The organism is Pseudoxanthomonas kalamensis DSM 18571, assembly GCF_010211745.1.
Taxonomy (GTDB): Bacteria; Pseudomonadota; Gammaproteobacteria; order Xanthomonadales; family Xanthomonadaceae; genus Pseudoxanthomonas_A; species Pseudoxanthomonas_A kalamensis.
On record NZ_PDWQ01000003.1, the window covers coordinates 230,687 to 346,029 of the forward strand.

Annotated in this window: 94 protein-coding genes, 1 tRNA gene and 2 pseudogenes (2 of these 97 running past the window's edge); 50 read left to right on the forward strand and 47 right to left on the reverse strand. The window is 66.5% G+C overall.

Features of this window, described 5'->3' with window-relative positions; genetic code table 11:
• Together CSC70_RS07445 and CSC70_RS07450 are read right to left on the reverse strand one after the other, a co-directional pair.
• Positions 1–515 carry the 5' portion of an amino acid permease gene (locus CSC70_RS07445; RefSeq protein ID WP_162456038.1) on the reverse strand. 787 nt of this gene lie to the left of the window's left edge, so the window shows 515 of its 1,302 coding nt (coding positions 1–515); its start codon is at positions 513–515; the stop codon falls past the left edge of the window.
• 70 nt (positions 516–585) lie between these two features.
• Positions 586–2,058, reverse strand: a complete 1,473-nt coding sequence (locus tag CSC70_RS07450) for an amino acid permease (protein ID WP_162456039.1) — start codon at positions 2,056–2,058, stop codon at positions 586–588.
• Positions 2,059–2,231: 173 nt separating this feature from the next.
• On the opposite strand from CSC70_RS07450, the gene CSC70_RS07455 reads away from it, so the two are divergent.
• The gene (locus tag CSC70_RS07455) at positions 2,232–2,831 is read left to right on the forward strand and encodes an NUDIX hydrolase (protein ID WP_162456040.1); all 600 of its coding nucleotides are present in this window, start codon (positions 2,232–2,234) and stop codon (positions 2,829–2,831) included.
• Positions 2,828–3,574 carry a 23S rRNA (guanosine(2251)-2'-O)-methyltransferase RlmB gene (gene rlmB / locus CSC70_RS07460; RefSeq protein WP_162456041.1) on the forward strand — a complete coding sequence of 249 codons (747 nt, stop codon included), beginning with the start codon at positions 2,828–2,830 and terminating at the stop codon, positions 3,572–3,574. The genes CSC70_RS07455 and rlmB overlap by 4 nt, the downstream gene beginning before the upstream one ends.
• Before the next feature lie 7 nt (positions 3,575–3,581).
• On the opposite strand, the gene CSC70_RS07465 is transcribed toward rlmB, so the two are convergent.
• The 12 genes from CSC70_RS07465 to CSC70_RS07520 form a co-directional block, all read right to left on the reverse strand.
• Positions 3,582–4,100 (reverse strand): O-acetyl-ADP-ribose deacetylase, encoded by a 519-nt coding sequence (locus CSC70_RS07465; RefSeq protein WP_162456042.1) that lies wholly within the window; start codon positions 4,098–4,100, stop codon positions 3,582–3,584.
• Between the two features lies 1 nt (position 4,101).
• Complete coding sequence (gene rnt / locus CSC70_RS07470; protein WP_162456043.1) at positions 4,102–4,740, reverse strand: ribonuclease T; 639 nt, start codon at positions 4,738–4,740, stop codon at positions 4,102–4,104.
• A 64-nt stretch (positions 4,741–4,804) separates the two neighbouring features.
• Positions 4,805–5,515: a phosphate signaling complex protein PhoU gene (phoU, locus tag CSC70_RS07475; protein ID WP_162456044.1), complete on the reverse strand. Its 711-nt coding sequence runs from the start codon at positions 5,513–5,515 to the stop codon at positions 4,805–4,807.
• A gap of 87 nt (positions 5,516–5,602) precedes the next feature.
• Positions 5,603–6,433 carry a phosphate ABC transporter ATP-binding protein PstB gene (gene pstB / locus CSC70_RS07480; protein WP_162456045.1) on the reverse strand — a complete coding sequence of 277 codons (831 nt, stop codon included), beginning with the start codon at positions 6,431–6,433 and terminating at the stop codon, positions 5,603–5,605.
• Positions 6,434–6,452: 19 nt separating this feature from the next.
• The gene (gene pstA / locus CSC70_RS07485) at positions 6,453–7,349 is read right to left on the reverse strand and encodes a phosphate ABC transporter permease PstA (protein WP_162456046.1); all 897 of its coding nucleotides are present in this window, start codon (positions 7,347–7,349) and stop codon (positions 6,453–6,455) included.
• Positions 7,349–8,314, reverse strand: coding sequence for a phosphate ABC transporter permease subunit PstC (gene pstC, locus CSC70_RS07490; protein WP_162456047.1), 966 nt, complete (start codon positions 8,312–8,314; stop codon positions 7,349–7,351). Before pstC ends, pstA begins: the two co-directional genes overlap by 1 nt.
• A 90-nt stretch (positions 8,315–8,404) precedes the next feature.
• Complete coding sequence (gene pstS / locus CSC70_RS07495) at positions 8,405–9,499, reverse strand: phosphate ABC transporter substrate-binding protein PstS (RefSeq protein WP_162456048.1); 1,095 nt, start codon at positions 9,497–9,499, stop codon at positions 8,405–8,407.
• A gap of 204 nt (positions 9,500–9,703) precedes the next feature.
• Positions 9,704–10,726, reverse strand: coding sequence for a phosphate ABC transporter substrate-binding protein PstS (pstS, locus tag CSC70_RS07500; protein WP_162456049.1), 1,023 nt, complete (start codon positions 10,724–10,726; stop codon positions 9,704–9,706).
• Positions 10,727–10,888: 162 nt separating this feature from the next.
• The gene (locus CSC70_RS07505) at positions 10,889–12,061 is read right to left on the reverse strand and encodes an OprO/OprP family phosphate-selective porin (protein WP_162456050.1); all 1,173 of its coding nucleotides are present in this window, start codon (positions 12,059–12,061) and stop codon (positions 10,889–10,891) included.
• A 168-nt stretch (positions 12,062–12,229) separates the two neighbouring features.
• Positions 12,230–12,901 (reverse strand): endonuclease III, encoded by a 672-nt coding sequence (nth, locus tag CSC70_RS07510; protein ID WP_162456051.1) that lies wholly within the window; start codon positions 12,899–12,901, stop codon positions 12,230–12,232.
• Positions 12,898–13,251: a hypothetical protein gene (locus CSC70_RS07515; protein WP_162456052.1), complete on the reverse strand. Its 354-nt coding sequence runs from the start codon at positions 13,249–13,251 to the stop codon at positions 12,898–12,900. Before CSC70_RS07515 ends, nth begins: the two co-directional genes overlap by 4 nt.
• On the reverse strand, positions 13,251–14,048 hold the full coding sequence (locus CSC70_RS07520) for an enoyl-CoA hydratase/isomerase family protein (protein WP_162456053.1): 798 nt from the start codon (positions 14,046–14,048) through the stop codon (positions 13,251–13,253). Before CSC70_RS07520 ends, CSC70_RS07515 begins: the two co-directional genes overlap by 1 nt.
• Before the next feature lie 189 nt (positions 14,049–14,237).
• Here CSC70_RS07520 and CSC70_RS07525 point away from each other — a divergent pair, with 189 nt between their 5' ends.
• From CSC70_RS07525 to CSC70_RS07535, 3 genes are all read left to right on the forward strand, one after another.
• Entirely contained in the window at positions 14,238–14,945 is a 708-nt protein-coding gene (locus tag CSC70_RS07525; RefSeq protein ID WP_162456054.1) for an FKBP-type peptidyl-prolyl cis-trans isomerase N-terminal domain-containing protein, read from the forward strand.
• 106 nt (positions 14,946–15,051) lie between these two features.
• The gene (locus CSC70_RS07530; RefSeq protein ID WP_162456055.1) at positions 15,052–15,852 is read left to right on the forward strand and encodes a CoA pyrophosphatase; all 801 of its coding nucleotides are present in this window, start codon (positions 15,052–15,054) and stop codon (positions 15,850–15,852) included.
• Positions 15,849–16,700 carry a sulfurtransferase gene (locus tag CSC70_RS07535; RefSeq protein ID WP_162456056.1) on the forward strand — a complete coding sequence of 284 codons (852 nt, stop codon included), beginning with the start codon at positions 15,849–15,851 and terminating at the stop codon, positions 16,698–16,700. The genes CSC70_RS07530 and CSC70_RS07535 overlap by 4 nt, the downstream gene beginning before the upstream one ends.
• Positions 16,701–16,775: 75 nt before the next feature.
• On the opposite strand, the gene CSC70_RS07540 is transcribed toward CSC70_RS07535, so the two are convergent.
• Genes CSC70_RS07540 through uvrA form a run of 3 tightly spaced genes read right to left on the reverse strand, consistent with a single transcriptional unit; the run spans position 16,776 to position 20,900 of the window.
• Positions 16,776–17,552: an enoyl-CoA hydratase/isomerase family protein gene (locus CSC70_RS07540; protein ID WP_162456057.1), complete on the reverse strand. Its 777-nt coding sequence runs from the start codon at positions 17,550–17,552 to the stop codon at positions 16,776–16,778.
• Positions 17,553–17,586: 34 nt separating this feature from the next.
• On the reverse strand, positions 17,587–18,003 hold the full coding sequence (locus tag CSC70_RS07545) for an acyl-CoA thioesterase (RefSeq protein ID WP_162456058.1): 417 nt from the start codon (positions 18,001–18,003) through the stop codon (positions 17,587–17,589).
• Positions 18,000–20,900 carry an excinuclease ABC subunit UvrA gene (uvrA, locus tag CSC70_RS07550; protein WP_246189350.1) on the reverse strand — a complete coding sequence of 967 codons (2,901 nt, stop codon included), beginning with the start codon at positions 20,898–20,900 and terminating at the stop codon, positions 18,000–18,002. Before uvrA ends, CSC70_RS07545 begins: the two co-directional genes overlap by 4 nt.
• A gap of 267 nt (positions 20,901–21,167) precedes the next feature.
• Here uvrA and rplU point away from each other — a divergent pair, with 267 nt between their 5' ends.
• The 3 genes from rplU to cgtA all read left to right on the forward strand — a co-directional run bounded on the left by rplU (position 21,168) and on the right by cgtA (position 23,109).
• Complete coding sequence (gene rplU, locus CSC70_RS07555; RefSeq protein WP_162456059.1) at positions 21,168–21,476, forward strand: 50S ribosomal protein L21; 309 nt, start codon at positions 21,168–21,170, stop codon at positions 21,474–21,476.
• A 12-nt stretch (positions 21,477–21,488) separates the two neighbouring features.
• Positions 21,489–21,749 (forward strand): 50S ribosomal protein L27, encoded by a 261-nt coding sequence (rpmA, locus tag CSC70_RS07560; RefSeq protein ID WP_162456060.1) that lies wholly within the window; start codon positions 21,489–21,491, stop codon positions 21,747–21,749.
• A gap of 277 nt (positions 21,750–22,026) precedes the next feature.
• The gene (gene cgtA / locus CSC70_RS07565; protein ID WP_162456061.1) at positions 22,027–23,109 is read left to right on the forward strand and encodes an Obg family GTPase CgtA; all 1,083 of its coding nucleotides are present in this window, start codon (positions 22,027–22,029) and stop codon (positions 23,107–23,109) included.
• A 115-nt stretch (positions 23,110–23,224) separates the two neighbouring features.
• Here the strand turns inward: cgtA and rpsT are convergent, their stop codons facing one another.
• Positions 23,225–23,494, reverse strand: coding sequence for a 30S ribosomal protein S20 (gene rpsT / locus CSC70_RS07570; RefSeq protein ID WP_162456062.1), 270 nt, complete (start codon positions 23,492–23,494; stop codon positions 23,225–23,227).
• Between the two features lie 154 nt (positions 23,495–23,648).
• Between rpsT and murJ the strand changes: the two genes are divergently transcribed.
• The 6 genes from murJ (at position 23,649) to CSC70_RS07600 (ending at position 30,816) form a co-directional block, all read left to right on the forward strand.
• Positions 23,649–25,307 carry a murein biosynthesis integral membrane protein MurJ gene (gene murJ / locus CSC70_RS07575; protein WP_162456063.1) on the forward strand — a complete coding sequence of 553 codons (1,659 nt, stop codon included), beginning with the start codon at positions 23,649–23,651 and terminating at the stop codon, positions 25,305–25,307.
• A gap of 65 nt (positions 25,308–25,372) precedes the next feature.
• Positions 25,373–26,320 carry a bifunctional riboflavin kinase/FAD synthetase gene (locus tag CSC70_RS07580; protein WP_162456064.1) on the forward strand — a complete coding sequence of 316 codons (948 nt, stop codon included), beginning with the start codon at positions 25,373–25,375 and terminating at the stop codon, positions 26,318–26,320.
• Positions 26,317–29,148, forward strand: coding sequence for an isoleucine--tRNA ligase (ileS, locus tag CSC70_RS07585; protein ID WP_162456065.1), 2,832 nt, complete (start codon positions 26,317–26,319; stop codon positions 29,146–29,148). The genes CSC70_RS07580 and ileS overlap by 4 nt, the downstream gene beginning before the upstream one ends.
• Positions 29,148–29,678 carry a signal peptidase II gene (gene lspA / locus CSC70_RS07590; RefSeq protein WP_162456066.1) on the forward strand — a complete coding sequence of 177 codons (531 nt, stop codon included), beginning with the start codon at positions 29,148–29,150 and terminating at the stop codon, positions 29,676–29,678. The genes ileS and lspA overlap by 1 nt, the downstream gene beginning before the upstream one ends.
• Positions 29,679–29,727: 49 nt before the next feature.
• Complete coding sequence (gene ispH / locus CSC70_RS07595) at positions 29,728–30,678, forward strand: 4-hydroxy-3-methylbut-2-enyl diphosphate reductase (protein ID WP_162456067.1); 951 nt, start codon at positions 29,728–29,730, stop codon at positions 30,676–30,678.
• Positions 30,679–30,740: 62 nt separating this feature from the next.
• Positions 30,741–30,816 (forward strand) — tRNA-Thr (locus CSC70_RS07600).
• A gap of 54 nt (positions 30,817–30,870) precedes the next feature.
• Here the strand turns inward: CSC70_RS07600 and CSC70_RS07605 are convergent.
• Complete coding sequence (locus CSC70_RS07605) at positions 30,871–31,863, reverse strand: dioxygenase family protein (RefSeq protein ID WP_162456068.1); 993 nt, start codon at positions 31,861–31,863, stop codon at positions 30,871–30,873.
• A 169-nt stretch (positions 31,864–32,032) separates the two neighbouring features.
• On the opposite strand from CSC70_RS07605, the gene radA reads away from it, so the two are divergent.
• Positions 32,033–33,424: a DNA repair protein RadA gene (gene radA / locus CSC70_RS07610; protein ID WP_162456254.1), complete on the forward strand. Its 1,392-nt coding sequence runs from the start codon at positions 32,033–32,035 to the stop codon at positions 33,422–33,424.
• Between the two features lie 27 nt (positions 33,425–33,451).
• Here the strand turns inward: radA and CSC70_RS07615 are convergent, their stop codons facing one another.
• Positions 33,452–34,243: a cytochrome C assembly family protein gene (locus CSC70_RS07615; RefSeq protein ID WP_162456069.1), complete on the reverse strand. Its 792-nt coding sequence runs from the start codon at positions 34,241–34,243 to the stop codon at positions 33,452–33,454.
• A gap of 107 nt (positions 34,244–34,350) precedes the next feature.
• Here CSC70_RS07615 and ffh point away from each other — a divergent pair, with 107 nt between their 5' ends.
• From ffh to rplS, 6 genes are all read left to right on the forward strand, one after another.
• A complete protein-coding gene (ffh, locus tag CSC70_RS07620; RefSeq protein ID WP_162456070.1) occupies positions 34,351–35,733 on the forward strand; it encodes a signal recognition particle protein in 1,383 nt (460 codons plus the stop codon).
• Positions 35,734–35,823: 90 nt separating this feature from the next.
• On the forward strand, positions 35,824–36,624 hold the full coding sequence (locus tag CSC70_RS07625) for an aminotransferase class IV family protein (RefSeq protein ID WP_162456071.1): 801 nt from the start codon (positions 35,824–35,826) through the stop codon (positions 36,622–36,624).
• 117 nt (positions 36,625–36,741) lie between these two features.
• Positions 36,742–37,002: a 30S ribosomal protein S16 gene (rpsP, locus tag CSC70_RS07630; RefSeq protein ID WP_162456072.1), complete on the forward strand. Its 261-nt coding sequence runs from the start codon at positions 36,742–36,744 to the stop codon at positions 37,000–37,002.
• 23 nt (positions 37,003–37,025) lie between these two features.
• The gene (gene rimM / locus CSC70_RS07635) at positions 37,026–37,538 is read left to right on the forward strand and encodes a ribosome maturation factor RimM (RefSeq protein WP_162456073.1); all 513 of its coding nucleotides are present in this window, start codon (positions 37,026–37,028) and stop codon (positions 37,536–37,538) included.
• Between the two features lie 117 nt (positions 37,539–37,655).
• The gene (gene trmD / locus CSC70_RS07640; RefSeq protein WP_162456074.1) at positions 37,656–38,408 is read left to right on the forward strand and encodes a tRNA (guanosine(37)-N1)-methyltransferase TrmD; all 753 of its coding nucleotides are present in this window, start codon (positions 37,656–37,658) and stop codon (positions 38,406–38,408) included.
• Positions 38,409–38,570: 162 nt separating this feature from the next.
• Positions 38,571–38,984 carry a 50S ribosomal protein L19 gene (gene rplS / locus CSC70_RS07645; protein WP_162456255.1) on the forward strand — a complete coding sequence of 138 codons (414 nt, stop codon included), beginning with the start codon at positions 38,571–38,573 and terminating at the stop codon, positions 38,982–38,984.
• Positions 38,985–39,071: 87 nt separating this feature from the next.
• Here rplS and CSC70_RS07650 read toward each other — a convergent pair whose 3' ends face one another.
• Complete coding sequence (locus tag CSC70_RS07650) at positions 39,072–39,497, reverse strand: pyrimidine dimer DNA glycosylase/endonuclease V (protein ID WP_162456075.1); 426 nt, start codon at positions 39,495–39,497, stop codon at positions 39,072–39,074.
• A gap of 84 nt (positions 39,498–39,581) precedes the next feature.
• Here CSC70_RS07650 and CSC70_RS07655 point away from each other — a divergent pair, with 84 nt between their 5' ends.
• Positions 39,582–39,980, forward strand: a complete 399-nt coding sequence (locus CSC70_RS07655) for an RNA-binding S4 domain-containing protein (RefSeq protein WP_162456076.1) — start codon at positions 39,582–39,584, stop codon at positions 39,978–39,980.
• A 13-nt stretch (positions 39,981–39,993) separates the two neighbouring features.
• On the opposite strand, the gene CSC70_RS07660 is transcribed toward CSC70_RS07655, so the two are convergent.
• The 3 genes from CSC70_RS07660 to CSC70_RS07670 are packed head-to-tail and all read right to left on the reverse strand — an operon-like array spanning position 39,994 to position 41,359.
• Positions 39,994–40,449, reverse strand: coding sequence for a barstar family protein (locus tag CSC70_RS07660; protein WP_162456077.1), 456 nt, complete (start codon positions 40,447–40,449; stop codon positions 39,994–39,996).
• The gene (locus CSC70_RS07665) at positions 40,446–40,871 is read right to left on the reverse strand and encodes a guanyl-specific ribonuclease (protein WP_162456078.1); all 426 of its coding nucleotides are present in this window, start codon (positions 40,869–40,871) and stop codon (positions 40,446–40,448) included. Before CSC70_RS07665 ends, CSC70_RS07660 begins: the two co-directional genes overlap by 4 nt.
• A 14-nt stretch (positions 40,872–40,885) precedes the next feature.
• On the reverse strand, positions 40,886–41,359 hold the full coding sequence (locus CSC70_RS07670) for a hypothetical protein (RefSeq protein WP_162456079.1): 474 nt from the start codon (positions 41,357–41,359) through the stop codon (positions 40,886–40,888).
• A 137-nt stretch (positions 41,360–41,496) separates the two neighbouring features.
• On the opposite strand from CSC70_RS07670, the gene CSC70_RS07675 reads away from it, so the two are divergent.
• Positions 41,497–43,089 carry a POT-type proton-dependent oligopeptide transporter gene (locus CSC70_RS07675; protein WP_246189351.1) on the forward strand — a complete coding sequence of 531 codons (1,593 nt, stop codon included), beginning with the start codon at positions 41,497–41,499 and terminating at the stop codon, positions 43,087–43,089.
• A gap of 29 nt (positions 43,090–43,118) precedes the next feature.
• Positions 43,119–43,727 carry a rhomboid family intramembrane serine protease gene (locus CSC70_RS07680; RefSeq protein WP_162456081.1) on the forward strand — a complete coding sequence of 203 codons (609 nt, stop codon included), beginning with the start codon at positions 43,119–43,121 and terminating at the stop codon, positions 43,725–43,727.
• Positions 43,728–43,827: 100 nt separating this feature from the next.
• Here CSC70_RS07680 and CSC70_RS07685 read toward each other — a convergent pair whose 3' ends face one another.
• Positions 43,828–44,028: a hypothetical protein gene (locus CSC70_RS07685; RefSeq protein WP_162456082.1), complete on the reverse strand. Its 201-nt coding sequence runs from the start codon at positions 44,026–44,028 to the stop codon at positions 43,828–43,830.
• Between the two features lie 323 nt (positions 44,029–44,351).
• Between CSC70_RS07685 and CSC70_RS07690 the strand changes: the two genes are divergently transcribed.
• Both CSC70_RS07690 and cfa read left to right on the forward strand, forming a co-directional pair.
• A complete protein-coding gene (locus CSC70_RS07690; protein WP_425501545.1) occupies positions 44,352–45,197 on the forward strand; it encodes a DUF3298 and DUF4163 domain-containing protein in 846 nt (281 codons plus the stop codon).
• 20 nt (positions 45,198–45,217) lie between these two features.
• Positions 45,218–46,337: pseudogene (gene cfa / locus CSC70_RS07695) on the forward strand (cyclopropane fatty acyl phospholipid synthase).
• A 63-nt stretch (positions 46,338–46,400) separates the two neighbouring features.
• Here cfa and CSC70_RS07700 read toward each other — a convergent pair.
• On the reverse strand, positions 46,401–48,551 hold the full coding sequence (locus CSC70_RS07700; RefSeq protein ID WP_162456083.1) for a M3 family metallopeptidase: 2,151 nt from the start codon (positions 48,549–48,551) through the stop codon (positions 46,401–46,403).
• A 176-nt stretch (positions 48,552–48,727) separates the two neighbouring features.
• On the opposite strand from CSC70_RS07700, the gene CSC70_RS07705 reads away from it, so the two are divergent.
• Positions 48,728–49,198, forward strand: coding sequence for a glutathione peroxidase (locus tag CSC70_RS07705; RefSeq protein WP_281349600.1), 471 nt, complete (start codon positions 48,728–48,730; stop codon positions 49,196–49,198).
• Positions 49,199–49,400: 202 nt separating this feature from the next.
• On the opposite strand, the gene CSC70_RS07710 is transcribed toward CSC70_RS07705, so the two are convergent.
• From CSC70_RS07710 to CSC70_RS07745, 8 genes and pseudogenes are all read right to left on the reverse strand, one after another.
• Positions 49,401–49,940 carry a TlpA disulfide reductase family protein gene (locus CSC70_RS07710; RefSeq protein ID WP_162456085.1) on the reverse strand — a complete coding sequence of 180 codons (540 nt, stop codon included), beginning with the start codon at positions 49,938–49,940 and terminating at the stop codon, positions 49,401–49,403.
• A gap of 42 nt (positions 49,941–49,982) precedes the next feature.
• Complete coding sequence (locus tag CSC70_RS07715) at positions 49,983–50,777, reverse strand: ferredoxin--NADP reductase (protein WP_162456086.1); 795 nt, start codon at positions 50,775–50,777, stop codon at positions 49,983–49,985.
• Between the two features lie 98 nt (positions 50,778–50,875).
• Positions 50,876–52,048: a formylglycine-generating enzyme family protein gene (locus CSC70_RS07720; protein WP_211369448.1), complete on the reverse strand. Its 1,173-nt coding sequence runs from the start codon at positions 52,046–52,048 to the stop codon at positions 50,876–50,878.
• Positions 52,049–52,071: 23 nt separating this feature from the next.
• Positions 52,072–53,100 carry an HAD family hydrolase gene (locus CSC70_RS07725; protein WP_246189353.1) on the reverse strand — a complete coding sequence of 343 codons (1,029 nt, stop codon included), beginning with the start codon at positions 53,098–53,100 and terminating at the stop codon, positions 52,072–52,074.
• A 24-nt stretch (positions 53,101–53,124) separates the two neighbouring features.
• Positions 53,125–54,705, reverse strand: a complete 1,581-nt coding sequence (locus CSC70_RS07730; protein WP_162456087.1) for an arylsulfatase — start codon at positions 54,703–54,705, stop codon at positions 53,125–53,127.
• A gap of 394 nt (positions 54,706–55,099) precedes the next feature.
• Positions 55,100–56,563, reverse strand: a complete 1,464-nt coding sequence (locus tag CSC70_RS07735; protein WP_162456088.1) for a pseudouridine synthase — start codon at positions 56,561–56,563, stop codon at positions 55,100–55,102.
• A gap of 217 nt (positions 56,564–56,780) precedes the next feature.
• Positions 56,781–57,354, reverse strand: a pseudogene (gene scpB / locus CSC70_RS07740) (SMC-Scp complex subunit ScpB); the annotation flags it as partial.
• Positions 57,355–57,441: 87 nt separating this feature from the next.
• The gene (locus tag CSC70_RS07745; protein ID WP_162456089.1) at positions 57,442–58,353 is read right to left on the reverse strand and encodes a segregation and condensation protein A; all 912 of its coding nucleotides are present in this window, start codon (positions 58,351–58,353) and stop codon (positions 57,442–57,444) included.
• Positions 58,354–58,668: 315 nt separating this feature from the next.
• Here CSC70_RS07745 and CSC70_RS07750 point away from each other — a divergent pair, with 315 nt between their 5' ends.
• The 10 genes from CSC70_RS07750 (at position 58,669) to CSC70_RS07795 (ending at position 75,248) form a co-directional block, all read left to right on the forward strand.
• Positions 58,669–58,968, forward strand: a complete 300-nt coding sequence (locus tag CSC70_RS07750) for a YciI family protein (RefSeq protein WP_162456090.1) — start codon at positions 58,669–58,671, stop codon at positions 58,966–58,968.
• Positions 58,969–59,068: 100 nt separating this feature from the next.
• A complete protein-coding gene (gene bglX / locus CSC70_RS07755; RefSeq protein WP_211369449.1) occupies positions 59,069–61,357 on the forward strand; it encodes a beta-glucosidase BglX in 2,289 nt (762 codons plus the stop codon).
• A gap of 275 nt (positions 61,358–61,632) precedes the next feature.
• Positions 61,633–62,664, forward strand: a complete 1,032-nt coding sequence (locus CSC70_RS07760; protein ID WP_162456091.1) for a LacI family DNA-binding transcriptional regulator — start codon at positions 61,633–61,635, stop codon at positions 62,662–62,664.
• Between the two features lie 105 nt (positions 62,665–62,769).
• Entirely contained in the window at positions 62,770–65,748 is a 2,979-nt protein-coding gene (locus CSC70_RS07765; RefSeq protein ID WP_162456092.1) for a TonB-dependent receptor domain-containing protein, read from the forward strand.
• 165 nt (positions 65,749–65,913) lie between these two features.
• Positions 65,914–67,440 (forward strand): tryptophan halogenase family protein, encoded by a 1,527-nt coding sequence (locus CSC70_RS07770; RefSeq protein WP_162456093.1) that lies wholly within the window; start codon positions 65,914–65,916, stop codon positions 67,438–67,440.
• A 49-nt stretch (positions 67,441–67,489) separates the two neighbouring features.
• Entirely contained in the window at positions 67,490–68,989 is a 1,500-nt protein-coding gene (locus CSC70_RS07775) for a glucoamylase family protein (RefSeq protein WP_343038776.1), read from the forward strand.
• A gap of 46 nt (positions 68,990–69,035) precedes the next feature.
• Complete coding sequence (locus tag CSC70_RS07780) at positions 69,036–70,352, forward strand: sugar ABC transporter substrate-binding protein (RefSeq protein ID WP_162456260.1); 1,317 nt, start codon at positions 69,036–69,038, stop codon at positions 70,350–70,352.
• Complete coding sequence (locus CSC70_RS07785) at positions 70,349–71,230, forward strand: carbohydrate ABC transporter permease (RefSeq protein ID WP_162456095.1); 882 nt, start codon at positions 70,349–70,351, stop codon at positions 71,228–71,230. The genes CSC70_RS07780 and CSC70_RS07785 overlap by 4 nt, the downstream gene beginning before the upstream one ends.
• Positions 71,227–72,069, forward strand: coding sequence for a carbohydrate ABC transporter permease (locus CSC70_RS07790; protein WP_162456096.1), 843 nt, complete (start codon positions 71,227–71,229; stop codon positions 72,067–72,069). Before CSC70_RS07785 ends, CSC70_RS07790 begins: the two co-directional genes overlap by 4 nt.
• Entirely contained in the window at positions 72,066–75,248 is a 3,183-nt protein-coding gene (locus CSC70_RS07795; protein WP_425501535.1) for a discoidin domain-containing protein, read from the forward strand. Before CSC70_RS07790 ends, CSC70_RS07795 begins: the two co-directional genes overlap by 4 nt.
• A gap of 22 nt (positions 75,249–75,270) precedes the next feature.
• Here CSC70_RS07795 and eda read toward each other — a convergent pair whose 3' ends face one another.
• The 4 genes from eda to CSC70_RS07815 form a co-directional block, all read right to left on the reverse strand.
• A complete protein-coding gene (gene eda / locus CSC70_RS07800; protein ID WP_162456098.1) occupies positions 75,271–75,930 on the reverse strand; it encodes a bifunctional 4-hydroxy-2-oxoglutarate aldolase/2-dehydro-3-deoxy-phosphogluconate aldolase in 660 nt (219 codons plus the stop codon).
• Between the two features lie 72 nt (positions 75,931–76,002).
• On the reverse strand, positions 76,003–77,919 hold the full coding sequence (gene edd / locus CSC70_RS07805) for a phosphogluconate dehydratase (protein ID WP_162456099.1): 1,917 nt from the start codon (positions 77,917–77,919) through the stop codon (positions 76,003–76,005).
• A 174-nt stretch (positions 77,920–78,093) separates the two neighbouring features.
• Positions 78,094–79,083 carry a glucokinase gene (gene glk, locus CSC70_RS07810; RefSeq protein WP_162456100.1) on the reverse strand — a complete coding sequence of 330 codons (990 nt, stop codon included), beginning with the start codon at positions 79,081–79,083 and terminating at the stop codon, positions 78,094–78,096.
• A 40-nt stretch (positions 79,084–79,123) separates the two neighbouring features.
• On the reverse strand, positions 79,124–80,485 hold the full coding sequence (locus CSC70_RS07815; RefSeq protein ID WP_162456101.1) for a GH1 family beta-glucosidase: 1,362 nt from the start codon (positions 80,483–80,485) through the stop codon (positions 79,124–79,126).
• A gap of 193 nt (positions 80,486–80,678) precedes the next feature.
• Here CSC70_RS07815 and CSC70_RS07820 point away from each other — a divergent pair, with 193 nt between their 5' ends.
• From CSC70_RS07820 to CSC70_RS07840, 5 genes are all read left to right on the forward strand, one after another.
• Positions 80,679–81,770: an ABC transporter ATP-binding protein gene (locus CSC70_RS07820; protein ID WP_162456102.1), complete on the forward strand. Its 1,092-nt coding sequence runs from the start codon at positions 80,679–80,681 to the stop codon at positions 81,768–81,770.
• A gap of 89 nt (positions 81,771–81,859) precedes the next feature.
• Positions 81,860–84,811 carry a DUF748 domain-containing protein gene (locus CSC70_RS07825; protein WP_162456103.1) on the forward strand — a complete coding sequence of 984 codons (2,952 nt, stop codon included), beginning with the start codon at positions 81,860–81,862 and terminating at the stop codon, positions 84,809–84,811.
• Between the two features lie 154 nt (positions 84,812–84,965).
• Positions 84,966–88,469 carry a chromosome segregation protein SMC gene (gene smc / locus CSC70_RS07830; RefSeq protein ID WP_162456104.1) on the forward strand — a complete coding sequence of 1,168 codons (3,504 nt, stop codon included), beginning with the start codon at positions 84,966–84,968 and terminating at the stop codon, positions 88,467–88,469.
• A gap of 55 nt (positions 88,470–88,524) precedes the next feature.
• On the forward strand, positions 88,525–89,256 hold the full coding sequence (gene zipA, locus CSC70_RS07835) for a cell division protein ZipA (RefSeq protein ID WP_162456105.1): 732 nt from the start codon (positions 88,525–88,527) through the stop codon (positions 89,254–89,256).
• A 46-nt stretch (positions 89,257–89,302) separates the two neighbouring features.
• Positions 89,303–90,091, forward strand: coding sequence for a hypothetical protein (locus CSC70_RS07840; RefSeq protein ID WP_162456106.1), 789 nt, complete (start codon positions 89,303–89,305; stop codon positions 90,089–90,091).
• Positions 90,092–90,193: 102 nt separating this feature from the next.
• Here CSC70_RS07840 and CSC70_RS07845 read toward each other — a convergent pair whose 3' ends face one another.
• Positions 90,194–91,318 (reverse strand): pyridoxal phosphate-dependent aminotransferase, encoded by a 1,125-nt coding sequence (locus tag CSC70_RS07845; RefSeq protein WP_162456107.1) that lies wholly within the window; start codon positions 91,316–91,318, stop codon positions 90,194–90,196.
• Positions 91,319–91,405: 87 nt separating this feature from the next.
• On the opposite strand from CSC70_RS07845, the gene ligA reads away from it, so the two are divergent.
• The 6 genes from ligA to pbpC all read left to right on the forward strand — a co-directional run bounded on the left by ligA (position 91,406) and on the right by pbpC (position 106,170).
• Complete coding sequence (gene ligA, locus CSC70_RS07850; protein ID WP_162456108.1) at positions 91,406–93,754, forward strand: NAD-dependent DNA ligase LigA; 2,349 nt, start codon at positions 91,406–91,408, stop codon at positions 93,752–93,754.
• Complete coding sequence (gene epmA / locus CSC70_RS07855; RefSeq protein WP_162456109.1) at positions 93,751–94,722, forward strand: EF-P lysine aminoacylase EpmA; 972 nt, start codon at positions 93,751–93,753, stop codon at positions 94,720–94,722. The genes ligA and epmA overlap by 4 nt, the downstream gene beginning before the upstream one ends.
• Positions 94,723–94,759: 37 nt before the next feature.
• A complete protein-coding gene (gene mtnA / locus CSC70_RS07860) occupies positions 94,760–95,821 on the forward strand; it encodes an S-methyl-5-thioribose-1-phosphate isomerase (protein WP_162456110.1) in 1,062 nt (353 codons plus the stop codon).
• A gap of 173 nt (positions 95,822–95,994) precedes the next feature.
• Positions 95,995–98,676 carry a DNA gyrase subunit A gene (gene gyrA, locus CSC70_RS07865; protein WP_162456111.1) on the forward strand — a complete coding sequence of 894 codons (2,682 nt, stop codon included), beginning with the start codon at positions 95,995–95,997 and terminating at the stop codon, positions 98,674–98,676.
• Between the two features lie 116 nt (positions 98,677–98,792).
• Positions 98,793–103,751 carry an alpha-2-macroglobulin family protein gene (locus CSC70_RS07870; RefSeq protein ID WP_162456112.1) on the forward strand — a complete coding sequence of 1,653 codons (4,959 nt, stop codon included), beginning with the start codon at positions 98,793–98,795 and terminating at the stop codon, positions 103,749–103,751.
• A gap of 76 nt (positions 103,752–103,827) precedes the next feature.
• On the forward strand, positions 103,828–106,170 hold the full coding sequence (gene pbpC / locus CSC70_RS07875) for a penicillin-binding protein 1C (RefSeq protein WP_246189354.1): 2,343 nt from the start codon (positions 103,828–103,830) through the stop codon (positions 106,168–106,170).
• On the opposite strand, the gene CSC70_RS07880 is transcribed toward pbpC, so the two are convergent.
• Complete coding sequence (locus tag CSC70_RS07880; protein WP_162456114.1) at positions 106,167–106,649, reverse strand: peroxiredoxin; 483 nt, start codon at positions 106,647–106,649, stop codon at positions 106,167–106,169. The genes pbpC and CSC70_RS07880 overlap by 4 nt on opposite strands.
• Before the next feature lie 147 nt (positions 106,650–106,796).
• Here CSC70_RS07880 and CSC70_RS07885 point away from each other — a divergent pair, with 147 nt between their 5' ends.
• Both CSC70_RS07885 and CSC70_RS07890 read left to right on the forward strand, forming a co-directional pair.
• Entirely contained in the window at positions 106,797–107,252 is a 456-nt protein-coding gene (locus CSC70_RS07885) for an Hsp20/alpha crystallin family protein (RefSeq protein WP_162456115.1), read from the forward strand.
• Between the two features lie 134 nt (positions 107,253–107,386).
• Positions 107,387–108,292, forward strand: coding sequence for a DnaJ C-terminal domain-containing protein (locus CSC70_RS07890; protein WP_162456116.1), 906 nt, complete (start codon positions 107,387–107,389; stop codon positions 108,290–108,292).
• A gap of 12 nt (positions 108,293–108,304) precedes the next feature.
• On the opposite strand, the gene pilH is transcribed toward CSC70_RS07890, so the two are convergent.
• The 7 genes from pilH to CSC70_RS07925 form a co-directional block, all read right to left on the reverse strand.
• Positions 108,305–108,694 (reverse strand): twitching motility response regulator PilH, encoded by a 390-nt coding sequence (gene pilH, locus CSC70_RS07895; protein ID WP_162456117.1) that lies wholly within the window; start codon positions 108,692–108,694, stop codon positions 108,305–108,307.
• 115 nt (positions 108,695–108,809) lie between these two features.
• Positions 108,810–109,805, reverse strand: coding sequence for an oxidoreductase (locus CSC70_RS07900; protein ID WP_162456118.1), 996 nt, complete (start codon positions 109,803–109,805; stop codon positions 108,810–108,812).
• A gap of 123 nt (positions 109,806–109,928) precedes the next feature.
• Positions 109,929–110,216 (reverse strand): GIY-YIG nuclease family protein, encoded by a 288-nt coding sequence (locus tag CSC70_RS07905; RefSeq protein WP_162456119.1) that lies wholly within the window; start codon positions 110,214–110,216, stop codon positions 109,929–109,931.
• Between the two features lie 308 nt (positions 110,217–110,524).
• Entirely contained in the window at positions 110,525–111,118 is a 594-nt protein-coding gene (locus CSC70_RS07910; RefSeq protein WP_162456120.1) for an LOG family protein, read from the reverse strand.
• A gap of 105 nt (positions 111,119–111,223) precedes the next feature.
• Entirely contained in the window at positions 111,224–112,660 is a 1,437-nt protein-coding gene (gene lpdA / locus CSC70_RS07915) for a dihydrolipoyl dehydrogenase (RefSeq protein WP_162456121.1), read from the reverse strand.
• Between the two features lie 134 nt (positions 112,661–112,794).
• Positions 112,795–113,988, reverse strand: coding sequence for a dihydrolipoyllysine-residue succinyltransferase (sucB, locus tag CSC70_RS07920; protein ID WP_162456122.1), 1,194 nt, complete (start codon positions 113,986–113,988; stop codon positions 112,795–112,797).
• A gap of 46 nt (positions 113,989–114,034) precedes the next feature.
• Positions 114,035–115,343: the final stretch of a 2-oxoglutarate dehydrogenase E1 component gene (locus CSC70_RS07925; protein WP_162456123.1), read on the reverse strand. It continues 1,538 nt past the right edge of the window; 1,309 of the gene's 2,847 nt are visible here — the last part of the coding sequence; its start codon lies off the right edge, out of view; its stop codon occupies positions 114,035–114,037.

Genomic DNA, 115,343 nt, shown 5'->3' on the forward strand with positions numbered 1-115,343 from the left:
AAATAGGCCCAGCCGGCGGTCAGGATCACCACGACTGGAAGCAGACCCAGCACCACGCACATCGACTGGAAGCGCGCAATCGGGCGCGGGCCGAGCAGGTTCAGCGCGAACATCAGCCAGATCAGCGCGATCTGGCCGCCCAGGCGCACGCCGGGGCTGTCCTCGATCGGCAGCAGGATCACCAGGTAGCCGAACGCGGCCACGGCAATCGCGTTGTTGCCGATCCACGAGGACACCCAGTACATGGTCGTGGCCAGGAAGCTGGCGTCGCGGCCCAGCGATGGACGCACGTAGTCGTCCGGCGACTGCAATTCGGGGTGGTGCCTGGCCAGTCGCGCGAATGCGCTGCCCAACATCATCGCCAGCACCGTGCACAGCAGCCAGCTCAGCGCGGTCACGCCGCCGGACTTGGCCAGGGTTGCCGGCAGCAGGAAGAAGCCCGAGCCGATCATGTTGTTGGCGACGACGAAGGTGGCCAGGACCGGGCCGATCTTGCGGGCGGAGGTCGCGCTCATGTCAGAAGGATTCCCGGGGATGGAAGCGCGGCGGCCGGCGCTGGGCCGGCCGCTGTGCGGATTGTTCGGGTCAGCCTGCGTTGCGCAGCTTGCTGTGGCGGTAGCCGTAGCCGAAGTAGATGAACAGGCCCAGCACGGTCCAGCCGACGAAGATCTTCCAGTGCTCGGTGAACGGCTGCCAGAACAGGTACAGGCAGGCCACCACGCCGAGCGGGCTGACCACAATGGCCAGCGGTACCCGGAACGGCCGCGGCAGCTCCGGGCGGGTGTAGCGCAGGACCAGCACGCCGGCGCAGACCGTGGCGAAGGCCAGCAAGGTGCCCATCGAGACCAGTTCGCCGAGCACGTTCAGCGGCATCAGGCCGGCCAGCAGGCAGGCCAGCACACCGACGAAGATGGTGCCGATGTACGGCGTCTGGTACTTCGGATGGACCTTGCCGAACAACTTGGGAAGCAGGCCGTCGCGCGACATCGAATAGAAGATGCGCGGCTGCGCCATCAGCATCACCAGGATCACCGAGGACAGGCCGGCGATGGCGCCGATTTCGGTGGCGGTCTTCAGCCACGACAGCGCGGGGAAGGGTTCGATGGCGGTGACTACCGGCTTGGCGGTGTTCAGCAGCGTGTAGCTGGTCATGCCGGTCATGACCGCGCAGACCACGATGTAGATGATGGTGCAGATTACCAGTGAGCCGAGGATGCCGATCGGCATGTCGCGCTGCGGGTTCTTGGCCTCGCCGGCGGCGGTGGAGACTGCATCGAAGCCGATGTAGGCGAAGAACACGATCGCCGCCGCACGGGTGATGCCGTCCCAGCCGAACTTGCCCGGTCCCTGCGCTTCGGGGATGAACGGGGTCCAGTTCGCTGGATCGATGTACTGGATGCCGAAGCCGATGAAGGCGGCGATGACCAGCACCTTGATCGCTACGACCACGGCATTGACCGTGGCTGACTGGGTGATGCCGCGATAGCACAGGCCGCTGACCGCGGCGACGATGGCGATCGCCGGCAGGTTGAACAGCGCGCCGGTCGAGACGAACTTGCCGTCCTGCCAGGTGATCGGCGCCTGCGCCAGTTCCGCCGGGAACGGAATGCCCAAGGTGCTGGTCAGGAAGCTGACCAGATAGCTGGACCAGCCCACTGCGACCGTCGAGGACGCGAACAGGTATTCCAGCACCAGGCACCAGCCGATGAACCAGGCGACGAACTCGCCGAGGGTCGCGTAGGAATACGAATAGGCGCTGCCGGACACCGGCAGCAGGGCGGCGAATTCGGCGTAGCACAGGCCGGCCAGGGCGCAGGCGGCGCCGGCCAGCACGAAGCTCAGCATGATCGCCGGGCCGGCATGGTTGGCCGCGGCCTGTCCGGTCAGCACGAAGATGCCGGCGCCGATCACCGCGCCGATCCCCAGCAGGATCAGGTGGCGCGCATCCAGGGTCCGTTTCAGGGTGGCTTCGCCCTGAAGGCTGCCTTCGACGGGCTCGCCCGCGTCCACATGCGGCGCCGGTTCCACCGGCTTGACGATGAACAGACCTTTCGACATTCGATGTATCCCCGTGCGTTAGCGATGGAGGTGCCGGCCGCACATCCCGTTCAGGAATGTCGTGGGACGGTCGGGCGGTCTGTACCTTGCCAAAGGAGGCCGGAGCGCACAAGCCGCGGCAATGCCGATCGGCGACAATGTACAGGCTCTCCCCGTTGATGCTCCATGGCGAAATGACCGATTCCAGTGACCCCGTCCGGGTTCTCGGCGTGCTGGCCGAAGACTTGGACGACTATGCCGCGCGCATGCCGGACGAAGCGGAAACCGCCTCGTTATTCAAGCAGTTGCTGGCCGATGACAGCGCCGATCCCTTCGTCCGCGAACGCCTGACCGGGCATTTCACCGCTTCGGCCTGGCTGGTCGATGGCAGCGGCGGACGAGTGCTGCTGACCCATCACCGCAAGCTCGGCATCTGGGTGCAGCTGGGCGGCCACGCCGATGGCGACCGCGATCTGATGCGGGTCGCGCTGCGCGAGGCGGAGGAGGAGTCGGGACTGGCCGGGCTGATCGTGGAGCCGGGGATATTCGACCTGGACCGGCACTGGATTCCGGAATACCGCGGGGTGCCGGCGCATTGGCATTACGATGTGCGCTACGTGGTGCGCACCGGCGGCAGCGAAGCCTTCGTGGTCGGCCCGGAATCGCACGATCTGGCCTGGCGCGATATCCGCGTGCTGGCCGCGGACCCGGCCACCGACACCTCGTTGCGGCGGATGGCGGACAAATGGCTGCGGCGACAGGCCGTGGCCGGGGAAGAAGAAGGCGAGGCATGAGCAAGCAGAACCAATGGGTGGTCGGCGTCAACGCGGTGGCATCGGCCGTGGTCAACGATGCCGAGCACGTGCATGAAGTGCTGATCGATGGCGGTAGCCGCAACGCGCGGTTGACCGAGATCGAGGACAATGCCCGCCGCAGAGGCATTGAAGTGCGCAAGGTCAGCGCGCAGGCGCTGGATGGCGTGGCCGGCGGCGTGCGCCACCAGGGCGTGGCTGCGCGCTATGCCGCGGCCAAGACCTGGGAGGAGTCCGAACTGCCGGCGCTGGTCGAGGCCGCCGCCGGCAAGGCCCTGCTGCTGGTGCTGGACGGCGTGCAGGACCCGCACAACCTGGGCGCCTGCCTGCGCAGCGCCGCCGCCGCCGGCGCGACCGCGGTGGTGATTCCGAAAGACAAGTCGGCCACGGTCAATGCCACCGTGCGCAAGACCTCGGCCGGCGCCGCCGACCGCTTGCCGGTGGTCGCGGTGACCAATCTGTCGCGCGCCCTGCGCGACCTGCAGAAACTCGGAGTCTGGATCTATGGCCTGGCCGGCGAGGCCGAGGCATCGCTGTATGCGCTGGATCTTCGCGGCAACGTGGCGCTGGTGCTGGGCGGCGAGGCCGATGGCCTGCGTCGCCTGACCCGCGAACATTGCGACGGGCTGGCGAAGATTCCGATGCCCGGCGATATCGAGAGCCTCAATGTCTCGGTCGCCGCCGGGGTGACCCTGTTCGAGGCGGTGCGCCAGCGCGCGGGCTGACCCTGCTTCAGCTGCTGCCGGCCAGCAGCGATTCGTACAGGGCCAGGTCGCGCGCCGAAAAGCAGCAGAACACTACTTCCGTAATAGAACCCGCCGCTTCCTGCAGCGTGTCCCGGACCGTGGCCACCGCCAGCGGTGCGGCCTGCTCGGGCGGATAACCGTACACGCCGGTGCTGATGGCGGGGAAGGCCGCGCTGCGCAGACCGTTCGCCTCCGCGAGCCGCAGGCTTTGCCGGTAGCAGGACGCAAGCAGCTCCGGTTCCCCGTGCTCGCCGTCGCGCCAGACCGGACCGACCGTATGGATGACATGCTGCGCCGGCAACCGGTAGCCGGCGGTGATTTTCGCCTCGCCGACGGCGCAGCCGTGCAGCGTGCGGCATTCGGCCAGCAGTTCCGGGCCGGCAGCGCGGTGGATGGCGCCGTCCACGCCGCCGCCGCCCAGCAGCGAGGGATTGGCCGCGTTGACGATGGCGTCCACACGCAGCGTGGTGATGTCGGCCCGCAGGGCGTGAAGCAGAGTGGCCATGTCAGCCCTGCGGGGGATGCGGCCAGGCGTTGGCGATGGCGCAGAACAGCCGTGCGGTCTGCTCGGTGTCGTACACGGCCGAATGCGCCTGTTCGGCGTCCCACTCGAAGCCGGCCGCCTGCACCGCCCGCGCCAGCACGGTCTGCCCGTAGGCGATGCCGGCCAGGGTGACGGTGTCGAACACGCTGAAGGGATGGAACGGATTGCGCTTGTGCCCGCAGCGGGTCACGGCGGCGTTGAGGAAGTTCAGGTCGAAGTGGGCGTTGTGGCCGACCAGGATCGCGCGCTGGCAACCGTGCTTGCGCACCGCGGCGCGGACCGGCGCGAACACGTGGTCCAGCGCCTGCTTCTCCGGCTTGGCCAGCCGGAACGGGTGGTCGAGGCGGATGCCGGTCACTTCCAGCGATTTGGGGTCGATCTCGGTGCCGGGCGCGGGCTCCAGATGCGCGCTGCTGGTTTCGCCGGGGACGAAGCGGCCCTGGTCGTCCAGTTCGATCGGCAGCACCGCGATCTCAAGCAGGGCATGCCGGTTCCAGTCGAAGCCGCCGGTTTCCACGTCGACCACGACCGGCAGGTAACCGCGGAAGCGCTTGGCCAGCGGCGAAGGCTGGGCAGGGGGAGGGGGGACTTGCAGACTCATCGGTGCAAGCCTAGCAGAGACGGCAAGCGTCCCCGGTAAGGGGGCGCTCGCCTGGTTGCCGGGATCAGACCACGCCGGTGGTATTGGTCTGGTCGCGCTTCTCGCGCGGCGGCAGATCGTCCTCGCCGTGGACCAGGAACCAGATGTTCTCGGCGATGTTGGTGGCGTGGTCGCCGATCCGCTCCAGGTTCTTGGCCATGAACAGCAGGTGCGTGCACGGGGTGATCGCGCGCGGATCTTCCATCATGTAGGTCAGCAGTTCGCGGAACAGGCCGGTGTACAGGGTGTCGACCTCGGCGTCCTTGGCGCGCACCCGTTCGGCGGCCTCGGTATCATTGGCCGCGTAGGCCTTCAGCACGTCGCGCAACTGGCGGACGACCAGGATGCCCAGCGCGTTCAGGCCGCGGGTGTGCGGCAGCGGCGGCGACAGGTTCAGCGCGGTGGAGCGCTTGGCGACATTGGCGGCGTAGTCGCCGACCCGCTCGATGTCGGCGGCGATCCGCAGCGCGGTCAGCACTTCGCGCAGGTCGCGCGCCAGCGGGCCGCGCATGGCCAGCTTCATCACGTCCTGGCTGATCTCGCGCTCGAGCGTGTCGATCGCCTCGTCGTTGGCGATGATGCGTTCGGCGGCCTTGTCGTCGCGGCGTTCGACGACATCCAGCGCGGCTTCCAGCTGCGAGGCGGACATCTCGCCCATGCGCACGATTTCGTTGATCAGGCGCTGGCGTTCCTCGTCATAGCTCTTGACGATGTGGTCGTTCGGTTGGGTGTTCATCGGATGCGTCCTGAAGAGGGATGAAGTCGGGTGGGCGGTGGCCAGGGAATCCGGCCGGGCAGGTGCCGGCCGGCCATGCGGCCCGCCTTATCCGAACCGACCGGTGATGTATTCCTCGGTCTGCTGCTTCGAGGGATTGGAGAAGATGTTCTCGGTGGTGTCGTGTTCGATCAGGTCGCCCAGGTACATGAAGGCGGTGAAGTCGGACACGCGCGCGGCCTGCTGCATGTTGTGGGTGACGATGGCGATGGTGTAGTCGACCTTCAGTTCTTCCACCAGCTGTTCGATGCGGCTGGTCGAAATTGGGTCCAGCGCCGAAGTCGGTTCGTCCAGCAGCAGCACTTCCGGACGCAGCGCCACCGCACGTGCGATGCACAGGCGTTGCTGCTGGCCGCCGGACAGGCCCAGCGCGCTCTGGCCGAGCTTGTCCTTGACCTCGTCCCACAGCGCGCCCTGGCGTAGCGCCAGTTCCACCCGTTCGTCCATCAGCTTCTTCGAAAGCTTCTCGTGATGGCGGATGGCGTAGGCGATGTTTTCGTAGATTGTCATCGGGAACGGCACCGGCTTCTGGAACACCATGCCGACCTTGCTGCGCAGGCGGTTCATCGGGTATTTCGGCGACAGGATGTTTTCGCCATCCAGCAGGATCTCGCCAGTGGCCTCCAGCTTCGGGTACAGCGCGTAGATGCGGTTGAAGATCCGCAGCAGGGTCGACTTGCCGCAGCCGGACGGCCCGATCAGCGCGGTCACGCGCTTCTCCGGGATGTCCATGTTGATGTTCTTCAGCGCATGGAACTTGTCGTAATAGAACTGCAGGTTGCGCACCGACATCTTGACCGGGCTGGGCGCCAACGCGCCGCGCTGCTGGGTGGCCACGCTGATGCGTTGCGTCTGCGCGGAGGAGGGAAGGTCGTTCATGGCCGGGTCCGAGGTGAGGTTAGTCATGGGAGATCTTGTTCCGCAGCAGGATGGCGCGGGCGCTCAGGCTGACCAGGAGCACGAACAGGGTCAGCACCAGGGCGCCGGCCCAGGCGAGTTGTTGCCAGTCGGGAAACGGGCTGCCGGTGTACTGGTTCATCACCACCGGCACGCTGGCCATCGGCTGGAAGATGTTGTTGTTCCAGTACTGGTTGCCGAAGGCGGTGAACAGCAGCGGCGCGGTTTCGCCGGAGATGCGGGCCAGCGCCAGCAGGATGCCGGTGACGATGCCGGCCGAAGCGCTGCGATACAGCACCTGCATGATCACTTTCCACTGCGGCACGCCCAGCGACAGCGCTGCCTCGCGCATCTGCGTGGGCACCAGCTGCAGCATCTCGTCGGTGGTGCGGATCACCACCGGCAGCAGGATGAAGGTCAGGGCGATGGCGCCGGCGACCGCCGAGAAGCCGATGAAGGTGACCACCAGTGCATAGACGAACAGGCCGAGCACGATCGACGGCGCCGACATCAGGATGTCGTTGACGAAGCGGATCACCATGCCGGCCTTGCGCGCGCGCCCGTACTCGGACAGCCAGGTGCCTGCGGCCACGCCCAGCGGGGTGCCGATCAGCAGCGCCATCAGGCACATCAGGGCGCTGCCGAAGAAGGCGTTGGCAAGACCGCCGCCCTCGCCCGGAGGCGGCGGGGTGATCTTGGTGAACAGGTCCAGGTTGATGCCGTGGATGCCCTTGGCGATCAGGGTCCAGAGGATCCAGGCCAGGAAGATCAGGCCGAACAGCGCCGCCGCGGTGGCCATCACCAGGGCGATCGCGTTGAAGAACTTGCGCTTGCCGTACAGGCGGTCGGCGACGGCCTGCGAGCTGGGGCCGGAATTCGGCGAGGCGACGACGTTCATCACTTGCCCTCCTTGCGCGCCAGCTGCATCAGCATCAGGCGGGCGATCGCCAGCACGATGAAGGTGACCACGAACAGCACGAAGCCCAGCAGCAGCAGCGCCGAGCGGTAGGTTTCGGTGGCTTCGCCGAAGTCGTTGGCGATCAGCGCGGCGATGGTGGTGCCCGGCTCCAGCAGCGACGGGGTCAGGCGCACGCTGTTGCCGACCACATAGGCCACCGCCATCGTTTCGCCGAGCGCGCGACCGAGGCCGAGGAAGATGCCGCCGATCACCGCCGAGCGCGTATACGGCAGCACGATGTCCCAACTGACTTCCCACTTGGTCGAACCCAGCGCGTAGGCCGACTCCTTCAAGCGGGTCGGCACGGTCAGGAACACCTCGCGCATCACCGAGGAGATGAACGGGATGACCATGATCGCCAGCACGAAGCCGGCGGTCAGCATGCCGATGCCCAGCGGCGGGCCGCGGAACAGCACGCCAATGCCGGGAATCGCGCCCAGGTGGTCGTTGAGCCAGGGAGTGACGTATTCGGTCATCACCGGCACCAGCACGAACAGGCCCCACATGCCGTAGATGATCGAGGGAATGCCGGCCAGCAGCTCGATCGCGGTGCCGACCGGGCCGCGCAGCCAGCGCGGCGCCACTTCGGTCAGGAAGAAGGCGATACCGAAGCTGACCGGTACCGCGATCAGCATGGCGATCACGGCGGTGATGAGGGTGCCGTAGATCGGTGCCAGCGCGCCGTAGTGATTCTCGACCGGATTCCAGTCGGCGGTGTAGAAGAAGCTCAGTCCCTGCTCGAACAGGGCATGGCGGCCGCCCCACAGCATCGACAGCGCGGCGCTGACCAGGGCGAGCAGCACGAAGATCACCGTGCCGGTAAGGACGTACTTGAACAGACGGTCGGCGCGTGCGTCGCGGACGTCCTGACGGGAATTCTCGACGGAGAGGGCGGTGGCGTTCATGGCGTTCCGGAAGAGAGAGGGGTTCCGTCATTCCCGCTGTTGCAGGAATGACGGAACGCTAGCCGAGCGCGTTGCGCACGGACCGTCGCGTCACTTGAACTCGGCGGCCCAGTAGGCCTCGATCTGGTCCACCAGCTCCTTCGGCAGCGGCACGTAGTGCAGTTCGGTCGCCTGCGCCTGACCGTTCTCGAACGCCCACTTGAAGAAGTCCAGGGTCGCCTTGCTGCGCGCGGCGTCCTTCGGCTGCTTGTACATCAGCATGAAGTTGGTCGCGGTGATCGGCCAGGCATCGGCGCCGGAGGCGTTGGTGATGACCAGGTTGAAGTCCTTGGCGCTGGCCCAGTCGGCGGTGGCGGCGGCAGCGGCGAAGCTGGCGTCGCTGGGCTGCACCCAATTGCCGGCCGCGTTCTGCATGGTCGCGTAGGCCATGTCGTTCTGCACCGCGTAGGCCAGTTCGACGTAGCCGACGCTGCCCTTGATCTGCTGCACGTACGAGGCCACGCCCTCGTTGCCCTTGCCGCCGACGCCTTCCGGCCATTGCACCGACTTGCCTTCGCCGACCTTGTCCTTCCAGTCGCCACTGACCTTGGTCAGGTAGTTGGTGAAATTGAAGGTGGTGCCGGAACCGTCGGAGCGGTGAACCAGGGTGATCTTGACGTCGGGCAGGGTGGTGCCGTCGTTGACCGCGGCAATCGCCGGGTCGTTCCACTGGGTGATCTTGCCCAGATAGATGTCGGCCAGCAGCGGGCCGGTCAGCTTCAGCTGGCCAGCCGCCAGGCCCTCGACGTTGATGACCGGCACCACGCCACCGATCGCGGACGGGAACTGGCCCAGGCCGGCTTCGGCCAACTCTTCACTGCTCAGCGGCGCATCGGAGGAGCCGAAATCGACGGTCGCAGCCTTGATCTGGGCGATGCCGCCGCCGGAACCGATCGACTGATAGTTGACCTTGGCGCCGGTAGCCGCGTTGTAGTCGGCCGACCACTTGGAGATCAGCGGATAGATGAACGAAGCGCCGGCACCGGAGATTTCGGCGGCCGCAGGCGCATCGACGGCCGGGGCGGCGGCGTTGCCGGCATCCGGACCGGAGGTGGCTGGGGCACCGTCGGCGGCGGGCTTGCACGCGGCCAAGGCCACGCAGACGGACAGGGACAACAGGGCAAGGCGGACCGGCTTGGCGTTCATCGAGGACTCCATGGAACGGTAGGGAATGGCAGGCGGGCGGGGCGGGAATACGGCCGCGCAGGGACCCGGCTATGAAATGATGTTTTTGTTACAGCCGTATGACGCACCGGCCACGGATTGGCGCCGGTGGACCGGCGGGCAACAAAAAGCGCGGACCCGAGGGTCCGCGCCGGGGACGAACGACGAGGGAGAGGGGCCCGTCGCTCAGTACTTCATGTTCTGCGACCAGTAGCCTTCGATCTGCTGCACCAGCGCGTCGGGCAGCGGCACGTAGCCCAGCGAGGTGGCCTGGGCGTCGCCGTTGGCGTAGACCCAGCGGAAGAATTCCTGCGCGGCCTTGGCTCCGGCCGGATTGTTCTTCGGCTGCTTGTGCATCAGGATGAAGTTGGTCGCGGCGATCGGCCAGGAGTTGGCGCCGGGTGCGTTGGTCATGACCAGGAAGAAGTCCTCGGCCTTGCCCCATTCGGCCGAAGCCGCCGCCGCCGAAATGGTGTCGTCGTTGGCGTTGACGAAGTTGCCGTCGGCATTCTTCATGCGTGAGTAGGCGATCTGGTTCTGCACCGCGTAGGACAGTTCCACATAGCCGATGCTGCCCTTGATCTGCTTGACGTAGGCAGCCACGCCTTCGTTGCCCTTGCCGCCGATGCCGACCGGCCACTGCACCGTGGTGCCTTCGCCGACCTTGTCCTTCCATTCGGCGCTGACCTTGGACAGGTAATTGGTGAAGTTGAAGCTGGTGCCGGAGCCGTCGGAACGGTGCACGATGGTGATCTTCTGCGCTGGCAGGCTCAGGCCGCCGTTGAGGGCGACGAGGGCCGGGTCGTTCCACATCTTGATCTTGCCGAGGAAGATGCTGGCCAGGGTCTCGCCGTCCAGCTTCAGCGCGCCGGCTTGCACGCCGGCGACGTTGAACACCGGCACGATGCCGCCGATCACCGACGGGAACTGGCCGAGGCCGGAGGCGGCCAGTTCTTCCGGCTTCAGCGGCTTGTCCGAGGAGCCGAAATCGACGGTCGCGGCCTTGATCTGGGCGATGCCGCCGCCGGAGCCAATCGACTGGTAGTTTACTTCCTTGCCGGTGGCGGCCTTGTAGTCGGACGACCACTTGGACATGGCTGGATAGACGAACGACGCGCCGGCGCCGGTGACATCGGCGGCCTGCGCGGCGAACGCGAACGACACGGCGATCAGGGATGCGGCGAGACGGGATTTGAGATGGAGGGTCACGGAGGGCTCCTGAAGGGATGGGGACCGGGCAAGCAAAGCGCCCGGCCATTGCATAACAGGGGGATGACAGCCCGACTGCGGCTGCGTGTCGGAACGATGACGGCGTTCACACGCCCTTCCGGCGACACGCCGGAGCGTGCCGTCGGACAGGCGGTGGCGGGGCTACCAGAAGAACTGTGCGCGCGCCTCGAGAATGCTGGGGTCGTCGCTGACGCCACGGCGATCGCTGGTCGCCTTCACGTAATCGACCATGAACTTGAAGTTGGAGCGCCAGTAGTAGTTCACGCCCAGGGTGATGGTGTCCATGCTGCCGCCCTCGACGATGCCGTCGTCCAGGTCCAGCGTGTCGTAGCGCAGGCCAAGTTGCCACATGCCGCTGGCCGGCTCCTTCGGACCGGAGGTGCCGGGCACGCCGGCCTTGTTGCTCCATGTTTCGCCGGTGACGTTCCACAGTGCGCTGATGTAGCCGCCGGAGCTGTCGAAATCGTCTCCCGGTTGGGCGGCGAAGCCGGTGTCGTAACGCTTGACCGTGTTCATCATGTACTCGGCCTGCAGCTTGAACGGGCCGCTGACCCAGAAGCTTTCCAGGCCGATGGTCGAGGTGCGGTCGGCGTTGCGGATGCCGGTACTGCCGGTATCGATCAGGCGATTGGACAGGTCGGCATCCGGACGTGCGCGCCAGCGCAGGGTATCCCCATCGACGTCGTAGTCGACATAGGACGCGCCGACATAGAACACGTTGCCCTTCTCGTTGATCGGCGCCCAGCCGCCACGCAGGCCGAAACCGCTGCCGTGGGCGCGGTTGCGGGTCAGTTCGCGACCGAAGTAGCTGGCGGTCACCTGCCAGTTGTCGCTGCCGTAGTTGTACGAACCGCCCAGACGACGGCCCACCGTGTAGGTGTTGGTGATCATCGCCTTTGAGATGAAGTCGTTGTTCTTGGTGCTGGACAACTCTTCCATGCTGTTGGGCTGCTTGAACTGACCCAGCATCACGTAGTGGGTCTTGCTGCCGCCCAGCTTGTACTTGATGTTGGTGTCGAGGAACTTGCCGTCGCCGGAGGCGTCGTAGCCGAGGGTCCATTCGAGGTTGCCGGGGCCCTTGCCCTTCAGCACCAGTTCGGCGCGACGCAGGCCGAAGTCGGTCTTCTCGCCGTCGCCGGCGTCGGCATCCAGATTGGCGACGTCGTTGTCGTACCAGTAGCCGTCGGTCTGCAGCAGACCTTCGAAGGAGACTTCGGAGCCACCGATCACGTCGACGGCGATGGCAGCCTGCGCGGCCGGCGCAGCGAGGGCGCCCAGCAGGGCGATGGCGAGGGTCTTGCGGGTCAGGTTCATGGCATATGCCCTTGGGGCGAGGGAGGACGCCGCGCAGGCTAGGCCGTGAACTTTGCGTTATTGTGACAGTTTTGTCGTATTTCCATTGCGTGACGATAAGATGACGCTGCCCCACGACGCCAGATCGGCGTCGCGATGCTTGTGCCGCGCTGGTGGTGGCAGGAGCGCCTACCGCGTCGTCGTAGTGACGGTCTTGTCCTGGTAGAGGCACAGGTCGCGGATCACGCAGTTCGGGCAGTCGGGCTTGCGCGCCTTGCAGACATAGCGGCCGTGCAGGATCAGCCAGTGATGCGCATCGGCTTTGAACTCGTCCGGCACCACCTTCAGCAATTTGTCTTCCACCGCGCGTACATCCTTGCCCGGCGCCAGTCCGGTACGGTTGGCGATGCGGAAGATGTGCGTGTCCACGGCGATGGTCGGTTCGCCGAAGGCGGTGTTGAGGACCACGTTGGCGGTCTTGCGGCCGACGCCGGGCAATGCTTCCAGTGCGGCACGGTCGCGCGGCACCTCGCCGCCGTGGGATTCGATCAGGATCCGGCAGGTGGCGATGACATTCTTCGCCTTGGCGTTGAACAGGCCGATGGTCGAGATGTAGGTCTTCAGCTGTTGCTCGCCCAGCGCAAGGATGGTTTGCGGCGTGTTGGCGACCGGGTACAGCCGGCGTGTGGCCTTGTTGACGCCGACATCGGTGGCCTGCGCCGACAGTACCACCGCGATCAGCAGTTCGAACGGCGTCGAATATTCCAGCTCGGTGGTCGGCTTCGGATTCAGCTCGCGCAGGCGGGTGAACAGTTCGCGCACCTCGTCGGCGGACAGAGTCTTGCGGCGGCGGGTGTTCATGCGCCGTCGCTGCGACCGGCACGATCCAGGGCGCGTGCCAGCGCTGCTGCTGCGGCCTCTGGCAGCGCGGCCTGCATCTGCATGGCGCTGGCCGGGCGACGGCGGGCTTCGCGCTGCGCAGACAACCGGGCCAGCCGTGCTTCGCGTGCGCGATAGCGCTCGCGTGCGGCCCAGGCAGTGCGCAGGCGTGCTTGCGCCGTGGCGATTTCCCGTATCGTCGCGACCGCGCAGGACGGGCAGGGCCGATAGTCCATCAGTCCCGCATCCAGCGCTTCGTCGATGCGGTCTTCGCGCAGCAGCGCGGCAAACCGCTCCGCGCGGGCGCAGTCGTGGCCGGTCGCGGCAGGCATCACTCGCCGCGGAACTCGGGCTTGCGCCGTTCCAGGAAGGCGCGGGTGCCTTCGCGCATGTCCTGGCTGGCGAACAGCAGGGCGAACTGCGCACTTTCGAAACGCAGGCCCTCGTCGATCGCGCATTCGCCGCCGGCGATCACCGCCTCCAGGGTTCCGCGCAGTGCCAGCGGCGCCGAGCGCGAGAGCTGCGCGGCGATCGCCTTGATTTCGGCATCCAGCGCTTCGGCCGGCACCACCCGGTTGACGATGCCGAATTGCTGCGCGCGGGCGGCATCGATCGGCGCGCCGAGCAGGCACAGTTCCAGCGCGGCGGCACGTCCGGCCAGCCGCAGCAGACGCTGGGTGCCGCCGAAGCCGGGAATCAGGCCCAGGCCGATCTCGGGTTGGCCGAGCCGGGCGCTGTCGGCAGCCACGCGCAGGTGGCAGGCCATCGCCAGTTCCAGGCCGCCGCCGAGGGCGAAGCCGTTGATCCTCGCGATCACTGGCTTGGGCAGGGTTTCGATGCGGCGCATCAGCCGCTGTCCGGCCAGCGAGAATTCATGCCCCCGGGCGGCGCTGAGGTCGGCCATCTCGGCGATGTCGGCGCCGGCGACGAAGGCCTTGGGGCCGGCGCCGGTCAGCACCAGCACCCGTACCGACGAATCGTCGGCCGCCGCGTCGAAGGCGGCCTGCAAGGCCGCCAGGGTGGCGGCATTCAGCGCGTTGAGCTTGTCCGGACGGTTGACGGTGACGGTACGGATGGCGCCATCGTCGTGGACGAGGACGGTTTCGGTGCGGTCGCGGGATTCGCCCATGACGGTGGCAGGACTCCGGAAAGAAAATTAAAAAATAGTTAAATTGAACTTTGCCATGCCGGCAGTGGTCACAGCGACGTCCTCACTGGCCGTTAAGCCGGGCACGGGCTATCCTATCGCGTCACGCATTTGGTCTGAATGCAGGGGCGGTTCAACCGCCTTTTTCATTACCGGAGGTTCTACAAACTTATGAAGTTGCGTCTGCTTTCCGCCAGCTTGCTGGCCCTGACCCTGGCTGCCGGCTCCGCCTTCGCGCAGACCACGCCGCCGCCGGACCGCAATGCGCTCAGCTACGCCCTGGGCTACGACCTCGGTCGCAATCTGATCGAAAGCGGCGAGTCGATCGACCTGGCCACGGTGACCCGTGCGCTGCAGGACGGTTATGCCAAGAAGGATCCCGCGGTGCCGGTCGAACAACTGCGCACGGCGTTCCAGACCATGGAGAAGCGTCAGCAGGAGAAGGCTGAGGCCGCCTTCAACAAGCTGGCCACGGAGAACCGCGCCAAAAGCACGGCGTTCCTGAACCAGAACAAGGCCAAGGCGGGCGTGCAGACCCTGCCCAGCGGCGTGCAGTACCGGGTGATCGAAGCCGGCACCGGCGCCAAGCCGAACCAGGCCAGCACGGTGACCCTGCAATATCGCGGCGCGCTGACCGACGGTCGCGTGTTTGCCGACACCTACAGCCCGCCGGCCGGGCAGGCCGCGCCGGCGCCGACCCCGATGAAGGTCAGCGAGATTCCGCTGCAGGGCCTGCGCGAGGCGCTGGTGCTGATGCCGGCTGGTTCGCGCTGGGAAGTGGTGATGCCGGCCAACACCGCCTACGGCAATACCCGGCAGTCGCCGATCGGTCCCGAGCAGGCGGTCGTTTACGACATCAAGCTGCTGACCGTGCAGTAATCCGCACGCGACGCTCGCGTTACCCGACCGTGCCGGCCTTGCGCCGGCACGGTCGTTTGCGGAGTCCGTGTCCGATTCCGCCGAGCCGGCCCAGGGTGTAGATTGCATGCAGTATGCGAACGGAGTCATCGCCAGCCCCTGTACCGGGATCTGCACGCTTGACGAAGACGGGTATTGCCGCGGCTGCCGGCGCACGCTGGCCGAAATCGCATCCTGGTCGCAGATCGGCGATGCGGAGCGGGAGCGGCTGATGCAGTCGGTGCTGCCACGGCGTTCGCCCTTGTCTTCCCTGTTCGATGCGCTGCCTGAACAGCTGGCCTTGCGTAGTGCCTTGCATGGGCTGGACCGGCTGCCTGAGGGCGAGGGCTGGAACCGCGACGAGTTGCGCGACCTGCTGCCCGACGGGCCGCTGGCCGAAGCTGCCGTCCTGGTCGGGCTGGTGCCGCGGCCGGCCGGCACGGCGGTGCTGCTGACCCGTCGCTACGATGGTCTGCGTCATCACGGCGGCCAGGTCAGCTTTCCCGGCGGACGCATCGATCCGGGCGACGCCGACGTGGTTGCCGCCGCCTTGCGCGAGAGCCGCGAGGAAATCGCCTTGCCGTCTACGCAGGTGCAGCCGTTCGGCTACCTGGACCCGTTCGCCACCATCAGCGGTTTCCGCGTCACTCCGGTGGTCGCCGCGCTGGATCCGGCGTACCGGCCGCAGCCGAATCCGGCCGAGGTGGCGGATGTGTTCGAGGTGCCGCTGGATTTCCTGATGTCGCCGCGCAACCTGCGCAAGGTCGAACTGGAATTCCGTGGCCGTCTGCGCAGCGTGCTGGAGTACGACTGGCCCGGCCAGCGCATCTGGGGCGCGACCGCGGCCATTCTGTACAACCTGAGGCAGCGCCTGGAAGGGCGGGCATGAACTGGACGACCGTCGTTTCGGCACGGGAACTGGCCGGGGCGCTGGAACGTTCCGACCTGCGCCTGCTGGATGCGCGCGCGGTGCTGTCCGAGCCGGCAGCCGGCATTCGAGGCTATGCCGAAGCGCACCTGCCAGGCGCGCAGTTCGCCGATCTCAACCAGGACTTGTCCGATCTGAACCGCGCCGGATGCGGGCGGCATCCGTTGCCGGAAGCCGAGGTGTTCGCGCGCAAGCTGGGCGCCTGGGGCATCGCGCCGCAACACCAGGTGGTGGTCTACGACGCCGGCGACGGCAGCATGGCCGCGGCCCGCGCCTGGTGGCTGCTGAAGCTGCTGGGGCATGCGCGCGTTGCAGTACTGGATGGCGGACTGGCCGCCTGGCGTGCGGCCGGCTTGCCGGAAACCGCGGAGACGCCGGTGCCGGAAGACATGGGCGCCTATCCGGGGAGTTTCGAGGCTTCGCGCATCGTCGGCACCGATGAAGTGCAGGCGCGGCTGACCGAATCACCGGGCTGGCTGTTCGACGCGCGCGCGCCGGAACGCTACAGCGGCGAGAACGAGCATATCGACCCAGTGGCTGGCCACGTACCGGGGGCGATCAACCTTCCGTATGCGCGAAACCTGCGCGATGGTCGCCTGTTGCCGGTCGAGGAACTGCGTGCGTCGTTGTCGGCGGCGCTGGCCGGCGGCGATCCCGACCGGGCCGTGCTGATGTGCGGTTCCGGCGTGACCGCCTGCCATCTGCTGCTGGCGTTCGAGCATGCCGGCCTGTCGGGGCCGCGTGTTTATGCCGGTTCGTGGAGCGAATGGATCGGCGATCCGCAACGGCCGGTGGCGCGCGGCAATTGAGTGAGGCTTAGCTGCATAAGCCGCGAAAGGGCTTTCATGGAAAAGCCTTGTCGCGGGTTGCGCTGCTCCAACGGGTTATTTGCCGAGCTTTTCCACCAGCGCCCGCAATGCCTGTTGCGCGTCGGGTGCGTACCAGCCGTCGACGAAGCGGTCCAGCGGCACGTTGTCCGACTCCAGCGCTTCGACCACGTCGGCGCGGGCGATGGCGCGCGTCTGCAGCATCGGCTGGCGCGGCAGGGCCAGAGTGGCCTGCAGCCAGGCCAGCGCGCGGGTCACGACCTGATCGCCGTCGGCCAGTTCGTCGACCAGTCCGATCTGCAACGCCTGTTCGGCCGGGACCAGGGCGCCGGCCACCAACAGGCGTTCGGCGCGCTGCGCGCCGACCACTCGCCGCAGCAGGCGCTGGATGCCCTCCGGCGCGACCAGCCCGACCTGCACTTCGTTGAGGCCGATCACGTTGGGGCGCGCGGGGTCGGGGCTGCGCGCCATCACCCGGTAGTCGCAGCACAGCGCCAGCACGCAACCACCGGCCGGCGAATGGCCGGTCAGCGCCACCGCGACCGGCACCCGGCTGTTGACCAGACTGCCGGCGGCGCCGAAGAAGGCCTGCCAGGCGGCATGTAGGGCCTGGCGGTCGTCGCCGAACGCGAGCAGGCGCGGCACATCCAGGCCGGCGGTGAATACTTTGTCGTTGCCGGACAGCACGATGCCGTCGACGCCGTCGGTCTGCGCCTGTTCGACCGCGGCGATCAGTGCCCGGCACAGCTCGGGGTTCAGCGCGTTGACCGGCGGACGCGCCAGCCGGATTTCGCGGATGTTGCCGTGGTCGCGGGTCTGGATCAGCTCGCTCATGCGTACTCCGGAAACGATGGGAATGGGATACGGCTCAGCTTGACGCGGCGCGGATCGCGTCCGGCAGCGGTACGCTCTTGCCGGCGTGGGTATCGATCCATGCTGCGGTGGCGCTGCCGTCGCAGTACAGCACTGATTCGTCGTCGGCATCGAGGATGCGATGGCCGATGGTCACGCTACTGCTGCCCAGGCGCATGATGAACAGTTCGACCATCAGTTCGGCCGGCCACGTGATCGGGCGGCGATAGTTGATGTCTGCATTGACCAGCACCGGCAGGCAGCGGTCCTGCATGCTGAAACCGGGAATGGTGGCCAGCCAGCGCACGCGTGCTTCCTCGATGTAGGACAGGTACATGGCGTTGTTGACATGGCCGAAGCTGTCCATGTCGCGCCAGCGCACACTCAGCGGAATGCGGGCCAGCAGTCTGGGGGAGGAGTCGGTCGTGTTCATGCGGTTTTCTTGCGGCGGGGGGAACGGGTGCCGCGCCCGGAGGCGGGCGCAGCAGGGTCGAGCAGCTTGGCGAGGAAGCGACCGGTGTGCGAAGCCGGGTTCGCGGCGATCTCCTCGGGGGTGCCGGTGGCGATCACGCTGCCGCCGCGGTGGCCGCCTTCCGGTCCCAGGTCGACCACCCGGTCGGCGGTCTTGATCACATCCAGGTTGTGCTCAATGACGACGATGGTGTTGCCGTCGTCGCGCAGCTTGTGCAGCACTGCCAGCAGATGCTCGATGTCGTGGAAATGCAGGCCGGTGGTCGGTTCGTCGAGAATGTACAGCGTGCGCCCGGTATCGCGGCGCGACAGCTCCTTCGACAGCTTGACCCGCTGCGCCTCGCCGCCGGACAGGGTGGTCGCGCTCTGGCCCAGGCGGATGTAGCTCAGGCCCACGTCCATCAGTGTTTCCAGCTTGCGCGCGATCGCCGGCACCGGCTCGAACAGGGCCAGCGCGTCTTCGACGGTCATTTCCAGCACGTCGTTGATGTTGTAGCCCTTGTACAGGATCTCCAGCGTCTCGCGGTTGTAGCGCTTGCCGTGACAGACGTCGCAGGGTACGTACACGTCAGGCAGAAAGTGCATCTCGACCTTGATCAGGCCGTCGCCCTGGCAGGCTTCGCAGCGGCCGCCGCGCACGTTGAAGCTGAAGCGCCCGGGTGAATAGCCGCGCGCGCGCGCCTCGGGCACCTGCGCGAACAGTTCCCGCAGGGGGGTGAACAGGCCGGTGTAGGTGGCCGGATTGCTGCGCGGGGTGCGCCCGATCGGCGACTGGTCGATGTCCACGACCTTGTCGAACAGGTCGAGGCCCTCGATTTCGCGGTACGGCGCCGGTGCGTGCGAGGCGCCGTTGATCTCGTTGGCGGCCAGCGAATACAGCGTGTCGTTGACCAGGGTCGACTTGCCCGAACCGGACACGCCGGTGATGCAGGTGAACAGCCCGGCGGGGATGTCCAGATCGACGTCCTTCAGGTTGTTGCCGCTGGCGCCGCGCAGGTGCAGGGTCATCTTGTGATTCGGCTTGTGCCGGGTCTTCGGCACCTCGATCCGGCGCTTGCCGGACAGGTACTGCCCGGTCAGCGAGCGCGGTGCCCGCAGGATGTCCCGCAGCGATCCCTGACCGACGATTTCGCCGCCGTGCACGCCGGCGCCGGGGCCGATGTCGAGGATGTGGTCGGCGGCGCGGATGGCGTCCTCGTCGTGCTCGACCACGATCACCGTGTTGCCGAGGTCGCGCAGCCGGACCAGGGTGCCCAGCAGGCGTTCGTTGTCGCGCTGGTGCAGGCCGATCGACGGCTCGTCCAGCACGTACATCACCCCGACCAGACCGGCACCGATCTGGCTGGCCAGGCGGATGCGCTGCGCCTCGCCGCCGGACAGAGTGTCGGCCTTGCGCTCCAGGGTCAGGTAGTCGAGGCCGACGTCGACCAGGAAGCCCAGCCGCTCGCCGATCTCCTTGACGATCCTGGCGGCGATCTCGCCGCGCCAGCCCGGCAGGCTGAGATGGCGGAAGAAGGTCAGCGCCTCGTCCACCGGCATCACCACGATCTCCGGCAGCGGCTTGTCGGCGACGAACACATTGCGCGCGGCCTTGTTGAGCCGGGCGCCGCCGCATTCGGGGCAGGGCCGCTCGCTGATGTACTTGGACAGTTCCTCGCGCACCGCCGACGACTCGGTTTCGCGATAGCGCCGCTCCAGGTTGGGCAGGATGCCCTCGAACTTGTGCTTGCGCTGGTTGCGACCGCCGGCTTCGGTGAGATAGGTGAACACGATCTGCTCGTCGCCGCTGCCGTACAGCACCGCCTGACGCACGTTGTCCGGCAGCGACTGCCACGGTGCGTCGACGTCGAACCGGTAGTGCCTGGCCAGTGAGGCGATCAGCTGGAAGTAGTAGGCGTTGCGCCGGTCCCAGCCGCGCACGGCGCCGGCGGCCAGCGACAGCTCCGGATGCACGACCACGCGGGCGGGGTCGAAGAATTCGGCCATGCCCAGACCGTCGCAGCCGGGACAGGCGCCGACCGGCGAGTTGAAGGAGAACAGTCGCGGCTCCAGCTCGGGCAGCGAGTAGTCGCAGACCGGGCAGGAGTACTTCGACGAAAACAGCATCGGCGTCGCGTCGGCCCGGTCCAGCGACATCACCGCGGCCATGCCGTCGCCCAGCTTCAGCGCGGTCTCGAAGCTCTCGGCCAGCCGTTGCTTCAGTTCGGCGCGCGGACGGAAACGGTCGATCACCGCCTCGATGGTGTGCTTCTGCCGCAGCGCCAGCGCCGGCACCGCGTCGATTTCGTGCAGCTCGCCGTCCACCCGTACCCGCACGAAGCCCTGCGCGCGCAGCTGTTCGAACACCTGCACGTGCTCGCCCTTGCGTTCGCGCACCACCGGCGCCAGCAGCATCCAGCGCTGCTCGGCAGTGTCCGGATCCTCGCCCAGCGCCAGCACCTGGTCGACCATCTGGCTGACCGTCTGCGCCTCCAGCGGATAGCCGTGGTCGGGGCAGCGCGGCAGGCCGGCGCGCGCGTACAGCAGGCGCAGGTAGTCGTAGATTTCGGTGATGGTGCCGACCGTCGAGCGCGGGTTGTGGCTGGTGGACTTCTGCTCGATCGAGATCGCCGGCGACAGGCCCTCGATGTGGTCCAGGTCGGGTTTTTCCATCACGCTGAGGAACTGCCGGGCGTAGGCCGACAGCGATTCGACGTAGCGGCGCTGGCCCTCGGCATAGATGGTATCGAAGGCCAGCGACGACTTGCCCGAGCCGGACAGGCCGGTGATCACGATCAGCCGGTCGCGTGGCAGGTCGAGATCGATGTTCTTGAGGTTGTGCGTCCGCGCGCCGCGGATGCGGATGAAATCCATGGCCATCGGGTGGGGGAGTCCGGTCGGGTCTGGAGGAGGCCGCAAGGCAATCCGTCAGCGTACCGGCCCGCGGATTCCGGGGCAAATGACTGTCAGCTCCGCTTCCCAGCCCGGCCGCCGGGCCGTCATTGCCTCGGGATCGCCCCGGGGAGCCGGCCTGCTCGCGTCGGCAGGAGGTTCTTGCGCATAACTTGCTGAATCCCCTATAATTCCGCTTCTGTCTGCCCGGTCAGGGCGGCAGCGACCACAATAACTACAGAGGAATGCCTGGTCATGTACGCAGTACTGGTCACCGGCGGTAAGCAATACCGCGTTGCGCAGGGCGAAACGCTCCGCGTGGAAAAGCTCGAGGCCGATGCCGGCAGCGAGGTCAAGTTCGACAATGTCCTGATGCTGGGCGATGGCGAGTCCATCACCGTCGGCGACGCCCTGAAGGGTGCCACCGTCACCGCCAAGGTCGTCGGCCACGGCCGCGCCGACAAGGTGCGCATCATCAAGTTCCGCCGCCGCAAGCACCACATGAAGCAGCAGGGGCACCGGCAGCATTACACCGAAATCGAAATCACCGGCATCAGCAAGTAAGGAGAAGCAGTCATGGCACACAAAAAGGGCGTAGGTTCATCGCGCAACGGCCGCGACTCCAACCCGAAGATGCTCGGCGTGAAAGTCTACGGCGGTCAGGCCATCGAGGCCGGCAACATTATCGTGCGTCAGCGCGGTACCCAGTTCCATCCGGGTGCGGGCGTCGGCCTGGGTCGCGATCACACGCTGTTCGCGCTGGTCGACGGCAAGGTGGAGTTTTCCATCAAGGGCCCGAAGAAGCGTCGCACGGTCAGCGTGGTCGGCGAAGCCTGAGGCTCGCCGCCGCTTCGCGAAGGGCCCCGCCGCGTGCGGGGCTTTTCGTTTGCGGGCCGCGCCGACTTCATGTTCGCCTCACGCGGCGCGCGCATCCTCATTCCACATATTCGGTATTGGGTTGGTGATTGTCGTCATCCCGGCGAAAGCCGGGATCCAGCTTGGTGGACGCTCAGCCATGCACGGATTCCGGCTTTTGCCGGAATGACGGGCAAAAGCGGATACGCTTTGCCTGCATCGAACCACCAACTCTGAATCACTCATCACGGCTGCATTCATGAAACTCGTCGACGAAGCTGAAATCCAGGTCACTGCCGGCAACGGCGGCCACGGCTGCGTCGGTTTCCGTCGCGAGAAGTTCATCCCACTGGGCGGGCCGGACGGCGGCGACGGTGGCGACGGTGGCAGCGTCTGGCTGCAGGCCGACGAGAACCTCAACACCCTGGTCGATTTCCGTCACCAGAAGCTGTTCCGCGCTCAGCGTGGCGAGAACGGCATGGGCCGGCAGATGTACGGCAAGGGCGGCGAAGACCTGACCATCACCGTACCGGTCGGCACCGTGATCACCAATGTCGAGACCGACGAGGTCATCGGCGACCTGACCGAACACGGCCAGCGCCTGCTGGTCGCGCGCGGCGGCAAGGGCGGGCTGGGCAACATGCACTTCAAGAGCTCGGTCAACCGCGCGCCGCGCCAGGCCACGCCGGGCGGCGAGGGCGAGCAGCGGATGCTGAAGCTGGAGTTGAAGCTGCTGGCCGACGTCGGCCTGCTGGGCTTCCCCAATGCCGGCAAGAGCACCTTCATCCGTGCGGTGTCGGCAGCCACGCCGAAGGTGGCCGACTACCCGTTCACCACCTTGTATCCCAACCTCGGCGTGGTCAGCGTGGAGCCACACCGCAGCTTCGTCATCGCCGACGTTCCCGGCCTGATCGAGGGCGCCGCCGATGGCGCCGGTCTGGGCGCGCAGTTCCTGCGCCACCTGCAGCGCACCCGCCTGCTGCTGCATCTGGTGGATATTTCACCGATGGAAGGCGGGGTGGAGGGCGTGTCGCCGGCCGAACAGGTACGGGCGATCGAGCGCGAACTGGGCAGGCACGATCCGGAACTGCTGGCCAAGCCGCGCTGGCTGGTGCTGAACAAGGCCGACCTGATGTTCGAGGACGAGGCGCAGGCCGAAGTCGAGAAGCTGGTCGGCGAGCTGGGCTGGGAAGGGCCACGCTATCTGGTGTCGGCGATTTCGCGCGAGGGTACCTGGCCGGTGGCGAAGGACGTGATGGCGTTCTTCGAGCGCCAGGACCGGGACGCGGCGGAAGCCGCGGCCGAAGCTGCGGGACATTCGGCGGACGCCGATGGCGGCTGAAGTAGGCGTCGTCGCCGGCGATTTTCACACCGGCAACGAAAAACCCGGCCGAAGCCGGGTTTCCGCTCATCCTCGCAATGACCGCCGCTGCCGCGCGCGTGCGCGGCGTGCGGGATCAGGCGGCCTGCAGCGCCTTGATGCGGGCGGTCAGGCGGCTCTTGTGGCGAGCGGCCTTGTTCCGGTGGATCAGGCCGCGCGAGCTGAAGCGGTCGATCAGCGGCTGGGCCGCGGCGAAGGCTTCCTGGGCGCCGGCCAGGTCGTTGGCGTCGAGCGCCTTGATGACTTTCTTGATGGAGGTGCGCAGCTGCGAACGCTGGGCCGTGTTGCGCGCATTGCGCACGACGGTCTGCTTGGCGCGCTTCTTGGCGGACTTGATGTTGGCCACGATGGAATCCTGGAATTCGGTTGTACGGGGTTGCGGGATGAGGTTCGGCGAACGCGAAACCGCCGGCAGGCGCCGGGTTTTCGCGGTAAAGAGCAAGAAATTATGGCGGATTCAGTAACTTGCGTCAACCATCCCGGCCGGCGGCGGTGCCGCCATGACTGAGCCGGCCGCGACCTCCGCCGCAGCGGCGGCAACGCCCCGCCGGGCCGGCCTGCTGCGCTCCAGCGCGGTGTTCAGCGCGATGACCCTGTTGTCGCGGATCTCCGGCCTGGTCCGCGACCAGGTCTACGCCAACACCTTCGGTGCCAGCCCGGCGATGGACGCCTTCCTGGTCGCCTTCCGCATCCCCAACTTTCTGCGTCGGCTGTCGGCCGAGGGCTCGTTTGCCATGGCCTTCGTGCCGGTGCTGGCCGAGTACAAGGAAAAGGGCGACCGGCAGGCGGTCAAGGAACTGGTCGACCGGGTCACCGGCACCCTGCTGGCCGCGCTGCTGGTGGTCACCGCCGTGGTGGTGCTGGCCGCGCCGTGGGTGATGCGGGTGTTCGCACCGGGCTTCGACCCGATGTCCGAACAGGGGCAGCTGGCGGTGCAGATGCTGCGCATCACCTTCCCGTACCTGCTGTTCATATCATTGGCTGCGCTGGCCGGCGGCATCCTCAACAGCTACCAGCGCTTCGCGGTACCGGCGCTGTCGCCGGTGCTGCTGAACCTGGCGATGATCACCGCCGCGCTGGCGCTGGCGCCGCGCCTGCAGCAGCCGGTGATGGCGCTGGCTTGGGGCGTGTTCGTCGCCGGCATCCTGCAGCTGGCGTTCCAGTTGCCGTCGCTGGCACGGCTGGGCCTGCTGCCGCGACCGCGGCTGGCCGGTGGGCATGCCGGGGTCGGCAAGGTGATGCGGCTGATGGTGCCGACCCTGTTCGGCTCCTCGGTGGCGCAGTTGAACATGCTGCTGAACACGGTGGCGGCCTCGCTGCTGGTCAGCGGCAGCGTGACCTGGCTATATTTCGCCGACCGCCTGCTGGAGTTCCCGCTGGGGATGTTCGGGGTGGCGATCGGTACGGTGATTCTGCCGCACCTGTCCAGCCGGCATGCGGCCACCGACCCGGACGGCTATTCGAAGGCGCTCGACTGGGGCCTGCGGCTGTGCCTGTTGATCGGCCTGCCGGCGTGCCTAGGCCTGATCCTGTGCGCGCAGCCGCTGGTGTCGACCCTGTTCCAGCACGGCCGCTTCGATGCCGACGACACCCGCATGGCGCAGTGGGCGGTAATGGCGCTGGCCAGCGCGTTGCCGGCGTTCCTGCTGGTGAAGGTATTGGCGCCGGCGTTCTATTCGCGCCAGGACACCCGCACGCCGGTGAAAGCGGCGGTGATGGCGGTGCTGGGCAACCTGCTGGTCAACCTGTTGCTGCTGGCCGGACTGGTGTACCTGACCGAGCCGGGCAGGGCGGCGTTGGCGCTGACCGGCGGTTCGCCGATCGCGGCGCTGGGCGAGATTCCCGGTGCGCATGTCTGCCTGGCCATCGGTACCGCGGTGGCGGGCTGGCTGAATGCGCTGCAGTTGTGGTGGTACCTGCGCCGGGCGCGGGTCTATCGGCGCGAGCCGGGCTGGGCGAAGTTCCTATTGCGGCTGGGCGTGTCCTGTCTGGCGATGCTGGCGGCGGTCGTCGCCCTGCTGTGGCTGTGGCAGGACTGGAGCAGCTGGCACTGGAGCGAACGCGCCTGGAAGCTGGCGGTGGTGGTGGGTGCGGGCGCAGCGGCCTATGTGCTGACGCTGTGGCTGCAGGGCATGCGCCTGCGCGATCTGCGGCATTGAGGGAAGGATTCCCGATCGGGCGATGGCGGGCGGGACCGTCCGGCCCGCTATACTTGCCGCTTCATATGGGCAGGCTGTTTCGTGACGTCGACGGCGGGGTGTTGTTCCCGCAGGGTAGCGTGGTCTGCATCGGCGCCTTCGACGGCCTGCACCAGGGCCATCGTGCGCTGGTGCGCCACGCCGTTTCGCGTGGGCGGCAGTCGGGCTTGCCGGCGGTGGCGTTGAGTTTCGAGCCGCTGCCGCGAGAGTTCTTCGCCCGCGACACGCCGCCGCCGCGGCTGACCCTGCCGCGGGCCAAGGTGGAAGGGTTGCTGGGTCTGGGCGTCGAAGGCATCGGCCTGCTGCGATTCAATGCCGCACTGTCGGCGATGCCGGCCGAGGATTTCGTCCAGCGCCTGCTGGTCGGCCGCCTGCAGGCGCGTGAAGTGTGGATCGGCCCGGACTTTCGCTTCGGCCACCGCCGCGGCGGCGACTTGGCGCTGCTACGGACGATGGGTGCCGGGCTCGGTTTCGCCGCCGGCGAGATCGAGCCGGTCGATCACCACGACGGCCGCGTATCCAGCACGCGCATCCGCGAATGCCTTCGCCAGGGCGACTTCGCCAGTGCGGCACGACTGCTGGGGCGTCCGTACGCGATCGGCGGGCGGGTGGTGCGCGGGCGGCAACTGGGGCGCACGCTGGGCTTTCCGACCGCCAACCTGCGTTTCCCCAAGACCCCGGCGCTGTCCGGCATCTATGCCACCCGGGTGCACGGAGTCGGTGCGCAGCCATGGCCGTCGGTCTCCAGCTTCGGCACCCGGCCGACGGTGGACGGCGTCGAACCGTTGCTGGAAGCACATCTGTTCGACTTCGACGGCGATCTGTACGGGCGCCACATCGAAGTCGAATTCGTCGCCAAGCTGCGCGACGAGCTGAAATTCCCCGACTTGCCCAGCCTGACCGAGCAGATGCATCGCGATGCGGCCGAGGCACGTTCCCTTCTTTCCGAACACCAACGACGAGCGACGGCGTGAGCCAGGACTACAAAGCCACCCTCAACCTGCCGGCCACGGACTTCCCGATGCGCGGCGACCTGCCCAAGCGCGAGCCGGCGATGCTGGAGCGCTGGTATGCCGAGGATCTGTACTCGCGGCTGCGTGAGAACGCCAGCGGACGGCCGCTGTTCGTGCTGCACGACGGCCCGCCGTACGCCAACGGTGCCATTCATCTGGGCCACGCAGTCAACAAGATCCTCAAGGACATCATCGTCAAGTCGCGCTATCTGGCCGGCTACGACGCGCCGTACATCCCCGGCTGGGATTGCCACGGCCTGCCGATCGAGATCGCCATCGAGAAGAAGTACGGCAAGGTCGGGGTCAAGCTGGACGCGGCCGAGTTCCGGCAGAAGTGCCGCGAATACGCCGAGTCGCAGGTCGAACTGCAGTGCAGGGACTTCAAGCGCCTGGGCGTGATCGGCGACTGGGACCACCCGTACAAGTCGCTGGATTTCCGCTACGAGGCCAACGAGATCCGCGCGCTGGCCAAGATCGTCGCCAACGGCCACCTGACCCGCGGGGTGAAGCCGGTGCATTGGTGCTTCGACTGCGGTTCGGCGCTGGCCGAGGCCGAGATCGAATACCAGGACAAGGTGTCGCCGGCGATCGACGTGGCCTACGCCGCGCGCGACCCGCAGGCGCTGGCGCGGCGCTTCGGCGTCGAGCTGCCCGAGGGTGTCGAGGTCGCGCTGCCGATCTGGACCACCACGCCGTGGACGCTGCCGGCCTCGCTGGCGGTGTCGCTAGGGCCGGAGCTGGACTACGTGCTGGTGGAAGGCCCGGCGCACGGCGGCAAGCGCCGCTGGCTGGTGCTGGCACAGGCGCTGGCCGAGCGCGTGCTGCAGCGTTACGGCGTGACCGACATGGTCGTGCACGGGCAGGCGGTCAACGGCACGGGGTTGGAAGGTGCGCTGCTGGCGCATCCGTTCTACGAACGCGATATCCCGGTCATCGTCGGCGAGCACGTGTCCGCCGAGGACGGTACCGGCGCCGTACACACCGCGCCCGGACACGGCCAGGACGACTACGTGGCGGCCCGGCGCTACGGCATCGTCGAGCAGTACACCGCCGCGCAACTGAACCCGGTCGACGGACGTGGCGTGTATCTGCCGTCCACGCCGCCGGCCGGCGACACGCCGCTGGCCGGGCTGCATATCTGGAAGGCCAACGATGTCATCGTCGAGGTGCTGCGCGACAACGGCAGCCTGCTGGCGCTGCAGAAGATCGAGCACAGCTATCCGCATTGCTGGCGGCACAAGTCGCCGATCGCGTTCCGCGCCACCCCGCAGTGGTTCATTTCGATGGAGCAGGCCCACCTGCGCCGCGACGCGCTGGCCGCAATCAAGACCGTCGGCTGGTTCCCGACCTGGGGCGAGGCGCGCATCACCTCGATGGTGGAAGGGCGGCCGGACTGGACGATTTCGCGCCAGCGCACCTGGGGCGTGCCGATCGCCTTGTTCATTCACCGCGAAACCGGCGAACCGCATCCGCGCAGCGTCGAACTGATGGAGCAGGTGGCGACCTACGTGGAAAAGGACGGCGTCGATGCCTGGTACGCGCTGGACCCGGCCGAACTGCTCGGCGACGAGGCGGCCGATTACGACAAGGTCACCGACATCCTCGACGTGTGGTTCGATTCCGGCGTCACCCACGAATGCGTGCTGCGCGAGCGTGGCCTGGGAAAACCGGCCGATCTGTACCTGGAAGGCTCCGACCAGCACCGCGGCTGGTTCCAGTCTTCGCTGCTGACCGGAGTGGCGATCGACGGCGCGGCGCCGTACCGGCAATGCCTGACCCACGGCTTCACCGTGGACGAACACGGCCGCAAGATGTCCAAGTCGCTTGGCAATGGCATCGAGCCGCAGGACATCATGAAGACACTGGGTGCGGACATCCTGCGCCTGTGGATCGCCTCGGCCGATTACAGCAACGAGATGTCGCTGTCGCAGGAAATCCTCAAGCGCAATGCCGATGCCTATCGCCGCATCCGCAACACCGCGCGTTTCCTGCTCGGCAACCTGCATGGCTTCGATCCGGATGCGCATCTGCGTCCGCTCGACGACATGGTGGCGCTGGACCGCTGGATCGTGCACCGCGCCTGGGAGGTGCAGGAGAAGATCGCCGCCGCCTACGAGCGCTACAATTTTTCCGAGATCATCCAGTTGCTGCTGAATTTCTGCAGCGTCGATCTCGGCTCGCTGTACCTGGACGTGACCAAGGACCGCCTGTACACGATGCGCGAGGATTCGCGTGGACGGCGCAGCGCGCAGAGCGCGATGTACCGCATCGCCGAGGCCTTCGTGCGCTGGATCGCGCCGGTGCTCAGCTTCACCGCCGACGAGATGTGGGGTTACCTGCCGGGTGCGCGCAAGGACAACGTGCTATTCGCCACCTGGTACGAAGGGCTGGCCCCGCTGCCGGCCGATGCGCCGCTGTCGGCGGCCGATTTCGACGCTCTGCTGGCCTTGCGCGAGCAGGTGGCCAAGGTGCTGGAGCCGATGCGCGCCAACGGCGTGATCGGCGCGGCGCTGGACGCGGAAATCCAGGTGTCGGCGAATGCGGCCACGGTGGCGAAGTGGGCGCCGCTGGCCGATGAGCTGCGCTTCCTGTTCATCAGCGGCGACGTCGGCCTGAGCACGGTCGAGGCCGACGAGGTGTTCGTGCTGGCCGAGGCCAGCGCCAAACCCAAGTGCGTGCGCTGCTGGCACCACCGCGCCGATGTCGGTACGCATGCCGCGCATCCGCAGCTATGCGGCCGATGCGCGTCCAACGTCGACGGTCCCGGCGAAGATCGGAGCTGGTTCTGATGCCGGTTCGCGCCAGACCCAATGCGCTGGTCTGGCTGCTGCTGTCGGCGGCAGTCATCGCCCTGGACCAGTGGAGCAAGGCCTGGGTGCTGTCTTCGCTGCCGGAATTCACCCCGGTCGCGGTCATCGACGGATTCTGGAACTGGTACCGCACCTACAATACCGGCGCAGCGTTCAGCTTCCTCAGCGGCGCCGGCGGCTGGCAGACCTGGCTGTTCACCGCGCTCGCGGTCGGCGTCAGTGGCCTGTTGGGCTACTGGCTGTGGAAGCTGCCGCGCGGCGACTGGCGGCAGGCGCTGCCGTATTCGCTGGTGATCGGTGGTGCGCTCGGCAACGTCATCGACCGCCTGTTGCACGGCCACGTGATCGACTTCATCCAGTGGTACTGGCGGGACCACTACTGGCCGGCCTTCAATCTGGCCGATTCGGCCATTGTTGCCGGCGCCATCGGCATCGCCTTGCTGGGTCTGACCGGCGGAGGCGGGAAGCGGGTGGAGAGAAACGAGGGACGAGTCGAGAGAAGCGAGTAAACGCGCCACCCACTCGTTTCTCGTTCCTCTCCCCTCTACACTGCTCCCCATGGACGTCCTGCTCGCCAATCCCCGCGGTTTCTGCGCCGGCGTCGATCGCGCGATCGAGATCGTCAAGCGCGCGATCGAAACCCTGGGCGCGCCGATCTACGTGCGTCACGAGGTGGTGCACAACCGTTTCGTGGTCGATGACCTGAAACAGCGCGGCGCGATCTTCGTCGAGGAACTGGACGAGGTGCCGGACGGAGCCACTGTGATTTTCAGCGCCCATGGCGTCTCGCAGGCGGTGCGCCACGAGGCCGACCGGCGTGCGCTGAAGGTGTTCGACGCCACCTGCCCGCTGGTGACCAAGGTGCATCTGGAGGTCTCGCGCCATTGCCGCGCCGGCCGCGACGTGGTGCTGATCGGCCATGCCGGCCACCCCGAGGTGGAAGGCACAATGGGGCAGTGGAACCGCGAAAACGGTGCCGGCCGCATCTATCTGGTCGAGGACATCGGCGATGTCGCGAGCCTGCAGGTCTCGCAGCCGGACAACCTGGCCTACACCACCCAGACCACGCTGTCGGTGGACGACACCGTCGGCATCATCGAAGCCCTGCGCGTGCGTTTCCCGGCGCTGCAAGGGCCGAAGAACGACGACATCTGCTACGCCACCCAGAACCGCCAGGACGCCGTGCGCGAACTGGCCCAGCAATGCGACCTGGTGCTGGTGGTCGGTTCGCCGAACAGTTCCAACTCCAACCGCCTGCGCGAACTGGCGCAGCGCGATGGCGTCGAGGCCTACCTGATCGACGGCGCACAGGAGATCGATCCGGCCTGGGTCGCCGGCAAGCAGCGGGTCGGGGTGACCGCCGGTGCGTCGGCGCCGGAAGTGCTGGTGGCGGGGGTGATCGAGCGCCTGCGCGACCTCGGCGCGGGCAGTGTCGGCGAACTGCATGGCGAGCCGGAGGGCATGGTGTTCGCGCTGCCGAAGGAGTTGCGGCTGCAGCTGGTCGATTGACCCGGGTACCCCCGGCCCCTAGAATTCCCGCCTTGCGCCGGCCCTCGGCTGCGCCGCTTTTTGCCGAAGTAGCTCAGTCGGTAGAGCAACTGATTCGTAATCAGTAGGTCGGAGGTTCGATTCCTCTCTTCGGCACCAGGTGACGAAAAAGCCGCCCATGGGCGGCTTTTTCGTGGTTGCGGCGGCTGTGGATCAATGGCTGCCGTCGCTGGTCGGCCTGCGCTGACCCGGTGGCGGGCCAGGCGGCCGGCGGCCATCGGGCGGTGGTCCGAAACCCTCCGGCGGCGGGCCGCCCGGTCCACCAGGACCGCCGCCCGGAGGCATCTGTCCTTGGGCTTCGCAAACCGTTTCGTCCAGTGAAGTGCGGATCACCAGGGTCTTCGAAGCGAACATCACCCCATCGTCCATCCGTTGCACGTCGAACAGGTAGGGTGTGAAGTCTTCCTCGGCGCCGACGATGCCGTCGGTGGCCAATTGCGTGTCCGGTTGGCCATAGTCCCGATACAGCGACTGTGCGGTGAAGATCTGCTGGTTCAGTGCATCGGGGAACAGCAACTGAGTGGTGACGCTGCTCTGCGCGCCGTCGTCAGCGTCGTAGTCGCCGGTCATCACACGCAGATGAATGTGCACGGCACGACCGCGATACCAGCCTGGATAGCAGGTATCGAAGTTCACCACGCCGTTTTCGTCGGTGCGCTGATAACCGCGGAAAAACTGTTTGTCCAGATCATTCTCGTCGTTGGTACACATGGCCTGGATCTGTCCGGAATAGCCCCCGGTGTAGTTGGTGTGCCAGATCTCGACGATGGCGTCGCGGACGGGCTGGCATTGTGCATCGACCACGCGCAGGGCCAGTCTGAGCGGAATGCCTGCCCAGCCATCGCTGACGTCGCTGCGGAGCGGAGACAGGTCGTGGCAGGGACCGATCGTGGTCATGCAGGTCAGCACACAGGCGCCGCCAAGATCGGACGAGAATGGGTCCGGGAAACGTGCCGGATCGCCGATGGCGGCGGTGCCGCCGCTGGCCCATTCGCCATCGGCGGGGGCATTTCCGCCTTGCGGTTCGGCCGAAGCCGCAGGGCTGCGACAACCGATCAGCCCCAGCACTGGGGCGGCCAGCAGACTGGAGCCGGCCAGGCGCAGCAGCCGGCGGCGTTGGAAAAGGAGATCCTGGGAATTTGGCATGTTGGCGTCCTTGGGATGTCGGGCATGCAACGCTCCGGGAGCAGTCACGTTGACAGATGTGCCGCATGGCGTTGCTCGGTATTCAGTTGCTGCTTGGCCCCGTGGCGATCTCGCCTGCGGAGACCGAGGGACGCTACAGTTGGGCCTGTTCTCGCAACCGGTGTATTCGATGGTCAAGGCCGTGCCGAAATCGCGTTCCTCCCGTGCCGCCTATGTCTGCGGCGAGTGCGGGGCCAGTTTCAGCAAGTGGCAGGGTCAGTGCGGCGAATGCGGCGCGTGGAACACGCTGAGCGAAGTCGCCGTGGAGACGGCTGCGCCGGCCGCGCGCCGCGGCGGTTGGGCCGGCAAGATCGATCCGCCCAAGGTCACCGCACTGAAGGACGTGCGTCACGGCGAACAGGCGCGGGTCTCCACCGGCATCGGCGAGCTGGACCGCGTGCTGGGCGGCGGACTGGCCGACGGCGCGGTGGTGCTGGTGGGCGGCGACCCCGGCATCGGCAAGTCGACCCTGCTGTTGCAGGCGCTGGCGCGGCTGGCCGAGTCGATGCCGGTGCTGTACGTCACCGGCGAGGAGTCGCTGGCCCAGGTCGCCGGCCGTGCGGTGCGGCTGGACCTGCCACTGGACAACCTGCAGGCACTGGCCGAAACCGGGATTGAGAAGATCCTGGAGCATTCGGTGGCCGCGCAACCGCGGGTGATCGTGGCCGATTCGGTACAGACCCTGTGGACCGAAACCCTGACCGCTGCGCCCGGCTCGGTCAGCCAGGTGCGCGAGAGCGCGGCGCGATTGGTGCGTTACGCCAAGGAGACCGGTACCGCAGTATTCCTGGTCGGCCATGTCACCAAGGAAGGCGGGATTGCCGGCCCGCGCGTGCTCGAGCACATGGTTGATGCGGTGCTGTACTTCGAAGGCGAAAGCGGCAGCCGTTTTCGCGTGCTGCGCGCGTTCAAGAACCGCTTCGGTGCGGTCAACGAACTTGGCGTGTTCGCGATGGGCGAAAAGGGCCTGAAGGAAGTGCCCAACCCGTCGGCGATCTTCCTGTCCGGCGGCAGCACCGGTCAGCCCGGCAGTTGCGTGATGGTCACCCGCGAAGGCACGCGGCCGTTGCTGGTGGAAGTGCAGGCGCTGGTGGACAGTTCGCCGCTGTCGAACCCGCGCCGGGTGGCGGTCGGCCTGGAGCAGAATCGTCTGGCGATGCTGCTGGCGGTCCTGCACCGGCATGGCGGGGTGGGGGTCGGCGACCAGGACGTGTTCGTCAACGTGGTCGGCGGCATCCGCGTGCAGGAAACCGCCGCCGACCTGCCGGTGCTGCTGGCGGTGCTGTCGTCGTTGCGCGACCGGCCACTGCCGGAAAAGACCGTCGCCTTCGGCGAGATCGGACTGTCCGGCGAGATCCGCCCGGTGCCCAACGGCGAGGAGCGCCTGCGCGAAGCGGCCACCCACGGCTTCCGGCGTGCGATCGTGCCGAAGGGCAATGCGCCGAAGTCGGGTGCGTTCAAGGGGCTGGAGGTGATCGCGGTCGAGCGGTTGTCGCAGGCGCTGGAAGCGGCGGCGGAATAGCGGCGGGGCGGCAGCCGGCTGCGGCGGTCAGGTCCGCTGCAGCACCAGTTCCAGCACGAAGCGGCTGCCGAAAAACGCCAGCGCCAGCAAGGCCATCGCGACCAGGGTCCAGTGCGCGGCTTTCCTGCCGCGCCAGCCATAGCGCCAGCGGCCAATCAGCAGGGCGCCGAACACCAGCCACGACAACACGCTGAGCACGGTCTTGTGCGCCAGATGCTGGGACATGAAGTCCTCGACGAACAGGACGCCGGTCAGCAGGGTCAGGGTCAGCAGGACGAAGCCGGCGGTGATCGAGCGAAACAGCAGCGTCTCCAGTTCGGTCAACGGCGGCAGCACCTTCAGCCAGGCGTGGAAGTCGCGGCGGCGCAGGGCGCGTTCCTGCAGCCACAGCATGATTGCCAGCCAGGCCGATATGCTCAGCGTGGCGAACGCCAGCAGCGCGATCCAAGCGTGCATCTGCAACTGCCAGCTCAGCGCCGGCGCCGGCGCGTGCCCGTACAGGTGATAGATCGCCAGCAGCAGCGCCGCCAGCGGCAGCACGATCACGCCCAGCGCGGCCATGCGCCGGCGCGTGCCGAACAGGGTGGTCAGCGCGGCCATGCCCAGACCGACCAGGGACAGGGCGGCGAAGAAGTGCATGTCGGCGCCCCCCGGCGTGTGCCGCGCCACCCACAGGTGGTAGCCGCCGTGCAGCAGGACCGCCCCCAGCGCCGGCCACAGCCAGGCGCGGGTCGCGTCCAGCCGGTCGTGGCGCGCGGCCTGGACCAGCAGTCCGGCCGCAGTCAGGTACAGAACGATGGCGATGAGAACGATTGTCATCTGGCTCAGTGTCGCACAGGCGTGGCGAAGTTGGGCGCATCCGGCGGTCGATTCCGGCGCTGCCGCTATAATTCCGGGCCATTTTCCCATCATCTGCCCGTCCCGACATGTTCGAATCCCTGACCCAGCGACTTTCCGGCACCATCGAACGCCTGCGCGGGCGCGGCCGGCTCAGCGAGGAGAACATCCGCGAAGCCACCCGCGAGGTGCGCATCGCCCTGCTGGAGGCCGATGTGGCCCTGCCGGTGGTGCAGGCCCTGATCGAGCGGATCAAGGTGCGCGCGGTCGGCCAGGAGGTGCTGAAGTCGCTGACCCCGGGCCAGGCGCTGATCAAGATCGTCCACGACGAACTGGCCGCGGTGATGGGCGCGGCCGCCAGCGAGCTGAACCTCAACGTGCCGGCACCGGCGGTGATCCTGATGGCCGGCCTGCAGGGTGCTGGCAAGACCACCACGGTCGGCAAGCTGGGCCGCCACCTGAAGGACAAGCAGAAGAAGAAGGTGATGGTGGTCAGCGCCGACGTCTATCGTCCGGCCGCCATCGAGCAGCTGAAGACGCTGGCCGAACAGGTCGGCGTGGCCTTCTTCCCGTCCGACGCCGGGCAGAAGCCCGTGGACATCGTCCGCGCCGCCATCGCCGAAGCGAAGAAGACCTTCATCGACGTGCTGATCGTCGATACCGCCGGTCGCCTGAGCGTGGACGAGGCGATGATGGCCGAGATCCAGGCCCTGCACGCGGCGGTCGCCCCGGTCGAAACGTTGTTCGTGGTCGATTCGATGACCGGTCAGGACGCGGCCAGCACCGCCAAGGCCTTCGCCCAGGCGCTGCCGTTGACCGGCGTGGTGCTGACCAAGACCGACGGCGACGCCCGCGGCGGCGCGGCGCTGAGCGTGCGCTACGTCACCGGCAAGCCGATCAAGTTCATCGGTACCGGCGAGAAGACCGACGGCCTGGACGTGTTCCACCCCGAGCGCGTGGCCAACCGCATCCTCGACATGGGCGACGTGCTGTCGCTGGTCGAACAGGTGCAGCACAACGTCGACGAGGAGAAGGCCGCCAGGCTGGCCGCCAAGGTCGCCAAGGGCAAGAAGTTCGACCTCAACGACATGCGCGACCAACTGGAACAGATGCAGAGCATGGGCGGCCTGTCCGGGTTGATGGACAAGCTGCCGGGCCTGGGCCAGGTCCCGGAGCACCTGAAGCAGCAGGTGGCGCAGAACAGGGAAGTGCCGCGGATGGTGGCCATCATCAATTCGATGACGCCGAAGGAGCGCCGCAATCCGGCGCTGCTGAACGGTTCGCGCCGCGCCCGCATCGCCCGCGGTTCCGGCACCACCCCGGCCGACGTCAACAAGCTGATGAAGCAGTATCAGCAGATGGAGAAGATGATGGGCAAGCTGGGCCGCGGCGGCATGAAGGGAATGAAGGGCATGATGCGCGGCCTGCAGGGCATGATGGGCGGTCGCGGCGGCTTCCCGCCGATGCGTTGATGCTGCGATTTCCGTGATCTCTTCTTCCGTACGGGAGAAGGTGCTGCAGGCGGATGAGGGCGTGAGAGCGGATACCGACATGGCTGGCGCATGACGATTGCATTCCTCAACGGCCAGCCGGCCACTGCGGATGACCTGCGTGCGCTGGCGATCAGCAACTACGGGCACTTCACCTCGATGCCGGTGCGTGGCGGCGCGGTGCGTGGCCTGGACCTGCACCTGCAGCGGTTGCGCGAGGCGACCGCCGAGCTGTTCGCCACCGAACTGGACGAGGCGCGGGTGCGGGAAGCCCTGCGACATGCCACGCGGATGGCGCAGGGCGACGGCTCGCTGCGGTTGACCGTGTTCTCGCGCGACTTCGATTACCGGCAGCCGCTGCAGTCAGTGCCGCTGGACCTGCTGACCACCTGGTCGCCACCGGCGCCGCCGTCCGTGGCGTTGCGGCTGAAGTCGTACCCGTTCGTGCGGCCTTTGCCGCAGATTAAGCATGTCGCCACCTTCCCGCTGTTCCACTACCGCCGCCTGGCGCGGCTGGCGTGCTTCGACGATGCCCTGTTCGTCGAGGGAGCGGGGCCGCAGGCTGCGGTGGTGGAGGGCACGGTATGGAACCTGGGCCTGTGGGACGGGCAGGGCATCGTCTGGCCGCAGGGACCGGCGCTGCGCGGCACCAGCGAGCGGATGCTGCAGTCCGGGCTGGAACGCATCGGCGTGCCGCAGCAATGGCGGCGGGTGCGGCTGGACGAGCTGGCCGGCTTCTCCGGGGCCTTTGCGGCCAATGCCAGCCAGATTCAGCTGATCGCCGAGGTGGATGGCCAGGCGCTGCCGCAGCCACCGGAACTGGATGACCTGCTGATACGGGCGCTGGCGCAGACGCCCTGGCTGCCGCTATAGCCGGACCCCGACAGGGGCCTGTCGTGCCAGCGCCGGACAGGTTTCCTTCCCCCGATCAATGGCTTACAATGTGCGGCTTACCTCGCCATCCTGGCGACTGGGCAACACTGGAAAATCATGGTCAAGATCCGCCTCACCCGTGGCGGCGCGAAGAAGCGCCCCTTCTACCACATCATCGTCACCGACTCGCGCAGCGCGCGCGATGGCCGCAACATCGAGCGCCTGGGCTACTACAATCCGGTCGCTTCCGGCAACGACAAGCGTGTCGAGCTGGACATCGCCCGCGTCGACCACTGGGTCGGGCAGGGTGCGCAGCTGACCGACAAGGTCCGCAACCTGTACAAGGAAGCGGTCAAGGTCCAGGCCCCCGCGGCCTGATCCCGCGGCGGCTGTTTCCGCCAATGAACGAGACCGGGCGCCGCATCCTGCTGGGCAGGATCGTCGGTGCCTTCGGCGTGCGCGGCCAAATCAAGCTGGAATCGTGGACCGAGCCGCGTGCGGCGATCTTCCGCTACCAGCCGTGGATCCTGCGCGACCCGGCTGGCCGCGAGCGTGAGCTGGATGGTGCGCGCGGCAAGGAATCGGGCAAGCACCTGATCGCCAATTTTCCCGGCGTCGAGGATCGCGACACGGTCGAAGCCCTGCGCGGCACCGAGGTCTGGGTGCCGCGTTCGGCGTTGCCGCCGCCGGGGCCGGACGAATACTACTGGGTCGATCTGGAAGGGCTGCGGGTGCTCAACGTGGACGGCACCGACTTCGGCAACGTGTCCCACCTGTTCTCCACCGGCGCCAACGAGGTGCTGGTGGCGCGCGGCGAACGCGAGCGCCTGATTCCGTTCGTGCAGCCCGAGTACGTCAAATCGGTCGATTTCGACGCCGGCGTGGTCACCGTGGACTGGGATCCTGAGTTCTAGGGGCGAGGAACGAGTGGAGAGGAACGAGGAGCGAGTGGGTTCCTGCCCGGAGCCACTTTTGCTTTAGTCTCACACTCGCTCCTATCCACTCGTTCCTCTCCACTAGCTCCTCGCCCCATGCGTATCGACGTCATCAGCCTGTTCCCCGAATTCGTCGCCCAGTGCGCCGGCTTTGGCGTGGTCGGGCGGGCGCAGGAGCGTGGCCTGCTGTCGCTGCATGGCTGGAATCCCCGCGACCATGCCCAAGGCGGTTATCGGCGGGTCGACGACAAGACCTTCGGTGGCGGGCCGGGCATGGTGATGATGATCGAGCCCTTGCAGGCCTGCCTGGCCCAGGCACGCGCCGCCGATTCCGCCCTCGCGCCGCTGATCTACCTGAGCCCGCAGGGGCGCCCGCTGGATCAGGCCCGGGTACGCGAACTGGCGGCGATGCCGCGGCTGATCCTGCTGTGCGGACGCTACGAAGGCGTGGACGAGCGCTTCGTCCGGGCCGAGGTGGACGAGGAAATCTCGATCGGCGACTACGTGCTGTCCGGTGGCGAACTGCCGGCGGCGGTGCTGGTCGATGCGTTGGCGCGGCTGCAGGACGGGGCGCTGAACGACGCCGAATCGGCGGCCCAGGACAGCTTCGAGGACGGCCTGCTGGACTGCCCGCACTACACCCACCCGGCCAGCCACCCGCTGGGCGAGGTGCCGGCGGTGCTGCGCTCGGGCGACCATGCCGCCATCGCCCGCTGGCGGCGCCAGCAGGCCTTGGCCCGGACCTGGCGGCGGCGTCCGGACCTGCTGGAGCGGGCAGGGCTTTCAGAGCAGGATCGGGCCCTGCTGCAGGCCTGGCGGGACAAGCACGAAAACGGCAGCGAACCCTAGCCAAAGCCCTGAAGAATCAGTATGATGTGCGGCTCGCTGGCCGGTCTGGCCTGCGGTCACAACAACAAACGTGCGGCGCAATCCCGCGACCGCATCCGCCTGAAGTTGTCCGACAACGACACGCCCACGCGCCCACCGGCGCACGAACCACACGGTACCGACATGAGCCGTCTCAACAAGTCCATCGTTTCCGAATTCGAATCCGCGCAGATCCAGCGCGAACTGCCCGCCTTCAGCCAGGGCGACACCGTCGTGGTCAACGTCAAGGTGAAGGAAGGCAACCGCGAGCGCGTGCAGGCCTACGAAGGTGTGGTCATCGCCAAGAAGAACGCCGGCCTGAACTCCTCGTTCACCGTGCGCAAGATTTCGCACGGCTACGGCGTCGAGCGCGTGTTCCAGAGCCACAGCGCCACCATCGAGTCGGTTCAGGTGAAGCGTCGCGGCAAGGTCCGCGCCGGCAAGCTGTACTACCTGCGCGGCCTGCAGGGCAAGAAGGCGCGCATCAAGGAAGACCTGGCCGCCACCGCGCAGGCCAAGGCCGCCAAGCTGGCCGCCGAGGCTGCCGCCGCCGAGTAATCGCGGCGCGAAGCTGGCAGCATGCGAACGGCCGCCCTCGGGTGGCCGTTCTGCTTTTTGCCGGCATGCTGACGGTGGCGGCGTGAATCAGGGACGTTCCCAGGATTCGATCGGCCCTTCGACGATGCGGAACAGCGGATGCGGCTGCGGCAATTGCGTGCGCAGTTCCCGATAGCGCGCCGGATCGCGTTGCTGCAATTTGGCCAGCAGGTGCCGCCATTCGTGGTCGAGCTGTCCCCGGCTGCACGCAACAGGAGTCACGCCGCGGGCCGGCCCCAGCTTGCTGCGATCGAAGCAATAGCCGCGTTCGGCGGCTTCATCGGCCACGACCTTCAGGTAGGCGTTGATCGTGGAAACCGGCGCGGTCTGCTGGCGGAAACGCTGCAATTGCGGGTGATGCCGGTAGCCGCGGGTCTGGCCGCGCAACACGGCGCGCGCCAGCAGGCCTTCGCGCCACAGGGCGACGATGCCCTTGGCGTCGAGGAAGCGGGGATGCAGGGACCACAGGCGCATGGTGCTTCCGGGCGAATATCCGTGATGAATGACGTGCCTTCGCGGCGGGCGGATAATACGCCGAATTCCGCATTCCCCCATCGCATGCAATCCGAATCCGCTTCCGTTCGTCTCGACCTCTGGTTGTGGGCCGCGCGCTTCTACAAGACTCGCGCATTGGCCAAGCAGGCGGTGGAAACCGGCAAGGTCGAAGTGGGCGGACAGCGGCCGAAGCCGTCGCGCGCGCTGCGCGAGGGCGATGCGTTGCAGGTTGTCCGCGGCGAGGAATGTTTCGAGGTCGTGGTGCTGGCGTTGAGCGATACCCGTGGCCCGGCCAGCGTCGCCCAGACCCTGTATCGCGAGAGTGAGGAATCGCGCCGGCGGCGCGAGGAAGCACGCGCATTGCGCCGCGCCGCGGCCGATGGCTACCGGCCGCCGACCCAGAAACCCGACAAGCGGGCCCGGCGCCTGATCCAGGCCCTGGGCGACATCGACGCGATGTAGGCCGGCCCCGGCGTCAGCTGGCTTCCGGTGCCTGCTGCTCCAGTGCTTCGAAGTCCTCTTCGCGCAGCGCCAGGAAGGCCCAGAACGGCGCGTCATGGGTTGCCCAGTAGCTGCAGGCCTCGTCGAGAATCGACAGCAAGGTGTCGAAATCGCCCTCGTTGGCGCCATGCAGGTCGCTTGCCTGGTCGAACAGCAGCGCATGGCCGCGCGCCGGCAGCCATTGCAGGTCGCGCAGGCTGTCCGCCAGCGCATCCCAGTTGCGGCCGGAACCGGGCGGGAAATCCAGCGCCACGGCGACGCGCAGCAACAGCGTGCGCTTGTCGCGGCAACCGGCCAGGTCGATGCGGCAGGGGCGCAGGTCGGCATCGCGTGCGGCGACCTCCAGCGTGTCCAGATCGTCGGCGGTGACGAAGAACACGCCGGCGCGCAGCGGGTCTTCCAGGCCCAGGTCGAATCCGGAACCGGTCATGGCGTCACCTCGAAACGGCGGAAGCTGTCGTAGTGGTCGTCGGTGTAGTAGTACTCGCTTGGTGGTTGTCCGCCGGTGACGATGCGGCGGGCGCCGCGATGATTCAGCCCGGGCGTGTCCACGGTGTACTCGCGGTAGTAGCCGCGCGCCCGCGACGGCAGGTGGCCTTCGCGGTTGCCGAACACGCCGCCGTCCTGCGGATGGGGGAAGGGGCCGCCTTGGCGGATCAGGCGCAGGGTGTCGTGCGCCTCGCGCGGAAGGAAGGCGGGCAGGGTGTCCGTGTCCGAGACATCGTTCGTTTTCGCGGCCGGCGCCGATGCCTGCGGGACCGGGACCGGTGCGGCGCCGGGTCGCTGTTGCGACCACCAGGCGAGGGCCAGCAGCAGTGCAATCGCGATCCAGAGGGCCGGGGATTTGCGCATGTACCAAAGCGTCCTCAGTCGAACAGGAAGCGGCCGCAGCCGCGGTATTCGCGGTCGCCGACGCCGAGCATGGCCGAGGCCGGGTAGATCTGGTCGCTCATGCCGTCGCTGCAGTCCTCGCGAACGATGACGAGCTTCACCGCGCTGCCGTCGTCGGCGGTGCCGGCAAAGCCGACGGCGTCGGCCAACGGCTGCGATTGCGCCACCTCGAGCATGCGCTCGCCATAGTCCAGCGACAGATGCATGGCGGGCGCTTCGCCCATCGCCACTTCCACCGACCAGCCCGGCTCGTTGCCGACGCCGCGGAAACCGATGCCGCGCTCACGTGCGGCGTCCCAGGGCGATGAGGCGAGCGGAACCGTTTCGGCATCGGTGGGCGTTGCTGTGACCTCGCCGGCATCCGTTGCCGGTTCCGTAACCGATGCCGTCCTGTCGCAGGCAACCAGTCCCAGCGACAGCATCAGCAGGCAGGGCAGACGGGGGTTCATGGCGCGTTCCGGTTTCGCATGTGCTGCGGGAAGTCCGGTCGATTGTAGGGGGTGCGGCTGTACGCAAGCCGAAGCGGCGCCGGTGCGCCGCAGCATCGGTTAGGCTTGCCGTTCCGCCATCCTGGAACCGCGAACCGATGACGAATGCCGCAGCCCCGCCCGGGGCGGACCCCACGGGCCGATTGCCGCGCCAGATTCCCTACATCATCGGCAACGAGGCCTGCGAGCGCTTCAGCTTCTACGGCATGCGCAACATTCTGGTGCCGTTCCTGGTCAGCAGCATCCTGTTGGCCTATCTGCCGGAAGCGGAGCGCGAGGGCACGGCGAAGGACGTGTTCCATACGTTCGTTATCGGCGTGTACTTCTTCCCGCTGCTGGGTGGCTGGCTGTCGGACCGCTTCTTCGGCAAGTACAACACCGTGCTGTGGTTGTCGCTGGTGTACTGCGCCGGACATGCCTGTCTGGCCCTGTTCGAGGACAACCGCAACGGTTTCTACACCGGCCTGTTCCTGATTGCGCTGGGTTCCGGGGGTATCAAGCCGCTGGTGTCGGCCTTCGTCGGCGACCAGTTCGACCAGAGCAACAAGTCGCTGGCCAAGGTCGTCTACGACGCTTTCTACTGGACGATCAACTTCGGCTCGTTCTTCGCTTCGCTGTTGATGCCGATCTTCCTGCGCAACTACGGGCCGTCGGTGGCGTTCGGCATTCCGGGTCTGCTGATGTTCGTGGCCACGGTGGTCTTCTGGGCCGGCCGGCACAAGTACGTGCACGTGCCGCCGTCGCCGCCGGACCCGGACTCCTTCCTCAAGGTGGTGCGCAGCGCGCTGCTGGGACCGGCGCCGGGCAAGGGCGCGGGGACGCTGCTGGCCGGCATCGGTGTGGTGCTGGCGCTGGCTTCGCTGGCGCTGATCCCGTCGATGGGCTTCGTCAAGGCGGTGCTGATCGGCCTGGGGCTGCTGATCGCGCTGGTCGGAAGTGGCGCCTCGATGCAGTTGGAGCGCGCCGGCGCGAAGCATCCGCAGCAAGCCATCGAAGGCGTGCGCGCGGTGTTGCGGGTACTGATCGTGTTCGCCCTGGTCACCCCGTTCTGGTCGCTGTTCGACCAGAAGGCGTCGACCTGGGTGCTGCAGGGCCAGACCATGCATATCCCGCACGAGGCCTGGTGGTGGCCGAGCTGGCTGGTGGTGACGGCCGGGCAGATGCAGGCGTTGAATCCGATCATGGTCATGCTGCTGATCCCGTTCAACAACCTGGTGCTGTACCCGCTGCTGCGGCGGGCCGGTTTCGAAACGACCGCGCTGCGGCGGATGGGCTTCGGCATCGCCTTTTCCGGTCTGGCCTGGGTGGTGGCCGGCCTGATCCAGCTGTGGATCGACGGCGGCGATCCGGTATCGCTGGCCTGGCAGGTCCTGCCGTACCTGCTGCTGACCTTCGGCGAGGTGCTGGTTTCGGCGACCGGGCTGGAATTCGCCTACAGCCAGGCGCCGCGGGCGATGAAGGGCGTGATCATGAGCTTCTGGCTGCTGTCGGTGTCCTACGGCAACCTGTGGGTGCTGCTGACCAATGCCGGGGTCCGCCACCCGGCGGTGATCGAACGGATCGCCGCGACCGGTCTCAGCGAGAACGCGTTCCTGATGTTCTTCTTCGCCGTCTTCGCCTTCGTGGCCGCGCTGGCGTTCGCCCTGTACGCCAGGCGCTACCCGATGCAGGACAATTACCGCACCACCTGATCGAGACGAAACGGAATCCCATGGAAAGCATGTTCACCTGGATCATCATCGGCGCCACCGTGCTGGTGTCGTGGCTGGCCTTCAACGACCGCCGGCTGATGGATCGGCTGATCCTGTGGCCGCCGGCCATCGACAAGTCGAAGCAGTACGACCGGCTGCTGACCTACGGCTTCCTGCACGCCGACTTCGCCCATCTGCTGTTCAACATGGTCACCCTGTACTTCTTCGGGCGCTACATCGAGGCGGTCATGAGTCGCTGGAGCGGGCCGTGGGTGTTCCCGCTGTTCTACCTGTCGGCACTGGTGGTATCGATCCTGCCCAGCTACCTGAAGAACCAGCACAACCCGCGCTACTACAGCCTGGGCGCCTCGGGCGCGGTGTCGGCGGTGCTGTTCGCCTTCATCCTGCTGCAGCCGTGGACGTGGATCTTCGTGTTCTTCATTCCGGTGCCGGCCATCGTCTATGCGGTGGCCTACGTGGCCTACAGCATCTGGATGGACCGCAAGGGCGGGGACCATATCAACCACAGCGCGCATCTGGCCGGTGCGGCCTATGGGGTGATGTTCATGCTGATCATGCGCCCGGATGTGCTGGGGCATTTCCTGAATGCGGTAGCCAACCCCGGCTTTCCGCGCTGAGCCAAAAGAAACGGCGCGCCGGAGTCCCCACTCCGACGCGCCGCGGATCCGTCCTGGTGTGCTGGATTGGCGCCGCTTCCGTGCGACGTTCCGAGGATGCTCAGGCGGCGAAGGCCGACGGTGGCTGCGAGTCCTGCAGGTCTTCCCCGTAGGAAGAGATCAGTCGCTCGTACACGGCGTTGTTCAGTCGCTCGAATTCCCAATCCTGGGTGTTGCCGGTGACGGCCAGTTGATAGAGGCCTTCAAGCAGGCTGAAGTCGCTGACCGTGTCGTTGCTGGCGATGGCGTCCTGGAAGCTCATAGTGGTTCCCCTGGATGGATGTGGAAAAAGACTCTCGAAGGGGTATATGCAGTAACCGTGCCAACATTCCCTGGCAGGCCGAATCCGCCCGTGGCAAGGGGCCTCGCGGCGAACGGCGGGGCCGAAACGGGCCGAAAGTGACCCATTGCGTCGGCATTTGCCGCTTGCGACGGTCGCAGTGGGCCGGGGACTGCCAGACGGTGGAAATGCGGGGCTTATATACTGGTCCGGCCATCGGGGCGCGGCAGGATGGGGGTGGGCGCGAACCGGCGACGCCCCGCGGGGCAAGGGCCGTACCGATGGAATCGCATCCGCTACCGAGGATTCCGGACGTGACATCGCATCGCATCATCCTGGCCGCCGTTTGCTTGTTCGCCCTGCTGGCCGTGGCCGGCTGCAAGCCGGATTCCGACAGCGCATCGCCATCCGTGGCGCCTACGGCGCCGGTGGCGGACGATCAGGCCGTGCCGCCGGCCGAACCGGAGACGGTCGAGCTGAAGGACGTCATCGAGACCAACGACCGCTACGTCATCGGCATCAGCTACCCGCCGGGGATCAACCGCTATCCGGGGCTGGCGCGCGCCATCGGCGCCTATGTGCAGGAAGCGAAGGACGGGCTGATGGCGGCGGTCGAGGGTTTCGGCAACGACAAGCCGTCGATTCCCTACGAACTGTCGCTGAATTTCGAACAGGTGCTGGACAGCCCCGATCTGGTCGCGATCGCCGCCGACGGCAGCCGCTACACCGGCGGTGCCCACGGCGAGCCGCTGGTGGCGCGCTTCGTCTGGCTGCCGAAGCAGGACAAGGCATTACAGGCCGATGAGCTGATTCCGGGCGCCGACGGCTGGATGGCGATCAGCGGCTACGTGCGCGAGCAACTGCGCACGGCGGTCTCGGTGCGCGCCGATGCCGACGAGATGGCGCCCGAGGATCGCGCGCGGCTGGTGCGTACGGCCAACAAGGTGATCGACGAGGGTACCGAGCCGGATTCGGACAATTTCCGCCAGTTCCAGCCGCTGGTCGATGCGCAGGGCAAGCTGTCCGCGCTGCGCTTCGTGTTCCCCCCGTACCAGGTCGGCCCCTACGCCGACGGTACACAGAGCGTGGACGTGCCGATCGAAGTGCTGCGCCCGTATCTGGCCCCGGAATACGCCGGGTTGTTCGAATGAGGTGATCCCGCCGGGAGGTCATGCACCAGGTCCGTTTCCAGCGCCGTGTCGAAATGCTGCTCGCCGAAGCCGACGTGCAGGTCGGCGGTGGTCGTCCCTGGGACCTGCGGGTCAACGATTCCGGTTTTTACCCACGGGTACTGGCGCAGGGTTCGCTGGGTCTGGGCGAAAGTTACATGGATGGCGACTGGGATACCGGCTCGCTCGACGGATTGCTGCATCGGCTGATGATGGCGCGGCTGGACGAGCGCGTGCATGGCCGCGGCGAAGTCTGGGATGCACTGCGCGCCCGGGGTGTTCAATCTGCAGAACCGCCGCCGCAGCCGTGCGGTCGGCGAGCGCCATTACGACCTCGGCAACGACCTGTACGCGGCGATGCTCGGCGAGCGCCTGGTCTACAGCTGCGGCTACTGGCGACAGGCCGACGATCTGGATCAGGCGCAGCTGGCCAAACTGGACCTGGTCTGCCGCAAGCTGCAATTGAAGCCGGGGATGAAGGTGCTGGACATCGGCTGCGGCTGGGGCGAGGCGCTGAAGTACGCGGCCGAGCGGTACGGCGTCAGCGGAGTCGGAGTGACGATCTCGGCCGAACAGGCGGCCTATGCAAGCGAGTTGTGCGTGGGTCTGCCGGTTGAGATCCGCCTGCAGGATTACCGCGACATCGACGAGCGCTTCGATGCGGCGTTCTCGATCGGCATGTTCGAGCACGTCGGGGTGAAGAACTACCGCGGCTATTTCGAAACCGTGCGCCGGCTGCTGCCGGAGGATGGCTTGTTCCTGCTGCATACCATCGGCGGCAACGTGTCGGTGCAGCGCACCGATCCATGGATCGCACGCTACATCTTCCCCAATTCGATGCTGCCTTCGGCACGCCAGATCGCCGAAGCCAGCGAGGGTCTGTTCGTGATCGAGGACTGGCACGGTTTCGGCACCGACTACGACCGCACGCTGCAGGCCTGGCGCGACAACGTCGAGGCGGCATGGGAACGACTTGATGAGCGCTACGACGAGCGCTTCCGCCGCATGTGGCGCTTCTACCTGGCGGCCTCGATGGCAACCTTCCGCAGCCGTCGTTCGCAGTTGTGGCAGCTGGTGCTGTCGCCGCACGGGGTGCCGGGCGGTTATGTCGCGCCGCGCTAGGCAACGCCGGAAACGACTGCGCCGCCCGAAGGCGGCGCAGCGCGAGGCGGAACAGAGCCGGGCTCAGGGAGTGGTCAGGCCGCGTTTCTCCAGCAGCGGACCGATCTGCGGCTCGTGGCCGGAGAAGTCCAGGAACAGCTGCGAGGCGTCCTTGTTGCCGCCCTGCGACAGCACCGTCTGGCGGAAGTGCTCGCCGTTGGCCACCTTCAGGCCGCCGTGCGCCTTGAACCATTCCACGCTGTTGGCGTCCAGCACTTCCGACCAGATGTAGGCGTAGTAGCCGGCCGCGTAGCCGCCCATGATGTGGCTGAAGTACGGTGTGCGATAGCGCGGCGGGACCGGCGCGTAGTCGGTGCCGTTCTTCTTCAGCGCTTCGGCTTCGAAGGCCATCACGTCCTTGGCTGCCGGTACCTGCTCGGGGCGCAGCTGGTGCCAGCTTTGGTCCAGCATCGCCGCGCCGAGGTACTCGGTGGTGGCGAAACCCTGGTTGAACTTGGCTGCCGCCAGCACCTTGTCCAGCAACGCCTGCGGCATGGCTTCGCCGGTCTGGTAGTGCTTGGCGTAGTTGGCCAGGACCGACGGCCAGTCGGCCCACATCTCGTTGACCTGCGACGGATACTCGACGAAGTCGCGCGGTACGTTCATGAAGAAATACGGGTATTTCACATCGGAGAACATGCCGTGCAGGGCATGGCCGAATTCGTGGAACGCGGTAGTGACCTCGTCCCAGGTCAGCAGGGTCGGTTTGCCTTCCACCGGCTTGGGCACATTGAGATGGTTGGCGACCACCGGCAGATTGCCGGTCAGATCGCTTTGCTGCACATAGCTGTTCATCCACGCGCCGCCGCGCTTGGACGGACGCGCGTACGGATCGAAGATGAAGATGGCCAGCTGCGAACCGTCGGCGTTGAACACGTCGTAGGTCCAGGTGTCCGGATGGTACTTCGGCAAGTCTGTGCGTTCCTTGAAGCTGATGCCGTACAGCTGGTTGGCGGCATAGAAGACGCCGTTTTCCAGCACGTTCTTCATCTCGAGGTAGGGTTTGAGCTGCGACTCGTCGAAGTCGTACTTCTGCTGACGCACCTTTTCGGCGTAGAACGACCAATCCCAGGGCTGCAGCTGGAAGTCACCGCCTTCGGTATCGATCACCGCCTGCATGTCGGCGGCCTCGCGCTTGGCGTTGGCGACCGCGGCCGGCGCCAGTTCGCCCAACATGCGGTTGACCGTTTCCGGGTTGCCGGCGCCTTCGTCGGCCAGCACGAAGGCGGCCGGGGTGTCGTAGCCGAGCAGGTTGGCGCGCTCGCCGCGCAGGCGCACCACCTCCGAGACGATGGCGGTATTGTCCCACTGATTGCCACGGCTGCCGCGGGCGATCGAGGCCTCGTGCAGGCGCTGGCGCAGGGCGCGATTCTCCAACTGCGACTCCGGCGGCTGGCCGGTGGTGTTGAGCAGGGTGATGACGTACTTGCCTTCCAGCCCGCGGGAAACGGCTTCCTTGGCGGCGGCATCGATCTGCTCGTCGGTCAGGCCTGCGAGCTCGGCGCGGCTGTCCACGACCACGGCAGAATCGTTGACTTCGGCCAGCACGTTGTCGCTGAACTGGGTCGACAGCTCGGCCAGGCGGGCGTTGATCTCGCGCATGCGCGCCTTGTCTTTTTCCGACAGGGCGGCGCCGGCGCGGACGAAATCGGTGTAGTAGCGCTCGATCAGGCGGGTGTCGAGGGCATCCAGGCCCAGCGCCTCGCGCTGGTCGTACAGCGCCTTGACCCGGGCGAACAGGCGCTCATTGAGATAGATGCTGTCGCGGTGCGCGGACAGCTTGGGCGCATATTCGGCGCGCAGCTTGTTGCGGGTGTCGTTGGTATCGGTGCCGACCAGGTTGAAGAATACGGTCAGCGCGCGGTCCAGCACCTGGCCGCTCTTCTCCATTGCCACGATGGTGTTTTCGAAGGTCGGCATCGAGCGCTGGTTGACGATCGCGCCGATCTCCTTCAGCTGTTCGGCCATGCCGGCGTCGAAGGCCGGGGCGAAATCGCTGTCGTGGATCTTGTCGAACTGCGGGTAGTGAAGCGGCAGCGGGCTTTCGGCGAAGAACGGATTGGCCGCCTGGGCATTGGCGGCGGATGGGGTGGCAGCCTGGGGGCTGGCCTGGGAGTGGGCGGGCATGGCGAGTCCGAGGGTGACGGCGATGGCGAGGGCCAGACGTTGGCTCATGGGTGGTTTCCTGACACGGGCATGATCGCACAGCGTAGCGCAGCTACCCGGTGCGAACCCGTGACAAATGGCATAGGCTTCCGATCTTGCCGTCTGCGCCGACGGGCGGGCGCAAGTGCCTGATTCACAATAGTGCGGACGCAGGGAGGAGTAACGTGACCCGCTTCCACGATTTCATTGCCGAGGATATCGACGGCCAGCCAGTGCCGATGGACCGCTACCGGGGCAAGCTGGTGCTGGTGGTCAACGTGGCCTCCAAGTGCGGTTTTACCCCGCAATACGCGGCGCTGGAGGCGCTGTGGCAGCAATTCGGCGAGCACGGGCTGGTGGTGCTGGGTTTCCCCTGCGACCAGTTCGGCCACCAGGAACCCGGCGACGAGGCGCAGATTCGGGAGTTCTGCTCGTTGAACTTCGGCGTCAGCTTCCCGATGTTCGCCAAGGTCGAGGTCAACGGCGCCCATGCGCACCCGCTGTGGACGTGGCTGCAGCAGCAGAAGCGCGGCCTGCTGGGCAGTGGCAGGATCAAGTGGAATTTCACCAAGTTCCTGGTCGATGGCGAAGGCCGGGTGATCGCCCGTCACGCGCCGGTGGTGAAGCCGGAAAAGCTGGCCGGCGAGATCGCCGCGGCACTGGGTGCGGCGGCATGAGATCGCGGGTAATGGTCCAGATCGAATGCCGCAATACCGGCTACGTTGCACCTTTGGGGTGTCAACGGTACTGGAACCGGTGGTCGACGAAATGGAAGGCGGGTCGCCGCCGGAGTATCACCTGATCCAGTTCGTGTGTGCACTGATTGAGGAGGCGATCCGTGATGCCCGCACGGGGAAAGTCTGAGCTCCCGGTCGCGGTCTATTTCGCGGCGACGGGGCGGTTGCGTACCTCTTCCGGCAATAGCGCCAGTACTTCCTCAACGATGCCAGGCAGCGACTTTTCGGAATAACCGCGATGGACGTGGGCGATGCGTCCGTCCTGATTGATCATGAACATGTTGGGCAAGGCTTGCACGCCGTAGCGATCGCTGACGGTGCCTTCGGCATCATGGATGTAATCCAGATCGAACTTGCTGTTGGCGCGCAGAACCGCCTTGAAGTCCTGTTTGGGTTCCTTGAAGTTGACCGCGAAGACCTGAAGGGCGTCGCGGCCGACAGTCTTCTGGAAATGCGCCAGAACTGGCAGCTCCTTGCGACAAGGTCCGCACCAGGAAGCCCAGAAGGTCACGATCACGACTTTGCCGCGGTGGTCGGCCAGATTGACGAGATCGCCTTTCCATTGCGTTCCCAGCTCTTGTGGCGGGATATCGCCGACCTTGGGTTGCGGGGACAGGTCACCGGCGTGGATGGGCAGGGCGGCCAAACACAGCCCCGCGATGATCAGCAGCGGTTTCAGCATCACGCCATCCTCCCCCTTGGCACAGGGGCAATCTAGCACGGTTTACTTCTCGACGAAGGCGCGCTCGAACACGTATTCGCCCGGGCTGCCGATCCGTGGCGCGGCACTGAATCCTCGCCCGTCCAGCAGGCTGCGGAAGTCGGCGAGCATCTGCGGGCTGCCGCAGATCATGGCGCGGTCGTGCGCCGGGTCGAGCGGCTCGATGCCCAGCGTGCGCATCATCTCGCCGCTGGCCATTAGGTCGGTCAGCCTGCCACGGTTGCGGAAGTCCTCGCGGCTGACCGCCGGGTAGTACAGCAGCTTCTCGCGGATCGTCTCGCGCAGCAGTTCGTGCTGGGGCAGTTCCTTCTCGAAATAGTCGCGGTAGGCCAGATCCTTTTCGTGGCGTACGCCGTGGGTCAGGATCACCTTGTCGAAGCGTTCGTAGGTTTCCGGGTCCTTGACGATCGACAGCCACGGCGCCAGCCCGGTGCCGGTTCCCAGCAGGTAGAGGTTGCGGCCGGGGTGCAGGTCGCTGATCAGCAGGGTCCCGGTCGGTTTGCGGCCGATCAGGATCGTATCGCCGGGGCGGATGTGCTGCAGGCGCGAGGTCAGCGGGCCGTTGGCCACCTTGATGCTGAAGAATTCCAGCTGTTCTTCCCAGTTCGCGCTGGCGATCGAATAGGCGCGCAGCAACGGCCGCGACGAACCGTCCGGTTGCGGAGTCTCCAGACCGATCATCACGAACTGGCCGTTGTCGAAACGGAAGCCGTCGTCGCGGGTGGTGGTGAAGCTGAAGTAGTCGTCGGTCCAGTGGCGGACGTCGAGCACCGTCTCGGTGCCGTAGGCAGAGGCCATGCGGGTCTGGGAGGGGGAGGAAATCAGCCGTGAATTGTAACTCAACCCAGCAAGGTTCCCGGGGGGCACGAGGCCCCGGATCCCGCGTCTGCAGACGCTCAGCGCGGGTCCTGCACCAGCCGGAAACCGAGGTGGTTGGTGCCGGACGAAGGCTCGCCCTTGCCACGGGTGCCGATCATGTAGCGCGAACAGTACTGCTCGGTGCAGAGGAAGGAGCCGCCGCGATGGACGCGCTTCGGGATACCCGGCTCATCCGGGTCGTGAGAAGAATCAGGGCCATGGGGGTCGCGCGCGACGCCGGCAGCCGCGAGGTCGCGGTAGTAGTCCGGACGGTACCAGTCGCTGGTCCATTCCCAGACGTTGCCGGCGACGTCGTACAGGCCGTAGCCGTTCGCCGGAAACTGCGCGACCGGCGCGATGCCGCCGTGCGCATCCGCATGGGTGTCCTCGTTGGGGAAATGGCCCTGGTGGGTGTTGGCCATGTATTTCCCGTCGACGAGAAATTCGTTGCCCCAGGGATAGAGCGCGCCGGAGAGCCCGCCGCGTGCGGCGAACTCCCATTCGGCCTCGGTCGGCAGCCGCTTGCCGGCCCAGCGTGCGTAGGCTTCGGCGTCCTCGTAGGCGATGTGCACGACCGGGTAGTCCTGGTGCCCTTCGATATTGCTGTCCGGGCCCAGCGGATGCCTCCAGTCGGCGCCGCGGACATACGACCACCAGCGATAGAACGAATCGAGCGGCACCTCATGGTCGGGCGGCGAAAACACCACCGAACCCGCGACCAGGTTTTCCGGCGGCGCATCGGGGAAGTCCTTGGCGCTTGGCGCGCGTTCGGCGACCGTGACATGGCCGGTCGCCTGCACGAAACGGGCGAACTGCCGGTTGGTGACTTCGGTGGCGTCCATCCAGAAGCCGTCCACGGCCACGCGGTGGATGGGCCTGGAGTCCGTGGTCGCCTGCATGCCGACAATGTTGGCGTCGCGGCCCAGCGGATCGGCGGCGCCCATCGAGAACTCGCCGCCGGGGATCCATACCATGCCTTCGGGCGCGGGTCCGGGCGCGGGTGCCATGTTCGGCACCGTGGGTTCGAAGCCATCGGCTTGGGTCGCCGGGGCAGCGTTCGCCTCGGCGGTCGGTTTAGGCGAATCCTGCCGGTGCATCAGCAGGGCGAAGCTCAGCCCGGCGATGGCGCTGGCGACGATCACCAGCAGGGTGGGAAGCCGGGAGCGGGGCCTGGATTCGGACCCGGGCTTGGACTTTGGCTTGGACTTCATCGGGCGTGCTTCCGTAGGGGGCCTTATTGGGCCGGGAAGACAACCTTCCAGTCCTGCTTCATGTCGACGACGGTCCAGCCCTTGGCGTGCGCCTCGTCCAGACCGAGGTCGAGCTTGCCGATATGGGACTGGCGATCATAAGCCCATTCGCGCTGCTCGTCGGTGTGATGGATGTAGGTGCACAGCCGGGCTCCCGGTGCCGCACAGGTCCATTGCAGCATCTGCAGGTCGCCATCGGAGTTGCCGAAGGCGGCAATCGGGCGCCGGCCGATGTGGCGCTGAATGCCGACCGGTTTGCCGGCCTTGTCGTCGTTCAGCACCAACTCCGGGAGCTTGCGCAGGGTGTACTGGCCGTTCTTGTCCTCGAACGCCAGGCCGCCGCTGGTGCCGACCACCTGCTCGGGCGGGATGCCGTAGACCTGTTCGCTCCAGGGGCGCATGAAATCGATGCCGCCGCCGGAGACGATGAAGGTCTTGAAGCCGTTCGCACGCAGGTATTCGAGAAGCTCCAGCATCGGCTGGTAGGTCATCTGGGTGTAGGCCGCGCCGGTTTTCGGGTGGCGCGCCGTCTCGATCCATGCGAGCACGTCGTGGCTGAACTCGTCGGTGCTCATGCCGGCATGGGGCGCTGCGAGCAGTGCCGCGACTCCCGCCTCGCCGGATGCCATGACGCCCTGCATGTCGCCCGCGAGCAGGGACGCGAACGGCTCGGTCGTATTCCACTCCGGATGCTGCGGCGCCATTGCCTTGATCTGGTCGATGATGAAGGCCAGCTGCGTGTAGACGGGTTGCTCGGCCCACAGGGTTCCGTCGTTGTCGAACACGGCGATACGTTCGGGCACCGGCACGAAATCCGGCGACCCCTTTGTGGTCACCCGCGCGACGAATTCGATGACAGCCTCCTTCGGCGCGGTATCGTTCCAGGATGGCAATGGACCAGCATCCGGGACCATGGCGCATGCGCTGGCCAGTGCAGCGATGCAGGCCGCAAGCAGAATGGGCTTCTTCATGGGCGATTTTCGTGCATGTCGCAGAAAAGAACGACGGGGCAAGGCCTCGCCGATGTTGCTGCCGGATCAGTTGCCGCCACTCATGGAAGTGATGCGCCGGACTTCTTCTTCAAGCCCGCCCAGGCTCCAGTCGCCCGGCATCTGGCTTGGCGGATAGTCCTTCATCGTTTTCAGGAAATTTGCGGCAGCCATCTGCATCGGCACGGCAAGATAAGTGCGGTCAATGGCCCAATCCTCGTAGGTGTTGGAGCCGGTCTTGGCCTTCTCGAACGGGTCGCGGCGCAGGTTGTAGACGTTGGGGGCGCGCAGCACGGTGAACGGTTCCTTCCATATTTGCAGTCGTTCGGCGTTGTTTTCCAGATAGGTCTCTTTCCAGTCACCGACGCGGATAGCGGCAATCTCGCCGCCGTCGTTGACGTAGATGAATTCATTGCGCGGTGATTTCTGGGTCTTGCCGGACAGGTAATCGAGCAGGTTGTGGCCGTCGATGTAGTTCCGGTAGCGGCGGCCGTTGAGCGTCACTCCGGATTTGAGCTGGGCGACGATGTTGGCGTTGCCGCCGACGGCGGCAAAGGTGGGTAGCCAGTCTTCGTGAGCCACGATGCCATTGAGGGTCGTGTCGGCGGGGAAGTGGCCCGGCCAGCGTACAAACGCCGGAACCCGGTAGGCACCCTCCCAGTTGGTGTTCTTCTCGCCGTGGAACGGTGTCGTGCCGGCATCTGGCCATGTGTTGTAGTGCGGGCCATTGTCTGTGGAATAGAACACGATGGTGTTGTCGGCGATGCCAAGGTCGTCGAGCAGCTTCAGTAGCTCGCCGACGTGGCGGTCGTGTTCGACCATGCCGTCGTGGTACTCGTCGCCGCTGGGGCCCGAAATGCCCTTGTGGTCTTCGCGCACGTGGGTGCGGAAATGCATGCGCGTGGCGTTCCACCAGGTGAAGGCCGGCTTGCCGGCGCTGTTCTGGCGCTTGATGAAGTCCATGGCCTTGGCCAGGGTCTCGTCGTCCACCGTTTCCATGCGCTTCTTGGTCAGCGGGCCGGTGTCCGTGCAACTCTGCTTCCCAGGGCCGGTGGTCTTGCAGTCCAGCACACCACGCGGACCGAAGGTCTGACGGAAGGTCTTGCCGTTGGCCAGCATCAGGTCGCCCGGGTAGTCGCGGTTTTCAGGTTCTTCCTCGGCGTTGAGGTGATAGAGGTTGCCGTAGAATTCGTCGAAGCCGTGCATTGTCGGTAGATGCTCGTCGCGATCGCCCTGGTGGTTCTTGCCGAACTGGCCGGTGGCGTAGCCAAGGCTTTTCATGACCGTGGCGATGGTCACGTCGGTCTTTTGCCAGCCTTCTTTCGCGGCAGGCATGCCGACCTTGGTCATGCCGGTACGCAGCGGAACGCTGCCATTGAGAAATGCGGCACGACCGGCAGTGCAGCTTTGCTGGCCGTAATAGTCGGTAAAGCCGACACCCTCTTCGGCAATGCGATCTATGTTGGGCGTCCGGTAGCCCATCATTCCACGATTGTTGTGACTGATGTTCCAAGTGCCGATGTCATCTCCCCAGATGACGAGGATGTTCGGCTTGGCATTCTGGGCGAATGCGAACGACGGAATCGCTGCAACGATTACTGCCAAGGCAATAGCACGCAACACGTTCATGATCCAGGTTCCCCATGGTTTTCAGGCCATGTCTCCAAAGTCCTTGAGAACCCGGAAACGAAAGGCCCGTGTGGTGATCAAAAGGCGCCATCCATCAATTTGCAATGTGATAATATATCACTATAAATGTGACAATATATCAAGCATTGATGCGAGACAAGCTCCATTGATCAACGGTTCCACGGGGAGCAGCTTTGCTGGGGATCAGGGAGATGAGGCATGGCACGGCATGCGGAAGCGTGTGGTACCACGATTGCATCGACGACTTGCAGACTGCACGCACAACATCACGCACAGCATTAATGAGTCGAGGGTTAGCTCGATCTCTGCCGTGATGTCTTACCGAGGGCGACGAATCAAGCTCCGCGAGCACACGGAGCTATTTAAAGCCGGATCAGCCGCGCTGACCTGACCCACTGCCACGAGGTCCTCCGCGACGACCGCCCGGACGCGGGCCGGTTTGCTTGTTTCCCGGACGTCCTTGTGGGCGGGGGCCGCGCTGTCCATAAGGGGAGTGCCCCGGGGTGGCGTGGTCGGAAGGGAAGTTGGGCGCGCTGTCCGGATGGCCGTAGGGGCGGGCGGCCCGTTGCGGCTTGCCGCTTCCCTGGCCTTGCCCCTGGCGCTTGCCGCCGGCGCCGGGCTTGCCGCCATAGGGCTTCTTCGCGCCGCCGGGGCCGGCATTGCGGTGCCCCGACGGGCCGGTGGCCACGCCTTCGGGCACGTACCAGGAGCGGAAAGCGGCCGGGTTGCCATCCGGCAGCGGCTTGGGGCCCTTCTGCTTGCGCTGCTTGAACGGTTTCTGCGACTGCTTGGCTGCGGCTTCGCCGCTGACGGTCAGGCCGCCGTGTGGTTTCTTGCCGCGACCGCGGCCGCGGTCTTCGCGGACATGGTCGAAGCGGCGCAGTTCGCGGCCTTCGTCGGCGGTGTTGTGACCGTTGACATAGGCGCTGCCGCTGCGGCCGCCGCCGACGTGCACGGTGGCCTTGGCCGCCTTGCGCTGGCCGATCACCGGCAGCAGGGTCAGTGCGGCGGGGGCGCCGTCTTCAAGCCCCAGAGCCTTGCGCAATGCCTGCACCTGCGGGTCGGACAGTTCCTGCGACTGACCACGCAACAGCGGTTGCGGCAGGCCGATGCTGCCGTAGCGCACGCGCTTGAGGCGGCTGACCTGGCAACCCTGCGATTCCCATAGCCGGCGCACTTCGCGGTTGCGGCCTTCCTTGACCACCACCCGGAACCAGTCGTGCGAATCGGTACCGCCGATGCGTTCGACCTCGTCGAACCTGGCCGGGCCGTCGTCCAGCGCCACCCCGCGGCGCAGGCGGTCGACTAGGTTGTCCGGCACGCTGTCCTGGCCTTCCGGCGCGCGCACGCGAACCACGTATTCGCGTTCGACCTCGTGCGAGGGATGCATCATCGCGTTGGCCAGTTCGCCGTCGGTGGTCAGCAGCAGCAGGCCGGTGGTGTTGATGTCGAGGCGGCCGATGGCGATCCAGCGCGCGCCCTTCAGCGCGGGCAGGGCATCGAAGATGGTCGGGCGGCCTTCGGGGTCTTCGCGCGTGGTCACTTCGCCTTCGGGCTTGTTGTAGATCAGCACGCGCGAGGGTTCGGTCAGCGCGCTGGCGACGAAGCTGCGGCCGTCCAGTTCGACCTTGTCGCCGCCCTTGACCGACATGCCGGTCTGCGCGACTTCGCCGTTGACCCGGATCAGGCCGTCGGCGATGCGTTGTTCCAGCGCCCGGCGCGAGCCCAGGCCGGCCTGGGCCAGCACCTTGTGCAGGCGTTCTTCCAGGCGCGGGGCCTCGGCGGATTCGGTGGCGTCGCGTTTCAGCGACAGTTTGTTGCGGGGAGGGGTGCTCATGCGTTGTGCTCCTGTGCCGCGCGCGCGAATTCGTCGTCGGCGTCCTCGGCGGGTGTTTCGGGGGCTGCCTCGGCGGCAGCGATGTCGTCGGGATCGATCGCCGGATCGTCGCCGGCGATATCGGCGGTCATGACCGTCGTTTCGGTGTCGATGTCGGTGTCGGCGTCCGCCGTCGTGTCGTCATCGATATCTGTGGCGTCGGCGACGGCCACGCCGCCGGCCGGGGTCGGAGCGTCGTCGCCGAACAGTTGCGGCTCCAGTTCGCCGATGTCCTTCAGCTCCGACAGCGGCGGCAGCTGGTCCAGGCTCTTCAGGCCGAAATAGTCGAGGAAACCCTTGGTGGTGCCCAGCAGTTCCGGGCGGCCCGGCACGTCGCGGTGGCCGACCACGCGGATCCACTCGCGCTCTTCCAGCGCCTGGATGGTGTTGCTGCTGACCGCCACGCCGCGAACCTGTTCGATCTCGCCGCGGGTGATCGGCTGGCGGTAGGCGATCAGCGCCAGCGTTTCCAGGGTGGCGCGGGTGTACTTGGTCTTGCGCTCGGTCCACAGGCGGGCGATCCAGGCATGCACGTCGGCCTTGACCTGGAAGCGGAAGCCGGAAGCGACTTCCACCAGTTCCACGCCGCGCTCGGCGCAGGATTCGCGCAGGTGTTCCAGCGCCTGTTCGACGCTGCCGGGCGGGGCCGGCTGTTCTTCGGTGAACAGGCCGTGCAGTTGCACCAGGGACAACGGCTGGTTGGCGGCCAGCAGTGCGGCTTCGACGATGCGGTTGATGAGTGGTTGGTCCATGCGTCGGTTCGTGGTTCGTATGTCGTGGGCGGATGCCCGGATGCAGGGTGTCGGTCGGGCGCCGGGTCGCGGCGTCATCGTCGCCGCTCAGGCGGCGTCATCGTTGGCCGGGTCGGCGTCGTCGAACTCGCTGGAGAACTGCAGCGGTTCGTTGGTGTTGTTCAGTGCCAGCGACTTGACGTAGATCGGCGCCAGCGGCGCTTCCTGGACGATGTCCAGCAGCTGTTCCTTGGCCAGTTCCAGCAGGGCCAGGAAGGTCACCAGCACGCCCTGCTTGCCTTCCTCGGCCGAAAAGATCGACTCGAAGCGGTGGAACTTGCCGTCCTGCAGGCACTCCAGTACGTCGCTCATGCGCTGGCGCACGCTGAGCGCATCGCGACGCACCGCATGGCCGCCGAACAGTTCGGCGCGCTTGAGCACGTCGTGCAGGGCCAACAGCATCTCGCGCAGATCCACCGGTGGCGGCAGCCGGACCACGGCGCGGTCGGGCACGAAGGCCTGCACCGGGGCGGTGTCGCGTTCCTGCCGGGGCAGGGCGTCCAGGTCCTCGGCGGCCTGCTTGTAACGCTCGTATTCCTGCAGGCGGCGGACCAGTTCGGCGCGTGGGTCGCCTTCCTCGCCGTCCTCGCTGACCGGGCGCGGCAGCAGCATGCGCGACTTGATCTCGGCCAAGATCGCGGCCATGACCAGGTATTCGGCGGCCAGTTCGAAGCGCAGCTCGCGCATGACCTCAATGTAGTCGACGTACTGGCGGGTGATCTCGGCGACCGGGATGTCGAGGATGTCCAGATTCTGCCGGCGAATCAGGTACAGCAGCAGGTCGAGCGGGCCCTCGAAGGCCTCCAGGATCACTTCCAGCGCATCCGGCGGGATGTACAGGTCCTGCGGGACCTGCAGCAGCGGCTGCCCATGCACCACCGCCAGCGGCATTTCCTGCTGCTGGGGACGCGGAGCTTCGGCAGTGGGCGGGGTCGCGTCGGGCGCGAGTTCGGAAGTCATCTACAAAAGATCGAAGCCGTGGTACGGGTATTGCGACGAAAGCGGCGGCAAGTCGTGGCGCCAACGGCCGGGCATGCCCCTCGCATGCGGTACGGCCGGCGCTGCCGGGGCAGCGGCACAAACAACGGACAGGTCGCTGTGCGTGGGGCGGGAAAGGGCGGTCGGAGTGTCGGGAATGGCGGCCGGAGGGCCGCTTCGCGACAGGCCGCTGCTGCCGGCCACGCTGATGGTTCGGGAGATTACCGTGCGTGCGGGCCGGCTGTCCAGCTGGGGCGCCTACAATGTTCAGCCCCGCCATCACCCCCGGAACCGAGCATGTGGTACGCCATCGAAGGTCATGACGCTGCCGACAGCCTGCAACGCCGCCTGCAGGCGCGTGTCGATCATCTGGCCCGGCTGGAAGCGTTGCGCGACGCTGGACGCCTGCTGGTGGCCGGCCCGTGCCCGGCGATCGACGCCCCCGACCCGGGCCCGGCCGGGTTCAGCGGCAGCATCGTCATCGCCGAGTTCGAATCGTTGCAGGCCGCCCGCGACTGGGCCGATGCCGACCCCTACGTGGCCGCCGGCGTCTATGCCAGGGTCGATGTGCGGCCGTTCCGCAAGGTGCTGCCCTAGCCGTTCCGGCGACTGCGGCGAAATGCCGCGACAGGGATTCCCTCGACCCATGTAAACGTTTACATTCCCCGCATTCGACATCGACGACTGCGGAGGGGCAGTGAAACATTCGACCCATGCCAGGCGGGCGGGCATCGCGCGCGCACTGATTCCGTTGCTGCTGCTCGCCGGCGGCCTGGCGCAGGCCAGACCGCAGGGCGACGAGGCCGCCGTGGTCGAATCCCTGATCGGCCGGATGACCTTGGACGAGAAGCTCGGCCAGCTGAACCAGCCGCCGGGACCGGACAACCGGACCGGGCCGGAGGCCGAGGCCGGTGGACTGGATCAGGTGCGCAGGGGCGAGGTCGGTTCGTTCCTCGGCCTGCACGGCGCGGCGCGTACCTGCCAGTACCAGCACGTGGCGGTGGAAGAGACCCGGCTGGGGATTCCGCTGCTGTTCGCCGGCGACGTCATCCACGGCTTCCGCACCGTGTTCCCGCAGTCGATCGGCGAGGCGGCGACCTTCGACCCGGCGGCCGTCGAGCGTTCGGCGCGGATCTCCGCCACCGAGGCCGCGGCGCACGGTCTGCACTGGACCTTCGCGCCGATGGTTGATGTTGCCCGCGACCCGCGCTGGGGGCGCATCTCCGAAGGCTCGGGCGAGGACGTTTACCTTGGCAAGGCATTGGCACGCGCGCGAGTGCGCGGCTTTCAGGGTGGCGACCCGGGGCCGGCGCTGGAGCAGGCGCTGCGCCGCGACGACACTGTGCTGGCGACGGCCAAGCATTTCGTCGCTTACGGCGCCGCCGAGGCGGGCCGCGACTACAACACCACCGACATGTCCGAGCGTGTGCTGCGCGAGGTCTACCTACCGCCGTTCCGCGCCGCGGTGGAGGCAGGCGCGGGTTCGGTAATGGCCGCGTTCAACGACCTCAACGGCGTGCCGATGCACGCCAACAAGTCGCTGATTGAAGACGTGCTGCGCAAGCAGTGGGGCTTCGACGGCATCCTGGTCAGCGATTACACCGGCGTGTGGGAGTTGGTGAAGCACGGTGTGGCCGCCGACGAAACCGACGCCGGCGTGCTGGCGCTGGAGGCGGGCGTCGATATCGACATGGTCAGCGACATCTATCGCCGCAAGCTGCCCGGGGCACTGCGCGAGGGTCGGGTGACGATGGCGCAGATCGACGAGGCCGTGCGCCGCGTGCTGCGGGCCAAGTACCGGCTGGGCCTGTTCGAGGACCCGTATCGCTACTGCGATGTCCAGCGCGAAGCGCAGCGGACGCTGACCCCGGAGTTCCGCCAGGCCGCGCGCGAGGTGGCGCGCGAGTCGATGGTGCTGCTGAAGAACGAAGGCAATGTGCTGCCGTTGTCGAAGGACAAGATCCGCACGCTGGCGGTGATCGGTCCGCTGGCCGACTTGGGCAAGGCCATGATCGGCAACTGGGCCGGCGATGGCCGCCCGGACGAGGCGGTCACGCCGCTGCAGGGGCTGCGCGAGGCGCTGGGGCCGGAGGTCCGCATCCTGCATGTCGGTGGGGCGCAGATCGAGGGCGACGACCGTTCCGGTTTCGACCAGGCGGTGGTGGCAGCCAAGCAGGCCGACGCGGTGGTGATGTTCCTTGGCGAGCATCCGGACATGAGCGGCGAAGCCAGCAGCCGTACCCGCCTCGACCTGCCCGGCGTGCAGTCGCAGTTGGCGCTGGCCGTGCAGGCGGTCGGCAAGCCGACGGCGGTGGTACTGCTGAACGGCCGGCCGCTGACGATCAACACGCTGCAGGAAAACCTGCCGGCGATCTTGGAGGCCTGGTATCCGGGCGTCGAGGGCGGCCGCGCGATCGCCGACGTGCTGTTCGGCGACTACAACCCGGCCGGCCGCCTGCCGGTGTCGTTCCCGCGCACGGTCGGGCAGGTGCCGCTGTACTACGACCACAAGAACACCGGGCGCCCGATCCGCTTGAATGCAAACGGTACCGAGGAGAAGTACACCTCGCGTTATCTGGATTCGCCGAACACGCCGCTGTATCCGTTCGGGTACGGATTGAGCTACACGCAATTCCGCTATTCCGCGCCAAAGGTCAAGCACCCGACCCTGGTCGCCGGGCAGGCGCAGCAGGTCGAGGTCACGGTCAGCAATATCGGCTCCCGCGCCGGCGACGAAGTGGTGCAGCTGTACCTGCGCGACGACGTCGCCAGCATCTCGCGGCCGGTGCGGCAGTTGCGCGGGTTCCGGCGCATCCATCTGGAACCGGGGCAGTCGCGCACGCTGACCTTCGTGCTGGAAGCCGAGGACATGGCCTTCCTCGATGCCAACCTGAAAAGCACGGTCGAGCCGGGCACGTTCACGGTCTTCGCCGGCGGCAGTTCGGAGGCCGAGCAGGAGGCGAAGTTCGAGGTGAGCGCGAAGTGAGTGGAGGCTAGCGTCGAAGCGAAGATCGCTGGCATGGCGATCGCTTTGCCGGCACGGGCCGGAGCGCGCGCGAAGTACTATCCGTTTGCGTCGACTGATTCGGTACGGGCATGTCTCAATGTTGCAAAGCAGCAGAAAACTTGATGCGGAATTTAAATGCAAGTAACTGAAATACAACAATTTTCAGGCTCCAATAACACTCGCTTTACATCCTTCGCTGAAAACGTTTACAGTTCGCCCACCCCAGTCGAAGGCATCACCGCGGAGGGGCGGCGATGACACGTAGCAGCACCGTCACCATCAAGGATGTGGCACGCGAAGCCGAGGTCTCGGTGGCGACCGTGTCGCGCGCGCTCAACGGACACGGCAACGTGGCCGAAGAGGTGCGCAAGCTGGTGCTGGCCACTGCGAAGCGGTTGCGCTACCAGCCACATGCCGCGGCGCGCAGCCTCAGCAGCCGCCGTACCCAGACCATCGGCGTGGTCCTGCCCGACCTCTACGGCGAATTCTTCTCGGAACTGATCCGCGGCATCGACCAAGTCGCGCGCGCGCGCCGCCAGCATTTGCTGGTTTCCAGCTATCACGGCCATCCGGAAGAGCAGAGTGAAGCCCTGCGCACGATGCGCGGTCGCGTGGATGGCCTGCTGGTGCTGTCGCCATATGCCGATCGTCCCGGCTTCCTGACCGAAAACCTGCCTGCCGCCTTGCCGGTGGTGCTGATCAACACCCATCTGCCGAATACCGCCTATCCGGTGCTGAACATTGACAACCACGGCGGTGCCATGGCGATGGTCGAGCATCTGGTTCAGGCCGGCCACCGGCGGATCGCCTTCATCGGCGGGCCGGAAGGCAACTTTGACGCCGGCGAGCGTCAGCGCGGCTATCTGGAAGCGGTGCAGGCGCTGTCGCCGGGCAACGCGCCGTGGGTGCTGGAAGGCGACTTCAGCGAGGCGTCCGGCTACGAGGCGGGGTGTCGCCTGCTGGCTTCCGAGCAGCGTCCGGATGCGGTGTTCGCCGCCAACGACATGATGGCGCTGGGCTGCCTGTTCGCGCTGAACGAGGCCGGCCTGCGGGTGCCCGAGGACATCGCACTGGCCGGCTTCGACGACATTCCGCTGGCCAGGTTCGTGCATCCGCCGCTGACCACGATCCGCATCCGCATCGCCGAACTCGGCGCCGGCGCGATGGAGTGCCTGCTGGACATGGTCCAAAACGAGGGAGAGTCCGCACGGCCGACGATGGTCGCCGTGCCGGAGCTCATTGTCCGCAGCTCCAGTACAGGGAGGGCACCGGTCGACAGCAGCTGAGTCCATCCCCCGCGTATTTTTTTCTCCGTTGATGTAACCGTTTTCATACCCCGTAGTACAGATTTGCCCTGCAGTACGGATTCTCGACCCTGGGAGGGGAACACCATGAAGAGCAAGAAGCCGAACCACCGCCGTCCGACCCGCAAGCTGCTGACTTGCGCGCTGGCCAGCTGCCTGATGCTGAGCGCAGCCCCCGTAGCGTTCGCGCAATCATCCAATGCGACCCTGCGCGGCCATGCGCCGACCGGTGCCGAGGTGACGGCGACCAATACCGAAACCGGCCTGACCCGGCGGGTGACCGTCGGCGCGGACGGCAACTACGCTCTGGTCGGCCTGCCGCCCGGCACCTATCAGGTCGATGCCGGTCCCGGCACCGAGCAGACGGTCAAGCTGGCGGTGGCGACCTCGGTCAGTTTGGACCTGGGCACCGGTTCCACCACGCCTGCGGGCGATGCGACCACCCTGGCCACGGTTTCGGTGACCGCGCCGCCGCTGCAGGAAGTGAAGACTTCCGAGGTCGGCACCAATGTGTCGTTGAAGCAGATCAGTACCGTGCCGCAGTTGACCCGCAACTTCCTGGAATTCGCCGATGCGGTTCCGGGTATGCAATTCAATACGGCCTCTAACGGTAACGCGTCGATCCGCGGTGGTGCGCAAACCACCAGTGCGGTCAATGTTTACATCGATGGCGTCGGGCAGAAGAGTTATCTGTTTGGAGGCGTATCGGGGCAATCGGGAAGCGCCGGCAACCCGTTCCCGCAACTTGCCATCGGCGAATACAAGGTCATTACTTCCAACTACAAGGCCGAATTCGACCAGGTTGGGTCGGCGGCGATCATTGCGCAAACCAAGTCCGGCACTAATGAGTTTCATGGCGAGGTGTATGGCCGCCATACTGATTCGAGTTGGCGGGCAAGGACTCCGGCTGAAACCCAGCCCGGCAAGGACAAGCCGAAGACGCACCAGAACGAGTATGGCTTCGCGCTTGGTGGTCCGATCATCCAGGACAAGATGCACTTCTTCATCAGCTATGAAGGCAAGGGCTTCGTGATTCCGGTGGATCCGGTTGCTACGGGCCAGAACATCGCCGGTATCGAACAGTATCTCCCGGCTGGAGTGAACGGAAAACTGGGTCCGGCTACGCGTCCGTTCAATGAAGATCTGTACTTTGGCAAGATCGATTGGGACATCGGTTACAACGATCGATTGGAGTTGTCGGCCAAGCTGCGTCGCGAGGATGCCCGTGACAACATTGGCGGCACCAATACGGCAGATGCCTCCCGGAATTTCAAGAACGACGAGGATCGCTTCGATCTGAAGTGGCAGCATTATGGCGAGAGTTATCTGAACGAGTTTGGAGTTTCCTACGAGAAATCGTTCTACAACCCGACGGCGTACAACATTGGAAACCGGGCGATCTATACGTTGGGAACAGACCAGACCAAGGTCATCCTGAGCGATGGGGCCGCCAGTGGTCTGGGTATCCAGAACAAGGGCCAGGATGGCTTCTCGATCAAGGATGACATCACCTTCAACTCCATCGAGTGGTTCGGTGATCATGTGTTAAAGGCCGGAATCAAGTACAAGGAAGTGGACCTGACGCAGAGCGAAAACTCCGTCCTTAATCCATCGTTCTATTACGCGGTTTATGAAGGTATCGGTACAGATACGACTCCGTACCGCGTCCAGTTCAACTTGCCCTATGTGGGTGCCACGCCTTCAGTGACTACCAAGGACAAGCAACTGGGCATCTACTTCCAGGACGACTGGAACGTAAACGAGCATCTGCAGTTGAATCTGGGTCTGCGATGGGATTACGAGGAAATTCCTTCGTACCTGAATTACGTGACGCCAGATGCCGTAATAGATGCTTTGACTGGCCCAGGTACGGATCCATCTGTCAGCGCGACTTATGCGGAACAGTTGGCCAAGGGTGGCATCGACATCAATGACTACATCAGCAATGGTCATAACCGCAAGGCGGACAAGAACAATTTCGCGCCTCGGTTGGGCTTCTCGTACGACATCAACGGCGACGAGGCGCATGTGATCTTCGGCGGCATCGGTCGCAGCTACGACCGCAACCTCTACGACTACATGGGCCTGGAACAGGTCAAGTCGGCCCTGGCCGCTTATACGATCCTGTTCTCGGACACTTCGGGGTGCACGCCGGCTCCGAATGCCTGCGCACCGTTCGATCCATCATATCTGGAAGGTGCGGAGGCACTGGCCAGCCTGGTGGATGCGAAGGGACGTCAGGGTGAAGCCGATCTGATCAACAACGACATAAAGACGCCGTATTCGGACCAGTTCTCCCTCGGTATGCGTAACCGGGTGGGGGAATGGAATACTTCCGCTGCGGTAGCCTATATCCACAGTAAGGAAGGCTTCGTGTTTACCTTGGGTAACCGCTATCCCAACGGCGACTTCTTCCAAGGTGGCTCGCAGCCCTGGGGACACTCGCCGCCGGGGATGGGTGGCAGCTTGATCATCGGCAACAATGGCATCGAGACCAAAACCACGCAGTTGCTGCTCTCGGCTGAGAAGCCGTATAGCAAGGAGAGTGGTTGGGGCGTGACCGCGGCGTATACCTATTCACATGCGAAGGGCAATCGTGGTGGCGATGAGCATTACGCATTTGACGGTGCATTCATCGGGGATTACCCGTTTATCGATCTGGCTGCCGTGCCTGAGCACCGTCTGGTGCTGACCGGCATCTATGACCTGCCGTGGGAAATCACCGCATCGGCCAAGGTCATCCTGGCTTCGCCTCCGCCCTTCAACGGTATTGCATCCGGGTCCTATTTCGATGGTATCCCGCGCCCAGTAGCGGTGGATGCGCCTGGAACCTTCGGTACTCGTGAAGTCGATCTGTCGTTGTCCAAGGACATGCTGATCACGGACGACGTGACCGTGCAGGTGCGCGCGGACCTGATCAATGCCTTCAATTACGACAATCTGAGCTCCTACAACGTGAATTGGGGGAGTGGAGGCGTTTATGACCCGTCGATAACCTACAACCGTTATGGCGCCCAGCGTACGCCTCCTCGTACCCTGTTCATGAGCGTGCGGGTCATCTGGTAATTGTTGTAGTTGTTTGACGCATGGATATGGCGAGCCCCATTTGACCGGGGCTCGCCGATGGCTCCAGTCGGGTGTGGCCTGTCGGGTATTGAGTTGTTTGTTGCTGCGCGGGCATGTGCAATTCGAAGGGGCTGCGCCTCATATCAGTTCGGGCGATGATTGGGCATGAGTAATAATTCGATCCGTTCCATCGTCATCGTCGGCGGAGGTACGGCCGGCTGGATGAGTGCGGCTGCTTGCGCGAAGGTGCTTGGGCCGGATTATTCGATTCGCCTGATCGAATCGGAGGTCATTGGCACGGTGGGTGTCGGCGAAGGGACGGTGCCGTACATCCGTTCCTTCAACAGCATGTTGCAGATCGACGAGGCGGATTTCGTCCGCAATACCCAGGGTTCGTTCAAGCTGGGGGTGCAGTTTCGCGACTGGCGCCGGATCGGGGATACCTACATCCACGGTTTTGGCAGCGAGATCGGGCGGGCGCTCGGCTCCTTGCCGTTTCACCAGTACTGGCTCAAGGCTGCCCGCATGGGTGTTGCGAACAAGGATATCGGTGCCTATGTGCTGAGTTCGCTTGCGGCATCGCAGGACAGGTTCATGGTGTCGGCCAGCGATGTGCCGCCGGAATCGCCGCTGGCGAACATCGCCTACGCCTATCACTTCGATGCGGGACTGTATGCGCGATACCTGCGCGGCTATTCCGAGGTGAGGGGTGTTCGCAGGACCGAGGGTCGCATTTCGAAAATCGAGGTCGATCCTGGTAGCGGTTTCGTGCAGGTGGTTGTCATGGAGGACGGCGAAAGCATTCACGGCGATCTTTTCATCGATTGCTCGGGATTCCGTGGCCTGCTGATCGAGGAAACCCTGGAGACCGGCTACATCGATTACGGAGACTGGTTGCCCTGTGATCGCGCTTGGGCGGTACCGTCGGCGAATGTCGGGCCGCTGCAGCCGTATACGCGGGCAACTGCACGCGAGGCCGGCTGGCAATGGCGGATTCCGCTTCAACACCGGACCGGTAATGGGTACGTCTATTCCAGCCGTCATGTCAGTGACGACGAGGCGGCGGCGACCCTGCTGAAGCATCTCGACGGACCAGCACTGGACGAGCCGCGCCAGCTGCGCTTCGCCACCGGCCGACGCAGGAAATTCTGGAACCGCAACGTCGTCGCGATTGGTTTGTCAGGCGGATTCATGGAGCCGCTGGAGGCGACCGGCATCTATCTGATCCAGTCGGGCATCGCGAAGCTGCTGGGCCTGCTGCCGCGTGAGGGAATGCCAGAGGCGCTGGCGAACCGGTACAACCTGCAGATGGGATTCGACTTCGACCGGATCCGGGACTTCCTGATACTGCACTATCACGCGACCGAGCGCGACGACAGCCGTTTCTGGCAGCAATGCGCCAACATGGATATCCCGGAGGAATTGAAGGACGTCATTCGCCTGTTCAGGGATAGCGGCCGCTTCTACCGCAATGGCGAGGAGATGTTCGCGGAGATGAGCTGGATCCAGATCATGCTGGGGCAGGGCATCGTGCCCGGGGACTACCATCCGCTGGTTGATCGGTTGCCTGCGGAGGAACTGGCGAAATACATGACCAGCGTCGGCAACACCATCGAGAACTGCGTGGCTGCGATGCCGCCGCTGCAGGCGTTCATCGACCGTCATTGCAAGGCGCCGGCGGCGGCGATGTGATGCCGGCACGAAATTTTTCCCGCATGCGAATACAAGGTTTGGAAGGGTAATGGTTTCCAGAATTCTATCGAAGTTGCGTCCCGTAATGGTGTTGGGTCTGCCGCTGTTCCTGCTTGCTTGCGCCGGGTCGCCGGAACCGAAGCGCGGTTCTGCAGGAACATTCGCGCCGCTGGCAGCGTCTCCCGAAAGTCCGCCGGCATTGCCGCCGTTGTTCGATGACATCGAACGTCGCGCGTTCCGGTATTTCTGGGACACGACCAATCCCGACAACGGGCTGGCGCCCGACCGCCACCCTTCGCGTCCGTTTTCCAGCATCGCGGCGGTCGGGTTTGCGTTGACCGCCTATCCGATCGGGATCGAGAACGGCTGGGTCGATCGCGATCAGGCCATCGAACGCACGCTGAAGACGCTGGAATTCTTCCGCGATGCGCCGCAAGGGCCGCAGCCGCAGGGGACCAGCGGCTACAAGGGGTTCTATTACCACTTCCTCGACATGCAGACGGGTCACCGCATCAACAGCAACGTGGAGCTGTCCTCCATCGACACCTCGCTGCTGATGATGGGTGTACTGTTTGCGCAGAGCTATTACGACGGCGACGACCCGCGCGAGGCGCAGATCCGCGAAATTGCGGAGCAGTTGTATGCCGGCATCGACTGGAACTGGATGCAGCGCAACGCGCCGCTGGTGTCGATGGGCTGGCATCCGGAGAAGGGCTTCATCGATAACGACTGGAAGGGCTTCGACGAGGCCATGTTCCTGTACGTGCTGGCGTTGGGCTCGCCGAGCCATCCGGTCGAGCCCGAGGCATGGCAGGCCTGGGCGCGAACCTACGATCGCGTCTGGGGGGAATTCCAGAGACAGGAATACCTGAGCTTCGCCCCGCAGTTCGGTCACCAATACAGCCAGAGCTGGATCGACTTCCGCGGTATCCGCGACGCGTTCATGCGCGACAAGGAGATGGACTATTTCGAGAACAGCCGTCGCGCGACCCTGGCGCAGCAGGCTTATGCGGTCGCCAACCCGATGGGCTGGCGGGATTACGGCGAGAACGTCTGGGGGCTGACAGCCTGCGATGGCCCGGGCACCGGCAAGCACGAGTACCAGGGCGAAATCCGCGATTTTCGCGGCTACAGCGCGCGCGGGCCCGGTCTGTCGGTGGCATTCGATGATGGCACCCTGGCGCCGACCGCGGCGGTGGCTTCGTTGCCGTTCGCGCCCGAACTGGTGATTCCGGCGACCGAGGAGATGCAGCGGCGCTACGGCGAACACATCTATGCCGAGTACGGCTTCCTTGATTCGTTCAATCCCAGCTTCCGCTATGACGTGCCGGTGAGCGACGGCCAGGTGATTCCGGGATTCGGCTGGGTGGCCGGCGATTACATCGGCATCGACCAGGGGCCGATCCTGCTGATGATCGCCAATTACCGCAACGGCTTCGTCTGGGACGTGATGAAGCGCAATCCGCACATCCGCACCGGGCTTGAACGTGCCGGATTCACCGGTGGCTGGCTCGAAAACGACACCGTCGACAGCGGGCCGAACGGCTGACGGAGCGCAGATGGCCTCTGTTTCCGGCAGCAAGCGGGTTCCGGTGATGATCGCCGGCGCATGGCGCAAGACGCAGGCGGGGCTGGGCCTGTTGTTGCTGATGGCGATATTGTCGGGCTGCGGCGAACGGAACGAATCGCGCGAGAAGCTGGTGTTCTGGGCCATGGGGCGCGAGGCCGAGGTGGTCTCCGGCCTGATCGAGGATTTCGAGCGCGAAAACCCTCAGATCGAAGTCGATGTGCAGCAGATTCCGTGGACGGCGGCGCACGAGAAGTTGCTGACCGCGTTCGCGGCCGACAGCCAGCCCGACCTGTGCCAGCTGGGCAATACCTGGATTCCCGAATTCGCTGCGCTGGAAACGCTGGAACCGCTGCAGGCTTACGTCGATGCTTCCGGTGCGGTCGAGCAGGGTGATTATTTCCCCGGCATCTGGGACACCAACATCGTCGATGATGTGCTGTATGGCGTACCGTGGTATGTCGATACCCGCCTGCTGTTCTACCGCAAGGACATCCTGCGCGAGGCCGGCGTCGAACGGCCGCCGCAGGACTGGGCGGAGTGGGAGCGGGCGATGGCGGCGATCAAGCGCCAGGTCGGTCCGGACCGTTACGCGATCCTGATGCCGATCAACGAATTCGAGCAGCAGCTGTCGCTGGCGCTGCAGACCGGCGACCCATTGTTGCGCGAGCATGACACGCGGGGAAATTTTGCCAGTCCCGGTTTCCGCAAGGCGCTGGCGTTCTACGCCAACATGTTCGAACAGGGCTGGGCGCCGGAAGTGTCGGAGACGCAGATTTCCAACGTCTGGGATGAATTCTTCAACGGCTACTACGCGTTCTATCTTTCCGGTCCCTGGAACATCCGCGAGTTCCGCAAGCGCGCGCCGCCGGCGCTGGCCTCGGAGTGGGGCACGATGCCGCTGCCGGGCCCGGACGGTCCCGGCGCAGGCATCGCCGGCGGCACCAGTTTGGTGGTGTTCCGCGCATCCCGGCACAAGCAGGCGGCGTGGAAACTGATCGAGTTCCTGTCGCGCCCGCAGGTGCAGCAGCGATTCCATGCGCTGATCGGCGACCTGCCGCCTCGACGCAGCACCTGGGCGTTCCCGCAGCTGGCCGAGGACGAGTACGCGCATGCTTTCCGCGACCAGCTGGAGCGGGTGCGGCCGACGCCCAAGGTGCTGGAGTGGGAGCGGATCGTGCAGGAGATGCGGCTGGAGACCGAGCGCGTGGTCCGCGGCGGCGAGTCGCAGGACGATGCGGTCAAGGCGCTCGATGCACGCGTCGACGGCATTCTGGAGAAGCGTCGCTGGATATACCGCAACGAGCATCCCGCAGAAGCAGGCGCGACCGGGGAGGCACGATGAAGCGCTCATCGCTCGCCGGCTGGGTCTTCGCCGGTCCCGCGCTGGTGGTGATCGGGGTGTTCTTTGCCTTGCCCGTGCTGGCGGCGTTGCTGCTGAGCCTGACCGACTTCGACCTGTACGCGCTGGCCGACCCGCAGCATCTGCGCTTCACCGCGCTGGGCAACTACATCGAATTGCTGCGCACGCCGATGTTCTGGAAGTCGCTGGGAAATACCAGCTACTTCGTCGTGGTCGGGGTGCCGTTGTCGATCACGGTGTCGCTGGGGGCGGCATTGCTGCTCAATGCGCCGGTGGCGCGCTTCAAGGGACTGTTCCGGACCGCGCTGTTCGCGCCGGTGGTGACTACGCTGGTCGCGGTGGCGGTGATCTGGCGCTACCTGTTCCATACCCGTTACGGGCTGGTCAACTGGGGCCTGGGCCATCTCGGCATCGACCCAGTGGACTGGCTGGGCGATCCGCACTGGGCGATGCCGACGATCATGCTGTTCGCGGTGTGGAAGAACTTCGGCTACAACATGGTGATCTTCCTGGCGGGTTTGCAGGCGATCCCGAACGACCTGTACGAAGCCGCGCGGATCGATGGCGCCGGCCGCTGGAAGCAGTTCCTGCACATCACCCTGCCGATGCTGGGCCCGGTGCTGCTGGTGGTCGGGGTGATCACCGTGTCCGGCTATTTCCAGTTGTTCGCCGAACCCTACGTGATGACCCGCGGCGATCCGCTGCAGAGCACGGTCAGCGTCCTCTACTTCATGTTCGAGGAAGGCTTCAAGTGGTGGAACCTGGGGCGCGCCTCGGCGGTGGCGTTCCTGCTGTTCCTGATCATCTTGGCGGTGACGACGGTGATGCTGCGCCTGGGGCGCAGGAAGGGGATGGTATGAGCGCGGGACGCGAGGTCGGCGGCAGTCGCTGGCATGCAGTGTGGGTCAATGGCGCACTGGTGGCGCTGGCCATCGTCAGCTTGGCACCGTTGCTGTGGATGGTGTCGGTGTCGTTCATGCCGACCGGCGAGGCCAGCCGCTTCCCGCCGCCGCTGCTGCCTTCGTCCACCACGCTGGACAACTATCGCGAACTGTTCATGCGCACCGGGATGGCGCGGAACTTCGCCAATAGCCTGCTGGTGTCCGGGGCGATCACGCTGGGCTCTCTGGCCATCAATGCGATGGCCGGCTATGCCTTTGCCAAACTGCGTTTCACCGGACGCGAGCGGGTGTTCCAGGTATTGCTGGCGGCGCTGGTGATCCCGGCCCAGGTGGCGATGCTGCCGCTGTTTCTGATGATGAAGCAGATGGGGCTGGTCAACAGCTACTGGGGCGTGATCGTGCCGGCGCTGGCGACCGTGTTCGGAATCTTCCTGGTTCGCCAGTACGCGCGCAGCATTCCCGACGATCTGCTGGAAGCCGCGCGGATCGATGGTGCGGGCGAAATGCGCATCTTCTTCCGGATCGTGCTGCCGATGCTCAAGCCGGTGCTGGTCACCCTGGCCATCTTCACCTTCATGGGCGCGTGGAACGATTTCATGTGGCCGCTGATCGTGCTGACCGACCAGGCGCACTACACCTTGCCGGTGGCGCTGGCGACCTTGTCGCGCGAGCACATCATGGACGTGGAAATGATGATGGCCGGTGCGGTGGTGACCGTGTTGCCGGTGCTGCTGCTGTTCCTGGCCTTGCAGCGGTACTACATCCAGGGCCTGCTGCTGGGAAGCGTGAAAGGATGAGAGAAATGAAGGGAAGGGCGTGCGTCTGCGCGTGGGTGCTGCTGATGATCGGCGCGGCACAGGCGCAGGAAAGTCGCGCGCTGGATGGGTTCGACGATCCCGGCGCATGGCGGATCATGGCTTCCAACCAGGTCAGCGGCAGCCTCCGCACGGTCGATGGTGTCCGCGGTCCGGGCCTGTGTCTGGACTACGATTTCAACGGCGTCTCCGGCTATGTCGGCCTGCAGCGCGACGTGTCGATCGACTATCCGGACAACTACCGCTTCGACTTCATGCTACGTGGCGATTCGCCGCGCAACGACCTGCAATTCAAGCTGATCGACGCCAGCGGCGACAACGTCTGGTGGGTCAATCGTCCGGGCTACGAATTTCCGCGCGATTGGACACCGGTCCGCTACAAGCGCCGGCACGTGAGCAAGGCCTGGGGGCCGGACGCCGACCCGGTGCTGCGCCACAGCGCCAGGCTGGAATTCACCCTCAACAACAACGTCGGCGGCAAGGGCGAAGTCTGCTTCGACGAACTGAGCTTTACCCTGTTGCCGCTGGAGCCGCAGACGGCGTATGCGCCGGTGGCAAGCGTCGTCGATACTGACAAAGGTGGCGCGACGGTCGCCGGATACGACGCCGGCAACGCTGTTGACGATTCGCGTACTACGGCCCTGGTCTGGAACACGGCGCAGGCGTCGCGGCATCCGTTGCAGCTCGACCTCGGCCAGACACGCGAGTTCGGTGGCCTGACCCTGGCGTGGACGGAAGACTTCGCTTCCGGGTACGAGATCGCCGTGTCCGACGATGCGAAGACGTGGCGGACGGCGAAGACGGTGACCCATGGCAACGGCGGCAACGACTGGATCGCGATGCAGGAATCGGAAGCGCGCTACATCCGCCTGCGTCCGTTGAGCGCCAGTGGCAAGCGGATCGGGCTGGAAGACGTGCGCGTGCAGCCGCTCGGCTTCGCCGCGACGCCGAACGATTTCCTGAAGTCGGTGGCTGCCGGTTCGCCGCGAGGCGCCTATCCGCGAGGCTTCGTCGGCGAACAGCCGTACTGGACCATCGTCGGCCTGGACGGCGGCCACGAGCAGGGATTGATCGGCGAGGACGGTGCCATCGAGATCGGCAAGGGCCAGCCCAGCGTGGCGCCGCTGGTGCAGGTCGATGGTGGCGCGTTGCTGACCTGGGCCGACGTGCAGGTGTCGCAGAGCCTGCAGGACGGCTATTTGCCGATCCCCAGCGTGGCCTGGAAGCATGCCGCCTTCGATCTTGGCATCACCGCATTCGTGCAGGGCCAGGCGCGGGACTCGCAACTGGTCGCGCGCTATCGCTTGACCAACACCGACGACAAGCCGCACGAGTATGTGCTGGTGCTGGCGCTGCAACCCTGGCAGGTCAATCCGCCCAGCCAGTTCCTCAACACGACCGGCGGCTTTTCGCCGATCGACCGGCTGACGGTCACGCAGGCGTCGATGGACATCGGTGGCGGTCGGCGCCTGTTCGCCGCGCAACCGGCCGATGCCGTATTGGCTACGGAATTCGAAGCGGGGCTGCCGGCCGAGCGCCTGGCTTCGGGTTATCTGCAGGCGCCGGCGACATGGGTGCGGCAAGCCACGGCCACTTCCAGCGACGGATTGGCTGCCGGCGCCTGGTTGTATCCGATCCGCCTGGAGCCCGGCGAGAGCGAGGAACTGGCCTGGGTCGCGCCCTTGCAGGGTGAGTTTGCATCCGCCGAAGGTTTCGACGTGCAGGCCGCGCAACAAAGCGTCGCCGCGATCTGGCGCGACAAGCTGGACCAGGTGCAATTCCAGGTGCCGGACGAAGGTCGGGCGCTGGTCGATATCCTGCGCACGGCAACGTCGCACATGCTGATCTCGCGGATCGGGCCGCGGCTGCAGCCGGGTACGCGCTCGTATGCGCGCAGCTGGATCCGCGACGGGGCGATGATTTCCGAAGGGCTGTTGCGGATGGGGCGGCCCGAGGTGGTGAAGGAGTACCTCGAGTTCTACGCGCCGTACCAGTTCGACAACGGCAAGGTGCCGTGCTGCGTGGACGACCGCGGCAGCGATCCGGTGCCGGAGAACGACAGCCACGGCGAGCTGATCTACAACGTCGCCGAATACTGGCGCTACAGCGGGGACCGCGAGTTCCTGCGGCGGATGTGGACGCACGTGCGCGGCGCCTTCGATTACATGGAAGTGCTGCGCGCCAGCGAGCGCACCGAGGCCGTCCGCAAGGAGAATCCGGCCTTCTTCGGCATGATGCCGGCCTCGATCAGCCACGAGGGCTATTCGGCCAAGCCGATGCATTCGTACTGGGACGACTTCTGGGCGCTGCGCGGCTACAAGGACGCGGTCGAGATCGCCCAGGCGCTGGGCGAGACGCAGCAGGCCGCGCGCATGGCGACCGCGCGCGACCAGTTCGCCGACGACCTGCAGGCGTCGCTGCGGGCGGCGATGGAGCTGCACGGCATCGATTACCTGCCGGGCGCCGCCGAGCTGGGCGACTTCGACCCGACCTCGACGACGATCGCGCTGGCGCCGGGCGGCGAGCAGGCGCGGTTGCCGGCAGCGGCGTTGAACGGAACCTTCGAGCGTTACTGGCGCGAGTTCGTCGAGCGCCGCGACGGGCTGCGTGAATGGAAGGACTACACGCCCTACGAGTGGCGCAACGTGGCCGCTTTCGTGCGCCTGGGCTGGCGCGAGCGGGCTTGGGAAGCGATCCGGTTCTTCTTCGACGATCGCACGCCGCAGGCGTGGAACCAGTGGGGCGAAGTGGTGTCGCGCACGCCGCGCGAACCGTTCTTCCTCGGCGACCTGCCGCATGCCTGGGTGGGGTCGGACTTCCTGCGCTCGGCGCTGGACATGTTCGCCTACGGACGCGAGTCGGACGACAGCCTCGTGCTGGCGGCGGGGATTCCGGCGCGCTGGCTGGACGGCGATGGCGTGGCGATCACGGGATTGCGCACGCCTTCGGGGACGCTCGGTTATTCCTTGCGGCGCGAAGGCGGGGAATTGCGGCTGCAGATCGATCCGGGCAGCGGGGCGCCTGCTGGCGGGCTGGTGCTGCCGTGGCCGTATGCCGGGCAGCCGGGGGCGGCGAGCATCGATGGCCAGCCGGCGAAGTTCCGCAACGGCGAGCTGGTGATCCCGGCCGGCGCCCGCAGCATCGTCGTCGACGTGCGCTGAACGACGCAGACCGCGTCCGGCTTCAGGCGATACGGGCTTCGCGGATGATCGCGGCGGCGCGCGCGGCGCTGTCGCGGACCTTGTCGAATTCGCCGGCGGCGATCCAGCCCGGATTGACCATCCACGAGCCGCCGATGCACAGCACGTTGGACTGCGACAGGAATTCGCCGGCATTGGATTCGGAGATGCCGCCGGTCGGGCACAGCTTCAGCCCGGCCAGCGGCCCGGCCAGACCCTTCAGCATCGTCAGCCCGCCGACCGCGCTGGCCGGGAACAGCTTGCAGCAGCGGAAGCCGTGCGCCATCAGTTGCAGGAATTCGGTCGGCGTGGCGCCGCCGGGCACGGCCGGGATCGGGGCGGCGGCCAGCGCGGTGGCCAGCGCCGGCGGCGTGCCCGGCGTGACCAGAAAATCCGCACCGGCGTCGATCGACTGGCGAATCTGGGTTTCGTTCAGCACGGTACCGGCGCCGATCACGATGTCCGGCAGGTCGCGTTTCAACGCGGCCAGCGCATCCAGTGCCGCCGGGGTGCGCAGGGTCAGTTCCAGCGCGGTCAGGCCGCCTTCGAGCAGGGCACTGGCGATGCGCCGCCCCTGATCCACGTTGTCGACGGTGATCACCGGCAGGATGCCAGCCTGCGTCAGCAGTTGTTCGGCCCGGTTCTGGAGCGCTTCGATCGTCATTTGTGTGTTCCGTGCAGTCTCGATGGCAGGGCAGGAAGGAGACGTGTCTCCGACTCGCCCGGGTTCCGAAATTCAGGCGTCCTTGGCCTCGTGTGGCGCCGCGGCGGCCGCGGCATCGCAGCCGAGGTCGTATTCGGCGTCGTAGTCCCATTGCGAGCCGTCGTGCGACGGCGGCCCGCAGGAAATCGACAGTGCGCCCTGGTCGGCCGGACCGACCAGCGCGCGGTTGCAGGCGAACAGGTTGCGGCCGATGTCCCAGGCGTGTTGCGCGGTGTTGGGCGCAATCTCGCGCGCGTCCCATTCGGTGGCATCGACCTGCACCTCCAGCGTTCCGGCCTCACCGTCCAGGCGGATGATGTCGCCTTCGCGCAGCTTGCCGATCGGGCCGCCGCGCGCGGCTTCCGGGGTCATGTGGATGGCGGCGGGAATCTTGCCCGAGGCGCCCGACAGGCGGCCGTCGGTGACCAGCGCCACGCGCCGGCCCTGATTCTGCAACATGCCCAGCAGCGGCGCCAGCGAATGCAGTTCCGGCATGCCGTTGGCGCGCGGCCCCTGGTAGCGGACCACGGCGACGAAGTCCTGCGGCAGCGCGCCGGCGGCGTGCAGCTTGTTGAGGCTGCGCGGGTCGTCGACGACCACCGCCGGCGCCTCGATGCTGCGGAATTCCGGCTTCACCGCCGACAGCTTGATCAGCGAACGGCCGAGATTGCCGCGCAGCAGGCGCAGGCCGCCCTGGGCCTCGAACGGCGACGCGACCGGACGCGCGACCGCGTCGTCGGCGCTGTGCGCCGGGCCGTCCTGCCAGACCAGTCGGCCATCGCGCAGGCCGGGTTCGCGGGTGTAGGCGCGCATGCCGTCGGCCGCCACGGTGGCGATGTCGCCATGCATCAGTCCGGCGTCCAGCAGTTCGCGGAACACGAAGGCGGTACCGCCGGCAGCGTGGAAACGGTTCACGTCGGCCTCGCCGTTGGGATAGACGCGTGCCAGCAGCGGCACCACCTGCGACAGTGCGTCCATGTCGTCCCAGCTGAGAACGATGCCGGCCGCGCGGGCGACCGCGATCCAGTGGATGGTGTGGTTGGTCGAGCCGCCGGTGGCCATCAGCGCGACTACCGCGTTGACGATGGCACGCTCGTCGATCAGCAGGCCGAACGGGCGGTAGTCCTGGCCCAGCGCAGTGATCGCCAGCGCGCGTTCGGCTGCGGCGCGGGTCAGCGCATCGCGTAGCGGAGTGCCGGGATTGACGAAGGAGGCGCCGGGCAGTTGCACGCCCATGGCTTCCAGCAGCACCTGGTTGGAGTTGGCGGTGCCGTAGAAGGTGCAGGTGCCGGGCGCATGGTAGGAATCGGCTTCGGCCTGCAGCAGTTCCTCGCGGGTGGCCTCGCCGGCGGCGTAGCGTTCGCGCACCTCGGCCTTCTGCTTGTTGGGGATGCCCGGGGTCATCGGCCCGGCCGGCAGGAACAGCGCCGGCAGGTGGCCGAACGCCAGCGCGCCGATCAGCAGGCCGGGGACGATCTTGTCGCACACGCCGAGGTAGACGGCGCTGTCGAACATGTCGTGCGACAGCGCGATGGCGGTGGATTGCGCGATCACGTCGCGCGAGAACAGCGACAGTTCCATGCCGGCGCGGCCCTGGGTCACGCCGTCGCACATGGCCGGCACGCCGCCGGCGACCTGGGCGGTGGCGCCCAGCGCGCGGGCGGTATCGCGGATCAGGTCGGGGTAGTGTTCGAACGGCTGGTGCGCCGACAGCATGTCGTTGTAGGCGGTGACGATGCCGAGGTTCGGGGTGGCGTCGCCGCGCAGGCGGCCCTTGTCGGTGGGGCCGCAGGCGGCGAAACCGTGGGCCAGGTTGCCGCAGCTCAGGCGGCTGCGGCTGGGGCCGGCCGCGCGCATCGCCTCAATGCCGGCCAGATAGGCCGCACGCGAGGCGCGGCTGCGCTGGCGGATGCGTTCGGTGACTTGGTGCAGGACAGGGTGCAGGGACATGGCGATGGGCGGCTGCTGTGAGTGCCGGTTCCCGCGTCAACCACACGTTAAGACCAGATAAATACCAATTTACTGACCGTGCTGCGGGACTTTGGCTGACGTGCCAATTCTACAGGGTTTCCAAGTAAATTTCCGGTGCGCCGCAGCATTACCACCGGAATACCAGTTTGGCGATCACCGGGACCGGTAGAACGCCATCGCATACGCGGCGGCGCCCAGCAGGCCGGCGCGTGGATGCAGGTTGGCCAGGGTCGGGATTCGCGCCATCGTCGGCGAGAAGCGTCCCTTGTGCTCGAAGCGCTGGCGGAAACCGGAGTGCTGCAGATTGTCCAGCAGCTTGGGCACCAGCCCGCCGGTCAGGAACACCCCGTCCCAGGCGCCCAGGGTCAGCACCAGGTCGCCGGCGATGGCGCCGAACACTGCGCAGAACACGTCCAGCGTGCGCATGCAGCGCGGATCGCCGGCGGCGGCGCGCGCGGTGACGTCGGGTGGCTGCATCGGACCGGGATCTTCGCCGGCGATCAGGCTCAGCGCGCGGTGCAGGTTGACCAGGCCGGGACCGCAGATCAGGCGCTCGTTGGAGACGCGGCCGAACTGGTCGGACAGGATTTCCAGGATGCGGACTTCTTCAGGCGTGCCGGGCGGGAAGCTGACGTGGCCGCCTTCGCTCTGCAGCGGGTAGGGATGGCCGTCGCGGATCATCAGTCCGCCCACGCCCAGTCCGGTGCCGGGGCCGATCACCGCATAGGTGCGGTCTTCGGACAGCGACGCCGGCGTCCACGGCGTGCCGCCGATCTGCACCACGTCGGACGGCCTGAGCAGGGATACCGCCATCGCCTGCGCGGCGAAATCGTTGACCAGTTTCAGTTGCTCGAAGCCGAGCGCGTCGCGGGTGCGTGGAAGCGAGATCACCCACGGGTGGTTGGTGATCCTGGCTTCGTCGCCGTCGACCCGGCCGGCGACCGCGAACACGCCATTGCGTGCGCTGCCGCCGGTCTGTTCCAGATAGTGGCGCGCGGCATCGGCCAGCGACGGAAAATCGGCGACCGCGAACACCTGCACGCTGTCGTCGATCAGCGGCGCCTCGGTGTCGATGTCGGCCAGTGCGAAGCGTGCGTTGGTGCCGCCGATGTCGGCCAGCAGAACCCGATCCGCGGCGCTCATGCAGGGCACCGTTTACTCGAAGGCTTCCGCAACTTCCACCTCACTCGTCGTCATGGGCAAGATCGGCGCCATGGCTGGCGACAATCCGCGAATAGTACCTTGCGCTGTCTTTCGGTGTACGGGTCTGGGTGTCGTAATCGACGTGGACGATGCCGAAGCGTTTGGAGTAGCCCAGCGACCATTCCAGGTTGTCCAGCAGCGACCACACGTAGTAGCCGCCGATGTTGCAGCCGGCCTCAATGGCCTCGTGCACGGCGCGCAGGTGCTGGCGCAAGTAGCTGATGCGCAAGGGGTCGCGGATGCGGCCGTTCTCGGCTTGCGGCGGATCGTAGAACGCCGATCCGTTCTCGGTGATGAAGACCTGCGGATTGCCGTAGCGATCCTTCAGCCACATCAGGGTGTCGACCAGTCCCTGCGGGAATACCTCCCAGCCGGTTTCGGTATACGTATGCATCGGCTGCCGCACTGCCGACACTTTCTGCGGCCAGTTGCTCTCGTCGTGGCGGCTGACGTTGCGGGTGTAGTAGTTCAGGCCGACGAAGTCGATCGGCTGGCGGATCAGTTCCATGTCTTCCTGCGGCCAGTCCTGCCAGGCGTCGCCGAAGACCTCGCGCAGTTCTTCCGGATAGCGGCCGAAGAAGGCCGGGTCGAGGTATTGCCGGTTCATGTAGGCATCGGCGCGGCGGGTCGCGGCCAGGTCCTCGGCGCTGTCGCTGGCCGGGTACTTGGGCTCGATGTTCACCACCAGCCCGACCTCGTGCTTGCCGACTTCGCGGTAGACCTTGACCGCCGCACCGTGCGCGCGCATCAGGTTGTGGCTGGCGATCGGGGTTTCGTACTGGCTGCGGTGGCCGGGCGCCAGCACGCCGTGCAGGTAGCCGCCGTCGGTGACCACCCACGGTTCGTTGAGCGTGGCCCAGCGACGCACGCGGCCGTCGAGGCGTTCGAACATCGTCCGCGCGTATTCGGCGAACCAGTCGGCGCTGTCGCGGTTGAGCCAGCCGCCGCGGTCGTCGAGCGCGGCCGGCAGGTCCCAGTGGTACAGCGTGGCCATCGGCTGGATATCGTTCTCCAGCAGGGTATCGACCAGGCGCTCGTAGAAATCCAGGCCTTTCGGATTGACCCGGCCGACACCGTCCGGCAGCACGCGCGCCCAGGCGATGCTGAAGCGGTAGCTCTGCAGGCCCAGCTGCTTCATCAGCGCGATGTCGTCGCGCCAGCGGTGATAGTGGTCGCAGGCGACGTCGCCGTTGTCGTTGTTCAGCATGCGTCCCGGCGTGTGCGCGAAACGCTGCCAGATGCTGGGGCCGGCGCCGTCGGCCAGTGGCGAGCCTTCGATCTGGTAGGCGGCGGTGGCGCTGCCCCACAGGAAGCCTGGGGGAAAGAGATAAGACTTCGACATGGCCCCTCCGCAGTGCCTTTGGCGGTCGAACTTGCTTCATGTAAACGATTACATGGCAGAATAGCCTGATCGCGTCCGGCTGTCACCGGGCACGATGCGTCCGTTTCGCGCCGGCGACCGCCGCGGGAAGCGGACCCTGCCGTCGGGAGGGCCGCTGGCAGCCGGTTCGGGTCATGCCAAGAAGGGAGTGAGGATGGCGAACGTCCGCCTGGAACAGGTACGCAAGGTCTACGACAACGGCCAGGTGGCCGTGCACGGGGCCAGTTTCGAAGTCGCCGACGGCGAGCTGATGGTGCTGGTGGGGCCGTCGGGCTGCGGCAAGTCGACCCTGCTGCGGATGATCGCCGGGCTGGAGGAGATTTCCTCGGGCACGCTGAGCATCGGCGGGCGGGTGGTCAACGACGTCGCCCCCAAGGATCGCGACATCGCGATGGTGTTCCAGAGCTACGCGTTGTACCCGCACATGACGGTGGCCGAGAACCTGGCCTTCGGCTTGAAGCTGCGCAAGCACGACCGCGCCACCATCCAGGCGCGGATCGACGCCGCGGCGGCGACCCTGGGCTTGCAGGACATGCTGCAGAAACTGCCGCGCGAAATGTCGGGCGGCCAGCGCCAGCGTGTGGCACTGGGGCGGGCGCTGGTGCGCGAGCCGGAGGTGTTCCTGCTCGACGAGCCGCTGTCCAACCTGGACGCCAAGCTGCGCCACTCGGTGCGCACCGAGATCGCAAGGCTGCACCGCCAGCTCGGCGCCACCATGATCTACGTGACCCACGACCAGATCGAGGCGATGACTCTGGGGCAGCGGATCGTGGTGCTGAAGGACGGGCGGGTGCAGCAGGTCGACACGCCGATGGCGCTGTACCGCAAGCCGGCCAACCTGTTCGTGGCCGGTTTCCTCGGCAGTCCGGCGATGAACCAGTTGCGCGGTGTGCTGCACGCCGACGGCCGCCTGCAATTGGCCGACGGCCAGCAGGTGCGCCTGCATGAGTCGTTGCCGCCGGCGCTGCTGCAGAGGCAGGGCCGGGACGTGGTGCTGGGCGTGCGTCCGGAAGACCTGCAGCCGGCCGCGGCGGCGGACAGCGAGGCGTTGCGCGCGGTGGTCGAAGGCGTGGAACCGGTCGGCAACGAGACCTTCCTGCACCTGCGCCTGGGCGGGATCGAACTGGTTTCCCGCATCGCACCACACGATCCGCCGACGCTCGGCGCCAGCCTGTCGATGACGCTGGACCCCCGGCATCTGCACTGGTTCGACCCGGACGACGGCGCGCGCATCGAGACCGAATAGCGCCAATCGGCCGCATTGCGGCTGGAGCAATGCCGGCAACTGCTGCATCATGTGAACCCGGTTCACATTCGGCGGCGCGCATGGCTGGCATGTCGTTTCTGAAACGCTACAAGTGGCCCGTGCTCGGCGTGGCCGCGCTGCTGGTCGCCGTCGCCCTGTACGCCGTGGCCGGTTTCTGGCTGGTGCCGAAGATCGGCCGCTCGCAGGCGACCGCGTACGTCGAACAGACCCTGCACAAGCGCCTGGACCTGGGCGAGATCCGCTTCAACCCCTTCACCTTCGAACTGGACGTGTCCGACATCGCCATCCGCGATCCGGACGCGCGGGCGTCGGCCAGGCCACTGCTCGGGGTCGGCCGGCTGTATGTCGATTTCCAGGGCAGTTCGCTGCTCAAGCGCGGCTACGACTTCCGCGAAGTCACCCTGGAGCGGCCGTATGCGCGGGCGATCATCCGCAGCGACGGCTCGTTGAACCTGACCGATCTGATTCCGCCCTCGGAGGAGCCGCAGGCGCCGCTGCCGGAAGTGCGGGTCGGGCAGCTCAACGTGCGCGACGGACGGGTCGATTTCGCCGACTGGAGCCGCCGGCTGAAGCCGGAAAAGACCCTGGCGCCGATCAATTTCGGGCTGGCCGACCTCAGTACGGTGGCCGAGAGCGGCGGCTTCCAGCTGGCCGCGGCCAGCGAGCAGGGCGAGCGCTTCGAATGGAGCGGCACCGTGAACCTGCAGCCGGTGGCCTCGCGCGGGCAGTTCAAGGTGCAGGGATTGCGCGCCGACAGCGTGCAGGCCTTCCTCGGCGAGGAGCTGCCGGCGACGCTGACCGCTGGAAGTTTCGATTTCGCCGGAAATTATGACTTCGGCGCCGGTGGCGATGGTCCGCTGCGGTTGGACGCCAGCTTGCCGCAGGCGGTGGCCAGCGGCCTGTCATTGCGCGCGCATGGCGCAGATGAAGACTGGGTCGTGTTGCCGAAGGCGACCCTGGAGAACACCCGGCTGTCGCTGGCCGGACAGAGCATCGAGGCCGATGCGCTGCGTCTGGACGGCGTGCAGGCCAAGGTCTGGATGGACGCGGACGGCAACATCAACCTGTTGCAGATGTTCGCGCCGGAAACAGCTCCGGTTGCCCCCGCCGCTACGCAGGCGTCCGTCGCCGAGGCGGGAACCGATACCGCTGCGGCGCCGGCGACTGCCGATCCTGCCGCCACGGACTGGAGCTTCGTCCTGCACCACCTGGGCCTGCAGCAGGCCCAGGTCGATCTGGAAGACCGCACGGTGCGCCCGAGCGGCAAGTTCGCGCTGTCGCCGATGGACCTGCAGCTGGACGAGGTCAGCCTGGACCTGACCCGGCCGGTGCCGATGAAGCTGTCCGCCACCGTCAACGGCAAGGCGCAACTGGCGCTGGACGGCACGATCGTCCCCGAGACCGTCGCCGCCGACCTGCAATTGGACGTGTCGGGATTGTCGCTGGGCGACGTGACCGGATACCTGCCGGCGTTGCCCGGCCTGACCCTGAAATCCGGCACCGTGGCGGCGAAGGGGCGGGTGCAGATGCGGCCGGAGGCCGAACCCGGGCCGGCGCTGAGCTTCGACGGCGACGGCAGCGTCAGCGGCTTCGACCTGGTCGAAACCGAGGGCATGCGCGAATTCGTGTCCTGGGACCGGGTCGATGCGCAGGGCATTGCCTACAGCGAGGCGCCGGACGCGGTATCGATCCGCGAAGTGCGCCTGCATCGCCCGTTCGCGCGGGTCATCGTTACCGAAGACCAGCACATCAACCTGGTCGACATCTTCTCCGCGCAGGAAGCCGGCGTGGCGCCGGCCTCGACCTCTGACGAGATGCCGATCAAGGTCGGCAAGCTGCGGCTGGACAACGCCACGATGAGTTTTGCCGATTTTTCCATGGACCCCAGCTTCCAGGCCCGGATCGATGCCCTCAACGGCAGCATCTCCGGCCTGTCCACCGCCACCAATTCGGTTGCCGACATCGACCTCAACGGCCACGTCGTCAACCAGTATTCGCCGGTGACCATCCAGGGCGGCACCAACCTGTTCGCCTTCGACAAGCACACCGACATCAAGATGGCGTTCAGCAACATCGACCTGCCGATCTTCAATCCGTACTCGGGCCGCTTTGCCGGCTATGCCATCGCCAAGGGCAAGCTGAGCACCGAGCTGCATTACCAGATCAGCGACCGCAAGCTGGACGCCAGCCACCACGTGGTGCTGGATCAGCTGGAATGGGGCGAGGCGACCGACAGCAAGGACAAGGTCAGCCTGCCGATCCGGCTGGCGACGTCGCTGCTGAAGAACCGCGAAGGCGTGATCGACCTGGATCTGCCGGTGACCGGTTCGCTGGACGATCCCAAGTTCCGGGTCTGGCCGGTGGTCTGGCAGATCCTCAAGAACCTGCTGACCAAGATCGTCACCGCGCCGTTCGCCTTCCTCGGCTCGCTGTTCGAGGGCGCCGAGGACGCGCAGTTCGTCGATTTCACTGCCGGCTCGGCCGAACTGGGAGAAGCCGGGCGCAGCCAGCTGGCGGCCTTGGCCAAGGGGCTGGTCGACCGGCCGGCGCTGAAGCTGGAGATTCCGGCCGGCGTGCTGGCCGAGGTCGATGCCGCCGCGATCGCGCAGCAGCGCTTGCAGCAGGCGCTGGCGGGCGAGGGCGGGGCCGATCCGTTGCAGGGCCTGCCGGCGGACGAGCAGGTGGACCGGCTGGCCAAGCTGTACAGGCAGGAGTTCGAGCACAAGCCGGACTACCCGGAAACCGAACAGGCGCAGGACCCGGCCCAGGAAGAACTGAGCCGCAAGGAGCGTCACGCCCTGCGCGACCAGGCGCGCGCCGAGTGGCTGCAGCAGCAGTTGCTGGACCATTACCGGCCGCCGGCCGAGGAAGTGCAGCAGCTGGCGCGCGCGCGCGCGGACGCCATCCAGGACGCGCTGCTGGCCGGTGGCGAGCTGGATCCGGCGCGGGTCTTCGTCACCCTCAACAAGACGCCGGTCGAGCACGAGGGCAAGGTGCGGATCGAGCTGGGGCTGGAGTAGTTCCACGCTCACGGCGGAATCCGCGGCGGCCGGTATACTCGTCCGTTGGCATGTCGGGTCCGGCATGCGAACTTCCAGCTGGATCAATGACCTGGCGGGAGAACTTCAACCTATATCACACGAAAGGCGGCGCGACCGCCGGCACGAATCACGCATGCGTCTGACCACCATCAAGCTGTCCGGCTTCAAATCCTTCGTCGATCCGACCACCCTGCACCTGCCGACCAACATGACCGGCGTGGTCGGGCCCAACGGTTGCGGCAAGTCCAACATCATCGACGCCGTGCGCTGGGTGATGGGCGAAAGCTCGGCCAGCCGCCTGCGCGGCGATTCGCTGACCGACGTGATCTTCTCCGGCAGCTCGGCGCGCAAGCCGGTGGCGCAGGCGACGGTCGAGCTGATTTTCGACAACAGCGACCATGCCGTCAGCGGCGAGTTCGCCGCGTTCAACGAGATTTCGGTCAAGCGCACCGTCAGCCGCGACGGCCAGAGCACCTATTACCTCAACGGCACCAAGTGCCGCCGCCGCGACATCACCGACCTGTTCCTCGGCACCGGCCTCGGCCCGCGCAGCTACTCGATCATCGAGCAGGGCATGATCAGCCAGATTGTCGAGGCGCGGCCGGAAGACCTGCGCGTGTACCTGGAAGAAGCCGCCGGCATCTCCAAGTACAAGGAGCGCCGCCGCGAGACCGAGAACCGCATCCGCCACACCCGCGAGAACCTCGACCGCCTCAACGACCTGCGCGAGGAAATCGGCAAGCAGCTGGAACACCTGAAGCGGCAGGCGCGCCAGGCCGAGCAGTACCAGGCCCTGCAGGAAGAACGCAGGGTCAAGGACGCCGAGTGGAAGGCGCTGGAATATCGCGGCCTGGACGGCCAGCTGCAATCGCTGCGCGAAGGGCTGGCGCAGGAAGAGACCCGCCTGCAGCAGATCATCGCCGAACAGCGCGAAGCCGAACGCCAGCTGGAAACCTCCCGCGCCGGCCGCGAATCGGCCAGCCAGACGCTGAACCAGGCGCAGGCGGCGGTGTACGAGATCGGCGGCACCCTGGCGCGGCTTGAGCAGCAGATCCAGCACCAGCAGGAAATGGCCGAGCGCCTGCAGAAGGCGCGCGACGAGGCGAACAGTGCGCTGGCCGAACTCGGTCAGCACATCGAAGGCGACGAAGCTCGCCTGCAGGTGCTGCGCGAAGCGGTCGCCGGTGCCGAACCGCAACTGCAACAGCTGCAAGCGGACGACCTGGCGCGGCAGGAAGCGCTGCGCGAAGCCGAGACGAAACTGGCCGACTGGCAGCAGCGCTGGGAAGCGCACGGGCGCGACGCATCCGAGGCCGCCCGCGCCGCCGATGTCGAGCGTACCCGCGTCGATTACCTGGACAAGCAGGCCTTCGAGGCCGAGCGCCGCCGCGAGGCGCTGGCCGGCGAACGCGCCGGGCTGGATCTGGCCGCGCTGGCCGCGACCTTCGAAGCCGCCACCCGCGAGCACGAGACGCAGAAGGCGTCACTGGACGGGCTGGGCCAGGAGCTGGAAACCCGCAAGCAGGCGGTGACCGAGCTGCAGGACCAGCAGCGCGGCAGCCAGAATGAATTGTCCGAGCTGCGCAAGCGCGCGCAGGAAGCCCGCGGCCGGCTGTCCTCGCTGGAGACCCTGCAGCATGCCGCGCTGGGCCAGGAGCAGGGCGCGGCGGTGGAATGGTTGCAGCGTCGCGGCCTGGACAGCGCCACCCGCGTCGGCGAGCGCCTGCAGGTCGAGCCGGGCTGGGAAAACGCGGTCGAAGGCGCGCTAGGCCAGCTGATCGAAGGCGTGCTGGTCGAGGCGCCGGAGAGTCTGGTCGATGCGCTGGGCGAACTCGGCGAGGGCCGGCTGACCCTGGTGTCGGCCGACGACGGCGACGCTGATTTCGCGCCGACTTCGCTGGCGGCCAAGGTGCGCGGCCCGCTGGCGATCCGTCGCCTGCTGGCGCGCCTGCACGTGGCCGAGGACCTGGCCGGCGCACGCCGCCTGCTGACTGGACTCGGCGAAGGCGATTCGGTCATCACCCGCAACGGCGAGCGCCTCGGCGAGGGCTGGGTGCGCGTGCTGCGTTCCGGTGCGGCCAAGCAGGGCGCGCTGTTGCGCGAGCGCGAGATCCAGTCCTTGCGGGAAGAAATCGCCGAACTGCAGCAGCGCGAACAGGCGCTGGAAGAGGACATCGCCGCCCGTCGCGACCGCATGCTGGTCGCCGAGCAGCAGCGCGAGGACGCGCAGCGCAGCCTGTACATGGCCCATCGCAGCGTGTCGGAACTAGCCGGTCAGTTACAGAGCCAACAGGGACGCGTGGAGTCGATGCGCGGCCGGATCGAGAAAATCGACAGCGAGACCTCGCAACTGATCGAAACCCTGGATGCCAGCCGCAGCCAGGCCAGCGAAGCGCGTGCGCGGCTGGAAACGGCGGTCGAGCGCATGGCCGAACTGGAATCGAGCCGGCAGGCGCTGGACGCCGAGCGCCGGCAGCTGGCCGAAACCCGCGACGCCGCCCGCGACGCGGCCCGCGCGTCGCGCGACGCCGCGCACGCGGTGGCGCTGGGACTGGAATCGCAGCGCGCGCAGATCGTGGCGCTGGAACAGGCGCTGGCGCGGATGGGCAACCAGCGCGGCCAGCTCGACACCCGGCTCGGCGAACTGGCCAGCCAGCTCGACGCCGGCGACTCGCCGGTGCAGACGCTGGAGGTCGAACGCCAGACCGCGCTCGAGCAGCGCGTGCTCGCCGACCAGAAGCTGTCCGAAGCGCGCGCCGCGCTGGACGGCATCGACAACGACCTGCGCCAGTTCGAGCAGACCCGCCAGCAGCGCGACGAACAATCACTGGCCCAGCGCGAAGCCATCTCCCAGCGCCGGTTGGACCAGCAGGCGCTGGTGCTGAAGGCCGAGCAGCTGACCGAGGCGGTGGTCAAGGCCGGCTTCGTGCTGGACGAGGTGGTCGCCACCCTGCCGGAGGTGGCGCAGCTGCAGGACTGGGAACAGGCGGTGACCGCCATCGACGGCCGCATGCGCCGGCTGGAACCGGTCAACCTGGCCGCCATCCACGAGTACGGCGAAGCCAGCCAGCGTTCGGAGTATCTGGATGCGCAGAACACCGACCTGACCACCGCGCTGGAAACGCTGGAAGACGCCATCCGCAAGATCGACCGCGAGACCCGCGGCCGCTTCAAGGACACCTTTGACCGGGTCAATTCCGGCATCCAGCAGCTGTATCCGCGCCTGTTCGGCGGCGGCCACGCCTATCTGGAACTGACCGGCGAGGACCTGCTGGACACCGGCGTGGCGATCATGGCACGCCCGCCCGGCAAGCGCGTGTCCAACATTTCGCTGCTGTCCGGCGGCGAGAAGGCGATGACCGCGGTGGCGCTGGTGTTCGCCATCTTCCAGCTCAACCCGGCCCCGTTCTGCCTGCTGGACGAAGTCGATGCGCCGCTGGACGAGGCCAACGTCGGTCGTCTGGCCAGCCTGGTGCGGGAAATGAGCGAAAAGGTGCAATTCCTGATCGTCACCCACAACAAGGCAACCATGGAAGTCGCGCACCAGCTCAGCGGCGTGACCATGCGCGAGCCGGGCGTCAGCCGTCTGGTCAGCGTGGACCTGGAGGAAGCCGCGCGCTTGGCGGGCGCGGCCTGAGGTGACATCCTTGCGGTTGCCCCCCATTCCCGACCCCCGGCGGAGAATTGGCTGAATGTCCGACATGACCTTGCTCAGAATCGGAATCCTCGCCGCAGGCCTGGTCCTGCTGGCGGCGATCTTCTATTTCGGCCGCCCGAAGAAACCCAGCCAGGGCCGGCGGCTGGAACGCGAACCGGCGCCGGCGCCGACCTCGCGGATCGAACCCGGACCGGGCGCAGGCGAAGACGCCGAAGACCCGGGCGACTACAGCGGCGAGGCGGTCAGCCAGCCCGAACTGGTGCTGCCGGGCGGGGTGGCGTCGGACAGCGACCTGGGCAAGCGCCCCAGCCAGGATTTCGACAAGATCGTTTCGCTGTACGTGGCCGCGCGCGCCGGGCAGACCCTGCGTGGCGAGGACATCGTGGTGGCGGCGGAAAAAACCGGCTTGGTGCTCGGTCACATGAACGTGTTCCACCGGCTGGTGGAAAACCACCCGGAGCGCGGCCCGGTGTTCAGCATGGCCAACATCATGCAGCCGGGCAGTTTCGACATGACCACCATCCGCGAACTGGAAACCCCGGCCATTGCCTTCTTCCTGACCCTGCCGGCGCCGGTCAGCGCGCTGGACGCCTGGGAAATGCTGCTGCCCAACGTCAACCGCATGGCCGAACTGCTCAACGGCGTGGTCCTGGACGACAGCCGCAACGCCCTCGGCCGCCAGCGCATCCAGCACCTGCGCGAAGAACTGCGCGCCTACGATCGCCAGCACGAAGCGCCGCCGTTGACGAAGACGCCGAAGTGGTGAGGTGAGTTATCTGGGTGGTTGGCGGATAAACACTAGTTAGGTTCGCTTGGAGATATCTTCGCAAACGCAGCTTAGGAAGCATGGGCAGCCGTCATTCTGCTACCTCTGCGGCGAAGCGCTCGCAGGACTCAAGCCAGTAGATCGCGATCACTGCCCGCCAAAGGGCCTTTTCGCGCCAAGCGATCGGATCAACTTTCCGGTAATTCTTCCGACGCACAAGACCTGCAACAATCAATGGCATGGCGTCGACGATCTACTCGGGATACTGACCGACGCACTGCACAGTCGCAAAAAGAGCCAAGACGAGGGTGTCACAAAGCGACTAGAGGCATACTGGCTGCCATTCAACGGCAATCAGGCTGCTGCTGTTACCAACGTTCCTCTCGCCGCAATTGGCCTTCGCGTCGTCCGTGGCATGCATTCACTTCTCTACAAGTCGTACCTGCCGATTGAAACACCAAACAGCATTCACGTGCCCATTCCGGCCGCAGATAGAACGACCGGTGAGCCGGAGCGGCCACTCGATCAGGCGTATGCCTTTTCGGAAGCCGTAAGCAAGGCCCTGCTGACGGGCAGCGCTGACCGCATTACTGCGTACAACGGGCATTTCCGGTACGCCTGCGTCTGGGAACACTTTGACAATGGCGTTCCCTTTTGCATCTTTGCCTTCGACATCTATGCATTTCATTACCTCAGCCCGGCAGTTACCAACTTCCCAAAGTGCTTTGTGGGTATGTACAGGCCAGCGCAAATCCCTACTACTGCGTCATGGGCATCCAAGGTAGAGTTCAAGCTTTCTAGAGGGGAACTGCTAGATCCTTGGCAGCGAACCTAACAATTCGTTCAAGCCGATGCCGCTTCGCGGCGCGGTTTGATTTAGGGTAAGGCGGGCTTAAATTCCCTCGACAGGGTTTCTGGCGTAGGCTGGCTTAGGCCTTCAATCCGCCATCACCTGATCGAAGGCCTGGCAGAACTTCTGCATTTCCACTGCGGTGCCGACGGTGACGCGCACGTGTTGCGGCATGGATGGCCAGCTGCGGCCGACGAAGACCTTGTGGCTGGCCATGCGCGAAACGAAGCCCTGCGGGTTGCCGGGAACTTCGACCATGAAGCAGTTGGCCTGGCTGGGCAGGCAGGCGTAGCCGCGCGATTGCAGCCAGGCGATGGTGTCCTCGCGCACGCGCGCGTTTTCGGCCTTGCGCACGGCCAGGTGCCGCGGATTGTCCAGGCTGGCGATGCCGGCGGCGACGCTGGCCACCGGCAGGCTGTTCATGCCGAACAGCACCAGCTGCTGCAGCAGGTCGGGGCGGGCGATGGCCAGTCCCAGGCGCATGCCGGCCATGCCGTAGATCTTGGAGAACGTGCGCAGCACGATCACGTCGGCGTCGTTGCGGACCAGGTCCAGCGTGTCCGGCTCGTCGCAGTAGTGGATGTAGGCCTCGTCGATCAGCAGCACGCTGCCGGCGGGCTTGTGCGCCAGCAGCCAGTCGATCTGCGCGCGCGGGGTGATCGAGCCGGTCGGGTTGTTGGGATTGCAGACGTAGATCAGCCCCGCGCCGGGATCGGCAGCGGCCATCGCTTCCACGTCGTGGGCGCCGTCGGCGCGCAGCGGCACGCGGGCGATCCGGGCGCCATGCGCGTCGGCCATCTGCGCCAGCGATTCGAAGGTGGGGTCGGCGGTCACCAGCCCGGCCTGCGGCGAGGTGAAGGCAAGCGCCGCCGAATCCAGCGCCACGCCGGAGCCGGCGTAGGGCGCGACCCGGTCGGCGGCCATTTTATTCAGTTCGGCAAAGCGTTCGACCAGTTCGCGTTGCAGGCCGAACAGGTAGCGGCCGGAGCGCGGCAGGGCGTCGGCGGCGGCTTTCAGCGCTTCGGGAAACGGCCCCAGCGGGTTCTCGTTGAAGTTCAGCAGCACCGCATCGGGCGAATCCATGCCCGGCAGGCTGGGCGGCAACTGGGCGTGTGCGGCGCTGGCGTTGCCCAGCAGCGGTGCCAGACCGGCGGTGGCCAGACTGCAGGCGGACAGGCCAAGGAAACCGCGGCGGGACAGGGGAGCGGGCATGGGTGGGCTCCGGAAGCGCGTGGGGTGTGCTGAAACTAGCGCCTTCGGGACGGCGGCGGCAAGGGTGCGGGCGGGTAAAATTGCAGGATGACCGCACGCCCCGACCCCGCGCACCGTGCCGCCGAGCTGCGCCAGAAGCTGGCCGACGCCAACTACCGCTACCACGTGCTGGACGAGCCGGATATTCCGGATGCCGAGTACGACCGCATGCTGCGCGAGCTGGATGAACTGGAAACCGCGCATCCGCAGCTGCGCACGCCGGATTCGCCGACCCAGCGCGTGGGCGGTGCGCCGTCGGGCCGTTTCGCCGAGGTTCGCCATGCGCTGCCGATGCTGTCGCTGGGCAACGCCTTCAGCGACGAGGAGGTCCGCGACTTCGTCCAGCGCATCGACGAGAAGCTCGGCCGCGGATCGTTGGCGTTCTCCGCCGAACCCAAGCTGGACGGCCTGGCGATCAGCCTGCGCTACGAGCACGGCGTGTTCGTGCAAGGTGCGACCCGCGGCGACGGCGCCAGCGGAGAGGACGTCACCGCCAACCTGAAGACGATCAAGGCGATCCCGCTGCGCCTGCGCGGCGAAGGCTGGCCGCAGTTGCTGGAAGTGCGCGGCGAGGTCTACATGCCGCGCGCCGCTTTCGAGACCTACAACGAACACGCCCGCCTGCACGGCGGCAAGGTGCTGGCCAACCCGCGCAACGGCGCGGCCGGTTCGCTGCGTCAGCTCGATCCGCGCATCACCGCGCAGCGGCCGCTGGCGTTCTACGCCTATGCGCTGGGACGGGTCGAAGGCGACGAATTGGCGCCGACCCATTCGGCCACCCTCAAGCGTCTGCGCGAATGGGGCTTCCCGGTCAGTGGGCTGAATGAAGTGGTGACCGGCGCCGACGGCCTGCTGGATTACTACCGGCGCATCGGCGAACGCCGCGACAGCCTGCCGTTCGACATCGACGGCGTGGTCTACAAGCTGGACGACTATGCCGGCCAGCGCGAGATGGGATTCGTCTCTCGCGCGCCGCGCTGGGCGATTGCGCACAAGTTCCCGGCGCAGGAACAGTCGACCATGGTCGAGGCCATCGACATCCAGATCGGCCGCACCGGCGCGGCGACCCCGGTGGCGCGGCTGGCGCCGGTGCAGGTCGCCGGCGTGGTCGTCACCAACGCCACCCTGCACAACGCCGACCAGATCGCGCGGCTCGACGTGCGGGTCGGCGATACCGTGATCGTCCGCCGCGCCGGCGACGTGATCCCGGAAGTGGTCGGGGTGATCGCCGAACATCGCCCGCCGGGCACCGTGCCGTGGGCGATGCCCGCGCACTGCCCGGTCTGCGGTTCGGAGATCGTGCGCGAGGAGGGCGAAGCGGTGTGGCGTTGCTCGGGCGAGCTGAGCTGTCCGGCGCAACGCAAGGAAAGCATCCTGCACTTCGCCTCGCGGCGGGCGATGGATATCGAGGGGCTGGGCGAACGGTTCGTCGAGGATCTGAGCGATCTGGGGTTCGTCGCTTCGGTGGCCGACCTGTACCGGCTGACGCTGGACGATCTGCTGGAGATGAAGCGGCGGGCGGACGAGCGGGACGGCACCACGCCGGAGACGGTCAAGGCCGGCAAGGTGGCGACCAAGTGGGCCGAGAACCTGATCGAGGCGATCGACCGCAGCCGCGCCACCACGCTGGAGCGTTTCCTGTTCGCGCTGGGCATCCAGCATGTCGGCGAGAGCACGGCCAAGGCGTTGGCGGCGTGGTTCGGCGACTTGGAGTTGATTCGCCGGCTGCCGTGGCCGCTGTTCAAGCGGGTGCCGGACATCGGTGGCGAGGTTGCGCGCTCGCTCGGACACTTCTTCGACCAGGCCGGCAACCAGCAGGTGATCGACGACCTGCTCGCCCGCGGCGTGCGCGTGACCGATGCGCATCCGCCATCGCCGAAGCTGCGCAAGGGGCTGGACCTGGCCGCGTTGCTGGTCGAATCCGAAATCCCGACCCTCACCCCGTTGCGTGCGCAGGCACTGACCGCGGCGCTGGACTCGGCGGCGGCGATCCTGGATGCGGAAATCCCGCAACTGGTCGCCGCCGGTTTGCCGCCGGCTTCCGCGCAGGCGCTTGCCGACTGGCTGGCGGCGCCTGGTCACGGGCAGTTGCTGCTGGAGGGCGAACGCGCCATCGCCCGGTTGCTGGAACTGGCGCCGCAGGCCGGTGAATCGGTTGCTCTGCCGCTGGACGGACAGACGGCGGTGTTGACCGGAACCCTGTCGGCGCTGACCCGCGACGAAGCCAAGGCGAAGCTGGAAGCGCTGGGCGCGAAGGTGGCCGGCAGCGTGTCGAAGAAGACGTCCTTCGTGGTCGCCGGCGCCGAAGCAGGTTCCAAGTTGACCAAGGCGCAGGAACTGGGCGTCGAGATCTGGGACGAAGACCGTCTGCTGGCTTTCCTGGCGCAACACGCATGAACTGGCGACCTTCGGCGTCCATCGATGCCATTCGCCTGCGCGCCCGGCTCAATGCGCTGATCCGCGAATTCTTCTCAGTTCGGGATGTGATGGAAGTGGAGACGCCGGTGCTGTCGGTGGCGGGCAATACCGACGCCAACATCGCCTCGTTCTCGCTGCAGTTTTCCGGCCGCACCGACGGCGCAGCGCGCACGCGCTGGCTGCGGACCTCACCGGAATTCGCGCTGAAGCGCTTGCTGGCCGCCGGGATCGACGATTGCTACGAGCTGGGGCGGGTGTTTCGCGACGGCGAGGCCGGCGGTCGCCACAACCCGGAATTCACGATGCTGGAGTGGTACCGGCTGGGCTGGGACCACCATCGCCTGATCGACGAAACGGTGGAACTGGTGCAGGCCGCGCTGGCGCTGGTCGGGCGTTCGGCAAGCGTGATGAAGACGACGTTCCGCGACCTGTACCGCGACCGGCTCGGTCTCGATCCGATGACGGCGACGCTGGACGAACTGCGTCGTGCCGGCAGCGGCATCGCCATCGACGACGAGGACCTGAGTCGCGACGACTGGCTGGACCTGCTGATGACCCATCGCCTGCAGCCGGAGTTTCCGCGCGACGGCTTGCTGGCCGTGTACGACTATCCGGCTTCGCAATCGGCGCTGGCGCGGCTGGCCGAACGCGACGGCGTGCCGGTGGCCGAACGCTTCGAGTTGTACCTGGGCCCGCTGGAACTGGCCAACGGCTACCACGAGCTGGCCGATGCCGATGAACAGCGCCTGCGTTTCCAGCGCGACCTGGCCCTGCGTGCGCAGCGCGGCGACCCGCAACTGCCTCTGGACGAGGCGTTGCTGGCAGCCTTGCAGGCCGGATTCCCCGACTGCGCCGGCGTGGCCCTGGGCGTAGACCGCCTACTGATGGCCTTGTGCGACACGTCGCGGATCGCCGACGTGCTGGCCTTCGATTTCTCGCGCGCCTGATCGCGAAGGCGACAGCGGCGACCGCTAGAATGACTGCATGAGCACGGCCATCGACTACGCCCGTTACGACCGCGTCCGCCCGATCCGCTGGGCCGGCGACGCACTGGAACTGCTGGACCAGCGCAAGCTGCCGTTCGCGGTGGAATACGTGCGCTGTGCCGACAGCGCCGCCGTGGCCGAGGCGATCGCCAACCTGACCGTGCGTGGCGCGCCGGCGATCGGCATCGCCGCCGGCTGGGGCACGGTGCTGGCGGCACGCGATGTGCAGGCGACCGATGGCGCGGCGGCGCTGGAACAACTGCAGCCGGCCTTGCAGGCCCTGAACGCCTCGCGCCCGACCGCGGTCAACCTGGCCTGGGCGCTGGCGCGGATGCGCAAGGTACTGACGACGGCCGGAGCCGACTGGCGCGAGTCGCTGCTGTGCGAAGCGCAGGTGATCGCCGACGAGGACCTCGCCGCCAATCGCCGCATGGGCGAACTCGGCGCGGCTCTGATCGAACCCGGCAGCGGCGTGCTGACCCACTGCAATACCGGTTCGCTGGCCACCGCCGGCTTCGGCACCGCACTCGGCGTGATCCGCGCCGGCGTGGCCCAGGGACGGATTGGGCGGGTGTTCGCCGGCGAGACCCGGCCGTGGTTGCAGGGCGCGCGGCTGACGGTGTGGGAACTGCAGCAGGACGGCATCGACGCCACCCTGATCGCCGATTCGGCGGCCGCGCACCTGATGAAGACCGGCGCGGTGCAGTGGGTGATCGTCGGCGCCGACCGCATCTGCGCCAATGGCGATAGCGCCAACAAGATCGGCACCTATTCGCTGGCGATCGCCGCCCGTCACCATGGGGTGAAAGTCATGGTAGTGGCGCCGTCCTCGACGGTGGACATGCAGACCACTTCCGGCGAGGCGATCGAGATCGAACAGCGCGATCCGGGCGAACTGTTCGGCATCGGTGGCGTGCGTACCGTGGCCGAAGGCATCCATGCCTGGAACCCGGTATTCGACGTGACCCCGGGCGAGCTGATCGACGCTATCGTCAGCGAACGCGGGGTGATCGAGCGTCCCGATCGCGCCGCCATGCAGACGATGTTCGCCGGGCACTGAGACGGGTTGGTCGGCGGCCGCCGGATCGTCGCTAAGTCATTGTTTCTGCGTGGGAACGGGGCTCCATCGGGGCCCCGTTTGTGATAGAATTTGCCAATTGCGCGGAGCCTTTTCCGCGCAAGTCCGGGCCACCGCCGTCCGGGCTTCCGAATTCCATGGATTGAAGGGTCCTGATGACCGATCTCGCCAAAGAAATCATCCCGGTCAACCTCGAAGACGAAATGCGCCGCAGCTACCTGGATTACGCCATGAGCGTGATCGTCGGCCGCGCGCTGCCGGACGTCCGCGACGGCCTGAAGCCGGTGCATCGCCGCGTGCTGTACGCCATGAACGAGCTGGGTGCGCACGCGGGCAAGCCGTACTACAAGTCGGCGCGCATCGTCGGCGACGTCATCGGCAAATACCATCCGCACGGCGACCAGTCGGTGTACGACACCCTGGTGCGCATGGCGCAGCCGTTCTCGCTGCGCTACCTGCTGGTGGACGGGCAGGGCAACTTCGGTTCGATCGACGGCGACAGCGCCGCGGCCATGCGTTACACCGAGGCGCGGATGTCTCGCCTGTCGCACGAGCTGATGGCCGACATCGACAAGGAAACGGTCGACTTCCAGCCCAACTACGACGAAAAGGAACTGGAACCCACGGTCATGCCGACCCGGTTCCCGAACCTGCTGGTCAACGGTTCGGCAGGCATCGCCGTCGGCATGGCGACCAACATTCCGCCGCACAACCTGTCCGAGGTGATCGATGCGCTGATCGCGCTGATCGACAACCCGGAGATCGACATCGACGGCCTGATGGAGCACGTGCCCGGCCCGGATTTCCCCACCGCCGGCATCATCAACGGCGTCGGCGGCATTCATCTTGCCTATCGCACCGGCCGCGGTCGCGTGCGCATCCGTTCGAAGGCGGACGTGGAAGTGGCCGACAACGGCCGCGAGGCGATCGTCGTCACCGAGATTCCCTACCAGGTCAACAAGGCGCGGCTGATCGAGAAGATCGCCGAACTGGTCAAGGAAAAGAAGATCGACGGCATCAGCGAGCTGCGCGACGAGTCCGACAAGGACGGCATGCGCATCTACATCGAGGTCAAGCGCGGCGATTCGGCCGAGGTGGTGCTGAACAACCTGTACTCGCAGACCCAGATGGAGTCGGTGTTCGGCATCAACATGGTGGCGCTGGTCGATGGCCGCCCGCAGTTGCTGAATCTCAAGCAGATCCTTGAAGCCTTCGTCCGCCATCGCCGCGAGGTGGTCACCCGGCGGACGATCTTCGAGCTGCGCAAGGCGCGCAACCGCGCCCACATCCTCGAAGGCCTGACCGTCGCGCTGGCCAACATCGACGAGATGATCGAGCTGATCAAGACCTCGGAGAACCCGCAGGTCGCGCGCGAGCGGATGCTGGCCAGGCGCTGGCAACCGGGCCTGGTCGGCACCCTGCTGGCCGCAGCCGGCGCCGAGGCTTCGCGCCCCGAGGACCTGCCGGCCGGCGTCGGCCTGCTCGACGATGGTTATCAGCTTACCGAAGCCCAGGCCCAGCAGATCCTGGAAATGCGCCTGCACCGTCTGACCGGACTGGAGCAGGAGAAGCTGACCGATGAGTACCGCCTGCTGCTGGACACCATCCGCGGCCTGATCGAGATCCTCGAGGATCCGAACGTGCTGCTGGAGGTCATCCGTACCGAGCTGCGCAACGTCAAGGAAGAATTCGGCGACGCGCGCCGCAGCGAGATCCGCGCCAGCGAGGAAGACCTCGACATCCTCGACCTGATCGCGCCGGAAGATGTGGTGGTCACGCTGTCGCATGCCGGTTACGCCAAGCGCCAGCCAGTGTCGGCGTACCGCGCGCAGAAGCGCGGCGGCCGTGGCCGCAACGCGGCGGCGACCAAGGACGAGGATTTCATCGACAAGCTGTGGCTGGTCAACACCCACGACACCCTGCTGGCTTTCACCAGTGCCGGCCGCGTGTTCTGGCTGCCGGTGCACCAGTTGCCCGATGCCGGTCCCAACGCGCGCGGGCGCCCGGTGATCAACTGGATCGCACTGGAAGAGGGCGAGAAGGTGCAGGCGGTGGTGCCGGTGCGCGAGTACGAGGAAGGCAGGTACGTGTTCTTCGCCACCCGCAACGGCACGGTGAAGAAGACCCCGCTGACCGAATTCGCCTATCGGCTGCAGCGCGGCAAGATCGCCATCAACCTGGACGAGGGCGATGCCCTGATCGGCGCCGAACTGACCGACGGCGAGCGCGACATCCTGCTGTTCGCTTCCAACGGCAAAGCGGTGCGCTTCGACGAGAATACGGTGCGGCCGATGGGGCGCACCGCGACCGGCGTGCGCGGCATCCGCCTGGCCAGCGGCGAATCGGTGGTGGGCCTGATCGTGGCCGAAAGCGCCGGCGACGTGGCCGAGGCCGACGATGCCGATGCGGCTGGTCCCGATGTCGCGGTGGCCGAAGTGGACGGCGAGGCGGATGCCTACATCCTGACCGCGACCGAGAACGGCTACGGCAAGCGCACCCGCCTGTCCGAACACCCGCGCAAGGGTCGCGGCACCCAGGGCGTGATCGGTATCCAGACCAGCGAACGCAACGGCCGCCTGGTCGCCGCGGTGCTGCTGAGCCGGCGCGACGAGGTGCTGCTGATCTCCGACGGCGGCACCCTGGTGCGCACGCGGGCGGCGGAAATCTCGGTGGTCGGCCGCAACACCCAGGGCGTGACCCTGATCCGGCTGGCTGACGACGAGCGCCTGCAGGCCATCGAGTGCATCGACGGCTCGCTGGACGAAGAGCAGGATGCTGACGATGCGGTCGCGGCATCCGAAGTCGGAAGCGACGACGAGGCGCGGCCTTCGGCCTGAGGGTCGCGTGGGCCGAGGTTCCATCGTCCGCTGCATGAATCGGCGGGCGATTGACCCCGGCCGGCAGTTTGATGCGTTCTATACTCCCGGTACCAACTGGATGGGGATGGCACGCAATGGCTCGGACCAGATTCGCTGATTTTCATGCACGTTCTGCTGCGCGCGCGCGCGGCCGCAACGGGTTGCGCGCGTTGTTCGTTCTGGCGCTGCTCGCGCTGGTCGTGGCCGGCTGCAAGCGCAACGAATCCGGGCAGCTGCCGGAGGCGTCCGGCGGGCCGGTGCAGGCGGAGAAGGACGCGGTCGAAGGTTTCGCCGTGGTCGGCGCCTATCCGGATCAGCACGACGGCGACCTCAGCCTGGCGGTGCAGTTCAGCCAGCCGCTGGTCGGCAGCCAGGACTTCGATCGGCTGCTGAGCGTCAACGACGACAAGGGCGCGGTGGTCAAGGGCAGCTGGGTGCTGGATGACGACGGCGACGACAAGGGGCGTGTGCTGCGTTTCCCGCACGTCGAGGCGGCGAAGGACTACGAACTGGCGATCTCGGCCGACCTGCTGGCCGCCGACGGCAGCCGCCTGGGCAAGGAGTTCCGCCGCAAGGTGCACGCCGGCGAACTCGACCCGGCGGTGGGTTTCGCCTCGCAGGGCAGCGTGCTGCCGGCGCGCGAAAGCCGCGGCCTGCCGGTGGTGTCGATCAACGTGCCGGAAGTGGACGTCGAGTTCCTGCGCGTGTCCGAAAGCCAGTTGCCGAAGTTCTTCTCTGAATACCAGCGCGGTGGCCGTCGCAGCGGTTGGGACCTGGACAGCGACTACAGCGACAATACGCCGATCGCGAAGCTGGCCGAGCCGGTCTACGCCAACCGCTTCGTGCTGGGCGGCAATCCCAACGAGCGCCAGCTGACCTATCTGCCGGTGCAGGACATCAAGGAACTGCAGGAGCCGGGACTGTACTTCGCGGTGATGAAGCGTACCGGCCAGTTCCGCGACGACTACGACACCGCGTTCTTCACCGTCAGCGACATCGGCCTGCACGCGCGCGCCTACAAGGACAAGCTGTTCGTGCATACCGCTTCGCTGCATGATGGCGATGCCGTCGGTGCGGTCGAGCTGCGCATTCTCGACGGTCGCGGCGAGACGGTATTCAAGGCCGACACTGACGGCAACGGCAACGCCATGCTTGACTACACGCTGGATGCTGCGCACGTGCTGGTTGCGCGCCGTGGCAAGGACGTGTCGATGCTGCCGTTCAACCAGCCGGCGCTGGACTTGTCCGAGTTCGCGGTGTCCGGGCGCGGGAACGCCTGGTTCGACGTGTTTGCCTGGTCCGGGCGCGACCTGTACCGGCCCGGCGAGACGGTGCACGTCTCGGCCCTGCTGCGCGACAACGACGGCAAGCCGGTCAAGGCGCAGCCGGTATTCCTGCGGCTCAAGCAGCCCGACGGCAAGGTGTTTCGCGAAACCCGGCTGGAGCCGGGCGAGCAGGGCTACTTCGGTTTCAGCCAGGCGATCCCGGCCGAAGCGCCGACCGGGCGCTGGCAGGTCGAGTTCCGCACCGATCCGGCCAGCAAGGAGGCCGTGCAGGGCATGGACCTGCGGATCGAAGAATTCCTGCCCGAGCGGATGAAGCTGGATCTGGATGCCGTGCAGGCGGTACTGAAGCCGGGCGAGCCGCTGAAGCTGAACGCCACGGCCGCCTACCTGTACGGCGCGCCGGCCGCCGGCAACCGCTTCACCGCCAAGCTGGCGGTGGCGGTCGAACAGCACCCGCTGGAGTCCTTGCCGGGCTATTTCTTCGGCGACGCCACCGTGCAGCTGCCGCGCGAGGCCAAGGACATCATCGACGAAAAATTCGACGACAAGGGCGAGTACGCGCAGGACGTCGCGCTGCCGGCCGAGGTCAAGCCGGTGACGCCGGTCGCGGCGATCGTCGCCGGCAGCGTCTACGAAACCGGTGGACGCACGGTCAACCGCAGCCTGAAGCGGGTGATGTGGCCGGCCGATGCGCTGGTCGGCGTGCGCCCACTGTTCGACGACGAGGACGGCGCCGACGCCAACGCGCGCGCCGGCTTCGAACTGGTGCGCGTGGGCGCCGACGGCCAACCGCGACCGGGCAAGGGACTGAAGGCGACCCTGGTGCGCGAACATCGCGACTACCACTGGAACCATACCGAGGACGGTGGCTGGGACTACGACTTCACTCAGCGCTTCGAGAATCTGGAAGCGAAGACCGTGGACCTGGAGCAGACCGCGGTCCGGATCGATTTCCCGGTCGAGTGGGGCGGCTACCGGCTGGACGTGTACGACCCGCAGACCGGATTGACGATGCGCTATCCGTTTTACGCCGGTTGGCGCTGGGACGACGACAACCGCGGCCTCGACGCGCGTCCGGACAAGGTCAAGCTGGCGCTGGACAAGACCGGTTACCGCGCCGGCGACACGCTGAAGGTCACCGTGACCCCGCCGCACCCCGGCAAGGGTCTGCTGATGGTCGAAAGCGACCGCATGCTGTACGTGCAGGCGGTGGACGTGAAGCCGGGCAGCACTTTCGAGATCCCGATCAGCGAGGACTGGGAACGGCACGACGTCTATGTCACCGCGCTGGTGTTCCGCGGCGGCAGCGCGCCGAGCAAGATCACTCCGGCGCGCGCGGTCGGCGTGGCCCACGTGCCGATGGACCGCAAGGCACGGCGGGTGGCGGTGGGATTGAAGGTGCCGGACAAGATGCGGCCCGAGCAGGAGCTGCCGGTCACCGTCAGCGTGCCGGAACTGGCCGGCAAGCCAGCGCACGTGACCGTTTCGGCGGTGGACGTGGGCATCCTCAACATCACCCGTTTCCCGGTGCCGGACGCGAACGCGCACTTCTTCGCCCAGCGCCGCCTGGGAGTGGACGCCTACGACATCTACGGGCGGGTGATCGAAAGCTTCGAAGGCGGCAGCGCGCGCCTGCGTTTCGGCGGCGACATGGCGCTGGCGGCCCTGCCGCAGGCCAAGCGCCCGACCGCGCGCGTGCAGACGGTCGACCTGTTCTCCGGCGCGGTCAAGCTGGACGCCAAGGGCAATGCGCGGATCGCGCTGAAGGTGCCTGATTTCAACGGCACGCTGAGGGTGTCGGCGCTGGTCTGGTCCGATGAGCGCTACGGCAACCGCGACGCCGAAACCCTGGTGCGCGCGCCGATCGTGGCCGAAGCCAGCCTGCCGCGGGTGCTGGCGCCGGGCGACAGCAGCACGGTCACCCTGGACTTGCAGAACTTCACCGGCAAGCCGGGGCAGTTCCAGGTGCGGCTGGACGGCAGCGGGCCGCTGTCGATCGCGCAGGCGCAACGCAGTGCCAGCCTCGACGACTCGGGCAAGACCACGCTGAGCTTCCCGCTGACCGCCGGCGAGGGCTACAGCACCGCCAAGGTGCGCGTGCGGGTGGACGGCAACGGCTTCAAGGTCGATCGCAGCTACGAGGTGCCGGTGCGTGCCGGCTGGCCGTCGGTCGTGCGGGCGCAGACGCGCGTGCTCGATCCGCTGGCGCCGGTCGGCATGGACAGCAGTTTCGTCGCCGGGCTGATGGCCGGTTCGGTCAACGCGCGGATCACCGTCAGCGCGATGCCGCCGATCCCGTTCGCCAGCGCCCTGCAGGACGTGCTGAAGTATCCGTACGGCTGCGCCGAACAGACCACCAGCAAGGGCTATGCGGCGCTGGAACTGGATGCGGACACGGCCAAGCTGCTGGGCGTGGACGGACTGGACGCGGCCAAGCGCCGCGAGCGCATGGAAGGCGCGTTCGGCCGCCTGGCGTCGATGCAGGTGTCCAACGGCAACTTCTCGATGTGGGGCGACGACGGTTACGTGGCGCCGGGACTGACGCCGTACATCACCGAGTTCCTGCTCGACGCCAAGCAGGGCGGTTTCGCGGTGCCGGAGAACGTGCTGCAGAAGGCCCTGAATCGGCTCAACGAGGACCTGCTGGCCGGCGGCAACCAGTTCTACGGCTACGACAACCGCGACCACCTGCGTTTCGCCAACCAGGCCTGGTCCGGCTACGTGCTGGCCAAGGTCAACCGCGCGCCGCTGGGTACGTTGCGTGCGCTGTACGACAACGAGCGCGGCAAGAGCCTGACCGGGCTGCCGCTTATCCATCTGGGCATCGCGCTGTCGCTGCAGGGCGATACCAAGCGCGGCGAGAAGGCCATCGCCGAGGGTTTCGCCAAAAACGGATCGCGTCCACGCTACCTGGGCGATTACGGCAGCCGCATCCGCGACGATGCGCTGATGATCGCGCTGGTGCACGAGAACAAGCTGGCCAAGCCGGCCTACGACGGCCGCGCGATCGACCTCGGCCGCGAGCTGGACGTGCGGCGCAACTCCGAATGGATGTACCTGAGCACGCAGGAACAGGTGGCGCTGGCCCGGGTCGGCAAGTCGCTGATGCTGGATCAGGACAAGCTGGTGTCGGGCACCTGGAAGATCGACGGCGAGGAGCAACTCGTGCAGCCGGACAAGCTGACCGCGCGCAGCTTCGATGCGGCGACCCTGGCGCAGGGCGTCAGCTTCGTGCCGGAGGGTACGCCACCGCTGTTCGCCAGCCTGGAAGCGGCCGGCGTGCCGCGTCAGGCGCCGGCGCCTGACGAGCGCCAGATAGGCGTCAAGCGCGACTACTACACCACCGAGGGCAAGCCCTGGCAGGGCAACCGCCTGAAGGAAGGCGAGGCGCTGATCGTGCGGCTGTCGATCACTGCCGACCAGTCGATCCCGGACGCCTTGCTGACCGATCTGTTGCCGGCCGGGCTCGAAATCGAGAACTTCAATCTCGGCGATGCGCGGCAGTGGGCCGACGTGGTGGTGGACGGCATCAGCATCAGCGACCGCAGCAGCGCCGCCGACGTCAAGTACGAGGAGTTCCGTGACGACCGCTACGTGGCCGCGTTGAAGCTGCGCCGGGGAAGTACTGCCAAGGTGTTCTATCTGGTGCGCGCGGTGACGCCGGGCAGCTATGGGGTGCCGCCGCCGCTGATCGAGGACATGTACCGTCCCGACATCCGCGGCGTGGGCCGGGCGTCGCCGGCGCGGATCACGGTGACCCAGCCTTGACGGATCGCAGGGAGTGGAAAGAAGCGGGTCGCGGCTAGCAGGCCGGCTGCGATCATTCGCAGCCGGGCTTCGCCGTTTGCCGCTGCTTGCCGTGCTGCGCTGGGGCACGGTCGCGATCCTGTTGTCGGTGCTGGTACTGGACCTGGCGTTTCCGCCGCCGTTGCCGCGCGCGCGCGACACCAGCACTCTGGTAGTCGCCCGCGACGGCACCCCTCTGCGCGCGTTTGCCGACGCCGAAGGGGTGTGGCGCTATCCGGCCACCCCGGACAGCGTGTCGCCGCTGTATCTGCAGGCGCTACTGAACTACGAGGACCGGCATTTCTACCGGCACCCTGGAGTCAATCCGTGGGCGCTGCTGCGCGCGGGCGGACAGTGGCTGCGTTCGGGACGAATCGTGTCCGGCGGCTCCACGCTGACGATGCAGGTGGCGCGCATCCTCGACAAGTCGCCCGGCAATACCCGCAGTCTCTGGGGCAAGACCAAGCAGGTCCTGCGCGCCATGCAACTGGAGGCGCGGCTGGACAAGCGGCAGATCCTGACCCTGTACCTGGAGCGGGCGCCGTTCGGCGGCACCATCGAAGGCGTCGAGGCCGCCAGCTGGGCCTACCTCGGCAAGCCGGCGACGCGGTTGTCGCAGGCCGAAGCGGCGCTGCTGGCGGTGCTGCCGCAGGCGCCCAGCCGGCTGCGCCCGGACCGCCATCCACAGGCCGCGCAGGCCGCGCGCGACAAGTTGCTCGAACGCATGGCCGCGCTGGGGGTGTGGACGCGCGAGCAGGTGGACGATGCGCGGATCGAGCCGGTGGTGGCGCGCGCGTTGCAGTCGCCGTTGCACGCGGCTCTGCTGGCGCAACGGTTGAAGCAGGCCGCGCCGCAGCAGGCGCGGATCGCCTCGACCATCGACATCGGTTTGCAGCGCACGCTGGAAGAGCGCGTCGCCGCGTATTTCTCCCGGCTGCCGGAACGCACTTCGGCCGCGCTGCTGGTGGTCGACAACGCCAGCCTGGAGGCGCGCGCCTATATCGGCACGCTGGAGTTCGGCGACAAGGCACGGCTGGGCCACGTCGACATGGTGCAGGCCTGGCGCTCGCCGGGATCGACGCTGAAGCCGTTCCTGTACGGGTTGGCGCTGGACGACGGCCTGATCCATTCGGAGAGCCTGCTGGTCGATGCGCCGCAGAGCTTCGGCGGCTACCGGCCGGGCAATTTCGACGCCGCCTTCAACGGTCCGGTCAGCGCCGCGCAGGCCTTGCGGATGTCGCTGAACGTGCCCGCGGTCGATCTGCTTGACCGGGTCGGGCCGGTGCGTTTCTCCGCCCGCCTGGCCAATGGCGGCATCGCCTTGCGCTATCCGCACGGCGCCAGCCCGAACCTGGCACTGATCCTTGGCGGTACCGGCGCGCGGCTGGAGGATCTGGTCGGCGCCTACGCTGCGTTCAACCGCGGCGGCGTGGCCGGACGGGTGCGCTACACCGAAGACGATCCGGTCACCGAACGACGCCTGCTGTCCCCCGGTGCGGCGTGGATCGTGCGCGAGATACTGGAATCGAATCCGCGCCCCGGCTACGGCATGGGTGCGTTCGACACCGGCACGCGGCCGCGGGTGGCGTGGAAGACCGGTACCAGTTACGGCTTCCGCGATGCCTGGGCGATCGGCGGCACCCGCCGCTACACGGTCGGCGCATGGGTCGGGCGTCCCGATGGCACGCCGTTGCCGGGGCAGTACGGTGCGATCACTGCGCTGCCGCTGATGTTCGAAGTGATCGACAGCCTGCCGCACGAGCCCGCCGATGCCGCGCCCGCGCCGCCGCCGTCCAACGTCGTGCAGCAGGACATCTGCTGGCCGCTGGGGCTGCCGCCGGACCCGGCGGCACCGCAATTGTGCCAGCGCCGCTTCGAGGCGTGGACGCTGGATGGCAACCTGCCACCGACCTTCGCCGAGCGCGGCGCGCGCCTGTGGAGCGCCGGGCGCGAACGTTTCCGCAAGGATGCCGCGACCGGCTTGCGGTTGTCGGCCGAATGCGCGCGCCAGCACCATGCACTCGACGCCGAAATCGCACGCTGGCCGGCGCTGGCGTCGCCGTGGCTGTCGGCGCGCGAGCGGCGCGGATCGCGATTGCCGCCGCTGTCCCCGGATTGCACGGCCGACGGCCGCGACGCGATCGAGGAGCTGCACATCGACGGCATCAACGACCGTGCCACCTTCGCCCGCCCGCCCGGCAGCAGCGGCAAACTGCGCTTGCAACCGCGCGCGCTGGGCACGCAGACGCGGGTGCAATGGCTGCTGGATGGGCGCTGGCTGGCGCAGACCGAGGGCCAGGGGCGCCTGGACCACGATTTCGGTCAGCCCGGCGAACACACGCTGACCGGACTGGCCGACAGCGGCGCCTGGGCCAGCGTGCGTTTCCGGGTGCTGCCCTAGGCGGGCAGATGCTCCAGCACGTATTCGGCCGAGGACACCCTGAATTCGCCGGGCGCTTCCACCCACAGCTGCTTGACCACGCCATCCTCGGCGTACAGCGCGTAACGGCGCGAGCGCAGGCCCATGCCGTAACCGCTGGCGTCCATCTCCAGTCCCAGCGCGCGTGCCAGGTCGCCGTTGCCGTCGGCCAGCATCTGCAGGCCGTCCGGAATCTGTTCGGCGCGGCCCCAGGCCTGCATCACGAACGGATCGTTGACCGAGACGCAGTACACGTTGATGCCGCGGCTGCGGAAGTCGGCGAAATGCTTGACGAAGCCCGGCAGGTGGCGTTCCGAGCAGGTGGGGGTGAACGCACCGGGCACCGCGAACATGACGACCTTGTTGCCGTCGAACAGGGCGCGGGTGTCCAGGGTCTCGACGCCTTCGCGGATGCGCTTGACGGTGACTTCCGGGATGCGCTCGCCGATCTGGATGCTCATGGTGTCTCCGGGATGAACGTGGGGGTCGGGACGATGGTAAGCCCGAAACGCGACTCTTGAAATCCTGCCGCCGGTTCCCATGTTCCGGTCATGGCGGCGAGTGCCGCCGGAATCCGCCGGAAACCGGCACCCCATCAGGAGATTCCCATGAGCATCATCCGTTACCAGCAGTGGCCCGCGCAGGCCTTCCAGAACGAAATCAAGCAGGTGTTCGACCGCTTCTTCGACCACAGCGACAGCGACGAGTCGGCGGTGGCCACCGCGCAGTGGACACCGCGCGTGGACATCAAGGAAGAAGCCGACCGCTTCGTCATCTACGCCGACCTTCCGGGCATCGACCCAGCCCAGATCGAGGTGCAGATGGACAAGGGCATCCTCAGCATCAAGGGCGAGCGCAGCAGCGAGTCGAAGACCGAAACCGAGCGCTTCTCGCGGATCGAACGCACATACGGCAGTTTCCACCGCCGCTTCGCCTTGCCGGACAGCGCCGATGCCGAAGGCATTTCCGCCCACGGCAGCAACGGCGTGCTGGAGATCGTGATTCCGAAGAAGCCGGAAACCTCGCCGCGGCGCATCCAGGTCGGGGCGCGGCAGGTCCAGTAACGGTCGGGCGACCGCGGCCCGGGCCGCGCCACATGCCGGTGTGGCCCGGGCAACCTGTCCGCGTGGGCAGGGCAGGTAGAATCGGAGGCCCGTGATCGCAAGGTCGCGGGCCGTTGTTCGTTCAGAGGCAATCGATGGAATTCAAGGACTACTACGCCATCCTCGGGGTCGAGCCCGGTGCGGGCGATGCCGAAATCAAGACGGCCTATCGCCGTCTGGCGCGCAAGTACCACCCGGACGTCAGCAAGGAGGCCGGCGCCGAGGACAAGTTCAAGGCGGTCAACGAGGCCTACGAGGCGTTGCGCGATCCGCAGAAACGCGCCGCCTACGACCAGCTGCGCGCGCAGGGATATCGCCCGGGCGAGGAATTCCGGCCGCCGCCGGATTTCGGTGCGGGCGGCTATGGTGGTGCGCAAGGCTTCGACTTCGACGAGATTTTCGGCAATGCCGGCGGAGCGGGCGGTGGCGGCTTCAGCGACTTCTTCGAAGGACTGTTCGGCCGCCGCGCGCGTGCTGGCGGTGGCGCTGCCGGCGGGCCCCAGCCGCGAGGCGACACCCGGGCCAAGTTCGCCGTGCCGCTGCAGGCGGTCTACGACGGCAGCAGTGTGCGCATCAACGTCAACGGCAAGCAACTGGATGTCAAAGTGCCCAAGGGCATCCGTCCGGGCCAGGTGATCCGGCTGGGCGGGCAGGGCAATCGCGGCGGCAACCTGCTGCTGGAAGTCGAATACGCCCCGCACCCGCAGTTCGAGGTGGACGGCAGCAACATCATCCACGTGCTGCAGGTGGCACCGTGGCAGGCGGCCCTGGGCGCCAGCCTGAGCGTGCCGACGCTGGGCGGCCCGGTGGAGGTCAAGGTGCCGGCCAACTCCGATGCCGGCCGCAAGCTTCGACTGCGCGGCCGCGGCCTGCCGGGCAAGCCGGCGGGCGACCAGATCGTGGAACTGGAAATCACCGCACCCAAGCCGGTGACCGAGCGCCAGCAGACCTTGTACCGGATGCTGGCCAGTGCCTTCAGCGAAGGCGCCGACGAGTCCTGAGGTGTTGCGACCTCAGGCAGCGGTGGGCGGCGCCGGGTCGGTGTTGATGATGCGCTCGATGACCTCGGCCAGCTCGGTTTCCGAGAACGGCTTGGTCAGGTAGGCCTTGGCGCCCTGGCGCATGCCCCACATGCGGTCGGTGTCCTGGTCCTTGGTGGTGACCAGCACTACCGGGATGTGGCGGGTGGTGCTTTCGCGGTTGAGGGTGCGCGTGGCCTGGAAGCCGTTGAGATTCGGCATCACCACGTCCATCAGCACCATATCCGGCAGTTCGCGCTTGGCGACTTCCACGCCGGTGGCGCCGTCTTCGGCGGTCAAGGACTCGTGTCCCAGTTTTTCGACGATCCGCTGGATGCCCAGCAGCTGCGACGGCGAATCGTCGACGATGAGGATACGAGCCATGACACCCCCTTGAAATTTCCCCAGTCCGGATTGTAACGGCCGCGGCGGGAAAGGCTAGGCCCGGCTCGACCGATAGGCGCGATAGTGGGCCGCTCGTCCGGTTTCCGGCCGGGTATCAGCCGATTTTGACCAGGGTGCGGCCGAACGAGCCGCCGTCCAGCATGGTTTCGAACACGGCCGGCAGACCGTCCAGGCCGATCTCGCGGGTGCAGATGGCGTCCAGGTGGCGCGGCTTCCAGTCGCCGGCCAGTCGTTCCCAGACCGACTCGCGGATGTCGCGGGCGGTGCCGGCCGAGGCCACGCCCAGCAGCGACACGCCGCGGATGATGAACGGCATCACCGTCATGTCCAGTTGCGGACTGGCGGCCAGCCCGGCCGAGGCGACGTTGCCGTAGGGTGCGGTCTGCGCCAGCAGGCTGGTCAGCATGGCGCCGCCGACGTTGTCCAGACCGCCGCCGAAGCGCGCCGATTCCATCGGTCGGTCGGTCGCCAGCGCCTCGCGCCCCAGCACCTCGCTGGCGCCGATCGATTTCAGGTATGGCGCCTGATCTGCTTTGCCGCTGATCGCATGCACTTCGAATCCGGCCTTGCTGAAGATATCCACGGCCAGCGAACCGACCCCGCCAGTGGCGCCGGTCACCGCCAGCGGCCCGTGTTCCGGCGTCTGCCGGTTTTCGCGCATGCGATACAGCGCCAGCGCGGCGGTGAAGCCGGCGGTGCCGAGGATCATGCTCTCGCGCAGGCTCAAGCCATCCGGCAGCGGAATGACCCACTGCGCCGACAGGCGCGCGTATTCGGCATAGCCGCCATCGCGGGTTTCGCTGAGCCCGCTGCCGGTGACCAGCAAGGGGTCGCCTTCGCGGAACGTCGGGTCGCCGGAGGCGACCACGTGCCCAGCCAGGTCGATGCCACCGACCAGCGGGAAGCGGCGCAGGATCTTGCCCTTGCCGGTACCGGCCAAGGCGTCCTTGAAGTTGACCGACGAGTACGCGACCTTGACCACGACCTCACCGGGATTGAGGTCGTCCAGTGCGAGTGTTTCCAGTCCGCTGCGATAGCCACGGTCGTCGTTGTGGATGCGGAAGGCGGTGAACGTGGAAGGGGTGCTCATGCTGGTTTCCAGTTAGTTGTCCTGTGTGCCGTCATTCCGGGGAGAACCGGTAGCCATGATGCTCTTGCGGGTTGCCGTGGCTGGGGTGAGAGCCGGCCGTTGTGCCGATTGGTCCGTAGCAAATCACATCATCTCAGGATACAGATCGCGCCAGGCCGGGTTTTGCTTTTCGATCAATTCGATCTTCCAGTCCCGCTTCCATTCCTTGATCGCCTTCTCGCGGGGAATGGCGGTGTCGAGAGTGGCATGCATCTCGTACCAGACAAGGTCGTGTACTTGGTATTTGCTGGTGAAACCTTCGACGCAGTCGTTCTTGTGTTCCCACACGCGCCGGAGCAGATCGGTGGTAACGCCCGTGTACAGGGTGCCGTGGTATCTGCTGGCCAGGATGTAGACACAGGGTTTCTTCATGGTGTCCTTCCATGGAGACCGAGACTGGTTCGATTCAAGCACAAACGTCCGGAGGCGTCACTCCGCTGAAGGTTCGGGGTGCCGGAAACTCGGGGGAGCTGAGAAGTTGGAGGGGCCAAAAACTCAAGGACGTCATCCCGGCGAAAGCCGGGATCCAGCCTTTCGCTGTTGCACGACGAAGCCGGAAGCAATGACAAAAGCAAGAGCTGGATCCCGGCTTTCGCCGGGATGACGGGCAAAGGCGCGAGTCGTGAGCAACGAACAGCGGCTGTTGCGGCCAATGAAAAGCCAATCGTCGGGGTAGCGGATCAACGCAACTCGCGGCGATGCTTCTCGTCCAGCCATTTCTCGGCGCGGGCCGGGGTGTAGTCGCGCATCCATGCCAGCATGGCGTCGATGTCGTCGCCGTGCCAGAGGTCGGCGCGCTGGTCCGGGTGCAGGAAGCGTTCGCCGACCATGCGGTCGATCATCGCGGCCAGCGGCTGGTAGAAGCCGTCCACGTCGAGGAAGGCGCAGGGCTTGTCGCCGATGCCGAGCTGGCGCCAGGTCAGCATTTCGAACATCTCGTCGAGGGTGCCGAAGCCGCCGGGCAGGGCGACGAAAGCATCGGCCAGGTCGAACATGCGCTGCTTGCGCTCATGCATGTTTTCGACCACGTCCAGCCGGGTCACGCCCTTGTGCGCGACTTCCCACTCGACCAGCTGCCGCGGGATGACGCCGGTGACTTCGCCGCCAGCCTCCAGCACCGCATCGGCGACAATGCCCATCAGGCCGACATTGCCGCCGCCGTAGATCAGCTCCAGCCCTTCGGCGGCGATCCGCAGTCCCAGTGCGTGCGCCTGTTCGGCATAGACGGGTTTGCTGCCGGCATTGGAGCCGCAATAGACGCAGATGCTTTTCATGCTCGGGTACTCCTGTCCCGTATGGCCGTAAACGCAAAACGCCAGGCATCGCCTGGCGTTGCGGGAGCGACGGCATCGAGTTGATGCGCCGCCATGTGGTGGCGGTCAGTTTGCCTTGTGGATCGACCGCTTGTCCACCGCCATCGCGGCATCATGGATGGCTTCGGACAGGGTCGGGTGGGCGTGACAGATGCGCGCCAGATCGTCGGCCGAGCCCTTGAACTCCATCGCGATGACGCCTTCGTGGACCAGTTCGGATACACCGACACCGATCGCGTGCAGGCCCAGGATCAGGTCGGTTTCGGCATCGGCGATCACCTTGACGAAACCGGCTGGCTCGCCCATCGCCACCGCGCGGGCGATGGCGGCGAACGGGAAACTGCCGGTCTTGTAGGCCACGCCTTCGGCCTTGAGCTGCTGCTCGGTCTTGCCGACCCAGGCGATTTCCGGCTCGGTATAGATCACGTACGGAATGGTGTCGAAGTTGACGTGGCCGGGCAGACCGGCGATCAGCTCGGCCACGGCGATGCCTTCCTCGAAGCCCTTGTGCGCCAGCATCGGACCGCGCACGCAGTCGCCGATGGCCCATACACCGTCGACGCCGGTGTGGCAGTGCTCGTCGACCTCGACCTGACCGCGCTCGGTCAGCGTGACGCCGGTGCCTTCGGCCAGCAGCCCACGGGTGGCGGCGCGACGGCCGACGGCGACCAGCAGCTTGTCCACGGTCAGGGTCTTTTCGCCATCCTTGTCGGTATAGGTGATGACGACTTCCTTCTTCTTGCCCTTGCCGACGACTTCGGTCTTGCCGACCTTGGCGCCGAGCAGGATGTCGAGACCCTGCTTCTTGAACTCGCGCGCGGCCAACTTGGCCACTTCGGCATCGGCGGCAGGCAGGAAGTCGGGCAGGGCTTCGAGGATGGTGACTTCGGCGCCCAGGCGCTTCCACACGCTGCCCAGTTCCAGGCCGATCACGCCGGCGCCGATCACCGCCAGCCGCTTCGGCACCTCGGTGAAGTCCAGTGCGCCGATGTTGTCGATGATGTTCTCGCCATCGAATTTGGCGAACGGCAACTCGATGGAGTCGGAACCGGCGGCGATGATGACGTTGGTGCCGGTCAGTTCGACGTCGCCGCCTTCATGCTGGCTGACCTTGACCACGTTGCCCGGCTGCAACTGGGCAAAGCCGTAGTACGGGGTGATCTTGTTGGCCTTGAACAGCATGGCGATGCCGCCGGTGAACTGTTTGACGATCTTGTCCTTGCGGCCGACCATCGAACAGACGTCGATTTTCGCGTCCTTGAAGCTGATGCCGTGCTCGCCGAACAGGTGGCCCATGTTCCAATACTGGCGCGAGGAGTCCAGCAGTGCCTTCGAGGGCACGCAGCCGACCCGCAGGCAGGTTCCGCCGAGTGCGGGCTTGCCGTCCTTGCCCAGCGCGGCGTCGATGCAGGCGACCTTCATCCCCAGCTGGGCGGCGCGAATGGCGGCGTGGTAGCCGGCCGGGCCGGCACCGATGACGACGACGTCGAAGTTCTCGGACATGAGGCGGATATTCCTTGAAGCGGATCAGTGAATGGAGAGGGCTGGGAAGTGAGTGGCTGGAGGCGGTGGGAAACAAGTGCAAGCGGTGCTTTTCACTCGTTGCTCACTCCTCTTCACTTTCACTCACTCCTGCCTCACAGGTCGAACAGCATCCGGTTGGGGTTTTCCAGCTGGTTCTTGATGTCGACCAGGAACAGCACCGCGTCCTTGCCGTCGATGATGCGGTGGTCGTAGCTCAGCGCGATGTACATCATCGGCGCGACGACGACCTGGCCGTTCTCGACCACCGCACGTTCCTTGATGGCGTGCATGCCGAGGATGGCGCTCTGCGGCGGGTTGACGATCGGGGTGGAGAACAGCGAGCCGAAGGTGCCGCCGTTGGTGATCGTGAAGGTGCCGCCTTGCAGGTCTTCCAGTCCCAGCTTGCCGTCACGCGCCTTGACGGCGTAATCGCCGATGCCCTTCTCGATGTCGGCAAACGACATCCGCTCGACGTTGCGCAGCACCGGCGTCACCAGACCCTTGTCGGTGGACACGGCGATCGAGATGTCGGCATAGCCGTGGTAGATGATGTCGTCGCCGTCGACCGAGGCGTTGACGACCGGATAACGCTGCAGCGCATTGGCGGCGGCTTTGGCGAAGAAGCTCATGAAGCCCAGCTTGACCCCATGGGCCTTCTGGAAGTCTTCCTGCAGTGCCTTGCGCGCGGCCGATACCTTGGCCAGGTTGACCTCGTTGAACGAGGTCAGCATGGCGATGGATTCCTTCGACTGCATCAGGCGCTCGGCGATGCGCTTGCGGATGCGGGTCATCGGCACGCGCTCTTCCGGACGCGCGCCACCGGAGACGCCGGCGGTCTTGCCGCTGGCGTAGTTGACCAGATCGGCCTTGGTCACCGCGCCGTGACGGCCGGTGCCTTCCACCTGCGCCGGGTCGATGCCCTGGCTGACCGCGGTGAAGCGCGCGCCCGGCGGCAGCGCGTCGGCGCCGGAAGCAGCAGCGGGCGTCGCGGCAGGCTTGGCGGCCGCCTTGGGTGCTTCCTGCGCCGGCTTGGGCGCTTCGGCAGCCGCGGCCGGGGCGGCGGCGACCGCGCCTTCCTCGATCACCGCCAGCAACTGCTGGCTGGTTACGGTGTCGCCTTCCTGGAACTTGATTTCCTTCAGCACGCCATCGACCGGCGAGGGTACTTCCAGCACGACCTTGTCGGTCTCCAGGTCCATCAGGTTCTCGTCGCGCTTGACCGAATCGCCCACTTTCTTGTGCCAAGCGGCAATGGTGGCGTCGGAGACGGATTCGGGAAGGACTGGAACTTTGACTTCGATGGCCATTGGGGCGTCCTGGAGTGGGTTCGTGGTTGGCGAAAGGGAGAAAGGGTTATTCGGCGACGATCTGTTCGCCGAGCTTGTTCACCAGCGCATCGGCGACCAGTTTCATCTGCTCCTGCACATGCTCGGCGAAGTGTCCGGCGGCCGGCGACGGCGAACGCAGGCGGCCCGCATAGTGCAGGGTCTGGGCTTTGTTGCCGGCCATGCACGCTTGCAGGTGGTGCTTGATCTGGTACCAGGCGCCCTGGTTCTGCGGTTCTTCCTGGCACCAGATCACGTCGGTCGCCTTGGTGAAGCGGGCCAGTTCGGCCTGCAGCGCCTCGCGCGGGAACGGGTACAGCTGTTCCACGCGCATCAGGGCCACGTTGTCCAGGCCGCGCTTGTGCGCGTCTTCCAGCAGGTCGTAATAGACCTTGCCGGAACACAGCACCACGCGCTTGACCTTTTTCGGGTCGGCCGAGGCGTCGGGGATCAGCGTCTGGAACTCGCCGTTGGCCAGTTCGTCCAGGGTGGACACGGCCAGCTTGTGCCGCAGCAGCGACTTCGGCGTCATCACCACCAGCGGCTTGCGCGTGGTCATGCGCATCTGCCGGCGGATCATGTGATAGGCCTGCGCCGGCGTGGTCGGCACGCAGACCAGCATGTTCTCCAGCGCGCACAGTTGCAGGAAGCGTTCCAGACGCGCCGAGCTGTGCTCGGGGCCCTGGCCTTCGTAACCGTGCGGCAGGAACAGGGAGATGCCGCTGATGCGTTCCCACTTGGCCTCGCCGGCGGCGATGAACTGGTCGATCACCACCTGCGCGCCGTTGGCGAAGTCGCCGAACTGCGCTTCCCAGATGTCCAGGGTGTTGGGGTCGGCGGTGGAGTAGCCGTACTCGAAGGCCATCACCGCCTCCTCGCTGAGCAGCGAGTCGATGATGGTTGCGTCCTCGGGCACGTCGACCAGCTGGCGCAGCGGCAGGTAGTAGCTGTCGGTCTTCTGGTCGTGGAGGATGGCGTGGCGGTGGAAGAAGGTGCCGCGGCCCGCGTCCTGGCCGACCAGACGCAGGCGATGGCCTTCGGAGAGCAGGGTGGCGTAGGCCAGGTTCTCGGCGAAGCCCCAGTCGCCCGGCAGTTCGCCGGCGCTCATCTTCATCCGGTCGTCGTAGATCTTGGCCACCCGCGGATGCAGGCTGACTCCGGCCGGGATGGTGTTGATGATCTTGGCCAGCTGCTTGAGCTTGGTCGGCTTGAAGCGCGTGTCGACCGGGTCGGTCAGCTTGCCCGACAGGTATTTCGACCAGTCGATGTTCAGCTCGTAGTCTTCCGGCTTGGCGGTAGCCAGTTCGGTGGTGACCTCGCCGGCATCCAGCTTGCGC

Bases quoted from the DNA above. Each gene is read 5' to 3' on its own strand.
- CSC70_RS07825 (WP_162456103.1), top strand. From the start codon at position 81,860: ATGTCGTTTCTGAAACGCTACAAGTGGCCCGTGCTCGGCGTGGCCGCG.
- rimM (WP_162456073.1), top strand. From the start codon at position 37,026: ATGAACGAGACCGGGCGCCGCATCCTGCTGGGCAGGATCGTCGGTGCC.
- CSC70_RS07720 (WP_211369448.1), bottom strand. From the start codon at position 52,048: ATGAAGTCCAAGCCAAAGTCCAAGCCCGGGTCCGAATCCAGGCCCCGC.
- eda (WP_162456098.1), bottom strand. From the start codon at position 75,930: ATGACGATCGAAGCGCTCCAGAACCGGGCCGAACAACTGCTGACGCAG.
- ispH (WP_162456067.1), top strand. From the start codon at position 29,728: ATGGACGTCCTGCTCGCCAATCCCCGCGGTTTCTGCGCCGGCGTCGAT.
- phoU (WP_162456044.1), bottom strand. From the start codon at position 5,515: ATGAACACCCAACCGAACGACCACATCGTCAAGAGCTATGACGAGGAA.
- CSC70_RS07880 (WP_162456114.1), bottom strand. From the start codon at position 106,649: ATGAGCATCCAGATCGGCGAGCGCATCCCGGAAGTCACCGTCAAGCGC.
- CSC70_RS07745 (WP_162456089.1), bottom strand. From the start codon at position 58,353: ATGACTTCCGAACTCGCGCCCGACGCGACCCCGCCCACTGCCGAAGCT.
- smc (WP_162456104.1), top strand. From the start codon at position 84,966: ATGCGTCTGACCACCATCAAGCTGTCCGGCTTCAAATCCTTCGTCGAT.
- rplU (WP_162456059.1), top strand. From the start codon at position 21,168: ATGTACGCAGTACTGGTCACCGGCGGTAAGCAATACCGCGTTGCGCAG.
- CSC70_RS07785 (WP_162456095.1), top strand. From the start codon at position 70,349: ATGAAGCGCTCATCGCTCGCCGGCTGGGTCTTCGCCGGTCCCGCGCTG.
- lspA (WP_162456066.1), top strand. From the start codon at position 29,148: ATGCCGGTTCGCGCCAGACCCAATGCGCTGGTCTGGCTGCTGCTGTCG.
- rpmA (WP_162456060.1), top strand. From the start codon at position 21,489: ATGGCACACAAAAAGGGCGTAGGTTCATCGCGCAACGGCCGCGACTCC.
- CSC70_RS07680 (WP_162456081.1), top strand. From the start codon at position 43,119: ATGTTCACCTGGATCATCATCGGCGCCACCGTGCTGGTGTCGTGGCTG.
- CSC70_RS07770 (WP_162456093.1), top strand. From the start codon at position 65,914: ATGAGTAATAATTCGATCCGTTCCATCGTCATCGTCGGCGGAGGTACG.
- pstA (WP_162456046.1), bottom strand. From the start codon at position 7,349: ATGAACGTCGTCGCCTCGCCGAATTCCGGCCCCAGCTCGCAGGCCGTC.
- CSC70_RS07780 (WP_162456260.1), top strand. From the start codon at position 69,036: ATGATCGCCGGCGCATGGCGCAAGACGCAGGCGGGGCTGGGCCTGTTG.
- radA (WP_162456254.1), top strand. From the start codon at position 32,033: ATGGTCAAGGCCGTGCCGAAATCGCGTTCCTCCCGTGCCGCCTATGTC.
- uvrA (WP_246189350.1), bottom strand. From the start codon at position 20,900: ATGGCCATGGATTTCATCCGCATCCGCGGCGCGCGGACGCACAACCTC.
- gyrA (WP_162456111.1), top strand. From the start codon at position 95,995: ATGACCGATCTCGCCAAAGAAATCATCCCGGTCAACCTCGAAGACGAA.
- CSC70_RS07665 (WP_162456078.1), bottom strand. From the start codon at position 40,871: ATGCGCAAATCCCCGGCCCTCTGGATCGCGATTGCACTGCTGCTGGCC.
- ligA (WP_162456108.1), top strand. From the start codon at position 91,406: ATGACCGCACGCCCCGACCCCGCGCACCGTGCCGCCGAGCTGCGCCAG.
- pstB (WP_162456045.1), bottom strand. From the start codon at position 6,433: ATGAACGACCTTCCCTCCTCCGCGCAGACGCAACGCATCAGCGTGGCC.
- murJ (WP_162456063.1), top strand. From the start codon at position 23,649: ATGACTGAGCCGGCCGCGACCTCCGCCGCAGCGGCGGCAACGCCCCGC.
- CSC70_RS07900 (WP_162456118.1), bottom strand. From the start codon at position 109,805: ATGAGCACCCCTTCCACGTTCACCGCCTTCCGCATCCACAACGACGAC.
- CSC70_RS07465 (WP_162456042.1), bottom strand. From the start codon at position 4,100: ATGGCCACTCTGCTTCACGCCCTGCGGGCCGACATCACCACGCTGCGT.
- CSC70_RS07625 (WP_162456071.1), top strand. From the start codon at position 35,824: ATGACGATTGCATTCCTCAACGGCCAGCCGGCCACTGCGGATGACCTG.
- CSC70_RS07540 (WP_162456057.1), bottom strand. From the start codon at position 17,552: ATGAGCGAGCTGATCCAGACCCGCGACCACGGCAACATCCGCGAAATC.
- CSC70_RS07815 (WP_162456101.1), bottom strand. From the start codon at position 80,485: ATGTCGAAGTCTTATCTCTTTCCCCCAGGCTTCCTGTGGGGCAGCGCC.
- mtnA (WP_162456110.1), top strand. From the start codon at position 94,760: ATGAGCACGGCCATCGACTACGCCCGTTACGACCGCGTCCGCCCGATC.
- CSC70_RS07910 (WP_162456120.1), bottom strand. From the start codon at position 111,118: ATGAAAAGCATCTGCGTCTATTGCGGCTCCAATGCCGGCAGCAAACCC.
- CSC70_RS07795 (WP_425501535.1), top strand. From the start codon at position 72,066: ATGAGAGAAATGAAGGGAAGGGCGTGCGTCTGCGCGTGGGTGCTGCTG.
- CSC70_RS07505 (WP_162456050.1), bottom strand. From the start codon at position 12,061: ATGAACCTGACCCGCAAGACCCTCGCCATCGCCCTGCTGGGCGCCCTC.
- CSC70_RS07545 (WP_162456058.1), bottom strand. From the start codon at position 18,003: ATGAACACGACCGACTCCTCCCCCAGACTGCTGGCCCGCATTCCGCTG.
- CSC70_RS07685 (WP_162456082.1), bottom strand. From the start codon at position 44,028: ATGAGCTTCCAGGACGCCATCGCCAGCAACGACACGGTCAGCGACTTC.
- rlmB (WP_162456041.1), top strand. From the start codon at position 2,828: ATGAGCAAGCAGAACCAATGGGTGGTCGGCGTCAACGCGGTGGCATCG.
- CSC70_RS07760 (WP_162456091.1), top strand. From the start codon at position 61,633: ATGACACGTAGCAGCACCGTCACCATCAAGGATGTGGCACGCGAAGCC.
- CSC70_RS07775 (WP_343038776.1), top strand. From the start codon at position 67,490: ATGGTTTCCAGAATTCTATCGAAGTTGCGTCCCGTAATGGTGTTGGGT.
- CSC70_RS07700 (WP_162456083.1), bottom strand. From the start codon at position 48,551: ATGAGCCAACGTCTGGCCCTCGCCATCGCCGTCACCCTCGGACTCGCC.
- CSC70_RS07655 (WP_162456076.1), top strand. From the start codon at position 39,582: ATGCAATCCGAATCCGCTTCCGTTCGTCTCGACCTCTGGTTGTGGGCC.
- epmA (WP_162456109.1), top strand. From the start codon at position 93,751: ATGAACTGGCGACCTTCGGCGTCCATCGATGCCATTCGCCTGCGCGCC.
- CSC70_RS07710 (WP_162456085.1), bottom strand. From the start codon at position 49,940: ATGCTGAAACCGCTGCTGATCATCGCGGGGCTGTGTTTGGCCGCCCTG.
- CSC70_RS07870 (WP_162456112.1), top strand. From the start codon at position 98,793: ATGGCTCGGACCAGATTCGCTGATTTTCATGCACGTTCTGCTGCGCGC.
- pstS (WP_162456048.1), bottom strand. From the start codon at position 9,499: ATGAACGCCAAGCCGGTCCGCCTTGCCCTGTTGTCCCTGTCCGTCTGC.
- CSC70_RS07730 (WP_162456087.1), bottom strand. From the start codon at position 54,705: ATGAACGTGTTGCGTGCTATTGCCTTGGCAGTAATCGTTGCAGCGATT.
- CSC70_RS07905 (WP_162456119.1), bottom strand. From the start codon at position 110,216: ATGAAGAAACCCTGTGTCTACATCCTGGCCAGCAGATACCACGGCACC.
- CSC70_RS07670 (WP_162456079.1), bottom strand. From the start codon at position 41,359: ATGAACCCCCGTCTGCCCTGCCTGCTGATGCTGTCGCTGGGACTGGTT.
- rpsP (WP_162456072.1), top strand. From the start codon at position 36,742: ATGGTCAAGATCCGCCTCACCCGTGGCGGCGCGAAGAAGCGCCCCTTC.
- pilH (WP_162456117.1), bottom strand. From the start codon at position 108,694: ATGGCTCGTATCCTCATCGTCGACGATTCGCCGTCGCAGCTGCTGGGC.
- rplS (WP_162456255.1), top strand. From the start codon at position 38,571: ATGAGCCGTCTCAACAAGTCCATCGTTTCCGAATTCGAATCCGCGCAG.
- CSC70_RS07520 (WP_162456053.1), bottom strand. From the start codon at position 14,048: ATGGGCGAATCCCGCGACCGCACCGAAACCGTCCTCGTCCACGACGAT.
- CSC70_RS07885 (WP_162456115.1), top strand. From the start codon at position 106,797: ATGAGCATCATCCGTTACCAGCAGTGGCCCGCGCAGGCCTTCCAGAAC.
- rnt (WP_162456043.1), bottom strand. From the start codon at position 4,740: ATGAGTCTGCAAGTCCCCCCTCCCCCTGCCCAGCCTTCGCCGCTGGCC.
- CSC70_RS07525 (WP_162456054.1), top strand. From the start codon at position 14,238: ATGAAGTTGCGTCTGCTTTCCGCCAGCTTGCTGGCCCTGACCCTGGCT.
- CSC70_RS07455 (WP_162456040.1), top strand. From the start codon at position 2,232: ATGACCGATTCCAGTGACCCCGTCCGGGTTCTCGGCGTGCTGGCCGAA.
- CSC70_RS07605 (WP_162456068.1), bottom strand. From the start codon at position 31,863: ATGCCAAATTCCCAGGATCTCCTTTTCCAACGCCGCCGGCTGCTGCGC.
- CSC70_RS07515 (WP_162456052.1), bottom strand. From the start codon at position 13,251: ATGCCTGCCGCGACCGGCCACGACTGCGCCCGCGCGGAGCGGTTTGCC.
- cgtA (WP_162456061.1), top strand. From the start codon at position 22,027: ATGAAACTCGTCGACGAAGCTGAAATCCAGGTCACTGCCGGCAACGGC.
- CSC70_RS07615 (WP_162456069.1), bottom strand. From the start codon at position 34,243: ATGACAATCGTTCTCATCGCCATCGTTCTGTACCTGACTGCGGCCGGA.
- CSC70_RS07450 (WP_162456039.1), bottom strand. From the start codon at position 2,058: ATGTCGAAAGGTCTGTTCATCGTCAAGCCGGTGGAACCGGCGCCGCAT.
- zipA (WP_162456105.1), top strand. From the start codon at position 88,525: ATGTCCGACATGACCTTGCTCAGAATCGGAATCCTCGCCGCAGGCCTG.
- pstC (WP_162456047.1), bottom strand. From the start codon at position 8,314: ATGAACGCCACCGCCCTCTCCGTCGAGAATTCCCGTCAGGACGTCCGC.
- CSC70_RS07675 (WP_246189351.1), top strand. From the start codon at position 41,497: ATGACGAATGCCGCAGCCCCGCCCGGGGCGGACCCCACGGGCCGATTG.
- CSC70_RS07580 (WP_162456064.1), top strand. From the start codon at position 25,373: ATGGGCAGGCTGTTTCGTGACGTCGACGGCGGGGTGTTGTTCCCGCAG.
- trmD (WP_162456074.1), top strand. From the start codon at position 37,656: ATGCGTATCGACGTCATCAGCCTGTTCCCCGAATTCGTCGCCCAGTGC.
- CSC70_RS07715 (WP_162456086.1), bottom strand. From the start codon at position 50,777: ATGGCCTCTGCCTACGGCACCGAGACGGTGCTCGACGTCCGCCACTGG.
- CSC70_RS07890 (WP_162456116.1), top strand. From the start codon at position 107,387: ATGGAATTCAAGGACTACTACGCCATCCTCGGGGTCGAGCCCGGTGCG.
- ffh (WP_162456070.1), top strand. From the start codon at position 34,351: ATGTTCGAATCCCTGACCCAGCGACTTTCCGGCACCATCGAACGCCTG.
- CSC70_RS07660 (WP_162456077.1), bottom strand. From the start codon at position 40,449: ATGACCGGTTCCGGATTCGACCTGGGCCTGGAAGACCCGCTGCGCGCC.
- CSC70_RS07735 (WP_162456088.1), bottom strand. From the start codon at position 56,563: ATGAGCACCCCTCCCCGCAACAAACTGTCGCTGAAACGCGACGCCACC.
- CSC70_RS07765 (WP_162456092.1), top strand. From the start codon at position 62,770: ATGAAGAGCAAGAAGCCGAACCACCGCCGTCCGACCCGCAAGCTGCTG.
- CSC70_RS07650 (WP_162456075.1), bottom strand. From the start codon at position 39,497: ATGCGCCTGTGGTCCCTGCATCCCCGCTTCCTCGACGCCAAGGGCATC.
- CSC70_RS07790 (WP_162456096.1), top strand. From the start codon at position 71,227: ATGAGCGCGGGACGCGAGGTCGGCGGCAGTCGCTGGCATGCAGTGTGG.
- lpdA (WP_162456121.1), bottom strand. From the start codon at position 112,660: ATGTCCGAGAACTTCGACGTCGTCGTCATCGGTGCCGGCCCGGCCGGC.
- sucB (WP_162456122.1), bottom strand. From the start codon at position 113,988: ATGGCCATCGAAGTCAAAGTTCCAGTCCTTCCCGAATCCGTCTCCGAC.
- CSC70_RS07845 (WP_162456107.1), bottom strand. From the start codon at position 91,318: ATGCCCGCTCCCCTGTCCCGCCGCGGTTTCCTTGGCCTGTCCGCCTGC.
- CSC70_RS07750 (WP_162456090.1), top strand. From the start codon at position 58,669: ATGTGGTACGCCATCGAAGGTCATGACGCTGCCGACAGCCTGCAACGC.
- CSC70_RS07535 (WP_162456056.1), top strand. From the start codon at position 15,849: ATGAACTGGACGACCGTCGTTTCGGCACGGGAACTGGCCGGGGCGCTG.
- nth (WP_162456051.1), bottom strand. From the start codon at position 12,901: ATGAACACCCGCCGCCGCAAGACTCTGTCCGCCGACGAGGTGCGCGAA.
- CSC70_RS07530 (WP_162456055.1), top strand. From the start codon at position 15,052: ATGCAGTATGCGAACGGAGTCATCGCCAGCCCCTGTACCGGGATCTGC.
- edd (WP_162456099.1), bottom strand. From the start codon at position 77,919: ATGTCCCTGCACCCTGTCCTGCACCAAGTCACCGAACGCATCCGCCAG.
- glk (WP_162456100.1), bottom strand. From the start codon at position 79,083: ATGAGCGCCGCGGATCGGGTTCTGCTGGCCGACATCGGCGGCACCAAC.
- CSC70_RS07820 (WP_162456102.1), top strand. From the start codon at position 80,679: ATGGCGAACGTCCGCCTGGAACAGGTACGCAAGGTCTACGACAACGGC.